97 protein-coding genes, 2 rRNA genes and 4 pseudogenes are annotated in these 115,343 nt (G+C 63.5%); 37 read left to right on the top strand and 66 right to left on the bottom strand.

Going from position 1 to position 115,343, the window contains the following annotated elements; all coding sequences use genetic code 11:
• Positions 1-205 precede the first annotated feature (205 nt).
• Both glgX and F6X37_RS11605 read left to right on the top strand, forming a co-directional pair.
• Positions 206-2,419, top strand: a complete 2,214-nt coding sequence (gene glgX / locus F6X37_RS11610) for a glycogen debranching protein GlgX (protein WP_187611391.1) — start codon at positions 206-208, stop codon at positions 2,417-2,419.
• Between the two features lie 150 nt (positions 2,420-2,569).
• Positions 2,570-2,746 (top strand): DUF2934 domain-containing protein, encoded by a 177-nt coding sequence (locus F6X37_RS11605; RefSeq protein ID WP_184046959.1) that lies wholly within the window; start codon positions 2,570-2,572, stop codon positions 2,744-2,746.
• A gap of 360 nt (positions 2,747-3,106) precedes the next feature.
• On the opposite strand, the gene F6X37_RS11600 is transcribed toward F6X37_RS11605, so the two are convergent.
• Positions 3,107-3,280, bottom strand: a complete 174-nt coding sequence (locus tag F6X37_RS11600; protein ID WP_184035179.1) for a hypothetical protein — start codon at positions 3,278-3,280, stop codon at positions 3,107-3,109.
• 63 nt (positions 3,281-3,343) lie between these two features.
• Positions 3,344-4,954 (bottom strand): FAD-dependent oxidoreductase, encoded by a 1,611-nt coding sequence (locus F6X37_RS11595; RefSeq protein WP_187611390.1) that lies wholly within the window; start codon positions 4,952-4,954, stop codon positions 3,344-3,346.
• A 266-nt stretch (positions 4,955-5,220) separates the two neighbouring features.
• On the opposite strand from F6X37_RS11595, the gene F6X37_RS11590 reads away from it, so the two are divergent.
• From F6X37_RS11590 to F6X37_RS11575, 4 genes are all read left to right on the top strand, one after another.
• The gene (locus F6X37_RS11590; RefSeq protein ID WP_316251956.1) at positions 5,221-7,365 is read left to right on the top strand and encodes a hybrid sensor histidine kinase/response regulator; all 2,145 of its coding nucleotides are present in this window, start codon (positions 5,221-5,223) and stop codon (positions 7,363-7,365) included.
• A 151-nt stretch (positions 7,366-7,516) separates the two neighbouring features.
• Complete coding sequence (locus F6X37_RS11585) at positions 7,517-7,804, top strand: hypothetical protein (RefSeq protein WP_187611388.1); 288 nt, start codon at positions 7,517-7,519, stop codon at positions 7,802-7,804.
• 291 nt (positions 7,805-8,095) lie between these two features.
• The gene (locus tag F6X37_RS11580) at positions 8,096-8,752 is read left to right on the top strand and encodes a hypothetical protein (RefSeq protein WP_262419863.1); all 657 of its coding nucleotides are present in this window, start codon (positions 8,096-8,098) and stop codon (positions 8,750-8,752) included.
• Positions 8,753-8,780: 28 nt separating this feature from the next.
• Entirely contained in the window at positions 8,781-9,266 is a 486-nt protein-coding gene (locus F6X37_RS11575; RefSeq protein ID WP_187611386.1) for a hypothetical protein, read from the top strand.
• A 189-nt stretch (positions 9,267-9,455) separates the two neighbouring features.
• On the opposite strand, the gene F6X37_RS11570 is transcribed toward F6X37_RS11575, so the two are convergent.
• The 3 genes from F6X37_RS11570 to F6X37_RS11560 all read right to left on the bottom strand — a co-directional run bounded on the left by F6X37_RS11570 (position 9,456) and on the right by F6X37_RS11560 (position 11,328).
• Complete coding sequence (locus F6X37_RS11570) at positions 9,456-10,475, bottom strand: class I fructose-bisphosphate aldolase (RefSeq protein ID WP_187611385.1); 1,020 nt, start codon at positions 10,473-10,475, stop codon at positions 9,456-9,458.
• 97 nt (positions 10,476-10,572) lie between these two features.
• Entirely contained in the window at positions 10,573-10,992 is a 420-nt protein-coding gene (locus F6X37_RS11565) for a secondary thiamine-phosphate synthase enzyme YjbQ (RefSeq protein ID WP_184060159.1), read from the bottom strand.
• 15 nt (positions 10,993-11,007) lie between these two features.
• Positions 11,008-11,328 carry a thioredoxin family protein gene (locus tag F6X37_RS11560; protein ID WP_090809954.1) on the bottom strand — a complete coding sequence of 107 codons (321 nt, stop codon included), beginning with the start codon at positions 11,326-11,328 and terminating at the stop codon, positions 11,008-11,010.
• A gap of 172 nt (positions 11,329-11,500) precedes the next feature.
• Between F6X37_RS11560 and F6X37_RS11555 the strand changes: the two genes are divergently transcribed.
• A complete protein-coding gene (locus F6X37_RS11555; protein WP_187611384.1) occupies positions 11,501-11,797 on the top strand; it encodes a DUF2628 domain-containing protein in 297 nt (98 codons plus the stop codon).
• Between the two features lie 74 nt (positions 11,798-11,871).
• Here the strand turns inward: F6X37_RS11555 and F6X37_RS11550 are convergent, their stop codons facing one another.
• Positions 11,872-12,030: a hypothetical protein gene (locus tag F6X37_RS11550; protein ID WP_187611383.1), complete on the bottom strand. Its 159-nt coding sequence runs from the start codon at positions 12,028-12,030 to the stop codon at positions 11,872-11,874.
• 273 nt (positions 12,031-12,303) lie between these two features.
• Between F6X37_RS11550 and F6X37_RS11545 the strand changes: the two genes are divergently transcribed.
• From F6X37_RS11545 to F6X37_RS11520, 6 genes are all read left to right on the top strand, one after another.
• Complete coding sequence (locus F6X37_RS11545; protein WP_187611382.1) at positions 12,304-13,077, top strand: peptidoglycan recognition family protein; 774 nt, start codon at positions 12,304-12,306, stop codon at positions 13,075-13,077.
• Positions 13,074-13,394 carry a hypothetical protein gene (locus F6X37_RS11540; RefSeq protein WP_143037284.1) on the top strand — a complete coding sequence of 107 codons (321 nt, stop codon included), beginning with the start codon at positions 13,074-13,076 and terminating at the stop codon, positions 13,392-13,394. Before F6X37_RS11545 ends, F6X37_RS11540 begins: the two co-directional genes overlap by 4 nt.
• A 92-nt stretch (positions 13,395-13,486) precedes the next feature.
• On the top strand, positions 13,487-14,095 hold the full coding sequence (locus F6X37_RS11535) for a hypothetical protein (protein ID WP_187611381.1): 609 nt from the start codon (positions 13,487-13,489) through the stop codon (positions 14,093-14,095).
• A gap of 334 nt (positions 14,096-14,429) precedes the next feature.
• Positions 14,430-15,773 carry a sugar efflux transporter gene (locus F6X37_RS11530; protein WP_187611380.1) on the top strand — a complete coding sequence of 448 codons (1,344 nt, stop codon included), beginning with the start codon at positions 14,430-14,432 and terminating at the stop codon, positions 15,771-15,773.
• Positions 15,774-15,989: 216 nt separating this feature from the next.
• Positions 15,990-17,024: a phosphogluconate dehydrogenase (NAD(+)-dependent, decarboxylating) gene (gnd, locus tag F6X37_RS11525; RefSeq protein WP_187611379.1), complete on the top strand. Its 1,035-nt coding sequence runs from the start codon at positions 15,990-15,992 to the stop codon at positions 17,022-17,024.
• An 82-nt stretch (positions 17,025-17,106) separates the two neighbouring features.
• Positions 17,107-17,805, top strand: a complete 699-nt coding sequence (locus tag F6X37_RS11520; RefSeq protein WP_187611378.1) for an HAD family hydrolase — start codon at positions 17,107-17,109, stop codon at positions 17,803-17,805.
• Between the two features lie 51 nt (positions 17,806-17,856).
• Here F6X37_RS11520 and F6X37_RS11515 read toward each other — a convergent pair whose 3' ends face one another.
• Both F6X37_RS11515 and F6X37_RS36770 read right to left on the bottom strand, forming a co-directional pair.
• A complete protein-coding gene (locus tag F6X37_RS11515; protein ID WP_187611377.1) occupies positions 17,857-18,387 on the bottom strand; it encodes an ankyrin repeat domain-containing protein in 531 nt (176 codons plus the stop codon).
• 89 nt (positions 18,388-18,476) lie between these two features.
• On the bottom strand, positions 18,477-18,605 hold the full coding sequence (locus tag F6X37_RS36770; protein WP_262419862.1) for a hypothetical protein: 129 nt from the start codon (positions 18,603-18,605) through the stop codon (positions 18,477-18,479).
• A 220-nt stretch (positions 18,606-18,825) separates the two neighbouring features.
• Here F6X37_RS36770 and F6X37_RS11510 point away from each other — a divergent pair, with 220 nt between their 5' ends.
• Positions 18,826-21,219 carry a phosphoketolase gene (locus tag F6X37_RS11510; protein ID WP_184060173.1) on the top strand — a complete coding sequence of 798 codons (2,394 nt, stop codon included), beginning with the start codon at positions 18,826-18,828 and terminating at the stop codon, positions 21,217-21,219.
• Positions 21,220-21,232: 13 nt separating this feature from the next.
• Entirely contained in the window at positions 21,233-21,886 is a 654-nt protein-coding gene (locus F6X37_RS11505; protein ID WP_187611376.1) for a hypothetical protein, read from the top strand.
• Between the two features lie 15 nt (positions 21,887-21,901).
• On the opposite strand, the gene F6X37_RS11500 is transcribed toward F6X37_RS11505, so the two are convergent.
• A complete protein-coding gene (locus F6X37_RS11500) occupies positions 21,902-22,156 on the bottom strand; it encodes a BON domain-containing protein (RefSeq protein WP_187611375.1) in 255 nt (84 codons plus the stop codon).
• Between the two features lie 195 nt (positions 22,157-22,351).
• Here F6X37_RS11500 and F6X37_RS11495 point away from each other — a divergent pair, with 195 nt between their 5' ends.
• Positions 22,352-23,047, top strand: a complete 696-nt coding sequence (locus tag F6X37_RS11495; protein WP_187611374.1) for a YceH family protein — start codon at positions 22,352-22,354, stop codon at positions 23,045-23,047.
• Positions 23,048-23,096: 49 nt separating this feature from the next.
• Here F6X37_RS11495 and F6X37_RS11490 read toward each other — a convergent pair whose 3' ends face one another.
• From F6X37_RS11490 to F6X37_RS11465, 6 genes are all read right to left on the bottom strand, one after another.
• Positions 23,097-23,615: an SLATT domain-containing protein gene (locus tag F6X37_RS11490; protein ID WP_184035137.1), complete on the bottom strand. Its 519-nt coding sequence runs from the start codon at positions 23,613-23,615 to the stop codon at positions 23,097-23,099.
• Positions 23,616-23,637: 22 nt separating this feature from the next.
• The gene (locus tag F6X37_RS11485; protein WP_013091688.1) at positions 23,638-24,681 is read right to left on the bottom strand and encodes a rod shape-determining protein; all 1,044 of its coding nucleotides are present in this window, start codon (positions 24,679-24,681) and stop codon (positions 23,638-23,640) included.
• Positions 24,682-24,827: 146 nt separating this feature from the next.
• Positions 24,828-25,685 (bottom strand): IclR family transcriptional regulator, encoded by an 858-nt coding sequence (locus F6X37_RS11480; protein WP_187611373.1) that lies wholly within the window; start codon positions 25,683-25,685, stop codon positions 24,828-24,830.
• Between the two features lie 90 nt (positions 25,686-25,775).
• Positions 25,776-26,504, bottom strand: coding sequence for an SDR family NAD(P)-dependent oxidoreductase (locus tag F6X37_RS11475; RefSeq protein WP_187611372.1), 729 nt, complete (start codon positions 26,502-26,504; stop codon positions 25,776-25,778).
• Positions 26,505-26,517: 13 nt separating this feature from the next.
• Positions 26,518-27,819, bottom strand: a complete 1,302-nt coding sequence (locus F6X37_RS11470; RefSeq protein WP_187611371.1) for an MFS transporter — start codon at positions 27,817-27,819, stop codon at positions 26,518-26,520.
• Between the two features lie 105 nt (positions 27,820-27,924).
• Entirely contained in the window at positions 27,925-28,446 is a 522-nt protein-coding gene (locus tag F6X37_RS11465) for a 2,4'-dihydroxyacetophenone dioxygenase family protein (RefSeq protein ID WP_090809981.1), read from the bottom strand.
• A gap of 327 nt (positions 28,447-28,773) precedes the next feature.
• Here F6X37_RS11465 and F6X37_RS11460 point away from each other — a divergent pair, with 327 nt between their 5' ends.
• The gene (locus F6X37_RS11460) at positions 28,774-30,192 is read left to right on the top strand and encodes a trypsin-like peptidase domain-containing protein (protein ID WP_187611370.1); all 1,419 of its coding nucleotides are present in this window, start codon (positions 28,774-28,776) and stop codon (positions 30,190-30,192) included.
• Between the two features lie 63 nt (positions 30,193-30,255).
• On the opposite strand, the gene F6X37_RS11455 is transcribed toward F6X37_RS11460, so the two are convergent.
• The 7 genes from F6X37_RS11455 to F6X37_RS11425 form a co-directional block, all read right to left on the bottom strand.
• Positions 30,256-31,737 carry an efflux transporter outer membrane subunit gene (locus F6X37_RS11455; protein ID WP_167368766.1) on the bottom strand — a complete coding sequence of 494 codons (1,482 nt, stop codon included), beginning with the start codon at positions 31,735-31,737 and terminating at the stop codon, positions 30,256-30,258.
• Positions 31,730-34,927 (bottom strand): multidrug efflux RND transporter permease subunit, encoded by a 3,198-nt coding sequence (locus F6X37_RS11450; RefSeq protein ID WP_187611369.1) that lies wholly within the window; start codon positions 34,925-34,927, stop codon positions 31,730-31,732. The genes F6X37_RS11455 and F6X37_RS11450 overlap by 8 nt, the downstream gene beginning before the upstream one ends.
• Before the next feature lie 11 nt (positions 34,928-34,938).
• Positions 34,939-36,147 (bottom strand): efflux RND transporter periplasmic adaptor subunit, encoded by a 1,209-nt coding sequence (locus F6X37_RS11445; RefSeq protein WP_187611368.1) that lies wholly within the window; start codon positions 36,145-36,147, stop codon positions 34,939-34,941.
• Positions 36,148-36,515: 368 nt separating this feature from the next.
• Positions 36,516-37,982: an amino acid permease gene (locus tag F6X37_RS11440; protein WP_187611367.1), complete on the bottom strand. Its 1,467-nt coding sequence runs from the start codon at positions 37,980-37,982 to the stop codon at positions 36,516-36,518.
• A gap of 313 nt (positions 37,983-38,295) precedes the next feature.
• On the bottom strand, positions 38,296-38,955 hold the full coding sequence (locus F6X37_RS11435) for a hypothetical protein (RefSeq protein WP_262419861.1): 660 nt from the start codon (positions 38,953-38,955) through the stop codon (positions 38,296-38,298).
• Positions 38,956-39,318: 363 nt separating this feature from the next.
• Positions 39,319-40,740, bottom strand: a complete 1,422-nt coding sequence (locus tag F6X37_RS11430; protein ID WP_187611432.1) for an ISNCY family transposase — start codon at positions 40,738-40,740, stop codon at positions 39,319-39,321.
• A gap of 629 nt (positions 40,741-41,369) precedes the next feature.
• Positions 41,370-41,792 carry a hypothetical protein gene (locus F6X37_RS11425; RefSeq protein WP_187611365.1) on the bottom strand — a complete coding sequence of 141 codons (423 nt, stop codon included), beginning with the start codon at positions 41,790-41,792 and terminating at the stop codon, positions 41,370-41,372.
• A gap of 692 nt (positions 41,793-42,484) precedes the next feature.
• Here F6X37_RS11425 and F6X37_RS11420 point away from each other — a divergent pair.
• Positions 42,485-42,889 carry a helix-turn-helix domain-containing protein gene (locus F6X37_RS11420; protein ID WP_090809994.1) on the top strand — a complete coding sequence of 135 codons (405 nt, stop codon included), beginning with the start codon at positions 42,485-42,487 and terminating at the stop codon, positions 42,887-42,889.
• 43 nt (positions 42,890-42,932) lie between these two features.
• Here the strand turns inward: F6X37_RS11420 and F6X37_RS11415 are convergent, their stop codons facing one another.
• The gene (locus F6X37_RS11415; protein ID WP_187611364.1) at positions 42,933-43,916 is read right to left on the bottom strand and encodes a pyridoxamine 5'-phosphate oxidase family protein; all 984 of its coding nucleotides are present in this window, start codon (positions 43,914-43,916) and stop codon (positions 42,933-42,935) included.
• Positions 43,917-43,959: 43 nt separating this feature from the next.
• The gene (locus F6X37_RS11410; RefSeq protein WP_187611363.1) at positions 43,960-44,601 is read right to left on the bottom strand and encodes a glutathione S-transferase family protein; all 642 of its coding nucleotides are present in this window, start codon (positions 44,599-44,601) and stop codon (positions 43,960-43,962) included.
• A 109-nt stretch (positions 44,602-44,710) separates the two neighbouring features.
• Between F6X37_RS11410 and F6X37_RS11405 the strand changes: the two genes are divergently transcribed.
• Together F6X37_RS11405 and purU are read left to right on the top strand one after the other, a co-directional pair.
• Positions 44,711-45,625: a LysR family transcriptional regulator gene (locus tag F6X37_RS11405; RefSeq protein WP_187611362.1), complete on the top strand. Its 915-nt coding sequence runs from the start codon at positions 44,711-44,713 to the stop codon at positions 45,623-45,625.
• Between the two features lie 136 nt (positions 45,626-45,761).
• Complete coding sequence (gene purU, locus F6X37_RS11400; RefSeq protein WP_184046876.1) at positions 45,762-46,637, top strand: formyltetrahydrofolate deformylase; 876 nt, start codon at positions 45,762-45,764, stop codon at positions 46,635-46,637.
• A gap of 58 nt (positions 46,638-46,695) precedes the next feature.
• Here the strand turns inward: purU and F6X37_RS11395 are convergent, their stop codons facing one another.
• The 10 genes from F6X37_RS11395 to F6X37_RS11350 form a co-directional block, all read right to left on the bottom strand.
• Positions 46,696-47,553 carry a glycine betaine ABC transporter substrate-binding protein gene (locus F6X37_RS11395; RefSeq protein ID WP_090810004.1) on the bottom strand — a complete coding sequence of 286 codons (858 nt, stop codon included), beginning with the start codon at positions 47,551-47,553 and terminating at the stop codon, positions 46,696-46,698.
• Positions 47,554-47,736: 183 nt separating this feature from the next.
• On the bottom strand, positions 47,737-48,927 hold the full coding sequence (locus tag F6X37_RS11390; protein ID WP_187611361.1) for a hybrid-cluster NAD(P)-dependent oxidoreductase: 1,191 nt from the start codon (positions 48,925-48,927) through the stop codon (positions 47,737-47,739).
• A gap of 34 nt (positions 48,928-48,961) precedes the next feature.
• Positions 48,962-50,248: an aromatic ring-hydroxylating oxygenase subunit alpha gene (locus F6X37_RS11385; RefSeq protein ID WP_187611360.1), complete on the bottom strand. Its 1,287-nt coding sequence runs from the start codon at positions 50,246-50,248 to the stop codon at positions 48,962-48,964.
• A 73-nt stretch (positions 50,249-50,321) separates the two neighbouring features.
• On the bottom strand, positions 50,322-51,086 hold the full coding sequence (locus tag F6X37_RS11380; protein ID WP_187611359.1) for an electron transfer flavoprotein subunit beta/FixA family protein: 765 nt from the start codon (positions 51,084-51,086) through the stop codon (positions 50,322-50,324).
• Positions 51,083-52,267 carry an electron transfer flavoprotein subunit alpha/FixB family protein gene (locus tag F6X37_RS11375; protein ID WP_187611431.1) on the bottom strand — a complete coding sequence of 395 codons (1,185 nt, stop codon included), beginning with the start codon at positions 52,265-52,267 and terminating at the stop codon, positions 51,083-51,085. The genes F6X37_RS11380 and F6X37_RS11375 overlap by 4 nt, the downstream gene beginning before the upstream one ends.
• A gap of 7 nt (positions 52,268-52,274) precedes the next feature.
• The gene (locus F6X37_RS11370; protein WP_187611358.1) at positions 52,275-54,200 is read right to left on the bottom strand and encodes a (Fe-S)-binding protein; all 1,926 of its coding nucleotides are present in this window, start codon (positions 54,198-54,200) and stop codon (positions 52,275-52,277) included.
• Between the two features lie 2 nt (positions 54,201-54,202).
• On the bottom strand, positions 54,203-56,266 hold the full coding sequence (locus F6X37_RS11365) for an NADH:flavin oxidoreductase (protein WP_187611357.1): 2,064 nt from the start codon (positions 56,264-56,266) through the stop codon (positions 54,203-54,205).
• Between the two features lie 25 nt (positions 56,267-56,291).
• The gene (locus F6X37_RS11360; RefSeq protein WP_187611356.1) at positions 56,292-56,831 is read right to left on the bottom strand and encodes a DUF5943 domain-containing protein; all 540 of its coding nucleotides are present in this window, start codon (positions 56,829-56,831) and stop codon (positions 56,292-56,294) included.
• A 45-nt stretch (positions 56,832-56,876) separates the two neighbouring features.
• Complete coding sequence (locus F6X37_RS11355; protein ID WP_187611355.1) at positions 56,877-57,848, bottom strand: dipeptidase; 972 nt, start codon at positions 57,846-57,848, stop codon at positions 56,877-56,879.
• An 18-nt stretch (positions 57,849-57,866) separates the two neighbouring features.
• Complete coding sequence (locus F6X37_RS11350; protein WP_187611354.1) at positions 57,867-59,141, bottom strand: serine hydroxymethyltransferase; 1,275 nt, start codon at positions 59,139-59,141, stop codon at positions 57,867-57,869.
• A 417-nt stretch (positions 59,142-59,558) separates the two neighbouring features.
• On the opposite strand from F6X37_RS11350, the gene F6X37_RS11345 reads away from it, so the two are divergent.
• Both F6X37_RS11345 and ampC read left to right on the top strand, forming a co-directional pair.
• Entirely contained in the window at positions 59,559-60,554 is a 996-nt protein-coding gene (locus tag F6X37_RS11345) for a GlxA family transcriptional regulator (protein WP_187611353.1), read from the top strand.
• A 320-nt stretch (positions 60,555-60,874) separates the two neighbouring features.
• Positions 60,875-62,056 (top strand): class C beta-lactamase, encoded by a 1,182-nt coding sequence (gene ampC, locus F6X37_RS11340; RefSeq protein WP_187611352.1) that lies wholly within the window; start codon positions 60,875-60,877, stop codon positions 62,054-62,056.
• A gap of 12 nt (positions 62,057-62,068) precedes the next feature.
• Here the strand turns inward: ampC and F6X37_RS11335 are convergent, their stop codons facing one another.
• The 6 genes from F6X37_RS11335 to F6X37_RS11310 are packed head-to-tail and all read right to left on the bottom strand — an operon-like array spanning position 62,069 to position 69,040.
• Positions 62,069-62,332: a hypothetical protein gene (locus F6X37_RS11335; RefSeq protein WP_018425089.1), complete on the bottom strand. Its 264-nt coding sequence runs from the start codon at positions 62,330-62,332 to the stop codon at positions 62,069-62,071.
• A gap of 31 nt (positions 62,333-62,363) precedes the next feature.
• The gene (locus tag F6X37_RS11330; protein WP_187611351.1) at positions 62,364-63,020 is read right to left on the bottom strand and encodes a sarcosine oxidase subunit gamma; all 657 of its coding nucleotides are present in this window, start codon (positions 63,018-63,020) and stop codon (positions 62,364-62,366) included.
• The gene (locus F6X37_RS11325; protein WP_187611350.1) at positions 63,010-66,012 is read right to left on the bottom strand and encodes a sarcosine oxidase subunit alpha family protein; all 3,003 of its coding nucleotides are present in this window, start codon (positions 66,010-66,012) and stop codon (positions 63,010-63,012) included. Before F6X37_RS11325 ends, F6X37_RS11330 begins: the two co-directional genes overlap by 11 nt.
• Positions 66,009-66,344 carry a sarcosine oxidase subunit delta gene (locus F6X37_RS11320; protein WP_018425086.1) on the bottom strand — a complete coding sequence of 112 codons (336 nt, stop codon included), beginning with the start codon at positions 66,342-66,344 and terminating at the stop codon, positions 66,009-66,011. The genes F6X37_RS11325 and F6X37_RS11320 overlap by 4 nt, the downstream gene beginning before the upstream one ends.
• 17 nt (positions 66,345-66,361) lie before the next feature.
• Positions 66,362-67,606 (bottom strand): sarcosine oxidase subunit beta family protein, encoded by a 1,245-nt coding sequence (locus F6X37_RS11315; protein WP_090810027.1) that lies wholly within the window; start codon positions 67,604-67,606, stop codon positions 66,362-66,364.
• 39 nt (positions 67,607-67,645) lie between these two features.
• Positions 67,646-69,040 carry an L-serine ammonia-lyase gene (locus F6X37_RS11310; protein ID WP_187611349.1) on the bottom strand — a complete coding sequence of 465 codons (1,395 nt, stop codon included), beginning with the start codon at positions 69,038-69,040 and terminating at the stop codon, positions 67,646-67,648.
• Positions 69,041-69,364: 324 nt separating this feature from the next.
• Between F6X37_RS11310 and F6X37_RS11305 the strand changes: the two genes are divergently transcribed.
• Positions 69,365-70,447, top strand: coding sequence for a GlxA family transcriptional regulator (locus tag F6X37_RS11305; RefSeq protein ID WP_187611348.1), 1,083 nt, complete (start codon positions 69,365-69,367; stop codon positions 70,445-70,447).
• Positions 70,448-70,478: 31 nt separating this feature from the next.
• Here F6X37_RS11305 and F6X37_RS11300 read toward each other — a convergent pair whose 3' ends face one another.
• The 5 genes from F6X37_RS11300 to F6X37_RS11280 all read right to left on the bottom strand — a co-directional run bounded on the left by F6X37_RS11300 (position 70,479) and on the right by F6X37_RS11280 (position 75,338).
• Positions 70,479-71,471 (bottom strand): GlxA family transcriptional regulator, encoded by a 993-nt coding sequence (locus tag F6X37_RS11300; protein ID WP_187611347.1) that lies wholly within the window; start codon positions 71,469-71,471, stop codon positions 70,479-70,481.
• Positions 71,472-71,491: 20 nt separating this feature from the next.
• The gene (gene choW, locus F6X37_RS11295; protein WP_187611346.1) at positions 71,492-72,394 is read right to left on the bottom strand and encodes a choline ABC transporter permease subunit; all 903 of its coding nucleotides are present in this window, start codon (positions 72,392-72,394) and stop codon (positions 71,492-71,494) included.
• On the bottom strand, positions 72,387-73,562 hold the full coding sequence (locus tag F6X37_RS11290; protein ID WP_187611345.1) for a glycine betaine/L-proline ABC transporter ATP-binding protein: 1,176 nt from the start codon (positions 73,560-73,562) through the stop codon (positions 72,387-72,389). Before F6X37_RS11290 ends, choW begins: the two co-directional genes overlap by 8 nt.
• A gap of 269 nt (positions 73,563-73,831) precedes the next feature.
• On the bottom strand, positions 73,832-74,959 hold the full coding sequence (locus F6X37_RS11285) for a VIT1/CCC1 transporter family protein (protein ID WP_187611344.1): 1,128 nt from the start codon (positions 74,957-74,959) through the stop codon (positions 73,832-73,834).
• Positions 74,960-75,026: 67 nt separating this feature from the next.
• Positions 75,027-75,338 carry a hypothetical protein gene (locus tag F6X37_RS11280; protein ID WP_176078901.1) on the bottom strand — a complete coding sequence of 104 codons (312 nt, stop codon included), beginning with the start codon at positions 75,336-75,338 and terminating at the stop codon, positions 75,027-75,029.
• A gap of 282 nt (positions 75,339-75,620) precedes the next feature.
• Between F6X37_RS11280 and F6X37_RS11275 the strand changes: the two genes are divergently transcribed.
• Both F6X37_RS11275 and F6X37_RS11270 read left to right on the top strand, forming a co-directional pair.
• Complete coding sequence (locus F6X37_RS11275; RefSeq protein WP_187611343.1) at positions 75,621-76,043, top strand: hypothetical protein; 423 nt, start codon at positions 75,621-75,623, stop codon at positions 76,041-76,043.
• A 245-nt stretch (positions 76,044-76,288) separates the two neighbouring features.
• On the top strand, positions 76,289-76,666 hold the full coding sequence (locus tag F6X37_RS11270; RefSeq protein ID WP_187611342.1) for a BON domain-containing protein: 378 nt from the start codon (positions 76,289-76,291) through the stop codon (positions 76,664-76,666).
• Positions 76,667-76,684: 18 nt separating this feature from the next.
• Here the strand turns inward: F6X37_RS11270 and F6X37_RS11265 are convergent, their stop codons facing one another.
• Complete coding sequence (locus F6X37_RS11265) at positions 76,685-77,254, bottom strand: helix-turn-helix domain-containing protein (RefSeq protein ID WP_187611341.1); 570 nt, start codon at positions 77,252-77,254, stop codon at positions 76,685-76,687.
• Positions 77,255-77,439: 185 nt separating this feature from the next.
• Here F6X37_RS11265 and F6X37_RS11260 point away from each other — a divergent pair, with 185 nt between their 5' ends.
• The gene (locus F6X37_RS11260; RefSeq protein ID WP_187611340.1) at positions 77,440-78,858 is read left to right on the top strand and encodes an LLM class flavin-dependent oxidoreductase; all 1,419 of its coding nucleotides are present in this window, start codon (positions 77,440-77,442) and stop codon (positions 78,856-78,858) included.
• 47 nt (positions 78,859-78,905) lie between these two features.
• Entirely contained in the window at positions 78,906-79,469 is a 564-nt protein-coding gene (locus F6X37_RS11255) for a flavin reductase (RefSeq protein ID WP_187611339.1), read from the top strand.
• A 221-nt stretch (positions 79,470-79,690) separates the two neighbouring features.
• Here F6X37_RS11255 and F6X37_RS11250 read toward each other — a convergent pair whose 3' ends face one another.
• The 6 genes and pseudogenes from F6X37_RS11250 to F6X37_RS11225 all read right to left on the bottom strand — a co-directional run bounded on the left by F6X37_RS11250 (position 79,691) and on the right by F6X37_RS11225 (position 84,498).
• Positions 79,691-80,839, bottom strand: coding sequence for a DUF1501 domain-containing protein (locus F6X37_RS11250; protein WP_187611338.1), 1,149 nt, complete (start codon positions 80,837-80,839; stop codon positions 79,691-79,693).
• Between the two features lie 5 nt (positions 80,840-80,844).
• Positions 80,845-82,341, bottom strand: coding sequence for a DUF1800 family protein (locus F6X37_RS11245; protein ID WP_187611337.1), 1,497 nt, complete (start codon positions 82,339-82,341; stop codon positions 80,845-80,847).
• Between the two features lie 82 nt (positions 82,342-82,423).
• Entirely contained in the window at positions 82,424-82,936 is a 513-nt protein-coding gene (locus F6X37_RS11240) for a periplasmic heavy metal sensor (RefSeq protein ID WP_090805856.1), read from the bottom strand.
• Positions 82,933-83,349, bottom strand: a complete 417-nt coding sequence (locus F6X37_RS11235; RefSeq protein ID WP_184072944.1) for a hypothetical protein — start codon at positions 83,347-83,349, stop codon at positions 82,933-82,935. The genes F6X37_RS11240 and F6X37_RS11235 overlap by 4 nt, the downstream gene beginning before the upstream one ends.
• Positions 83,346-83,936: pseudogene (locus tag F6X37_RS11230) on the bottom strand (RNA polymerase sigma factor); the annotation flags it as partial. The gene F6X37_RS11235 and the pseudogene F6X37_RS11230, both read right to left, overlap by 4 nt.
• A gap of 244 nt (positions 83,937-84,180) precedes the next feature.
• Positions 84,181-84,498, bottom strand: a complete 318-nt coding sequence (locus F6X37_RS11225; RefSeq protein WP_187611335.1) for a YXWGXW repeat-containing protein — start codon at positions 84,496-84,498, stop codon at positions 84,181-84,183.
• Positions 84,499-84,787: 289 nt separating this feature from the next.
• Here F6X37_RS11225 and F6X37_RS11220 point away from each other — a divergent pair, with 289 nt between their 5' ends.
• The 4 genes from F6X37_RS11220 (at position 84,788) to F6X37_RS11205 (ending at position 89,371) form a co-directional block, all read left to right on the top strand.
• Positions 84,788-86,512 carry a phospholipase C gene (locus F6X37_RS11220; protein ID WP_187611334.1) on the top strand — a complete coding sequence of 575 codons (1,725 nt, stop codon included), beginning with the start codon at positions 84,788-84,790 and terminating at the stop codon, positions 86,510-86,512.
• Positions 86,513-86,675: 163 nt separating this feature from the next.
• Positions 86,676-88,121 (top strand): cytochrome c peroxidase, encoded by a 1,446-nt coding sequence (locus tag F6X37_RS11215; RefSeq protein WP_187611333.1) that lies wholly within the window; start codon positions 86,676-86,678, stop codon positions 88,119-88,121.
• A gap of 100 nt (positions 88,122-88,221) precedes the next feature.
• Positions 88,222-88,908, top strand: a complete 687-nt coding sequence (locus F6X37_RS11210) for an HAD family hydrolase (protein WP_187611332.1) — start codon at positions 88,222-88,224, stop codon at positions 88,906-88,908.
• Positions 88,909-89,116: 208 nt separating this feature from the next.
• Positions 89,117-89,371 (top strand): hypothetical protein, encoded by a 255-nt coding sequence (locus F6X37_RS11205; RefSeq protein WP_090805865.1) that lies wholly within the window; start codon positions 89,117-89,119, stop codon positions 89,369-89,371.
• Between the two features lie 220 nt (positions 89,372-89,591).
• On the opposite strand, the pseudogene F6X37_RS11200 reads toward F6X37_RS11205, so the two are convergent.
• From F6X37_RS11200 to F6X37_RS11185, 4 genes and pseudogenes are all read right to left on the bottom strand, one after another.
• Positions 89,592-91,022, bottom strand: a pseudogene (locus tag F6X37_RS11200) (mannose-1-phosphate guanylyltransferase/mannose-6-phosphate isomerase).
• A 96-nt stretch (positions 91,023-91,118) separates the two neighbouring features.
• Complete coding sequence (locus F6X37_RS11195; protein WP_187611331.1) at positions 91,119-91,829, bottom strand: GNAT family N-acetyltransferase; 711 nt, start codon at positions 91,827-91,829, stop codon at positions 91,119-91,121.
• A 35-nt stretch (positions 91,830-91,864) separates the two neighbouring features.
• Positions 91,865-93,202 (bottom strand): aminotransferase class I/II-fold pyridoxal phosphate-dependent enzyme, encoded by a 1,338-nt coding sequence (locus tag F6X37_RS11190; protein WP_187611330.1) that lies wholly within the window; start codon positions 93,200-93,202, stop codon positions 91,865-91,867.
• Positions 93,203-93,225: 23 nt separating this feature from the next.
• A pseudogene (locus F6X37_RS11185) lies at positions 93,226-93,435 on the bottom strand (UDP-3-O-acyl-N-acetylglucosamine deacetylase); the annotation flags it as partial.
• An 82-nt stretch (positions 93,436-93,517) separates the two neighbouring features.
• Here F6X37_RS11185 and F6X37_RS11180 point away from each other — a divergent pair.
• Positions 93,518-94,735 carry a chondroitin 4-O-sulfotransferase gene (locus F6X37_RS11180; protein ID WP_187611329.1) on the top strand — a complete coding sequence of 406 codons (1,218 nt, stop codon included), beginning with the start codon at positions 93,518-93,520 and terminating at the stop codon, positions 94,733-94,735.
• 289 nt (positions 94,736-95,024) lie between these two features.
• Positions 95,025-95,197, top strand: a pseudogene (locus tag F6X37_RS11175) (IS5/IS1182 family transposase); the annotation flags it as partial.
• A 122-nt stretch (positions 95,198-95,319) separates the two neighbouring features.
• Here F6X37_RS11175 and F6X37_RS11170 read toward each other — a convergent pair.
• Positions 95,320-97,716, bottom strand: coding sequence for a glycosyltransferase family 4 protein (locus tag F6X37_RS11170; RefSeq protein WP_187611328.1), 2,397 nt, complete (start codon positions 97,714-97,716; stop codon positions 95,320-95,322).
• Positions 97,717-97,782: 66 nt separating this feature from the next.
• Between F6X37_RS11170 and F6X37_RS11165 the strand changes: the two genes are divergently transcribed.
• Positions 97,783-98,082: a hypothetical protein gene (locus tag F6X37_RS11165; protein ID WP_187611327.1), complete on the top strand. Its 300-nt coding sequence runs from the start codon at positions 97,783-97,785 to the stop codon at positions 98,080-98,082.
• Here F6X37_RS11165 and F6X37_RS11160 read toward each other — a convergent pair.
• From F6X37_RS11160 to F6X37_RS11130, 7 genes are all read right to left on the bottom strand, one after another.
• A complete protein-coding gene (locus F6X37_RS11160; protein ID WP_187611326.1) occupies positions 98,069-99,730 on the bottom strand; it encodes a glycosyltransferase in 1,662 nt (553 codons plus the stop codon). The genes F6X37_RS11165 and F6X37_RS11160 overlap by 14 nt on opposite strands.
• 4 nt (positions 99,731-99,734) lie before the next feature.
• The gene (locus F6X37_RS37600) at positions 99,735-101,921 is read right to left on the bottom strand and encodes a rhamnan synthesis F family protein (RefSeq protein WP_187611325.1); all 2,187 of its coding nucleotides are present in this window, start codon (positions 101,919-101,921) and stop codon (positions 99,735-99,737) included.
• 349 nt (positions 101,922-102,270) lie between these two features.
• Entirely contained in the window at positions 102,271-102,612 is a 342-nt protein-coding gene (cyoD, locus tag F6X37_RS11150; protein WP_187611324.1) for a cytochrome o ubiquinol oxidase subunit IV, read from the bottom strand.
• Positions 102,613-103,218, bottom strand: coding sequence for a cytochrome o ubiquinol oxidase subunit III (gene cyoC / locus F6X37_RS11145; protein ID WP_018425052.1), 606 nt, complete (start codon positions 103,216-103,218; stop codon positions 102,613-102,615). It lies immediately after the preceding gene.
• A complete protein-coding gene (gene cyoB, locus F6X37_RS11140; RefSeq protein ID WP_090805901.1) occupies positions 103,218-105,239 on the bottom strand; it encodes a cytochrome o ubiquinol oxidase subunit I in 2,022 nt (673 codons plus the stop codon). The genes cyoC and cyoB overlap by 1 nt, the downstream gene beginning before the upstream one ends.
• Before the next feature lie 3 nt (positions 105,240-105,242).
• Entirely contained in the window at positions 105,243-106,136 is an 894-nt protein-coding gene (gene cyoA / locus F6X37_RS11135; protein WP_187611323.1) for a ubiquinol oxidase subunit II, read from the bottom strand.
• 389 nt (positions 106,137-106,525) lie between these two features.
• Entirely contained in the window at positions 106,526-108,082 is a 1,557-nt protein-coding gene (locus F6X37_RS11130; RefSeq protein ID WP_187611322.1) for a NuoM family protein, read from the bottom strand.
• 687 nt (positions 108,083-108,769) lie between these two features.
• On the opposite strand from F6X37_RS11130, the gene F6X37_RS11125 reads away from it, so the two are divergent.
• Genes F6X37_RS11125 through F6X37_RS11115 form a run of 3 tightly spaced genes read left to right on the top strand, consistent with a single transcriptional unit; the run spans position 108,770 to position 113,320 of the window.
• Entirely contained in the window at positions 108,770-109,492 is a 723-nt protein-coding gene (locus F6X37_RS11125; protein WP_187611321.1) for an ABC transporter ATP-binding protein, read from the top strand.
• A complete protein-coding gene (locus tag F6X37_RS11120; protein WP_187611320.1) occupies positions 109,482-112,061 on the top strand; it encodes an FtsX-like permease family protein in 2,580 nt (859 codons plus the stop codon). The genes F6X37_RS11125 and F6X37_RS11120 overlap by 11 nt, the downstream gene beginning before the upstream one ends.
• Entirely contained in the window at positions 112,061-113,320 is a 1,260-nt protein-coding gene (locus F6X37_RS11115; RefSeq protein WP_410451216.1) for a lipocalin-like domain-containing protein, read from the top strand. The genes F6X37_RS11120 and F6X37_RS11115 overlap by 1 nt, the downstream gene beginning before the upstream one ends.
• Positions 113,321-113,393: 73 nt before the next feature.
• Here the strand turns inward: F6X37_RS11115 and rrf are convergent.
• Together rrf and F6X37_RS11105 are read right to left on the bottom strand one after the other, a co-directional pair.
• Positions 113,394-113,507 (bottom strand): 5S ribosomal RNA (gene rrf, locus F6X37_RS11110).
• 226 nt (positions 113,508-113,733) lie between these two features.
• Positions 113,734-115,343 (bottom strand): 23S ribosomal RNA (locus F6X37_RS11105); the annotation flags it as partial.

Genomic DNA, 115,343 nt, shown 5'->3' with positions numbered 1-115,343 from the left:
TGAGCTGAGGGAAAGCGAGGCGGATCAGGCCCATAAGTTGCTACATGCACCGGCCCGCTGCTTGCGCGCGGTGCAATGTCCGGCGCGCGGGCCTCGAATGCCTACACTGGAACAATGAGCAGCAAAGCACACGTGCAAAGGCAGTTGAAAAAAACACATGCATGACCCTGAGATACCAACCTCCTTGCAGCCACTGAGAACACCTATGTCATCCCCAGCCAGCTACTCGACGCGCATTGCCGAAGGCACGCCTTTTCCGCTCGGCGCGACATGGAACGGCAGTGGCGTCAACTTCGCGTTGTTCTCCGCGCACGCAACCAAAGTCGAACTGTGTCTGTTCGATGAAACTGGCCAACACGAACTCGAACGGATCGAGCTGCCCGAATACACCGACGAGGTATGGCATGTGTTCGTACCGAATCTGAAACCGGGTGCCGTCTATGGATATCGCGTGCATGGTCCCTACGAGCCCGAAAACGGGCATCGCTTCAATCCGAACAAGCTGCTGCTCGATCCATATGCGAAGGCGCACATCGGCGAGCTGAAATGGGCGCCGGAAATCTTCGGCTATACGCTCGGCTCGGAAGAGCTCGACCTGTCATTCGATGAACGCGACAGCGCGCCTTTCGTGCCGAAGTGCAAGGTGGTCGACGCGAATTTTTCGTGGAGCCATCCGGAGCGCAACGCGCTGCCGTGGGAGCGCGTGATTCTCTACGAGACGCACGTGCGCGGGTACACGAAACGTCATCCGCGGGTGCCCGAGCGTTTGCGCGGCACGTTCGCGGGTCTGGCGCAGCAGCCGGTGCTCGACCATATCCGCAGCCTTGGCGTGACCTCGGTCGAGCTGATGCCGATCCAGACTTTCGTCAACGACAGCCATCTGCTCGACAAGGGTCTCACGAACTACTGGGGTTACAACACGATCGGCTTTTTCGCGGCCGATCCGCGCTTTTTCGCGTCATCGACCGAGTCGGTCGGCGAATTCAAGGAGATGGTCGACCGTTTTCACCAGGCCGATCTCGAAGTGATACTCGACGTCGTGTACAACCACACGGCCGAAGGCAACGAACGCGGCCCGACGGTCTCGTTCAAGGGTATCGACAACGCGTCGTACTACCGGCTGATGCCCGACGAGCCGCGCTACTACATCAACGACACCGGCACCGGCAATACGCTGAACCTGTCGCATCCGCGCGTGCTGCAGATGGTGACCGACAGCCTGCGCTACTGGGTCACCGAAATGAAAGTGGACGGCTTCCGCTTCGATCTCGCGACGATCCTCGGCCGCGAAGATCACGGCTTCGACGAGGGCGGCGGCTTTCTCGACAGCTGCCGCCAGGACCCGGTCCTCTCCAGCATCCGGCTGATCGCCGAGCCGTGGGATTGCGGCCCCGGCGGCTATCAGGTGGGCGGTTTTCCGCCGGGCTGGGCCGAATGGAACGATCGCTTCCGCGACACCGCGCGCGCGTACTGGAAGGGCGACGAGGGCACCGCCGCCGATCTCGCGACGCGCGTCACCGCGTCGGGCGACAAGTTCAATCATCGCGGCCGGCGGCCGTGGGCGAGCGTGAACTTCATCGCCGCGCACGACGGCTTCACGCTGAACGATCTGGTCTCGTACAACGACAAGCACAACGAGGCAAACGGCGAGGACAACCGCGACGGCCATTCGGACAACAAGTCGTGGAACATGGGCGCCGAAGGACCGACCGACGACGCCGACATCCGCCAGCAACGCGAGCGCCAGAAGCGCAATCTGCTCGCGACGCTGCTGCTGTCGCAGGGCACGCCGATGATCCTCGCCGGCGACGAATTCGGCCGCACGCAGCAGGGCAACAACAACGCGTATTGCCAGGACAACGAGATCAGCTGGGTCGATTGGGATGCGATCGACGACGACGGCCGCGCGCTGACCGAGTTCGTGCGCAATCTGACCACATTGCGCCACCGTTTGCCGGTGCTGAGGCGCGGCCGTTTTCTGACTGGCGAATACAACGAGACGCTCGACGTGACCGACACGCGCTGGCTATCGCCGGACGGCACCGACATCACGGGCGAGCAGTGGGCCGATCCGGCGATGCGCTGCTTCGGCCTCGTGATCGACGGCCGTGCGCAGGCGAGCGGCATTCGCCGTCTCGCGTCCGACGCGACCTTGCTGCTGGTGCTGAACGCGTATCACGACGTCGTCAACTTCACGCTGCCCGACATTCCCGAGGGCGATTTGTGGACCTGCCTCGTCGACACCAACATGCCGGTGCGCGCCGAGCTGCCGCAATTCAGCGCGGGCGATGCCTACCAGGTGACCGGCCGCTCGCTGCTGCTGCTCGCGCTCGAAGCGCCGAGCCGCGCGACGCAGCGCGTGTTCGACCGCCTCGAAGAGCAGTTGACTTCCGACGAAGGCGACTCCGCGCCAGGCTAGTGCAGGCTGGCGAGCGACGCCAGCCCCGTTGAAAAGCGGGCTGCAGCACAGGTACAAGGTTTGCTCGTTCTGTTGTTGACGATACGCACGCGTCTGCGACCTTCGCCAGGGCAGGCGTGCGCACGCAAACGGCCAAGCTGGAGTGAACAAATGGAACAGGAACCGAGCGTCGACGAGCAGATCCGCATTCGCGCCTACTATCTGTGGGAGCAGGCGGCCGAGCCGAAGGGCACGCCCGAGCAATACTGGGAGCAGGCCCGCCGTGAGATCGAGAAGGAGGCACCACCGGTCGAGAGCGGGCCGGTGTCGGGCGATTCGATGAAATAGACATTCCTCAACGGGATTGAGTAATAAGACTCCGAGCCGGCGAACCGCGTGCGGCTCAGGGACCGTTTTCCCATGCCCGATCTTCGCTCCGCAACATGAACGACACACCCGAGCCGCGCGGCATGAGTGCCGCCTCGCGCATTCAGGCGGCCTCCACCGCATTCGGTATCGAGGGGCTCGTCACGTCAGTCCCGGCTGGGCGATGGCGATCTGGTCGCTGGTGCTGTTCGTGGTCGCGGAGCTGGCGGTGGGGCAGGTGGTCGAGCCGCTGCTGTATGGGCGCAGTTCGAGGATGGCCGATAGGTGGTTTTCCTGAGCAATCGTTGCTGATGCGTCCCGGCATCGCGGCTTGTTATCCGCCTATTGACCGGCGGGCTTGTCGTGCCCGCCCTTCGACTTGTCCTGCTCCGGCTCGATCTTCGTGGTGCCGCCCGTCGAAGGCGGGTCGCTAGCCGGGAAGCTGTCTTCGACCTGCTTGTCGATCTGCTGCTCGCTCTTTTCCGAGTGCGGATGCTTTTCCTTGTTTGTCGTCATGGTGGCTCCTTGCTCCAGGTTAAACGTCAAGACATCGGATCGCGCGGGTCCACGTGCGCATCGTCACGACGCCGCCGCTTCCGGCGCGCCGATGATTGCGAGCGCGTCGGGCCGCGACAGCCCGCCGCGCATCGCGTCGGAAAGCCGCGCGGTCAGCGCTTCGCGCTCGCAGGCGAACACCGCGTCGACGTGGCCGTCGCGCACGTACAGCGCGATGAACTGGTGACGATCGAAGTCGCCATCGACGACGATTTCATCCCACTCGCTCGCGTGGCCGAGGTATTCGAAGTTCTTGCCGTAGTGATAGGTCCAGAAGAACGGCACGTCGGCATAGCGATTGCGCAAACCGCACATGTTCTGCGCGGCGATGCGCGCATGCTGCTGCGCGACGCGCCAATGCTCGATACGCACCGGCTCCTGGTTCTCATGCAGCGTGAACACGGCGATATCGCCGGCCGCATACAGACCGCACGCGGCGTTCATGCCGGCATTGACGACCACGCCGCCGTCCTTCTGCAATGGCAGTCCTTCGACAAACCCCGTAGCCGGCGCAACCCCCGTGCCCAGCAGCACGACATCGGCCGCGATGGCCTCGCCGCCGGCAAGCATCACCGTATGCACATTGCCTTCCTCGCCCTCGAGCGAGGCGACCTTGGCGTCGAGATAAAACTTCACGCCATTGCTTTCGTGCAGCGCGCGAAACATCTGGCCCGCGCGCTCGCCGAACTGCTTCGCGAACGGCACCTTGTCGCGCGAAATCACGGTGACGGGCACCCCGTTCTTGCGCAACGCGGACGCGACTTCGAGGCCGATGAAGCTGCTGCCGAGAATCGCGACGCGGGTTTGCGATGCATCGTCGCCGAGCGCGTCGATCAACGCGGCGGCATCGTCGAGGTGTCGAAGCACATGCACGCCGCCGAGTTCGCAGCCGGGCATGTCGGGCACTTTCGGCACGCTGCCTGTCGCGAGCAGCGCGGTGTCGTATTTCAGCGGCTCGATGCTCTGCTCGCTACCACCCGCGCCGGCTTCGAAATGGATCGTGTGCGCAGGCACGTCGAGCCGCGCGACCTTCGCGACGATGCGCTCGATGCCGTGCGTGTGCAGCCAGTCGGGCGGCAGCAGCGGCGGCACGTCGGCGGGCGTCATTTCAAACGAGGGGACGAATTTGCTCAGCGAGGTACGGTCATAGGGCGCGTGCGCTTCGTCGCCGATCAGCGTGATGCGGCCCTCGAAGCCGAACTCGCGTAGCGCGGCACAGGCAGCGGCGCCGGCCGCGCCCGCGCCGATTACCACGTAGTGCTTGTCTTGCGCGGTGGCATCGGGCGGTGATGTGCGCGCCGCCGGTGCCGGCGCTGCGATTTTTTTCGCCGACACGAGCACGTCGTCGCCATCGAGCGTGACCGGGTAGCGATCGAGCGGCAGCAGCGCGGGCGGCTCGAGCACGTTGCCGGTCGCGACGTCGAACGTACCCTTGTGCCATGGGCAGATGATGCGGCCGTGGCACAGCGCGCCCTCTTCGAGCGGGCCCCCGGCATGCGGGCAATCAGGCGAGTAAGCCCGCACGGTGTCGCCATCGCGCACCAGCAGAATCGGCGTGCCGTCCACGATCACGCGCACCGCGCGGTCCGCTGGCAATTCCGAGAGCCGCGCGACGCGGCGGGCAGTCGTGGACATGGTGAGGCCTCGCGCAAGAAAGAGCTCGCGCAGCGCACGCAAACGCGTCGCGAGCGGTGACGGAAGTACGCTTGCCATCAAGCAGCGATAAGCCAGCAATCGTCGTGCCCGGACGCGTCGGCGGAGTGATGCCGTGAAGCTGCTTGGGAAGATAGGCCGAGATGCGGTAAATTTCGAGGCAGGTGAATTAGCGCGCGAACAGCGGCGTGCGAATTCACAGGCAATGCCTTCCCTGACCGTATGCAACTTTGATGGAGCAGGTGACCGTGCAGCGTGCAGAACGTGTCGCAGTCGATGTGCCGATGCCGTCACGCAACTTCGCGGCGACGCAGCGCATGCTGCTGATCTTGCTGGCCGTGTCGATCGTGTTTCCGTTGGCCTGCCTCGTGGGCTACGGCTACTTCGACTACCAGCGCCGCATCTCCGATGCGAACGATGCGCTCGACCGCCTCGCGCGCGTGGCGCAGGAGCAGGCCGTCAAGGTGCTGGATTTGAACCGGCAGATGGCCTCGCGCGTGATCGAGCTGCTCGGCAATTCCGACGACGCGCAGATCCGCGCGCGCGAGCGCGAATTGCACGAGCGTCTGCAGAGCATCGGCGGCGACTTTCCGCAGGTGGCGTCGATCTCGCTGCTTGGTGTGAACGGCCAGTTACTTGCGTCGAGCCTCGCGTATCCGGCGCCGGCAGTGACGAGCGGCTTGCGCGACGACTTTCTCGCCGCGAAGGCGATGCGTCCGCAGCCGTATTTCTCGCTGCCGATGTTCGGCAAGCTGTCGAAGGTCGACGTGTTCACGACCGCGATCGGCCGCTCGGGTACGGACGGTCAGTTTCTCGGCGTGGTCACGGTGGCGCTGCGCAGCGAATATTTTTCGCGCTTCTATCGCGAGCTGACCAACGGCGATCCGTCGCTCGCGCTCGCGCTGTACCGGCAGGACGGCAATCTGCTGGTGCACTATCCGCCATGGCCGGCCGGCGCGCGGCCGTCGATGCACAGCGCGTTCATGTCCGCGTTGCGCGACAAACAGCTGTTCGGGCACCTGCATCTGAATTCGACCGTCGATGGTGTCGAGCGGCTGCTCGCGTTTCGCCGCGTCGGCGACTATCCGTTGTATGTGATGAGCGCGTACGCGATGTCATCGATCGTGGCGGCGTGGCGCACGCACTTTATGTTGATCGCGGCGCTGACGGCGGTGCCCTGCATCGCGATCTGGGGGCTCGTGCTGTATTCGCTGCGTCAGCTCGAGGCGGAGCGGCGCGCGTGGGAGCGGTGGCAGGGCGAGGTCGCGATGCGTCTGTCGGCCGAGGCGTCGAGCCGGCAACTGCAGCGCATGGGCGCGCTCGGCAATCTGGTCGCGAATGTCGCGCACGATTTCAACAACCTGCTGATGGTGGTGTCGGCGAACACCGAGCTCGCGCGCCTCAAGCATTACAACGATCTCGAGAAGGAAGTGCATGCGGTCGAGCGTGCCACCGCTACGGCCGAAGCGCTGACGCGGCGTCTCTTGAGCGTCGCGCGCAAGCAGCCGCTGAAGCAGGAGCCCGTCGAGCTTGCGCGCTGGCTGCCGACCGCCGTGCCGCTGATCAACGCGGCACTCGGCGACACGATCGAACTGGCGTTGCGCATGCCGGAGAACCTGTGGCAGGTGCTCGTCGATTCGACCGATCTCGAGTTCGCGATCGTGAACATCGCGATGAACGCGCGCGATGCGATGCCGCGCGGCGGGCGCTTCGTGATCCGCTGCCAGAACAATCGGCTGGTCAGCAGCGATACGCTGCTGCCGGACGGCGAGTACGTGCTGATCGCCTGTTCCGACGACGGCGAAGGGATGCCCGAATCGGTCGCGCGACGCGCGTTCGAGCCGCTGTTCACGACCAAGCTGCGCGGCTCGGGCACCGGCCTCGGGCTCGCCCAGGTGCTGTCGATGTCCGAGCAGGCCGGTGGCACCGCGAAGATCGACAGCGTGCCGGGCAGCGGCACGACGGTGCGGATGTTTTTGCCGCGCTATCGTGAGGGCGCCGCGCTGGCCGGCGCCGATGCGCGCCAGCCGCTGCCGACCGCGGCCGGGGCCGTGCTGCTCGTCGAGGACAACGAGGACGTCGCTGCCGGCGTGACCGCGGTGCTCGAAACCTTCGGCTGCGAGGTGCATCACGAGCCGACCGCCGACCAGGCGTTCGACGTGCTGAACGCCGGCGAGCGCTTCGAGCTCGTGCTGTCGGACATCCAGATGCCGGGCAAGCTGAACGGTATCGACCTGGCGGAGAAGGTCCGCAGCGCGTGGCCGTCGCAGAAGATCGCGCTGATGACCGGTTACGCCGACGAGCTCGACCGCGCGCGTCGGCTCGGCATTGCGATACTCGCGAAGCCGTTCAATATCGACGAACTGCATGCGCTGGTGGCTTGCGGCACCTGAAGCCGCGGCACCGTTCGTCTATCGCGTCCATGGGCTTTTCCTGGCGTGCTGTGCTGCGGCACAGCCCTTGCTGAAAAGAGCGCGAGGTTTGCGCGTGCGGTCACCGCGCGCCCACTTCCTTTCGACAATCTCGACACCCAGGAGAATCGCCATGAAGATCAGACACGCAGTGCTCGTTTCCACCTTGCTCGCGGCTTCGTCGCTCGCAATGGCCCAAGGCGCCGGCGGTGGCGCAGGCGGCGGCGGGGGGCCGGCCGGCAACGACCCGAACAGCAACGCCGCGACCTCGACACGCGAGGGCGGCGATGCGGGCGCGACCGGGGAGACCACGCCTTCGACTCACCATCACATGAAGAAGCATTCGAAGTCGAAGAAGCCCATGACCGACTCGACGAATACGCCGGGCGCCGACGCGAGCAGCGATACGAAGGGGCAGTAAGCGCAGCGTGTCAAGGCAGGGCGGCTGGAGTCGCGCGTCGGGTGTGACCCAGCGTGTCGGCTCCGGCAGTTTTTCTGTGCGCCGCAGTCCCCGCCAGAACCCGGCACTGTCGGCAACGGGGGTTTTATGAGATGGTGCCGTGTTGCACAATCGGGCCTCGTCAATTGACTGTGAGGCACGATGACTTCACTTTTTCCCGCTCCTCACCTCGACGTCCGTGAAAGACGGCACGGACATTTCTTCTGGCAGAGCGTTCGCAAATCGATCTACCTTCACATTGAGTCGCCCCGCATGTTTGACGCGGACCGCTGGTTTCATTTTGCCCTGCCAGCCGGCGCACCCCGCGCGGGAAACGACGACCTGGCGCAAGGCATGGAGGAAGCGCGCGCAGCGTGGCTGCAACACGCCCCCTCGATGCTGCTGTCCCTCCAGTCGTACGAGCTGCGCGACGTGCTTGGCCGAAGTGACAACCGATTCGATATGCGCCGGATGGACGACCATGAGGTTGCAAAGGCCCTTTACAACGAAGTGCGGAACGGTGGCCTGCTCTTTGTGCCGGAGCGGCAGGATATGCGCAAGTGCGTGCAGGCGATACAGGAGCAGCGAGACAAGGGTTCCAGGCAAGCGCCCGCGCGCGCGCAACAGCCAGCCGACGCGGACATGGCAAAGCTTCTTCGTAGCAACAGCGCGCGCGTGCCGCAGAATCTCGCCAATGTAAAGCCGTTCGAGTACACACCGGACGCGGCAAGTGGCGACGTTGAGGTACTGGCGGGCGCCGAGGGAATGCCGGGTAATAATCAGGCGCAAAACAGGCAGACTCGTGATGTAGCAACTGCCTTGGGCCTCAACAAAAATCAGGCGCAGCAGCTTCATCGGGAAATTGGCGGTCAACGGCTCGGCTATCACGAAATAATGGAACGCGCCAAAGATATGTTCAACTTGTGGTAACGCGGCCAACAAACAGTGGAATTACCGAATGATTAACACACGAGACGAGATTGAGCGCCGCCTGTCAGCTGTTGAAGGACTGCCGATAAGTGCGGTACATCATGCAGCAGGCACGCTGACGATGCAGTTTGGCTCCCTAAGACCGGTAGCCAATTTCAAAGGTGCGATCAGGCACGTTGGGGAGTGGTCGTTACACATCCAATGCAACTGGAAAATAGAACAGGCTGGCAGTGCGATTGCAACGCAAGATGATCTTTTCGGTCCCGATGAAAAGGCACACCGTTCGGCTCAGCGCATTGACGATTTGCTGGTCAAACAGGGCCCTGCCATTGTGAAAGGCGTATCGGGAAGCGAAGAAGGCGGTGCAGACATTTTACTGTCCGGTGGCTTGCGGCTTGTCATCAGCCCGAACAGTGCGCCTGACGAAGAAGACTGGCGCTTTTTTGACCCAACCTCCGATGCGAAGCACTTTATCATCGAGGGCGGCAAGGTTGATCCCTGGTCTTTATCGTGACGAACGTCCCCAGGAAAAGGCAAATCTCGGCGTTGGATTATCTGCAAAGCCCGTAACAGTCGCTGACCGTCAATTCGTACTGTCGGCTGTGATATGTGCGGGATGGATGTTATGTGCGGACGCGATCCAGAAGCCTTTTTCCACAGCTCCCGGATAGCCTGCGCCCGCGCCTGGGTTCAATCCCTGGGTTCAATCCTTTTCCATCGCCGCGTCGTACTTGCCGAGCGCGGCCGCGCCGTTCAGACGCGCGCGCTTGAGCAACGCCTGCTGCGCTTCCTTCACGTTGGCCGGCTGTCCGCGCCACGCATTCAACGGCGGCTCCTGCAACGCGCGCCCGTACGAAAAGCTCAGATTCCACGGCAGCGCGCCGAGCCGGTTCATCGCACTGAGATTGGCGGTAGCCTCCTCGGGCGACTGTCCGCCCGACAGGAACACGAGACCGGGAACCGAAGAGGGCACCGTACGCATCAGCACGCGCACGGTTGCCGCCGCGATATGCGCCGTGCTCGACTGCTGCTGATGCTCGGAGCCGGCCAGCACCATGCTCGGCTTCAGCACGATATGTTCGAGCACCACGCGATGCCGATGCAGCGCATGAAACACCTCGTGCAACACGGCCTCGGTGACTTCCGCGCAACGCTCGATCGTGTGCTCGCCGTCCATCAGCACCTCGGGTTCGACGATCGGCACGATGCCGGCTTCCTGGCTGATCGCCGCGTAGCGCGCGAGCGAATCGGCGTTCGCCTCGATCGCGAGCCGGCTCGGCAGGCTCGCCGTGATGTTGTAGACCGCGCGCCACTTCGCGAAGCGCGCGCCTTGCCGCTTGTAATCGACGAAGCGTTTGGCGAGACCGTCGAGGCCCTCGGTGATCTCGTCGCCGGGAGCGAGCGCGAGCGGCACCTTGCCGAGGTCGACCTTGATGCCGGGCACGATGCCGTTTGCCGCGGCCACCTGCGGGAACGGCGTGCCGTCGTCGGCTTTCTGGCCGAGCGTTTCTTCGTAGAGGATCACGCCGCTCACGAACTCGCCGAGGCCGGGCGTCGTCAGGAGCAGGTTGCGATACGCGCGACGGTTTTCCTCGCTCGATTCGAGACCGATCGTCTTGAAGCGTTTGGCGATGGTCGGGCCGCTTTCGTCGGCGGCGAGAAGACCCTTGCCCGGTTGAACCATCGCCTTGACGGTGGCTTGCAGCTCGCTACGGGTGTCCATGAGGTGTGCTCCCTTGGGTAGGCTCCGTTCGATGCGGTGTGCGGAGAAGTGCCGGTGACAGTTTCCTTTGCGTGACGAGTGGGTGCGAAAGCGGACTTCATTCGCCGAGCAGATGCAACACGATATCGCGCGGCTGCGGGTGACGCCGATGTTCGAACAGATACAGCCCCTGCCATGTGCCGAGCACCATCCTTCCATGCTCGACGGGCACGCACAACTGCACCTGGGTGAGCGCCGTGCGCAGATGCGCGGGCATGTCGTCGGGGCCTTCGGTGTCGTGCTCGTAGCGCGTGTCGTCCTCGGGCGCGAGGGTCTCGAAGTAGCGCTGCAGATCTCGCCGCACGGACGGATCGGCATTCTCCTGAATCAGCAGCGACGCCGACGTGTGCCGGCAAAACAGCGTCAGCAGACCAGTACGGATGTCCGTATCGTCGACGAAGCGGCGCGCGTCGTCGGTAAATTCGACGAGGCCGCGGCCGCGGGCCTGGACACTCAGATGATGGATGACCTGGCGCATGACGGAGCTCGAATCTCAGAGCGACGCGAACGCGTCGTCGATATCCTCGGCGCTGCGTGGCCGCACCACGCGCGCGACCTCGGCGCCGTCGCGCATCAGCACGAGCGTCGGCCACAGCTTGACCTTGAACGAGCGGCCGAGCGGGCGGCCCGGGCCGTCCTCGATCTTCAGATGCCGCAGGCCCGCGTGCGGCGCGAGCGCCTGGCGGATCGATGCCTGCGCGCCCTGGCAATAGCCGCACCAGTCGGTGCCGAATTCGACGACGGTGACGCCGGGCAGCGAGTCCAGCTCGGCGCGGGTCGGTCCTTTCGGGGAATAAGCTGTCGGCGAGGTCATGCGTGCTCCGCTGCTGATCGTGATCTGCCAAGGGTAGCAGCTATGCCGCGGATCGTCAGCGCAGCGGCCGTATGCTGCCGATGCGCGCGGTGTCACCGCGGCATGTTAAAAAGCGGTGCGCGCGTGCTCGACCGATCGACGCGCCGCGTCATCGCACGGAACCTCGCAAAACATGAACACACGAATCTATCTGCAACATCCGCAACACAAGGACGCTATCGCGGTCGCGACCGGCTTCAGCTGGGGCGCGTGCCTGCTCGGCTTCATCTGGGCGCTGTCGAAGAGAATGTGGTTCGCCGCGTTCGTGATGCTAGGCATCAACGTGATCCTGCTCGGCATCGGGCTGTGGGGCGAGACGGCCGATCTGATCGGCTTCGTGCTGTCGATCGTGTTCGCCTTCGCATGCGGCGCGTATGGCAACCGGTGGCACCGCTGGACGCTCGAACAGCGCGGCTACGTCGTGGTGTGATGCGTTCGCGCTGGAGCGGGGATTGCTGCGCAGGGGTGTGATCGAAGCTGAATTCAATCCGTCATGGAGGCGTTTTATGCTAATTGCATCGGCAGTCGCAGGTCTTTCCGCTGATCGGCGTTCGACGCGCCGGCCTTGCCCTCACGCTGCGGCAACTGGCCGAGCATTGCGAATGTGCGGCCCACGAACACATTCAGGCTCGTCGCTCGATTGACCCGTCCCGCCGAACGCATGACGGCTGCGGCTTGAACGATGACGACGAAAGCGACTGCTGGCACTTGCTTATCCTACCGTCGCGAACGACTCGCGCTGCTGTCTGGTTGTCTGCCCTAACAACGGATTACGCCGAGCGGGCAGCAACGCTAGACATCGCTATGCACCCCGGATAATTGACCATTGTTAACAAAAACCAAAATCCGTTTGATTGCGCCAGAATTTCCTTCCGTGCTAGCGTGATCCCCACGCATCCCTCACGCACGCAAACTTAATGCCTCAGAAACCTAATAATGGCTGACTATAACAGCAGCAACTACTGGACCTCCTCAACTACAGAAAAGCATGACAGCAAGCAAAACGCCATTGCAATATCGGTCGATGACCGCGCCGCCACCCGGCAGGCGATTATCAATATGCTTGCGCGAAAAGGCTACAGGCTGATTGAGCGTTCAGCGTGGCACGCAAAGCCCCCGAGTGGCGCGATGCGGGAAAGTCATTGGGACTATCAGGATATTGTGATACACCACGCGGGCCGCAGCTATTCTTGTGGCGCACCTTCTATTGAAGAGATGCAGCGCTTACAGGCGGAGGACATGCGCAGAAGCCCGCCTTTTGGCGATGCAGGATACCACTACGCAGTTTCATGTCAGGGCGAGATATATGAGGCCCGCGATATTCGGTTTGTTGGTGAGCATGTGGCTGCAAGCAATTCGGGAAAAATCGGTATTGTGTTTCTATCCGATTTGGTTGAGGCAGGTGAGGCCTATGAACAGGAATACGGCAATCTATCGATATTTGATAAGCTCAAAAATATTCGCGGGATTCTAACCGATCAGACTATTTCAGGGCATGATAAGCCAACCCCGGCTCAGATTCAAGCTGCCACAGCTTTGTGTGGCGTCTTAAAAGATTTTTTTAATATTTCCAGACTGGGTGGACACAGGGAATATCAAAGATTGGCAACGAATACGGGGCGGGCCTGTCCTGGCAAGCTTGGAATGGATGTTGTGAAATTGCTGCGTTCGAGATTATCGCTATCTGTGCCGGGAAGTGATCTGCCATGAAAAAGAAAGTTTTTGTGGGTGTTTTTGTTATGATTTTTGCATTGGGGATGCTCATCTTCAATGTATTTGTAGGGTATTACAATTCATATGTCGATCATAATGAGAATGAGATCTATTTTTTAAAGAAATTTCCAACTTTAAGACGGGAATTTGTCAACCCATTTGCAAATGAAGGCGATGCCCCTTCCGTGGATGAACTATCAACCAATACTCGCAGAGAGCTTTCCGATTTTTGCAAATATGCATACGGTCTGACTTTCAATGACTCAAAGTCCCTTGAGGCTTGTAGGGCGCAGATTCTTCGAGAAAATCAGTAACCGAATTCAAAGCTTTCCTATAGGTGATCGAGCACAAGCTTTTTTTCGGTTGCACTCGACTCATCTGAGGGCGAAATAGCGCAGGAGATTACATGGGAATTTTTTATGCGGCTATGGACGGAGATCCGCTGACGAGTCACGAGGACAGTCACGTTATTGCGCGCGAAGGCCATCGCGCCGCCACGGTAAAAGGGGATGACGGCAAAACCCGAAGTGTGGTCTACATTGGCGATAGCGCCTGGTGTGGTGCATGCCAAAGCACAGGGGTCATCGTCGGCGGCGCGGGGATCAGTGAGAATCGCCGCATGATTGATCTGGCCGGGGGGGCTCGCCGCCAGGCTGTCGGTGGAGATGCGATTCACTGCAACTGCTCGACCCCGCCGCGCATCATTGCGATTCACGGAACGCGATGGTCGATCACTGACGACACACAGCTTAAAGCAACGAGCACTCAGAAGCACTCCACCCCGCCAGCACCGCTTGTCGAGCCAACGCATACGCGCTGGTTCGCCATCGTCGACAGCGTAACCGATGAGCCTTTATCTGGCCGTGAATTCATCGCGAACGTTGATGGTGTCAGACAGGCCGGCAGGACCGATAGCAACGGTTACGCACGGATTACGACCAATGACGAGAAGCCCGTCGATATTCATGTGGTTTTCCATTCTCCCGCACGCAAACTCAATGCATCGGGAACCTGACAATTAACTGGTGCTTTTGAACAACTATCACACCGAGTTCGATCCGACCTACGACTACAAGGCGCAGGCGCAGCAAATGCGCGCAACTGAGGGCAAGTAGCGGCGAGCGTGCCAGCAGCTTGCCGCTAACGGCACGCATCGGCACGGCGCGGCGCGAGTCGCCGGATGCATCCGCGCACGCCTCACGGATTTGGGACAGCTATTAGCGGGTTTACGCGAGCCGCGCTCCGGGCCGATAATGCCCCGGTCGTTCCGGCCCCCTGCCTGCGACGCCTAACGTGCCTTCGAGCGCTTCGCTGCGTGTCGAGGCCCGCTCCACCTGACCCACCGCCCCGTGTTGAAAACTGCGCGTTTTTTCGACCTGCTTCGCATTCCTGGCTTCAAGCCGCTCGCCGCCGCCACCCTGATGCTCGGTGTGGCGATGTCCTTCACCGCACCGTATCTGTCTCTGTTCGGCATCGAACGCGCCGGCATGACGCCGTTCCGGCTCGGCGTATTCATGACGCTGATCGCCGCGAGCGGCGTGCTCGCGAGCACGGTGGCGGGGCGCTGGAGCGACCGGAGCGGGCGGCATCGACCGTTATTGCTGGCGGCGCTCATCGCAGCCGCGCTCGGCTACCTGTGTCTGTGCGTGGTGCGCGATTACCGGCTGCTGCTCGTGGTCGGCATCGTGTTCATCGGCGCGGGCGGTTCGGCGATTTCGATGGTGTTCTCGTTCAGCCGCGCGGCGCTGCCGGTGCCCGACCCTGCCGAGCGCGTGTTCGCGAGCGCGACGCTGCGTACGATCCTCTCGGCCGCATGGGTGTTCGGGCCGGCGGTCGGCGCGCTGGTGCTCGCCGCGACGAGCTTCACCGGACTCTTCCTGTTCGCGGCCGCCAGCTTCGCGACCTGCGGCTTCATCGTCTGGCGCATGCAGGAGCCGCAGAGCCATCTCGGCGATCACACGGTCGAGGACACCGCGTCGGAGCCGTCCGCGTCGATCACGGTGCCGCCGCTGAGGCAGCCCGGCGAGGACGCGCACGAAACACTGCCGGTCGCGTCGGCGAACGACATCCTGCGCTCGGTGACCGCGCTGACCTTGCTCGGCCTCGCCGCGAACGCGACGATGATCGTACTGCCGCTGTACATCGTGCATGGGCTCAACGGCACGCATCTCGACGTGTCGGTGATGCTCGGTCTCGGCGCGCTGACCGAGATCCCGATGATGCTCGCGCTCGGCGCGAAGTCGTCGTCGCTGCACAAGCCGAACTGGCTTGCCGCGTGCGCGGCCGTGCATGCGGTGTACTTCGTCGCGATGTCGCTGGCCGGCAACGTCAGCGTGCTGATCCCGATGCAGATGCTGAACGCGTTCGTGGTCGCCGTGACCTCGTGCCTCGGCATGACCTACGTGCAGGATCTGATGCCGCATTCGCCCGGGCGCGCGACCGCGCTGTTCTTCAATGCGGCGCGGGTCGGCTCGATCCTGTCGGGCGTGCTGTCGGGGCTGCTCGTGCAGGCGTTCAGCTATCGCGGCACGTTCCTGTTCTGCGGACTGCTGGCGCTGGGCGCGCTGGTGCTGTTCGCGGTGCCCGGCTATCGCTATCCGCTGATGTGGCGCGCGGTCAAGCGCTTCGCGGCCGAGCAATACGCGAAGCTGGCCGCCCGCCGCGGCAGCCGCGTGCCCGAGCGTAGCGAATGACACGTGAGCCCGCCGCGTTCGCTTTCGTGCGGATGCGGCGCGCCTCCAGTTGCGTGGAACTTTGAGCCGCGCTGCGCCTCTGCAAAAAAGTGCGGCTTGCTTCGGTACATTCGGCGTAGCTCGCGACACAGCGCCTATGCTTAAGGGCAGCCGCGCCGCCGCAACACGATGACCGGAAAATCGGGCAGCGCAACGCAGCATCTTTAGGAGCGAGCCATGCAGCTAGGCATGATTGGATTGGGACGAATGGGCGCCGACATGGTGCGGCGCCTGACCAGGGGAGCTCAGCAGTGCATCGTCTACGACGTGCAGCCGGCGGCGGTCGACAGGCTGAAGCAGGAAGGCGTGGCTGGCGCGAGCTCGCTCGAAGACCTCGTCGCGAAGCTCGACAAGCCGCGCGCCGTGTGGCTGATGGTGCCCGCCGCCGTGGTCGACGCGACGCTCGACAAGCTCGTGCCGCTGCTCGAGCCGGGCGACGTCGTGATCGACGGCGGCAACTCCTACTACCACGACGACATCCGCCGCGGCCAGCAACTCGGCGCGCGCCAGCTTCACTACGTGGACGTCGGCACGAGCGGCGGCGTCGCGGGGCGCGAGCGCGGCTACTGCCTGATGATCGGCGGCGAGGCTGAGGTCGTCAAACGGCTCGAACCGATCTTCTCGACGTTGGCGCCCGGCGCGGGCACGCAGAGCGCGACACCGGGCCGCGCGGCGGGCGCGAGCACCGCTGAGCAGGGCTTTCTGCATTGCGGCCCGCAAGGCGCGGGGCATTTCGTCAAGATGGTTCATAACGGCATCGAGTATGGGCTGATGGCCGCCTACGCCGAGGGTCTGAACGTGCTGCGCCACGCCGACGCCGGCCGGCACGCGCGCGAGGCCGATGCGGAGACCTCGCCGCTGCGCCGTCCCGAGCTGTATCAGTACGATCTGAATCTCGCGGATATCGCCGAGGTCTGGCGGCGCGGCAGCGTGGTCGGCTCGTGGCTGCTCGACCTGATCGCCGGCTCGCTCGCCAGCGACACCGAACTGAAAGGCTACGCGGGCCGCGTATCGGATTCGGGCGAGGGGCGCTGGACCGTCACGGCGGCCATCGACGAAGGTGTGCCGACGCCGGTGCTCAGCGCGGCGCTGTTCGCGCGCTTCAGTTCCCGCGGAGAAGCCGATTTCGCGAATCGCGTGCTGTCGGCGATGCGGCACGATTTCGGCGGCCACGCGGAAAAACCCGTTGCGCCGGACGGCGGGCTGAAGTAGCCGAGGCCATCCACGCGTGCGCTATCACGCCGACCCGCCGACCCGCCGAACCGTCCCGCCGAACTTGCCACAAGGAACCGCGATGCCAGTCAGCTCCGCCACGCCGCACGACGTCGTGTTTCTGTTCGATTGCGACAACACGCTGCTCGACAACGATCACGTGCTGCAGGATCTACGCGCGCACATGATGGGCCAGTTCGGCGAAGAGAACAGTGCGCGCTATTGGGAAATCTTCGAAAACCTGCGCACGGAACTCGGTTACGCCGACTACCTCGGCGCGCTGCAGCGCTACCGGACCGAGCATCCACGCGACACGCGCCTGCTGTTGATGTCGTCGTTCCTGATCGAGTATCCGTTTGCGAACCGGCTCTATCCGGGTGCGCTCGACGCGCTGCGGCATCTCGGCAAGCACGGGCCGACGGTGATCCTGTCGGATGGCGACGTCGTGTTCCAGCCGCGCAAGATTTCGCGCTCGGGCCTGTGGGACGAAGTCGACGGGCGCGTGTTGATCTACATCCACAAGGAGTTGATGCTCGACCAGGTGATGGAATGCTATCCGGCGCGCCATTACGTGATGGTCGACGATAAGCTGCGAATTCTGAGCGCGATGAAGAAGGCATGGGGCGCGGAACTGACCACCGTGTTTCCGCGCCAGGGACACTATGCGTTCGATGCGAAGCAGATCGCGAGCAATCCGCCCGCGGACGTGACGGTCGGGCGGATCGGCGAGTTGGCGGAGCTCGACGTGGAAACACTGTTGCGTAGCGCGAAGGGCAACTAGGCGGCGCCGCGCGCGTGGTGCGGGCGCCGTTTCATGGGTGACATCGCGGGCTCACGCGCCCAGCGCTTTCAGGCGCGCCTGGGTATCGGCCGCGCCCATCCGTGCGGCGGCATCGGCCGCGCCGACGCCGTTCGCGTCGCGCGCATGCGGGTCCGCGCCGTGCGCGAGCAGCAGATCGACGATCGCGGTGCGGTTGAACATCGCCGCGATCATCAGCGCGGTACGGCCATCGGGCGATGCGCCTTCGACGTCGGCGCCATGCGCGAGCAAGGTTTCGATCACCTTGTCGAAGCCCTTGAACGCGGCGCCCGCGATCGGTGTCTGGCCCGCGTCGTTGCGCAGGTTCGCATCGGCGCCCCGGTCGAGCAGCGTGCGCACCGCGTCGACGTGGCCGTGGTAGCTCGCGAGCATCAGCAGGCTGTCGCCGCGTTCGTTGCGCAAATTCGGCGGCACGCCTTTCTCGATGACGGCCGCGAGCATCGTCGCATCGCCGCGCCGCGCGAGATCGAAGACTTCGCGCGCGAGCGCCTGCAATTCGGGATCGGGTTGCGATGCGGGCGGGTTGTCGGTGTGGTCGGTCAAGGCACTCTCCTTGCGATGAATGAGCGGCGCGTTGCCAATGCCGCGCCCGGTCTTTCAGCGAGCATACACATTCCGTGGCGCTCGCTGTGCTAGACGTGGCTGAACAGCTTGACCAGCAGCCCGAATATGCCGATCGGTATGGCGACAGCCAGGAATGTGAACACGAGCGTAAGGACCAGGACCACGAGCACTTTGAGCGCACTGGGAGATGTCGACATGGCGGCCATTGACCTGAGACAGAAGATCACGAAAAGAAAGCAGACAGCGCAAGGAGTTGCAGCACGAATGCCACATTCAGCGCGACATACTGGGAGGGGTAGAAAGCATTCGCCCCGGTTTGAGCAGCTTAGTACATTCGACTCGCACCGCCCGGCTTCGTTTCGAGTGCGCCGCATCATCCGCCAACCAGCCTGACAGTTCTTTTCGAGGAGTGACGCCATGGCCGAAGCAACCTCGCATCCCACCCCACCGGAAGTTCTGGACCCCGATACGCTGCGCAACCTCGATCGCTACTGGCGCGCATGCAATTACCTGTCGGTGGGCATGATCTATCTGCGCGACAACCCGTTGCTGCGCAAACCGCTGAAGGCCGAGCACATCAAGAACCGGCTGCTCGGCCACTGGGGCTCCGACGCCGGCCAGAGCTTCGTGCTCGTGCATCTGAACCGGCTGATCCGCAAACACGATCTCGACGTGATCTTTCTGTCCGGCCCCGGTCACGGCGCCCCCGCGAGCCTCGCGCACTGCTACCTGGAAGGCCACTACTCGGAAATTTATCCGGACCGCAGCGAGGACGAAGCCGGTATGCGGCGCTTTTTCCGGCAATTCTCGTTCCCGGGCGGCATCGGTTCGCATTGCACGCCCGAAACGCCGGGCTCGATTCACGAAGGGGGCGAACTCGGCTACAGCCTGTCGCACGGCTACGGCGCCGCGTTCGACAACCCCGAGCTGATCGTCACCGTGATGATCGGCGACGGCGAAGCGGAAACCGGCCCGCTCGCCACGTCGTGGCACTCGAACAAATTCCTGAACCCGATCCGCGACGGCGCGGTGCTGCCGGTGCTGCATCTGAACGGCTACAAGATCGCCAACCCGACGCTGCTCGCGCGCATTCCGCGTGAGGAACTCGAAGCATTGATGGTCGGCTACGGGCACAAGCCGTATTTCGTCGAAGGCGACGATCCCGACACGATGCATCAGCAGATGGCCGCGACGCTCGAACAGTGCATCGGCGAAATTCGCGCGATCCAGCAGCATGCGCGGCAGAACAACGACACCACGCGGCCGCGCTGGCCGATGATCGTGCTGCGCTCGCCGAAGGGCTGGACCGGGCCGAAGGAAGTCGACGGTCACAAGGTGGAAGGCTCGTGGCGCTCGCATCAGGTGCCGGTGGCCGATGCGGTGAGCAATCGCAAGAGTCTGCAGATCGTCGAAGATTGGCTGCGCAGCTACGGCCCCGAAACGCTGTTCGATGCGAACGGCCGGCTCGTCGAAGAACTGCGCGCGCTCGCGCCCGAGGGCGCGCGCCGCATCAGCGCGAATCCGCACGCGAACGGAGGGCTGTTGTGCAAGATGCTCGATATGCCGCCGTTCCGCGACTACGCGGTGGCCGTGAAGAAACCGGCGGCGGCGTATACGTCGCCGACCGCGGTGCTCGGCACGTTCCTGCGCGACGTGATGCGCAACAACATGTCGAACTTCCGGCTGTTCGGTCCCGACGAAACTTCGAGCAACAAGCTGCACGCGGTCTATGAAGCGTCGGGCAAGACCTGGCTCGCCGCGCTCGAACCGGGCGACGCCGACGGCGGCGAACTGTCGCCCGATGGCCGCGTGATGGAAATGCTCAGCGAGCACACGCTCGAAGGCTGGTTGGAAGGCTATGCGCTGACCGGCCGTCACGGACTCTTCGCGACCTACGAAGCGTTCGTGCACGTGATCGACTCGATGTTCAACCAGCACGCGAAGTGGCTCGAAAAAGCCAAGCGCGAGCTCGGCTGGCGGCAGCCGGTGCCGTCGCTCAATCTGCTGATCACGTCGATCGTGTGGCGCCAGGATCACAACGGTTTCACGCACCAGGACCCCGGTTTTCTCGACGTGGTCACCAACAAGAGCCCGGACGTCGTGCGCATCTATCTGCCGCCCGACGCGAACTGTCTGCTGAGCGTCGCCGATCACTGCCTGCGCTCGCGCGACTACGTGAACGTGATCGTGTCCGACAAGCAGCCGCACCTGGACTATCTCGACATGGACGCGGCCGTCACGCATTGCACCAAGGGCATCGGCATCTGGGACTGGGCGTCGACCGATCAGGGCGTCGAGCCGGACGTCGTGATCGCGTGCGCGGGCGACATCGCGACGATGGAAGCGCTCGCCGCCGTGCAGATCCTGAAGGAGCGCTGCCCGACGCTGAAGATCCGCTTCGTCAACGTGGTCGATCTGTTCCGCCTGATGCCCGAGCATGCGCATCCGCATGGACTGTCCGACCGCGATTTCGATTCGCTGTTTACGACCAGCAAGCCGGTGATCTTCAACTTCCACTCGTATGCGGCGCTCGTGCACAAGCTTACGTACAACCGACAGAATCACGGAAACATGCACGTGCATGGCTATAACGAGAAGGGCAACATCAATACCCCGCTCGAACTCGCGATCATCAACGGCGTCGACCGCTTCACGCTGGCGATCGATGCGATCGATCGCGTGCCGTCGCTGCGCGGCGTCGGCGATCATACGAAGGAGTGGCTGCGCGGGCAGATCATCGAGCATCTCGCGTATGCGCACGAGGAAGGGATCGACAAGGAGGAAATCCGCAACTGGACGTGGAAAGGCTGAGCGAGGAGGCGCCATGCACGACCACGATCAGGAACGGACGATCCTCGTGCTGAATAGCGGGTCGTCATCGCTGAAGTTCGGGCTGTTCGCCCACTCGGCCAACGACGAAACACTGCTGCTCGAAGGCGCGGCCGAGGGCATCGGCCGCGACGACGGCCGGCTGCGGATCAGAGCGGCCGATGGCCGCGTGCTGTTGCAGCAGGAGCACTTGCTCCAATCGCAGACCGAGGCGTTGCAGGCGCTCTCGCAGGTGCTCGTGCAACAGCATCATGCGCGGCCCTCGGCGGTGGGGCATCGCGTCGTGCATGGCGGTCCGCATCTGCGCACGCACCAGCTCATCACCGACGACGTGCGCCGTCAGTTGCGCGACGCGCTGCACTTCGCGCCGCTGCATATCCCGCCGGCACTCGCGCTCGATGCCTTCGCGACCGCGGTGCGCAAGACGATCGGCGGGTACGCGGCACTGCTTGGCGGCATCGATCTGCTCGTGTTTACCGGCGGGATCGGCGAGCACAGCGTCGAGGTTCGGCGGCGCGTATGCGATGGGCTTGCGTTTCTTGGGCTCATCGAAAACGATCCGGCGGGCAAGGTGAGGGTGTTGCACGCCGAGGAGGAAAGGCAGATCGCGCGGCATTGCCGGGAACTGCTGCAAGCGGGCGGGAGCTGACTCGCCTGACTGAGGTCAGCCCTTGCGGATGACGGTCCGGTCCGCGACTGAGGTGACGCCGAACAGACGCGTCACGTCTTCGAGCATCGCGGCGCGCTGTGCTTCGCGCTGAAGCTCGCCCGACAGCGTGATGCGCCCCCGCGCGACCTTCACGCGCACGGCGCGCGGCGGCACGGCCGAATCCCACGCGAGACGGCGCGCTGCTTCGGCGGCGATCTGCGCGTCGGTCAGGCGGGCAGATTCGCTCGATCTCGAGCTTGTGGACCGCATGGCTTCTCCGCGAAACAGAATGTCGATCAACTCACACTAGCAGATGTGGCGGGTTTTGCCGGCGTGCGCGCTTCGCCGGCAGCGTAGATTCGCTCGCCGCGCCGGGCTCGCCGCGTTTATCATAGTGCCCACCTGACAGAACGCGCCGTCCAGCCGCGAACGGCGCGCGCATCTTCCACGAGACCTCGCAATCCCATGAATTCGACTCCCGACGCTCCTTCCCGACCCTCGCTGCGCGCGCTGACTGCGCTCGAAGGACGTGTTCTCGGCGTGCTCGTCGAAAAACAGCACACGGTACCCGACAGTTATCCGTTGTCGCTGAACGCGCTGACGCTCGGCTGCAATCAGAAGACCGGCCGCGCGCCGGTGATGAGCGCGACCGAGGCCGAGGTGCTGACCGCCGTCGACGGCCTGAAACGCCTGAGCCTCGTGTTCGAGGGCAGCAGCAGCCGCGTGCCGCGCTTCGAGCACAACATGAACCGCGTGCTCGGGCTGCCGGGACAGTCGATCGCGCTGCTGACAACGCTGCTGCTGCGCGGCGCGCAAACGGCCGCCGAATTGCGCCTGAACAGCGCGCGCCTGCATGGCTTCGCCGATATTTCGTCGGTCGAGGCGTTTCTCGACGAGCTGGCCGCGAACGATCCGCCTCGCGTCGTCCGGCTGCCGCGCATGGCGGGCGAGCGTGAGAATCGCTGGTTGCATCTGTTGTGCGGCGAGGTCAGCATCACCGAAGCCGCGCAGTCCGCGCTCGCCGAGGACGACAGCGTGCCGCTGTCGGCATTCGAGGCGCTGAAGGCCGAGCAGAAGCGTCTCGCCGATGAAGTCAGCCGTCTGCAGGCCGTCGTGCGGCGCATGGCGACCGAGCTGGGCATCAGCGCGGACGATCTGTGATCTGAAACGGAAACGAAAGCGAAGGCGAAAACGCGCCCGGCCGCCTGTTTCACGCATCACGCCGACGCGGCCTGTCCGCCAGCAACGTGCGCTGAGTGCGATAGAAGATCCGCGGCGGCACGTTCGGCGAGTCTTCGGCGAGACGGTCGAGCTCGGTACGGATCCCGGTGAGGTAGTGCGCTTCGCGCGCATCGGGGTCGCCGGCAAACACCGCTTCGAGCCGCCGACGCACCGCGCCATAGCGCGCACCGGCCGCGCGATGCTTCTCGGCACGCTCCGCATAGCGCAGGAACGTCTGCAACGCGGCCGACAGCGCCGCCGCCACGCTGACGAGCCCAACGACTATCCGCATCTCGATCGACACCGGCGGCGCGCTCAACGACGCGAACACCGCCGTGCCGACGAACGCGGTCAGCGCGGTCACGAGCCAGCCCATGCGGCGCTCGCGCGCCGACAGCAGATCCGCCATGTCGTAATGGCTCATCTGCGATTCGCGCGCGCGGCGAATCCATTTCAACAGCAGCTCGGTTTCGTCGACGGGCGGCTCGTAGGCGGGCAGGGTCGTCATCGTTCAGCGTTCGGCACGCGCATCAATCGTAGGAAAACGAGCTGCCGAACTTCTCGATCCGCTCCAGCGCCATGCCCGAGCCGCGTACCACGCAGGTCAGCGGCGCCTCTGCAACGAACACCGGCAGGCCGGTTTCCTCGGCGAGCAGACGGTCGAGGTCGCGCAGCAGCGCGCCGCCACCCGCGAGCGTGATGCCGCGCTCGGCGATGTCCGCGCCGAGTTCCGGCGGCGTCTGTTCCAGTGCGATCTTCACCGACGACACGATCTGATTCAGCGGATCGGTCAGCGCTTCGAGGATCTCGTTGCTCGACACCGTGAAGCTGCGCGGAATGCCCTCGGACATGTTGCGGCCTTTGACTTCCATCTCCATGACCTCGGAGCCCGGAAACGCGGAGCCGATTTCCTTCTTGATCGCCTCGGCGGTCTGCTCGCCGATCAGCATGCCGTAGTTGCGGCGGATGTAGTTGACGATGGCGTCGTCGAACTTGTCGCCGCCGACGCGCACCGAGCCTTTGTACACAATGCCGCCGAGCGAGATCACGCCGACCTCGGTGGTGCCGCCGCCGATATCGACGACCATCGAACCGGTTGCATCCGACACCGGCAGGCCGGCGCCCGTCGCCGCGGCCATCGGTTCCTCGATCAGATAGACCTGCGAGGCGCCCGCGCTATGCGCGGCCTCCTTGATCGCGCGGCGCTCGACCTGGGTCGAACCGCACGGCACGCAGATGATGATGCGCGGCGATGGCGCAAACAGCCGCGACTCGTGCGCCATCTGGATGAAGCGCTTGATCATCTGCTGGGTGATGTTGAAATCGGCGATCACGCCGTCTTTCATCGGGCGGATCGCCTCGATGTTGCCCGGTACCTTGCCGAGCATCTGCTTCGCTTCGCGGCCCACGGCGAGGATGATCTTCTTGCCGTTCGGCCCGCCTTCCTGGCGGATCGACACGACCGACGGCTCGTCGAGAACGATGCCCTTGCCGCGCATGTAGATCAGCGTGTTCGACGTACCGAGGTCGATTGCCAGGTCGTTGGAAAAGTAGCCGCGCAGAAAACCGAACATGCGTATTCCTGTCTTTGCGAAGGCGGGCGCGTGAGCGCCGCCGGGAGCTTGTCGGGGTCTGCCGCTTGCACGCGGCGGGCGGCCAGAGCGGCCGCGCGACAGCAAGAATAGCAGTTTATCGGCGGGCGCGGCCGCACTATCGTCCGCTATCTGCCGCTCGCCGGCCCCAGCCGCGCCGCGATCGTGCGGCATGCCGCAAGCAGCGGCTCGATGTAAGTGGCTTGCACATCGTCGCGGCGGCGGAAGGTCGGCATGCTGACGCTCACGCAGCCGGCCGCGCGGCCGTCCGGGCCGCGAATCGCGGCGCCGTAGCAGCAGATCGATACTTCGTTCTCCTCGCGGTCTTCCGCGTAGCCGTGCTGCGCGGTCGCGTCGAGCTCGCGGCGCACGGCGTCGAGGTCGGTCAGCGTGTGCTCGGTGAAACGCTCGAGCGGCGCGTTCTTCAGCAGCGCCTCGCGCTCGGCCACACTGAGTGTCGCCAGATACGCCTTGCCGACCGAACTCGACGTCAGCGACACGCGCGTGCCGATGCGCGATGCCATGCGCACCGCGTGCGGGCTTTCGAGCTTTTCGATGTAGACCATCTCGCCCTGGCTGGGCACCGCGAGGTGGATCGTCTCCGATGTGAAGTCGCGCAACGCCATCAACGCATCGACGGCCGCGAGCCGCAGATCCGAGCGCTCCCAGCTATGGCTCGCAAGGTTGATCAGGCGAGGTCCGAGGCCGAAGGTGTTGGCGCTGCCGCTCGCGACGATCAGCCCTTCAGCCTGCAAAGCCGCGACGATGCGATGGACGGTCGGGCGTGGATAGCCGCTCGCCGCACTCAGCTTCGCGACGTTGGGCGGCGTTGGCGCATCGGCGATCAGTTGCAGCACCGCGATGAACTTCGAGAACGCGGCCGCGCCGGCGACGGCCTTGGAGTCGGCTTTGTCGTCGGCGTGCCCGACGGCGTCATGGCCGGCGGCGCCGGCGTGGGAACGGGGTTTGGAAGCGGAACTCGACATCACACAGAGGCAGGGCAGAGCAGGGGGACGCAATTATGCCTTTATCGATGGCGTCGAACGACGGCGGCGCCGCTTCACGCGACGACCCGATCACGCGACGAGATATCCGCCGTCGACCGGCACGATTGCGCCCGTCATGAACGACGCCGCCGGCGAGCACAGGAACACCGCGACCTGCGCGACTTCCTCCGGCGTGCCCCAGCGACGCAGCGGCGTACGTTCCAGAATCGCCAGCGAGCGGCCATCGTCGTCCTGCAACGTCTGGGTGAGCGGCGTTGCGATCCAGCCCGGCGCAACCGCATTGACGCGAATGCCGTCGGCGGCATAGGCGATCGCGAGTGACTTCGTTAGCTGCGCCACCGCGCCCTTGCTCGCGCTATAAGCGGGCACGAGACCGCCGCCGAAAAAACTCAGCATCGACGCCGTATTGACGATGCAGCCCGCCGACGCCTTCAACAAGTCGCGCGCGGCGGCGCACACGCGCATCGTGCCGTTCAGATTGATATCCATCACGCGTTCGAACACGTCGAGCCGATGTTCTTCGACGCGGCTGATCACGCCGGCGCAGTTGACCACGATGTCGAGACGCTCGAACGCGTTCACCGCGGCCGTGACGGCGTTGCCCGAGCGGACATCCAGCGTGACGCGCGCAATCTCGCGATTGAGCGTATCGGGCGTGCCTTCGGGCAGCGGCAAACCAGCCGCCACCGTGTGCGCGCCAAGCTGCGCGAGCGTGTTGGCGATCGCCGCGCCGATACCGGACAAGCCGCCGGTCACGAGCGCGGTCTTGCCTTCGAGGAGCTGGTTCTGGAACGTCATGGGAGAAGCCGCCTCAGGTGGGTTGGGTCTCGATCGAGTTCGCGAGCGGCGCGGGCGCCACTTCCTGGACGACGAACAGATAGACGAGCGCCGCCGCGAACGCGACGGCCGCGCTGATCAGCAGCGCGTTGACGAACGAATGCGTCCGATCGACGACGATGCCGGTGATCACCGGCGCGAACGAGCCGCCCAGATAGCCACCGAAGTTCTGCATGCTGCCGAGCGACGCCACCAGATGTCGCGGCGCGGCGACGCTGACGAGCGCCCATGCGCTGCCGCTCGACAGGTTCACGAACAGCATCGCGAGCGACACGTAGACGATCGCGAGCGTCGTGCTCGGTGTGTAGGCGGCCGGCACCGTGAATGCGGCCGCGCCGACGAGACCAACGCACAGCGGCCACTTGCGGCTGCGGATCGGCGCCATGCCGCGCTTCAACAGATAGTCGGCGATCACGCCGCTGCTCGCCATGCCGATCGTGCCGAACACATACGGAATCGCGACGAGCCAGCCGGTGTGCGCGATGCTCAGATGACGCTCACGCTCCAGATAGCCGGGCAGCCACGTCAGATAGAGCCACACCATGTAGATCACGCCCATGAAGCCGAAGATCATGCCCCACGTGTTGCGCAGCTTGAACAGCGCGCCCCATTCGGACCAGCTGAGGCCCTGCGGGTTCTCCTGGCCGGTCGCGCCTTCGTTCAGATGCGCGGTTTCTTCTTCGGTCAGCGCGATTTCGCTGCGATTACGATAGACGAGGTACCACGCGAGCGCGACGACAACGCCGACCACGCCCATGATGACGAACATCGTTCGCCATCCGAAGGAAAGCATCAGCACCGTGAGCAGCGGCGGTGCGATCATCGGCGCGATGGTGGACGACGAGATGAAGGTGCCGATCGGCGTGCCGCGCTCGCGTACCGCGAACCATTCGCTGACGACTTTGGCGCCGGCGGGAAACAGCGGCGCCTCGGCGATGCCGAGCACGACGCGCGCCGTGAGGAAGTGATTGAGCGTCTGGATGAAGCCGCCCGCGACCTGGGCGATCGACCACACGAGCATGCCGAGGCCGAGCATCACGCGCGATCCGAAACGGTCCAGCAGCGCGCCGACCGGCAACTGCGCGAACGCATACGACAACGAGAACGCGGACAGCAGCAGCCCCATCTGCGAAGCGGACAGATGCAATTCCTCGCTGACCAGATGATTCGCGATCGACAGCGTGCTGCGGTCGAGATAATTGACGATGCCCGCCACCGTCAGAAAGACGACGGCGACCACCTGGATACGTTTCAGACGCTGCGACTTCTGAAGCATGTTTGTCTCCTGCGCAATGGGTCCTGCTGTGTGGGAATGGTGTTGCCGTGCCTGTCGGTATTGCGGTGTCCTGGCTGTTGGTTCTGTTGGGGCTTGCGCGGCCTTTTACCGGACGAACTGCTCGACGTAGTCTTCGCCGAGGCCCACCGCCGCGTAGTGCTTGCGGCACATGTCGATCTTCGTGAATACGTCTTCGTAACCGGTGTAGTTCCCGTACGGATCGCAATAGAACATCACGCCGTTGACCTGGAAGTACGTGATCATTTCCTCGACGTCCTCGGGCACATATAACGTATGCGTTTCGCCCGGCGGCTCGTACACGTAGCTGCCTTCGGTCGCGACCCAGTCATGCTCGAGATAACGCCAGCGGCCCTTGAGCACCATGCCGTGCACGGCCTGCGGATGACGATGCCGGCTCAACACGCCCGAGCGGCGTACGCGCAGCAGATTCATCCAGTATCCCTGCGACGCATTCAGGCACAGTGGGCGGAACGACACGTTTTCTGCCTGCGGGACCCACACGCGTTCGTCGGTCGGAATCGCGAAGGGCACGACGATTTCCTTTTGCGCTTCCTTCGGGAACGGTAGCTGGTACGGCGTCAGGTCGGATTGATTGGCCTCTGGCATGGGAAATTCCTCGCGAAGTGTGCAGAAAAAAGCAATGTCCACATTGTGGATAACAAGTCCACGATATGGTTATTATCCGAACCGCTTTGGGCGGGGTCAATCCTGGGGAAATTACTGGTCAGGCACGATAAAGCGACGCCGCACTCGTTCTCGAATCGCGCGAAAGATGCAGGTGTTGCTATCTCATAAAAGCCGCACGACACGCAAAAAGCGCCTAAAACAAGGCCTGCGCGCGCATTCTGATCGAACACCATCTTTAAGTCTGCTTTAAGTGGAGGCCACTACATTACGCATCCACCACGTAACCCTCCGCAAGACTCCCTGACTATGACCACCAAAAACTATTGGCGCGGTAGCGCTGCGATCTGCGCTGTCCTCGCAATCGGCGGCGCGTACGCTCTCAGCCATCGCAATGCCGATGCGTCGGTGAACGACGCGCAGGGCCCGACGTCGTCGCTGCACTCGGCGGCGGATGTCGTCGGCTCGCGCTCGTCGGCACCGGACTTCTCCAGCATCGTGACGCGCTATGGCCCGGCGGTCGTGCATATCGGCGTGAAACAAGCCGCGTCGGTCGACGAGAACGGTCAACGCAAGAGCGGCGGCGAAGCGCTCGGCTCGGGCTTCATCATCAGCCAGGACGGGTACATCCTGACCAACAATCACGTCGTCGACGGCGCGACCAGCGTGACCGTGAAGCTCACCGACGGCCGCGAATTCCACGCGCGCGTGATCGGCAAGGACAAGGCCACCGACGTCGCCGTCGTCAAGATCGACGCGACCAATCTGCCGACCGTGAAGATCGGCAACCCGGACAGCAGCAAGGTCGGCGAATGGGTCGTGGCGATCGGCTCGCCCTACGGCTTCGACAGCACGGTGACCTCGGGCATCATCAGCGCGAAGTCGCGCTCGTTCTCCGACGATAGCCCGATCCCGTTCATCCAGACCGACGTGCCGGTCAACCCGGGCAACTCGGGCGGTCCGCTGTTCAACCTGAACGGCGAAGTGATCGGCATCAACTCGATGATCTACTCGCGCACCGGCGGCTTCCAGGGACTGTCGTTCGCCATCCCGATCGACGCGGCGATGCACGTGAAGGACCAGCTCGTGAGTACCGGTCACGTAAGCCGCGGCCGCATCGGCGTGGGCGTGCAGCCGCTCAGCGCCGATAAGGCCAAGGCGCTCGGCCTCGACTCGACGGGCGGCGCACTGGTCGGCTCGGTCGATCCGAATGGTCCCGCGCACGCAGCCGGTCTGCGCCAGGGCGACGTGATCGTCGGCGTGAACGGCAAGCATATTGGTAACACGACCGAATTGATCGGTCAGGTCGCGCAACTGTCGCCGGGCAGCAAAGCGACGATCAGCGTGTGGCGCAACGGCGGCGAAAGCAAGCTGGCGGTGACGGTGGGCGCGCAGCAAGCGTCGGACATGGCGTCGGCCGCGCCACGCGAAGAGCAGCAGGAACAACCGCAGCAGCAAAACCGTCCGCGTCTCGGCGTCGCCGTGCGTGCACTGACTCAGGACGAACAGCAGCAAGCGCAGCTGCCGGGCGGCGTGGTGGTGCAGCAGTCCACCGGTCCGGCCGCCGAAGCCGGCATTCAGGCGGGCGACATCATCGTTGCCGTCGACGGCAAGGTGATTCACGGCGTCGAGCAACTGCGCCGCATGATCGCTCAGGCGGACGACAGCGTGTCTGTCACCGTGGTGCGCGATGGTGAACAAGCATCGGTCGACGTAACGCTTGGCTGATCAGTAGAACCCGCCGGTGCAATGCCGGCGGCGGACACGACGCGCTGCTGTGGCGCGCGTGCCTCAGTTGGACGGGTGGACCCCCTCAGCGTGAGACGTGCTTTGCGTGACGTTCCGCGGCTCGTCGGGCCCGCCCCCCAATGCGACGTAAAGCGACACCCCGTTCTGCAAGGCCGTCGCCCGAAGCTGGATCAGCTGCTGCTCGGCGGCAAACTGATTGCGTCGCGCATCCACCACCTCGAGATAGATCGAGATCCCGTTTTCGTAGCGCAGCTCCGCCGTTTCGGCGAGTTGCCGCTGCGCCTGCACCGCCTGCTCCTGCGCCGCGATCTGTTCCTTGTAGCGTTGTCGCGCGACCAATGCGTCGGACACTTCACGAAACGCGTTCTGCACCGTGCGCTGATAATCGGCGACCAGTTCGTCGCGTCGCGCGCGCGCCTGCGATAGTTGCGCCTGGCGCTGTCCCGCATCGAAGATCGGCATGCCGACCAGCGCGCCGAACGACCATGCCTGCTTGGCCGGCACGAACAGATCGCCGAGTTCGGGCGACACATATCCGAAGCTACCCGTCAGCGCGATGCGTGGAAAAAAGTCCGCACGAGCGGCGCCGATGTCGGCATTGGCTGCGCGCAGTTGCTGCTCGGCCTGCTGGATGTCCGGCCGGTCGATCAGCAGTGCGGAGGGCAGGCCCGCATCGAGTTCGCGGAACTGCGCGGCGTCGGCGATCGGCGGCGCCGGCGGTAGCGACCCGCTGAGCGGGCCGCCGATCAGCACCTCGAGCAGATGGCGCTGCTGCGCGGTGGTCCGTTGCAGCTCTGCCAGCTGCGTCTGCGCCTGCGTGACCAGAATGGCCGCCTGGTCGTAATCGACCATCGACGTGACGCCCGCGTCGAGCCGCATCTTCGCGACTTCCAGCGCGTAGCGCCGACTGTCGAGCGTGTGTTGTGCAAGCTCGATGCCTTCCTCACCCGAGCGGATCGCGTAGTAGTTCGACGCGACATTGCCGATCAGCGACAAACGGAACGCGTGCTGCGCGTCGACAGTGGCCAGATATCGACGCCGCGCGGCTTCGCTGGTGTTGCGCACGCGCCCCCAGAAGTCGAGTTCGAACGACGTCACTGCGGCCTGCACGTTGTACTGGTTGAACTGGACCGAGATGTCCGTGTTGTCGAACTCGGGATCGAACGAACCGAGTGGCGCCCTGGTGCGGGTCGCACCCGCGTTCGCATTGACCTGCGGCAAACGCGCGGCGTTCTGGATGCGATAAAACGCGCGCGCCTGCTCGATGCGCGCGATCGACGCGGCGAGATCGCGGTTGTGCTCGAGCGCCGCCTCGATCAGCAGCTTCAGTTGCGGATCGGCGAAGAAGGTCTGCCAGTCGACTTCGCTTGCCAGATGCGCGGCGGCCGGATTGGCGGTCTCCGTCGTGTCGAAACGATCGGCGATCGGCAATTGGGGCTGCTGATAGTTCGGCGCAAAGTTGCAGGCGGCGAGCGAGCAGCAGAAGAGGGGCAGCACCAGGCGCACATGAAGGCATTTACGCATCGCGCTGCCCTCCACCCGAATCGCGCGGCATGGCTGTCGGCAGATCGTCATCGTCGAGATCGGTGCTGCGTTTCTTGCGGCTCAGCCAGCGTCGCGCGGCGACATAGAACAGCGGCGTAAAGAAGACGCCGAACATCGTCGCGGTCAGCATGCTGCCCATCACGCCGGTGCCGACCGCGCGGCGGCTCGCCGCGCCCGCGCCGGTCGCGAGCACGAGCGGCAGCATGCCCAACACGAACGTGACGCTCGTCATCAGAATCGGGCGCAGACGCTGCTGTGCGCCGCTTTTGGCGGCGGCTAGCGCGTCCCTTCCTTCGGATTCCTCCTTGATCGCAAATTCGACGATCAGAATGGCGTTCTTCGCGGCAAGGCCGATGATCGTCACGAGGCCGATGTTGAAATACACGTCCGCGGACAGTCCACGCAGCATCGTCAACAGTACCGCGCCGATCACGCCGAACGGGATGATCAGCAACACCGCGACCGGAATCGCCCAGCTCTCGTACAGCGCCGCGAGCAACAGGAACACGACCACGAGCGACAGCCCGAGCAGCATGCCGATCTGGCCGCTCGCCTGTTTTTCCTCGAGCGCGGTGCCGGTCCATTCGTAAGTCAGGTTGCCGGTCAACACGTGCGACGCGATGCGCTCCATCTCGGCGATCGCCGCGCCGCTCGAGCGGCCGGGCGCGGCCTGACCCGACAGCGTCGCGGACGGAAAGCCGTTATAGCGTTCGAGCTGCTGCGGTCCGGAAATCCAGCGCACGCGCGTGAACGCCGAGAACGGCACCATCTCGCCGCGGTTATTGCGCAAGCGCAGCGAAGTCACGTCCTCGGCACGCATGCGTTGCTCGGCGTCCGCCTGCAACAGCACGCGCAGCACGTTGCCCTCGAACACGAAGTCGTTCACGTAGTTCGAGCCGAACGTCAGCGCAAGCGCCTGGTTGACCTGACCGATTTGCAGGCCTAATGCGCGCGCCTTCACGCGGTCGATGTCGACATACAGTTGCGGCGCTTCCGGCATGCCCTCAGCGCGCACGCCCGCGAGAAGGGGGCTTTGCGACGCCTCGATCATCATCCGCCGCGCGGCCTGTTGCAGCGCTTCGCCGCCGATGCCGCTGCGATCCTGGATCTTCATCGTGAAGCCGGTCGCGTTGCCGAGCGACGGAATCGGCGGCGGGTCGAGCGCAAAAATGATCGCCTCGGGAATCTGCCGAAACGCCGCATTCGCGCGACGCACCAGCGCGCTCGCCGAATTGGCCTCGCCCGAGCGCTCGTCCCACGGCTTCAGATCGACGAACGACAGAGCCGCCGATTGCCCCTGGCCAAAGAAGCTGAAGCCCGTCACGGACGCGATGTTGCGCACTTGCGGCTGGGTTCGCAGAAACGCCTCGACCTGGTCGATCGCGCGCTGCGTGCGCTGGTCGGTCGAACCCGGCGGGCCGGTATACGTGATGAAGATATGCCCCTGGTCCTCGGTCGGCAGAAAGCCCGTCGGCAGCCGCGTGAAGAAAAACACGGTGATCGCGCAGGCCGCGACGAACACCAGCAGCCAGCGCAGCGGCGAGCGCAGCATCGCATCGACGCCCACGATATAGCGTGTGGTGCCCGCGTCGAGCCCACGATTGAAGCCGTCGAACACGCGATGCAGCAGACGCGAAGCCGCGTTCTTCGGCCGCTCTTTGGCGGCCGCCTCGCTGCGCAACAGCGCCGCGCACAACGCCGCGCCGAGTGTCAGCGCCAACATCGTCGACAGCAGGATCGACACCGCGAGCGTGACCGAAAACTGCCGGTAGATGCCGCCCGTCGAGCCCGGAAAAAACGCCATCGGAATGAACACCGCGACGAGCACCAGCGTACTCGCGATCGCCGCGCCCGATATCTGCCCGATCGCCTTCACCGTTGCGCGCGGCGCGCCGAGCCCTTCCTCGCGCATGATGCGCGCGACGTTTTCGACGACGACGATCGCGTCGTCGTTGAGGATACCGATCGCGACCACCATGCCGAACAGCGACAGAATGTTGATCGACAGCCCGAACAGGTAGAGCCCCGCGCACGTGCCGATCAACGCGATCGGCACCACGATCGTCGGGATCACGGTCGCGCGCCAGTCCTGCAGGAACAGGAACACCACGACCGTCACGAGCAACAGCGCCTCGACCATCGTGCGGATCACGCCCTGCACCGAGGTCGTGATGAACGGCGTGGTGTCGAACGGCACGGTCCACGCGACGCCGCGCGGGAAGATCGGCTGCAATTCGGCCATGCGCTGGCGCACCGCGTTGGCGACTGCGAGCGCGTTCGCGCCGCTCGCGAGCTGGATCGCGATCCCGGCCGACGCCTTGCCGTTGACGGTCAGGCGGTTGCCGTAGCTGTCGTTGCCGAGCTCGACGCGCGCGACGTCGCCCACCCGCACGGTCGAGCCATCCGGATTCGCGTGCACGATGATTTCGCGGAACTGCTCGGGCGTCGTGAAGCGGCTTTGCGTGACGATCTGCGCGGTGAACTCGGAGCCCGGCGCGATCGGCTGATCGCCGAGGCTGCCGCCCGCGGTCTGGCTGTTCTGCTCCTGGATCGCCTGCAGCACCTCGCTGGCCGACAGCCCAAAGCCCGCGAGCTTGCGCGGATCGAGCCAGATCCTCATCGCGTACGACGAGCCGAACAGTTGCACGTCGCCGACGCCGTCGATACGGCGCAGCTCGTTGACGATGTTGTTCGACGCGAAGTTGCCCATCGCGACGGCGTCGGTGGTGCCGTCGGTCGCCTGCAGTGCAAGCAGCATCAGAAAGCCCGACGACGCCTTCGTCACGCTCAAGCCGATCTGACGGACTTCGAGCGGCAGGCGCGGTTCGACGCGGCTCAGACGGTCCTGCACCTGAGTGCGCGCGATGTCGAGATTGGTGCCGGGCTTTAGCACCACGGTGATCTGCATCGTGCCGTTCGAGCGGCTCACCGACGACATGTACAGGAAATTCTCGATGCCGTTCATCTCGTCTTCGACGATCGACGTGACGGTGCGCTCGAGCGTGCTCGCGTCCGCGCCGCTGTAGACCGCGCTGATGGTGAGCGACGGCGGAGCGACGTCGGGGTACTGCTCGACCGGTAGCAGCGCGAGCGCGATCGAGCCGAACAGCACGATGAAAAGGGCGATGACCCACGCGAAGACCGGCCTGGCGACGAAGAATCGATTCATCGGCGAGCCCGTCAGTGCGCGGTCGAAGCGGGAGCGGGGGACGCGGCCGAATGCGCCGCTGGCGACGCATCGGGGGCGGGCCGCGCGTCGACCCGTTGACCGGGCTGCACCTTCTGCCAGCCATCGACGATCAGGCGCTCGCCGGGCTTCAGACCGTCGCGCACGGTCCAGCGTCCTTCGCCCTGCTCGCCGAGATCGATATTGCGGCGGATCACGGTGCCGTCGTCGGCGACCAACGCAACGCTTGCAATGCCGTTGTCGAGCTGCACCGCGCGCTCGGGAATACGGATGCCCTGCGCATTGCCCGCCGCGATGATGCGCCCGCGCACGAACTGCCCCGGCAACAGCGTGCGGTCCGGATTCGCGAACTGCGCGCGCACCGTCTGCGTACCGGTCGACGGATCGACGACGAGATCGGCGAAGTCCAGAAAACCGCGCTCGTTGTAGACCTGGCCGTTGGCAAGGATCAGTTGCACCCCGACGTGCTTCATGCTGGTCGGCTTGCGCGCGCCCGACTGGATCTGCTGCTCGACGTCGAGCATCGCGGTATTCGACTGCGTGAACACCGCGTTGATCGGCGTCAGTTGATTGACCTGCGTGAGCAGCGTGGCGGCGCCCGCACTGACGAGCGCGCCTTCGGTGACGAGCGCGCGGCCCGCGCGTCCGGCGATCGGCGTGCGCACGATGCAGCGATCGAGCCGCAATTGCGCAAGCGAAACCGCAGCTTGCGCATCGGAGACATTGGCCTGCGCCTGCTGCATGGTCGCGAGCGCGGCGTCGTATTCCTGCGCGCTGACTGCATGACGGCCGACGAGCGGCTTGAACCGGTCCACCACCGACGCCGCGTTGTCGCGCACGGCGGTCGCGCGCGTGAGCGCGGCCTGCGCCTGCTGCAACTGCGCGCGATAGTCGCTCGCGTCGATCTGGAAGAGTGGGGCGTTGGCCGGCAGGTCCGTGCCTTCCCGATAGAGCGTGCGCTGGACGATGCCGTCGACGCGCGCGCGAATCTCGGCGGTGCGCACGGCCTCGATGCGGCCAGGCAACTCGACGATATCGGCGACAGGGGTGGTGGAAACCGTTTCGACCAGCACGGGAACCGGTGGCATCGACGCGGCGGTGGGAGTCTGCGACCGCTCGTTGCAGGCGGCAAGCAGGAGCGGCAAACCGGTGATCAGAAGCGATACGGCACGACTACGCAGGCGGAGTGCGGAGCAAAGCAAGAGAAACTCCTTTGATCAAGGCAGTCTTTTTTGCGCGTAAGATCGGTGACGGTTTTAACGGTTTGCGGTCGAATTAACTATTCAGAACGTGTGTGGGTGCGTTAATGCGGGGAAAAGATTTCTGTTGATCCTACCGTGTCTGGGTGGCTTGTCAATTTATTCTTGGTGGTCGCGAGTGGGATGGACTCGCAAGGACCAGGCGGCGGACGCAGCGGTCACGACCGGGGGATTCCCGCTCGCAGACGAGATCTTGAATGGTAATTGTCAATTACATGTCAATTGCCATCCAGCAATTGCCGCAATTCAAAGGCATGCAATTGTCATCGAAATCGATGCGCCTGAAAATAATATTCCGAGTCGCCACACACTCACGTACGTTTGCGCTCCGGATGCCGCAACACCGAATGGTTGCGGCCGTATGACAGATAAATCGTCATGCCGATCACGAGCCACACGACGAGCCGCAGCCACGTGACGAGCGGCAAGCCGACCATCAGCAGCAGGCAGAACAGGATGCCGAGCACTGGCACGACCGGCACGCCGGGCGCCCGGAATGGACGCGTCGCCTCCGAGTCGCTGCGCCGCAGATAGATCACCGCGCCGCACACGAGGACGAACGCGAACAGGGTGCCGATGCTGACCATCTCGCCGAGCACGCCGATCGGTGTCAGCGCCGCGACGATCGCGACGACGGTGCCGATCAGGATCTGACTCAGATAGGGTGTATGCAGACGCAGATGGACCCTCGAGAAAAAGTGCGGCAACAAACCGTCTTGCGACATCGTGAAGAAGATGCGGCTTTGACCATAGAGCAGCACGAGTATCACGGTGGTCAGCCCCGTCAACGCGCCGATTTTGATCAGGATCGAGAACCACGTGAGCCCGATCACGTCGACGCCCTTGGCGATCGGATCAGGAACGTTCAGCTCGGGGTACGCAACGAGGCCGGTCAGCACGCCGGCGACGAGGATGTACAGCACCGTACAGATGATCAGCGAGCCGAGAATGCCGATCGGCATGTCGCGCTGCGGCTGTCGCGCTTCCTGCGCGGCGGTCGACACCGCATCGAAGCCGATGAACGCGAAGAACACCACGGCCGAGCCGCGCAGAATACCGCTCATGCCGAAACTGCCGAACTGGCCGGTATTGGCAGGAATGAACGGATGCCAGTGTTCCGGCTTGATGAAAAACACGCCGACGGCGATAAACGCGACCACCACGGTCAGCTTGATCGCGACCATCACGTTGTTGAGCCGCGCCGACTCCCTGGTCCCCAACACGAGCAACGTGGTCAGGATCGCGATGATCAACACCGCCGGCAGGTTGATCACGCCGGTGACCGCCGAGCCATCGGCCAGTTTGACGACGGTGCCGGGGGCGGCGGCGAGGGTAGGTGGAATGTCGATGCCGACGTTGCGCAACAGGCTCACGATATAGCCGGACCAACCGACCGCGACGGTCGCGGCGCCCATCGCGTACTCGAGGATCAGGTCCCAGCCGATCATCCACGCGAAGATCTCGCCGAGCGTCGCATACGTGTACGTGTAGCTGCTCCCGCACACGGGCAGCATCGCCGCAAGCTCCGAATAGCACAGGCCGACGAACGCGCACGCGATGCCGCCCAGCACGAACGACAGCGTGATGGCCGGCCCCGCGAACTGCGCGGCGGCGGTCCCTGTCAGCACGAAGATGCCTGCGCCGATGATCGCGCCGATGCCCATCGCGGTGATACTCGTCGCGCCCAGCGTTTTCGACAGGTGACGGCCTTCTTCGGCGTCGGCGCTGGCGACGATATCAGCAACGGTTTTGCGTGCCATGTAACCGGTATCGGCCATGATAAGTCGTCCCTTTTCAGTGTTGATCAGGCACGAACCGGTTAGGCTGCCATCGGCTCGTGGAGCACGACAAAAACATCCGTCGCCGTGCACGGCAATGGCCACGGCAAGTGCGGAGAAAGCATCTAACGGAAAATTCAGTCTATGCCGGATTAAAGGCAAAGTGAAATCCGCTTGCTTTGTCGGGGCGATAGGGCAGTGCGATGGCAGGCGATCGCAAGCAAGGCCTCTGGTTCGATTCAGGAGGACTTACGATGTGCGATTGCGGAATCGGCAAGCCAACGTGGACGATTTCAGGCTTGCGGGGCGGACCTCAGCCGATCCGTCCGCGCCGCAGCACGCCGCTCAGACCGAGCGAGTGGCCTGGGTCGTAGTAGTGAATGAGGAGCGTGCGCCGCTGTCCGTTCTGTACGTCGAGGTTCGCATGCTGAAGTGCGAAGCCGTTGAATTCGTAGACGCTGCCCGGCTTGACCGGAATGCGCTTGCAGTTGCCGACACGCAGATCATGCAAGGTATGCCAGCTGCGCCAGCTGAGCGGCAGGCTTTGCAGGAAGCCATGGCGCATCTTGCAGATCACGTTGGTCAGCGTCGTTACGGACAGGCGCGGCTTGCGGTACATCACGAGGTCGCCGTTGTGAACTCCGTCGGGTGCGAGCTGAAGCGGAATCAGCAGCGTCAGCAGGTGCGAGTCGTAGTGGCGGCAGTGGCTCTCGGCCAACGAAGTCTTGCTCGCACAGCGCAGTACGTGGAACGGCTCAGTCGGTAAGTTTGTCCGACCGAACTTCGCGGCCATCGCGCGCGCATTCGCGCAGATCGTCTGTTCGAGTTCGCGAAAGGCCTGACCGCGACGCAGCATCTCTGCAATCTCTGCGCCGGACTGCGAGCGCGGTGCCGTCGTGCCAAACAGGTGGTCGATGAAGTCGTTGATTTCGACGATCGTCTCCTGCGGAATCACGTCATCAAAAGACTTCAAAGCGACGCTTTTGTCGATTCGAATCCGCTTAGTCTCTGTATGCCCACGCACGTCTGTCAGGGTGTCCATAGCCCAAATTTCCATTCGCTTTTTATTCTACGACCGTATTGCAAAATATCCCCTACGAGGCGCGCACAATGTGCGCCAGCGTACATAAAGCCCTCAGGCGATTGAGCTCGATCATTAAATCTAAAGCGGACTTCTCTGACAGCTTTGGTAAATCTCGTTGGGCAGATTTGGAAAATGCTGCGACTGCGACGCTTCAGCTTTGCCCAGGTACGACATTACAGCTTAGCCTCTACACATCAAATGTCCCCGCCAAGTTCAAATGTCGGGGTTTGCACTAGATTGAAATGTCGGGTTTTACGGTGCTTTTCTTATGTTTTTGGGGTGGGCGGCGCAGCCGCCCACCCCCCGTTCTTCATGTTTTTTGCGGCTCACTTCGTGCACGACCTGAGTGACGTCCGCTAGCGTGATCGCCCGCTGTTTCTTCAGGCCCACCAGCGCTTTCTTCGCCCGGACCTCCTCTCCAATATGGGTGCGTGAAGGCGAGCCGGAAACGCGCCGGTCATCACGCTGCGCCTGCACCAGCCTCGCAACCGCCAATGCCGCGGACAGCCGCTTGTTCTCAACCTCCGCGCCCTGATCGATCTGCGTGATCCGGTCGTATTCGCGACAGGGCAACACGCGGCCCGCCGCCTGAATCTCGATGGCTCCGTTCCGGTATTCAACGACCTCGACGTATTCATGCATCAGACGCCGGTTTGCCTCGGTGTCCTGCAACATGTACATCACCCTGTCGTACTGCACCGTCAGCGCATTGGAGACCTTGCGCGCCACGCGATAGGCCAGGATCTGCTTCAGGTCCTCGTCGTCACGCAGCGGCCGGTGCGCGTTGTGGTCGCTCTTCGGTGGCTTGCCAAAGCGCCGGTTGAAATCGGCGATGAAGGAGGGCGCATACGCATTGGCCGCTTCCCGCGTACTGATGTTACGCAACCTCAGTTCCTTGACGAGCCGGTCCTGCAACGTCAGGTTGGCGCGCTCGACACGCCCCTTGGCCTGACTCGTGTTCGCACAGAACGCCTCGATATTGAGCTGGTAAAGGGCGCGGCCGAACTGTGTGACGCCTTTGCCAGCCGTGCTCGCCCGATCCTTGACGTAGAACACGCTGAACTTGTCGCTATAGAACGCGACCGGTTTGCCGTGTGCTGCCAGGTGTTTGCCCAGCGCTTCAAAATAGCTGAACGTCGATTCCGTCTGCGTGAAATGCAGCGTCATCAGTCGGCCAGTCGCATCGTCGATAAAGACCAGCAGCGTGCACGCTGGCGCGCGTTCCTCGAACCAGCGGTGATCGCTGCCGTCAATCTGGATCAGTTCACCCAGGCACGCGCGGCGGTTGCGCGGCTGGTACACCCTGGGCGGCCGGTCCTTGCGGGGAATCCACAGACCGGCGGCCATCATCAGCGCGCGCACCGTCTCGACTGACAAACTGATGCTGTGGCATTCCCGAAGCTTCTCGCACGCCAGTGTCGGTCCAAAATCGGCATAGCGCTCGCGAATGATCGCCAGCGCGCGTCGCGCCACACCGTCGGACAATTGATGGTTGCCCGCCCGACCGCGTTTGCCGGAGACCAGTCCGGCAACGCCTGCGGCCTGATAGCGCAGCACCAGGCGCTCAAGCTGACGCACGCTCAACGCGAGCCGGTCCGCGGCCTGGCCCGGCTTCAGCCGCCGCTCGCAAACGGCCTGTACCACCTTCAACCGGTCCAGCTCGGTCATCGACATGGTGATCGTCCCAGATGCGTTCATGGCCGGCGCTCCTTAAGGAATGCTGGCCACCAGCCTGAACCCGCAAACACGACATTTCAATTTAGCGGAAACGCGACATCTGAACTTTGGACTAACACCAGTCCTGTTGATAATTTATCTTATGTCAAATCGTGGATTCTTCGGAAAAGGCTTCCAGTACGCATCGCACGGGCCGCCGTCGATGCGCGTGCCGCGAGTCGGCCCTTCGCCACAAGCGATGCACACCGATGCCCGGTGGACGATCGCGAATCGTCCGAACCGAGGCTCTTTCGCCTGCCACAACTGACGCCGGGTGCAGCCCGATTCAGTGACCAACAAAACTGGCGCGGCAATTCAATTCCAATTTTTATGGGCGGCCCCAATCAGAGCCCTCACGAATTAAGACGCGGCCGTGCGTACAGATTAATTTATGCACGCGACATGCCGAAATTAGACAACTGTTAAATACTGCTTTGCGCACCCCGAGAATAAGCTTGGTAGCGAAAGCCAATGCCGCTATCGCAGCTCGCGCGGATTTTTATCGTCGGCTATTGCCTTGTGGCTTAGAGACGTTTCGCATTTCTCTCAACCGGCGAGCGTGTCGTCGTTGAGCGACTGTGAATGGGCTACGTGCATTTCGACGTGGCATACGGGCGCAAGGTGTTCGCCACCCTCCCACTTGCCGCGATCTGAGATGCATGTTCGAACACGCGCAGACGCTCGGCATCCGCAATCAGTCGCTTCTTCGTCATCGAGCGTCCCGCGGATCCGAAGCCCATCACCTTTTCGTACTCACGCGGCCTGCCGTGCCTGAAGCGATTGAAGAAGTCATCGCCCGGCAGGCCGTTGTCGAGGCTCATCAGGCAGCCGTAGTCGAGCGATGCGCAATCGCTCAGTGAACGCGCCGCGTCCTCCAATGCGCGATAGCGGCTTTGCAACGGTTCGTCGCGAGCGAAAAGCGCGTGCAGTTCCTGATAAGTCACGAGTCTTTTGCGTTTCGCGGCACGCAGTAGCATCGCGGCAATATCGCGGGTCCTATCCATGTTCATGTCGTTCTCCTTACCGCCAGCTTGCGAGCGCCCAATGGCAACCGATGAAAGCACTGTCAGCTTTTATCGCGGTTATGCGTATCGAGTCGGAAACTACCCGGCACAAAATATTTCCGGTATTGAACGACGCAGCTAAAATTAAGCGGGTGGTTACTGGATTCACGCTTCACAACGCCACTCTGCGCGAATGTCCCGCTTACATATAATCCGCTGGAAAAACGCCGCGAAGGATTTTCAATCTTCAGCACCTTTTTCGCAGCTTTCCGGCGAGTCACCATCCTGCATCGAAAAATGCATTCCAATTACATTCGCAAAACAGGAATCCGCGCACTCAAACGGTTCAGTCTTCCGACCTGCTGCCCGCACTTAAAAGCGCCCGACGTCAAGCCGTATGCGGCCTAGCGCTATCCGGGCTGCCAGAGCGAGCCGACTGTTTGAAATCACGTCAATCAGGTTAGCAAACGTTAAATTCAATCGCAAGAGAGATATTTAAGATTTTAGAAAGAAAACATCGCGTAACCGCCTTACGGGCGGCTTGCGTGATTTTCTATCAGAGGAAAGACGCGATTGATTTTTTATTCTTTTGGACACAACGGGCGACTTTTCGATTATCTGTAGGTGGCGCGCCCTCCTCACTGTCTACCCCATAACCGATTGCAGTCCGGTCAGCGACCCAACGGCGGAGTTCTCCGATGCATCGACCAAATGACGATTTGCCGACCGTCGCGCGGCGTCTCACGGCGGGCAAGAAACTGCTCGACGGCGTCGCTGCGGCCGAGGTCGCGAGACAGATGGGGATGGCCAAGACCACCGTCGAGCGATATCGCAAGCTGTTGGAGCAAGGCGGGCTCGAGGCGCTGAGAAACATGAGCGTCGGCGGCCGCCATTCCGCACTCGCGGTGGCGGATCTGGACTGGTTGGCCCAGGCGCTGAGGGCCTCGCCGCGGGACTACGGCTTCGACGCCGATGGCTGGAGCAATGCGCGCATGCGGGAGCTGATAAGCCGTCAGTTTGGCATTTCGTACTCGCGAGTCTATGTATGGCAACTGGCCACCAGACTCGGCGTGTCTTATCGGCTCGGCCGGAATGCGCAGTAAAACGGCGCCCGTACCCAGCTAAAGTACGCGCGTGCGCATCGGCTCAAGCGCTTTCTCGTACCTTTGGCAGAAACTGCGGCGCCAGTTCGACCTCCGACCATTGGAACGGCAACGCGCCGCGACTGCGCCGCACTTCGCTCACATGAAACCGCACGAGCCGCTGCGCGCCCGCAAATGCCGCGAGTTCGTCGCCGTCCCAGATGATCTCTGCTCGCACCGCCAGATAAAGCAGATCGCCGGTTGCGAAGTCGATAAACAGCAGACCCGTGCGCGGATCATGCACGAGGTTGCCGATCGTGTTGAAGAAGCGGTTGCCGCTGTAGTCGGGCGTGGTCAGCGTCGTTGCGTCGTCCACGCGCACGAAGCCCGGCGCACCGCCGCGATGGGAAACGTCGATCCCCTTTCCCGGCCCCGCTTCCTCGCTCAGATTCGCGCTGGCGATAAAGAACGTGTCCGCGCTCGCGAGCAACTCGCGGTCGGCACTGCTCAGAAGCGTGGCGATCTCGGGCTGCGCGCGCGTCGCGGCCGGGTCCCGCTCGATGAAAGACGGCGCGCGGCTCTGGATATACTTCGGGCAATTGCCGAAGCTCTGCGTGACTTCGACCTGCAACGTGTCGCCTGCCACGGACCGGACGACGCCATTTGCCCGATTGCGCCGCCGCGTACGCGGCTCGATGCCCAGCGCACCGAGCTGCGCGCCTTCGCGCCAACCCGCGGCGAGCGGATCGCCAGCCAATGTGCCACCTTCGATACGCAGTGTCCCCGCCTCCGGTGACGAGACGAAACCCGGCGCACCCGCACGCAGCGTCGCCCACGGCTGAGCGCTCGCATCGACGCCGCCAATCACGACGAACGGCTGCGCGGCAAAGAACTCGCGATGCTGCTCAGGCATGAATCGGCGAATGCCTCGACGTCCCATCGACTCGGCCACCTCACGCACACCCGCGCGCTGCTGCGCATCCTGCTCGCCGGCATGAAACGGCGACGCGTCGCTTCCCCAGTTATTCAACGGGACGAACTCGGACATGATCGGACTCCTTTGCAAGATCTGACGCAGCCGTCAACGCATATCACGCCGCCAGCAAGCCCGCCTTCGTCGAAGGCATTGCGATGAAACGCGGCAGTGCCTCCACGCGCTGCAGCCACGCACGAATGTTCGGATACGGCCGCAACGACACGCCGCCCTCAGGCGCGTGAGCGATATACGTGTGCGCGGCGATATCGGCGATCGTGACGTGCGCGCCAGCCACGAACGGCTTACCGGCAAGCTCCTCGTCGATCACGTCGAACAGCTTGACGGCGATCTGCTTCGCACGTTCGTGGTCGAGCGGCGCGCCGAACACGGTCACGAGCCGCGCCGCGCACGGCCCGTAGGCGATCTGGCCAGCCGCGAGCGACAGCCAGCGCTGCACCGCCGCGGCGCCGCGCGGATCGTCCGGCAGCCACGATGCGTCGCCATAGCGCTTCGCCAGATAGACCAGAATCGCGTTCGAATCGAACAGCGTGAGCTCGCCGTCCTGAATCGTCGGCACCTGACCGAATGGGTTCAGCGCGAGGTACTCGGGCTTGCGGTTGTCGCCCGTCTTCATGTTCAGCTCGATGACCTCGAACGGCAGATCGAGCAGCGTCAGAAACAGCTTCACGCGATGACCGTGGCCTGAAAGCAGCGTCGTATACAGCTTGATAGGCTCGGCGAGTCTGGCAGCGGGCATGGATGGCTCCGGATACGTTGAATGACACGCCCAGCATAAGGCGTAGGCACTGTCGCGCGGAAGCCCGATAATCCGGGAAACACAGTCAAGCGAGAATGGACAATCGATCATGGCCGATGTGCGTAACGTGAACCTGAACCGCCTCGCGATCTTCGTCGCGGTCATCGACGCGGGCTCGCTGAGCGCCGCCGCGACGCGGCTCGGGCTCGCGAAGACGATGGTCAGCACGCACATGCAGAGGCTCGAGGCGGAAGTCGGCGCGAGCCTGCTGGTGCGCACCACCCGGCGGCTCGGCGTCACCGAGGCGGGCCGCACGTTCTACGAGGCGAGCGTGAAGATTCTGCGCGCCACCGAGGACGCGCTGAACGCGCTCGGCGGGGAAACTTCACCGGTGCGCGGCACGCTGCGCGTCAGTGCGCCGAACGACTACGGCACGCTCGTCGTCGCGCCCGCGCTGGTCGAACTGCGCCGCACGCATGCGCAGCTCGACGTCGAGCTGCTGAGCAGCGACCGCTACGTCGATCTGATCGCCGATGGCATCGATGTAGCGATCCGGCTTGGTCGCCTCGCGGATTCCAACTATCGCGCGGTGAAGCTCGGCAGCTTCGTCAAATGGCTCGTCGCGAGTCCGGAGTTCCTGCGGACGTGGGGCATGCCGGGCACGCCGGCCGCACTGGAGACGCTGCCCTATTGCGCGTTGTCGGTACTGCCGCATCCGTTGACGCTCGATTTGCGGCACGTCGACGGCAAGATCGCGAGCGTGCGCTGCGCGTCCGCGTTGCGCGTCAACACGGCCGATGCCTGCCGCGCGGCGACGCTCGCGGGCGGCGGCATCGGTCTGTTGACGGATTTTTCGATCGCGAACGACGTCGCGGCGGGACGGCTGATCCGGCTGCTGCCAGAATGGGCGAGCGCACCGGCGAGCATTCAGGCCGTATTCCCGCCGACGAGTCACCCGCCGGCGAAGGTGCGCGCGTTGATCGATACGCTGAAGCGAAGGCTCGCGGCGGAGCCTGCGGATTAGCACGGCAGATCCTCCTGGCGCTCCCATTCCAGCGCAACGGCGGTTAGCTTCTATCCGCGTTATCGCCCGATTTGCTCTACTGCGACGATGCGCGCCGCACCCCGCGGCCTCGCCTGATCGTCAATGTGGAGAGCTTATGTCCGCCATTTCCCGTCCTGCTCAAGGGGTTCTCACCGTCGCGTGTCCGAGCGCGGCGGGCCAGGTTGCCGCCGTCGCTGGCTTTCTCGAACGGCATCGTTGCTATGTCGACGAACTCACCGTATTCGACGACGAACTGAGCGAGCGCTTTTTCGTGCGCTGCGTGTTTCACCACGTCGATCGCGACGATGCGCTGCAGATCGCCACGCTGAAGCAGGAATTCGCGCCGATCGCCGAACGCTTCCGGATGACGTGGGCGATCCACGATCTGTCGAGCCGGCCGAAAGTCCTGATCATGGTTTCCAGGCTCGAACACTGTCTCGCCGACCTGCTGTTTCGCTGGCGCATGGGCGAACTGAAGATGGACATCGTCGGCATCGGCTCCAATCATCGCGATCTCGAACCGCTCGCGCGAGCGCACGGCCTGCCGTTCCATCATCTGCCGATTACAGCCGACACGAAGCCACAACAGGAAGCCGGCCTGCTCGAGCTGTTCGATACGTCCGGCGCGGAACTGCTGATTCTCGCGCGCTACATGCAGATCCTGTCCGCCGAAACGAGCCGGGCGCTCGCCGGGCGCGCGATCAATATCCACCATTCGTTCCTACCCGGTTTCAAGGGAGCGAGACCGTATCATCAGGCCCATGCGCGCGGCGTCAAGGTAATCGGCGCCACCGCGCATTTCGTCACCGACGATCTCGACGAAGGTCCGATCATCGAGCAGGGAGTCGAACCGGTCGATCACTCGTACAGCCCCGAACGGCTGCTGACGACCGGACGCGACGTCGAATGCATTACGCTCGCGCGCGCGGTCAAGGCGTTCGTCGAGCGGCGTGTGTTCATCAACGGCGAGCGCACCGTCGTGCTGCGGTAAACAGAAAAACGCCGCTGAAAAGCGGCGTTTTCGTGTGCTGCGCCGACGCCTGGCCGAGTTACTTCACCCAGCTATCCACCCGGTCCGCATGCGCGCTGACCCACGCGTCGGCCGCTGCAGCCGGCTTTTCGCCATTCTGCGTGGCCAGCATCACCGTGTCGATCTCGCCCGGCTTCCATTGGAACTTCTTCAGGAACGCGACCACTGTCGGCGCTTTTTTCTCGAGCTCGGGATTCACCACACTGTCCACGTGCTCGGCTTCACCGAATACCTTCTTCGGATCGTCGAGGAATTTCAGCTTGTACTTGGCGAACATCCAGTGCGGCTTCCATCCGGTCACGATGATCGGCTTGCTGGCCGCCTCCGAGCGCGCCAGTTCGGCGGTCATCGCGCTTCCGGAACTCGGCATCAGTTGATAGTCGAGCCCATAGGCCTTGATCGCCTCGCTGGTTTTCTGCATCACACCCGCGCCGGCGTCGATGCCGACGATGCGCGCGCCGAACTCGGCCTTCTTCGCCTGCAGATCGCCGACGCTCTTCACGTCCGCGTTGTCCGGCACGATCAGACCGATCTTCGCGTCGTTGAAGTTCGGCCCGAGGTCGACCACCTTGTCCTTGAAGTTGTTCCAGTAGGCGCCGTGCGTGACCGGCAGCCACGCGGACAGCGTCGCGTCGAGATCGCCGCGCGCCACGCCCTGCCACATCACGCCGGCCGCCACCGGCACCAGTTGCACCTGATAGCCGAGGCGTTTTTCGATCACCTCGGCAGCCACGTTCGAGGTCGCCACGCTATCGTCCCAGCCCTCCACGTAACCGATCTTGATGGTCGGTTTCGAATCGGCCGACACGCCCGCACTGACCGCCGCCAGCATCACCCCCAACGCGCTTGCCACCACTACCTTTCCGATCAGTCTCATCGACGTTCTCCCGTTGATCCATTTGCCCATTGACGCGTTTGCCATCGAACCGCACATCGCGTATTTAGAATCGCCAACCAGAATTGCCGGGTAGCGTTGTTTTTCGACATGCAGTTGTCCGCATGCGACATCCACGCAAATCCGCCCAGTGTTTGCCGTGTTCTTGCGGTGTTATCAGTCGTATTACTTGTCGACGACGAGATCGGTCAGCGGCTTGCTACAGCACAGCAGCACCATGCCCTGATCGATCTCGCGCTGACGGATACCGCCCGCGTGCTTCATCGCCACTTCGCCGGACACGAGCTTCACCTTGCAGGTGCCGCACATGCCTTGCGTGCACGACGCCGGCAGCCGCACGCCCGCCTGCTTCGCCGCATCGAGCACATGCTGGCCGCCGCCGCACTCGATCTCGCGATGACTGCGCGTAAAGCTCACCTTGAAACGCGTGGCGGTTTCGGCCGGCGCGCACGCATCGCTCAGCGTGTGCGCGACATGCGCTTCGGCCAATTGCGCGGCCACTTCGCTGACGGTCTCGAACGAGAAGCTTTCCTCGTGATAGTGCTGGCGATCGAAGCCGCCTTCATCGAGCAGATTGCGCACCGCCTGCATATACGGCGCGGGGCCGCACGTGAAAATCTCGCGCTCCAGAAAATCCGGCGCAATCAGTTTCAGCAGCGGCAGCGTCAGAAAGCCGGTGATGCCGGGCCAATTGGTGCGCGCGCCCACGCGTTCGCAGACGAACGCGGTGCGGAAATGCGCCTGAATGGCGGCGATCAGATCGAGCTCGCGCGCGAAAATGATGTCGTCCGGCGTACGCGCGCTGTGCACGAAGACGATATCGTTGTCCTCGCCGAGTTCATGATGCGCGCGGCTCATCGACATCAGCGGCGTGATGCCCGAGCCCGCCGACAAAAACAGCAACTTGCGCGCCGGATGCCGCGCGCAGGTGAATTCGCCGGCTGGGCCCAGCACGCGTACCTGCATACCCGCATGCAGATGGTCGTGCAGCCAGTTGGACACCGGGCCGCCCGGCACACGCTTGACGGTGATCGAAATCGTATGCGGCCGGGTGGGCGCAGAGGAGATCGTATAGCAGCGATTGACGCGCTCGCCGTCAATCTCCAACTCCAGCGTGATGAATTGCCCCGGCTCGAACACGAACGCCCGACCGGATGGCGCGCGGAAGAAGAAACTCTTCACGTCGTGCGTTTCGCTGCGGACCTGGCAGCACTCCAGCGTGTCGTCGGCGTCGCTGTTCCAGCGCGCCGGCAGCGCGTCCCAGAAGCGCGGCTGCGTGACGCGGCTCGGCGCGTCAGCTGGATTCTGCGAAGTCTGCTCGATGTCCGGTTGAAACATGGCCTGATCGCGCATCATGGTTGTCCCCCCGCTCCTCATTGCGGTCTTGCGCTCAGCGCACGAACGACACGACTTTCTCGTCGTGCACCGCCCGCGAGTTCCCGTCGTAATCCGCGAGACGGCCGATATACCACTCGCAGAACTTTTCGACGAGTCCTTCGGTGAACGGCGAATAAGGACCCGGCTCATACGCGCTGCTCGTCGCGCCGCGCTGCGAATATTCGACGAGCGCGCGATCCTGGTCGTTGGTCGCGCGCCACACGGCGGTCAGATTGTCGAGGTCGTAATCGATGCCTTCGCGCGCGTCCTTGTGCACGAGCCATTTGGTGCGCACCAGCGTCTTGCCGGCCGACAGCGGAATCGCCGAGAAACTGACGATGTGGTCGCTCATGAAGTGATGCCACGAATTCGGCTGGGTCCAGAACGACAGGCCGCCGAGATCCGCATGCTTCAAACCGCCGAGCAGCTTCTTCGAGGCGACCTTCGCGTCGAGCGTCTGCGATTCGCCGTCGCGATCGAGCGGCAGACGTTGCGTACGAAACCCGGTGACCAGGTCGGCGAGCCGCTCTATTTCCGCCGATGGCAACTGCATCGCCTCCCACTGCGCGGTGCGGCGCGCGACCGTCGTCTCGAACGCGGCCATGCCCTCCTCGTTCGCCGGCGTGCGCTGATAACCGAAACCGTATTCGTACAGCGAGATGGTCAGCTCCGGATGGTTCGCCACGCAGTGATAGCACTCGCGATTGTTTTCCATCGTCAGCTTCCAGTTTCCCTCCTCGATGATGTCGATCGACGCGGCGATCTTGCAGCCGGCCAGATCGTGCGGCAACAGATACGGTTCCATCGCGGCGCGCATCACGGCGAAATCGGCGGGCGGCTGCTCGGCGAGGCAGATGAAAATCAGTCCGGCCAGATTCTCGACATGCACCGCTTTCAGACTATGTTTGCAGCGCTCGAACTGCTCCCCCATGTGCTCGGCGAACATCAGGTCGCCATTGAGGCTATACGTCCAGCTGTGATACGGACAGACGATATTGCCGAGCGAGCCCTTGCCGGTATTGCACAGACGCGCGCCGCGGTGGCGGCATACGTTATGAAACGCACGCACCCGCATGTCGTCGTCGCGCACGATCAGGATCGAATCGTCGCCGATCTCGACCGTCACATAGTCGCCCGGTTCGGGCACGTCGGGCTCGACCGCGACCTGAATCCAGTGCCGACGGAAAATCGCATCGATGTCGAGCGCGAAGATGGGCTCGCTGGTATAGAACGGCGCTTCCAGTGTGTAATTCTGCTTGCGGCGTTCGATCATTGCGCGAACGTCTGCGGAAACTTTCATTATGTGCTCCGTTGCGTGTCACGTCTGGCGCCGCGCCAGGCCCTCCTGGTCGCATGCTGGCCCGAGCCGGAATTCAGTAATCCACCAGTTGATGCTCGCGCAAATACGCGAGTATCACTTGTGCTTTTTCGACGGAACTCCCTTCAATTACGACGCTGCCGCCGCGGCTCTCGGTCGTCGTCGCCGACAGCATGCGCGCGTGGCCCGAGCGCTTTTCGGCGGCGGCGAGGCGCACCGGTTTCGCTGTGGCGGGGCCGATCGTCCATGCGGACTGTTCGGGAGTGGTGCCGTGCCGCGCGTCGGCGCGCTCGATCGTGCCTTCGCGCATTCGTGCATACGCGTACGACGTCGCGACGTTCGCGAGCGGATGCACGACAACCAATGCCGGCAGCCGCACTTCGACGCGCCGTCGCAGGCCCTTCGGCATGAACTGCCGGACCTGCGCTCGACCGTCGCGCAGCGCCAGATCGACGGCGGCGCCGACGAGCGGCACCGCCAGCGCATGCGCGACGCGATACGGCAGCATGCCGCTATCGAAACCGCCTTCGGCGCGCGTGCCGGTCAGCACCAGCTCGTAGCCACGCAAACGCCCGGCGAGTTGCGGCGCAGGATCGGCGTCGGGCGGCATCTCGAGCACTTCGACCGAACGCGCGCCGAGCGCCAGATACTCGTTCAACGCGGCGTTCGACGGATCGCCCGCGTGCAGCACGTCGAGCGTCGCGCCATGCGTTCTGACGAGCGACAGCGCCAACGTCAACGCCGCCGCATCGTTGCGGCTGTAGCGCGCGACGCCGCTGACCGGGTGACGTCCGACTGAAACCAGCACGGCGATCTTCATGCGAGCACTCCTTCGGCAAGCTTGCCCGGCCGCAGCAGCGCGGCCGAGGTGGCGCGGGCACCGCGCGCCGCGGCCGCCGCCTCGTCGAGCGCCGCGATGGTTTCCTGCGCGTCGGCGATCACGGTCAGATTGGCGCGCTTCGCGATCGGCGCGCTCGCGTCGAGATTCACCGCGATCACATGGCGGCAATCCTTGATGCCTTGTAGATGCTGCACCGCCCCCGAGATGCCGAACGCGATATACACGCTCGCCTCGACGGTCTTGCCGGTCGCGCCGATCTGCTTGTCGCGCGTGAACTTGCCGTCGTCGACGGCAACCCGGCTGGCACCGATCGCCGCGCCGAGGGTCGTCGCGAGTCGCTCGAACGCGGGCACGTCGCTGACGCCGTTGCCCGCCGACACGATGAAATCCGCCTCTTCCAGCGCGACCTGCGCCGCGTCGATTTCGTCGATGCCGAGATCGTGTATCGCTCCTTGCGCGACTGTGCTGTTCGCTTCGCGGTCGAAGCGCCAGGCGGCCCGCTCGCCCGCGCCGACGAACGGCAGCTTCGGATCGACCGCATTCGGCTCGAGCAGCACGACCTCGGGCAGCGCGCGGCTGGCGAGCGCCGTATTCGCGCGAACATAGCTGCACACGTGCCCGGCAGCGATCTCGACGACGTGCGTCGCGACGCTTGCCTCGGCCACCGCCGCATAGCGGCGGCCGAGGTCGCCGTCGCCGGTCGCGTTGTCGGGCAGCAAGACATGGGCTGGCGCATAGGCCGCGACGCAGGCCGCCAGCGCATTCAGTTCATCGTTCGGCGCGTACGTGCGGCGATCGAACATCGGCAATTCGATCAGCTTGTCGGCGCCGAGCGCGGCGGCATCGCCGGTGAATTCGCCGAACACCAGCAGCACGACTTCGCTGTGCGTGTCCGCGATCAGCGCGGCGGCGGCGAGCGTCTGGCGCGCGTGTTCATCGAGCGCGCCGCGGTCCGCGTGCGCCGCGACCAGCAGCACATGGCGCGGGGCGGCCGTCGTGCGGCGCGGCTTCGGCTGTTCGCGATGCCCGGCATGACGCGCATCGGACCGTGTGGCACTGTCGGCTTCCGCGATGCCAACGACGCCGAGCGTGATGCGCCTGAGTCCCTGTGCCGTCACCGTGAACGGCCGGCGCGGATCGATTCGTTTGAGCGTATTCATCATCGCGTTACTCCAGCGCCGCGGCGACCAGTTCGGCCACGTCCAGCACTTCCGGTCGCGGCCCCACCACCCCTTCGAGCATCGCGGTGCAATTCGGACAGCCGACCGCGACGATCTCCGCGCCGCTCGCGCGCGCGTCGTCGATACGGATGTCGGGAATCCGCCGTTTGCCGGGAATATCGGTCAGCGGTGCGCCGCCGCCACCGCCGCAGCAGCGTCCACGCAGGCCGTGACGCTCCATCTCGACCACCTTGATGCCGATGCTCTCCAGCACCCGGCGCGGCGCTTGCGTCTCGCCGTTGTAGCGGCCCAGATAGCACGGGTCGTGATACGTGACGTTGCGCGCCGCGACGGCGGCGGCCGCGCGCGGCGACAGCTTGCCGCTCGCGATCAGTTCGTCGATCAGCGCCGTGTGATGCTGGACCTGATAGAACCCGCCGAGCGCGCGATACTCGTTGCGCAGGCTATGCAGCACATGCGGATCGGCGGTAACGATGCGCGCGAACGAGTACTGCGCGAGCGTCCCGATCAGCGTACGGGCCAGTTGCTGGAACGTCGCTTCGTCGCCGAGCCGCCGCGCGGTGTCGCCGGTATCGGTCTCGACACCGCCGAGCACCGCGTAATCGACGCCCGCGCGGTTCAGCACCTTGACGAGCGCGCGCAGCGTGCGCTGATAGCGCATGTCGAACGCGCCTTCGCCGGCGATCAGCAGCACGTCCACGTGACGGCCCGGCTGCGCGAGCTGCACCTGCAGATCGACGGCCCAGTCGTAGCGCGCGCCGATGTCGTAGCCGTTGAGGCTGCCGGTTTCGCGCAGATTCGCGAGCGTCGCCGGCCCCTTGCCCGGCACGCTGCCTTCGACGAGCGTCTGATTGCGGCGCATGTCCACGATCGCGTCCACGTGCTCGATCAGCATCGGGCACTCCTGCACGCAGGCGCGGCAGGTCGTGCAGGACCACAGCGTGTCCGCTTCGATCAGCGTCGAGATCAGCGGCTTGGCGGGCGCGCCCGCGTGCTTGCCGACCGGAATGCCGGGCGTCGGGCTGCCTGCGTACTGCGCGTCGGTGCCGCCGACCATGCCGGTTACCAGATCCTGAATCAGCTTCTTCGGATTGAGCGGCTGACCGGCCGCGAACGCGGGGCACGCCGCTTCGCATTTGCCGCATTGCACGCAGGCGTCGAAGCTGAGCAACTGGTTCCAGCGGAATTCGACCGGCTTGCCGACGCCGTATTCCTTCGCGTCGAGCAGCGGGGTTTTAAGCGCGGTGGGCGGCACGGCATCGCCAGCGTGACGCGCTGCGGTGGAATCGGCAAAGCGCTCCTGGCGCGGATGAAACGCGAGATGCAGCAATCCGGCCAACGCATGTTTCATCGGGCCGCCACGCGCCGCGCCGAACGTCATCGTGAACGCGCCCGTCGCGATCAACAGCGCGACGATCACCGCGAGCGCGCCGGACATCATCGTCGCCGGAAGCGCGATGAACAGCGCGAGACCGAGCGCGAATGCGCCCAGTAGCAACGGCAACTGATCCCACGGGCCGCGCGAGAGTCGCGCCGGCACCGTCTTCGCGCCATGCCGGCGGCGCCACACGAACACCGTGCCGATCAGCATCGCCAGCGCGGCGAGAAAGATCAGTTTGTCCAGCCACGGCGAGTAGATCGCGAGACCGTAGTTGACGAACACGAGCGCCATCGCGAGGATCGCTCCGCCCGCCGTGGCAACGTGCGTGCGGGCGATATACGGATCGCGCGCGACCACATGATGCAGGTCGACGAAGTAACGCTTCGGGATCGCGAGCAGATTGGCCCAGCCATAGGCGCCCGCGACGGTCGCACGGCCCTCGCGCCAGTAGGCGGCGCGGCGCGCCAGCGCGAACGCGAGACCGGCCACCGACACCCACAGCAGGACGGTGATGACAAACACGGGGCTCATCGTCAGAAATCCTTGCAAAGGCGCAGCGCGTCGTAGATCGCGCCGTGAATGTTGTGCATCGAGATGCAGTCGCCGACCCGGAACAGCAGGAAGCGGCCGTCGCCGAGCTGCTCGTCGAGACACGGTTGCGGTTCGGACGCGAACAGTTTGTGCACGTCGACCTGGCCGCGATTGACCGATTCAGGCTTCAGTTTCCAGTAAAGCTGATCGTTCGGCGTACTGCCGTTTTCGATCACCACCTGATCGACCGCGCGCTCCTCCTGCTCCTCGGTGTACTCGTTGCGGATCACGGCGATCTTCTTGCCGTCCTCCTCGTACACCCTGTCGAGCCAGTAATTGGGCGTATGGATCACGCCTTGCGCGTACAGACGGCGATAGAAGATCGGGAACGTGGTGCCGCCGACGTCGTCGGCGACCTTCACGTCGGGCGTGACGATCTCCACGTTGGCGCCGCGGCTCGCGATGAAATCGGCGACGCCCGCGCCGGCATGCGTGCTGACGCCGTCGTACACGAGCACGTTCCTGCCCGGCTCGACCTTGCCGGCCAGCACGTCCCACGAACTGACCGCGAGCCCCGAGTCGACGCCCCACGCCGCGACCTGCGACGTGAACGCCGAACCGCCGGTGGCGAGCACGACGATGTCGGGCTTCTCGGCCATGATGGTCCGCTCGTCGGCGGCGACACCGAGGCGGCGGTCCACGCCGAGGCGCTTCGTCTCCATGTCGAACCAGCGCACGATGCCCGCCATCTGCTCGCGCTGCGGCGCTTTCGCCGCCAGCATGATCTGGCCGCCCACGTGATCGTTCTGTTCGAACAGCACCACGTCGTGACCACGCGACTTCGCGACGCGCGCCGCTTCGAGCCCCGCCGGCCCCGCGCCGACCACCACGACCTTGCGCTTCGGCCCGCGCGTCTTCGCGATCACGTGCGGCATCGTCGCTTCGCGCGAGGTCGCCGCGTTCTGCACGCACAGCACGTCGAGCCCGTTGTACTGACGGTCGATGCAGTAGTTCGCGCCGACGCACTGCCTGATTTCGTCCTCGCGGCCATCGCGGATCTTGATGACCATATGCGGATCGGCGATCTGCGCGCGCGTCATGCCGACCAGATCAACCACGCCGCTCGCGAGCAAGCGCTCGGCCTGGCCCGCGTCGCGAATGCTTTGCGCGTGCATCACCGGCACCTTGACGATCTGCTTGATGCCGGCCGCGAGATGCACGAACGGCTCGGGCGGCAGCGCCATCGGCGGCATGCAGTTGGCGAGCGTATTGTGCGTGTCCGCGCCGGAACCGATCACGCCGAGATAGTCGATCAGGCCGGTCTCGCTCATCGCCTGGGCAATCTCTTTCAGCTGCTCGTGATCGAGCCCATCTTCGTGGAATTCGTCGCCGCACATGCGCAGGCCGACGCAGAAGTCGGCACCCACCGCCGCGCGCACCGCCTGCAACACTTCGACGCCGAAACGCAGGCGGTTTTCGAGCGAGCCGCCCCACTCGTCGGTACGGAAGTTGGTGCGCGGGCTCCAGAACTGATCGATCAGATGCTGATGCGCCGCCGAGATCTCGATGCCGTCCATGCCCGCATCCTTCACGCGCTTCGCGGCCGCCGCGAAGTCGCCGATGATGCGGCGGATCTCTTCGACCTCGATGATCTTCGCGTTGCCGCGATGCACCGGCTCGCGCACTCCCGACGGCGACATCAGATGCGGCCAGTGCTCGCCGTGAAACGCCGAGCGGCGTCCCATGTGGGTGGCCTGAATCATGATTTTCGCGCCATGCGCGTGCATCGCTTCGGCGAGCCGCGCGAGCGGATCGACGATCCGGTCGGTGGCGAGATTCACCGACTTCCACCAGCCTTGCGGGCTGTCGATCGACACCGGGCTCGAACCGCCGCACACGGCGAGTCCGACTCCGCCCTTCGCCTTTTCCTCGTAGTAGCGGATATAACGGTCGCCGGGCAGACCACCCGGCTCCGCATAGACCTCCGCGTGCGCGGTACTGACGATGCGATTGCGCAGCGTCAGCTGGTTCAACGTGAGCGGCTTGAAAAGGTTCGGGTAACGCATCGCGATCGACCTCGGAATGCCCGGATTAGATTGACGCGAGCGGCGAGACTTCGAACACGCAGTGCTCGTGTCCCTCCGCCGCGCAGCGCGCTTCTTTCGACTGCGACGGCGGGCCCTTGCGCGCGCCGTCGGGCGCGGTATCGTTGACCCAGTCCATCGCGCCCGCGAACCAGCCGGCGAACATGTAGCAAAGCTTGCCGGTCTTGCCAGGTTGCGCGAGCACGAACGACGAGTGCCGCAATTCGATCCGCGCATGCGAGCTGGCCGGATCGGCTTCGATGATCCTGAAGATGCCCCAGCCGCGCTGCGACAGACGGTTCAGGTAATGCTCGAATACCGCCATGCCGGCAAGACCATGTTGCTTCGATTCCTTCTCGCACCAGAAATAGGCGGACTTGTGACCGGCCTTGTAGAGAATCCCGGCGTACGTATCTCGGCCGAGCGCTTCCTCGACGGCGACGTGGTTGTTGGTGAAGAAGTGGCGCGGCACGTACAGCATCGGCAGCGCGTCGGTGGTCCAGACGCCGGTGTCCGGATCGACGTCGATAGGCAGTTGGGGTTGCATGTGGAGACTCCGTTTCGTATTTGCTATGAAAACAAGGGCTAAAGCTCACACCTTCCAGACTTCGCCGAACACCCGTACCCAGTTTTCGCCCATGATCTTGCGGATGCGCGTCTCGCTCCAGCCGGCGCGTTCCATCGCGGCGGTCAGGTTCGGAAACTCGCCGATCGTGCGAATGCCTTCGGGATTCACGACCTTGCCGAAGTTCGTCAACTGGCGATAACGGCCCTTGTCGTGCGTGATCCAGTCGAAAAACTCGGTGCTGTAACCCTGCGTGAAATCCGTGCCGATCCCCACCTGGTCCTCGCCGATCAGGTTCACCACGTACTCGATCGCCTCGATATAGTCCTCGACGGTCGCATCCGGTCCGCGCTTCAGGAACGGCGCGAACATCGTCACGCCGACGAAGCCGCCCGCGTCCGCGATCTCCTTCAGCTGCTCGTCGGTCTTGTTGCGCGGATGCTCCTTGAGCCCGGACGGGCAGCAATGCGAATAGCAGACCGGCTTCTTCGACGCCGCGATCGCCTCCGACGACGTCTTGCCGCCCACATGCGACAGATCGACCATGATGCCGACGCGGTTCATCTCCTGAATCACTTCGCGCCCGTAGCCGGACAGACCGCCGTCGCGTTCGTAGCAGCCGGTGCCGACCAGGTTCTGCGTGTTGTAGCAAAGCTGCACCACGTTGACGCCGAGATCCTTGAACGCTTCGATATAGCCGAGGTTGTCCTCGAACGCATGCGCGTTCTGGAAGCCGAAGATGATGCCGGTCCTGTTCTCTTTCCTGGCGCGGAAGATGTCGTCGGTGGTGCGCACCAGCGTGAGGATCTCGCTGTATTGGCGGATTTGCTGCTTCATTTCGGCGATGTTGTCGACGGTCTTCTGAAAACTCTCCCAGACCGACACCGTGCAGTTCACCGCGGTCACGCCGCCCTTGCGCATGTCCTCGAACACCGAGCGCTCGAACTTCGAAATGTTCAGCCCGTCGATGATGATGCTGTTCTCGTGCAGTTGACTCATCGTTTGCTCCACGCGTACTCAGTAAATGGGAAAGCGCTCGCACAGCGCGAAAATCTCGCGGCGCACGCGTTGTTCGGTTGCGGCATTGCCTTCGGGCGACACGCGCAGCGCATCGAGCACCTCGACGATCAGACGCCCGACCTCGCGAAACTCGCTGACGCCGAAGCCGCGTGTCGTGGCCGCCGGTGTGCCGAGGCGGATGCCGGAGGTGATGGTCGGCTTCTCCGTATCGAACGGAATGCCGTTCTTGTTGCAGGTGATGCCCGCGCGCTCCAGCGCCTGTTCGACCTGATTGCCCTTGAGCCCCTTCGGCCGCAGATCGACCAGCAGCAGATGGTTGTCGGTGCCGCCCGTCACCAGATCGACGCCGCCCGATGTGAGCACCTCGCCCAATGCCCGCGCGTTCGCGAGCACGCTGTCGATATAGGTTTTGAAGTCCGGCTGCAGCGCCTCGCCGAATGCGACCGCCTTGCCGGCGATCACGTGCATCAGCGGGCCGCCCTGCAAGCCGGGGAACACGGCAGAGTTGATCTTCTTTGCGATCTCCTCGTCGTTGGTCAGCACGAATCCGCCGCGCGGACCGCGCAAGGTCTTGTGGGTGGTCGACGTGACCACGTGCGCATGCGGGACCGGATTGTCATGGCGGCCGGCCGCGATCACGCCGGCGATATGCGCCATGTCCACCATCAGCTTCGCACCGGCGCCATCGGCGATCGCGCGCAGCCGCGCGAAGTCGAGCGCGCGCGGATAGGCGGAGAAGCCGGCGATCAGCAGCGTCGGCTTGTGCTGTTGCGCCAGTTCCTCGATCTGCTCGTAGTCGATCAGCATCGTGTCGCGCCGCACGCCGTACTGCACCGCGTTGAACCACTTGCCCGACATCGCGGGTTTCGCGCCGTGCGTCAGATGTCCGCCCGCGTCGAGCGACATGCCGAGCACCGTGTCGCCCGGCCTGGTGAGCGCGAGCATCACCGCGCCGTTCGCCTGCGCGCCGGAATGGGGCTGCACGTTGGCGAACTTCGCGTCGAACAGCTGCTTGATACGATCGAGCGCCAGCGTCTCGATCGCGTCGACGTATTCGCAACCGCCGTAGTAACGCTTGCCCGGATACCCTTCCGCGTACTTGTTGGTCAGCACCGAGCCCTGCGCGTCGAGCACCGCGCGCGACACGATGTTTTCCGAAGCGATCAGCTCGACTTGCGACTGCTGACGCTCGAGCTCTTTCAGAATGGCGCCGCGCACGGCCGGGTCGCGCACCGCTAGCGAGTCGTCGAAGAAGGGATTCGGGTTCGACATGGAAGGTCCGTGAGATCGTTGACGGGAAGGCCGCTGCGGGTTGCCGGCGGGATCGCGCTACCGCTTTGCCTGGGTCTATTCTTGACGGTCGCCCGGCGCGTCTATTTACGAATTCAGACGCGTTCTTTGCCTTTTCCGCCATGCGCAACCTGTTTCGACAAGTCGGCGCGATCCGCGCGCTCAGCGCTGCACTACAACGCAGTATTCCTGCGCCGATCGGGTGCGCTGCAAGGGCGTCGCCGCGCTGTTCCGGTGCCGCGCGGATGCTTTCATCAGTCGATTGCTTGGCTATTCCAGGCTTTGTGCGCAGTATCCAAGGGTTTAGCCTGATGGCACGGTAGTTGCCCTGATACTCAGAATTCAGATAGTCGCCCTCCCCACGGCGACGCGACATTTACATCAGGAATCACCGTTCCCATGTCCACCGATCGCACGGCATCGTTGTCGCATTTCGCATTCATGCCGGTCCCCAACTTCACGATGATCGCCTTCTCGAACGCGATCGAAGTGCTACGCATGGCGAACTATCTGACCGGCCAGACGCTTTACCGCTGGTCGATCGTGAGTCCCGCCGGCGGGCCGGTCATGGCGAGCAACGGGTTATCCGTCGATACGGGGTCGGTCGAATGCGTCGGGCAACCCGACATCGTGTTCGTGGTTGGCGGCATCGACGTGCAGCGCTCCACCACCGCCGAGCATCTGTCCGCGCTGCGCCGTTTCGCGCGCATGGGCTGCGTGCTGGGCAGTCTTTGCACGGGCACCTATGCGCTCGCGCGCGGCGGCCTACTGGCCGGTTATGCGTGTGCGATTCATTGGGAAAACATGTCGGCGCTGAAGGAAGAGTTTCCCGATACGCGCTTTCTGAAAGAGCTGTTCGTGATCGATCGCGATCGCGTGACCTGTACCGGCGGCGTCGCGCCGCTCGACATGATGCTGAACCTGATCGCGCCGCGTGTTGGCACCGCTCGGGTCACGCAGATCGCCGAGCAGTTCATCGTCGAACACGTGCGCGACACCAGCGCGCAGCAGAAGATGCCGCTCGTCGCGCGGCTCGGCTCGGCCAACAAATCGCTGTTCGAAGTGATCTCGCTGATGGAGAACAACATCGAGGAGCCGCTGTCGCGCGAAGAACTGGCGCGGCTCGCCGGCATGTCGCAACGGCAGTTGCAACGGCTGTTCCGCGAACATCTGGGGATGACGCCGACGCACTACTATCTGACACTGCGCCTGCGGCGCGCGCGCGAGCTGCTGTTGCAGACCGACATGTCGATCATGCACATCACGATGGCCTGCGGCTTCCAGTCGGCCTGCCACTTCTCGAAGAGCTATCGCGATGCGTTCGGCACCGCGCCGACGCGCGAGCGTCGCAAGCAGGTGCCTTCGCTATCCGGTGCGCCAGTGATGGCGGCTTGATCAATGAACAGAAGCGCCGCGTGCCCGGCAGGCCACGCAGCGCTTTAGCGGCCAACCAAACTCAAGCCGCCTTCAACAACCCGCGCGGGTCGATCACAAACTTCTTCGGCGCGCCGCCGTCGACGTCTCCATGTTCGTGAGCGGCACGCCGCACATGCTGCGCGGCGCACCGTTTCGCCAGCGTAGCGGCCTACAACTTTTTCTTTACCCCCGCGCAACATATCCTCGTTTGCCAGCGGTTCGCAAAAGCCCGATAGTGCTGCCTCAGCCGAATCGCCGATCCACCGATTCGCACTCCCCCGACCGAGGACCCGTTTGCCATGAAGACCCGAGCGCTCAAACTGATAACAACCGGCACGTTCGCGCTGTTCACGCTCTGCGCGATCTCACCCGTCGGCCACGCGGCCGAGCCCACCGCCGCGCAACTCCAACCGACCATCGATGCCGCGATCAAGCCGCTGATGGCGAAGTACCATATCGCCGGCATGGCGATCGGCGTGATCGACGACGGCAAGCCCTACGTCTACAACTATGGCGTCGCATCGACGCAAACCGGCAAGCCGGTCACACGCGATACGCTGTTCGAACTCGGCTCGGTCAGCAAGACCTTCACGGCGACGCTCGCGTCGTATGCGCAGCTCGACGGCAAGCTGTCGTTGTCGGACGGCACGGAACGCTATCTGCCGACGCTGCGCGGCCGCCCGTTCGGCAAAGTCAGCCTGCTGAACCTCGGCACGCACACGCCTGGCGGTCTGCCGCTACAGGTGCCGGACGACATCCATAACGACGCGCAATTGCTGCGGTACTTCCACGACTGGGAGCCCGCTCATGCGCCCGGCACGTTCCGCACCTACTCGAATCCCGGCATCGGCACGCTCGGCCTGATCACCGCGAAGACCATGGGACAGGATTTCACCGTGCTGATGCAGCAACGCGTGTTTCCGGCGCTCGGTATGAAGAGCACCTATATCGACGTGCCCGCGGCGAAAATGCCGGACTACGCGCAGGGCTATGCGAAAGACGGTGCGCCGATCCGCCTGACGGGCGGCGTGATTTCCGCCGAAGCGTACGGGGTGAAGTCGACCGCCGCGGATATGCTGCGTTACGTGCAGGCCAACATGAACCTGATTCCGCTCGACAGTCAGTGGCAGCGCGCGATCACGGACACGCATACCGGCTACTTCCAGTCCGGCGTGCTGACCCAGGATCTGATCTGGGAGCAGTACCCGTATCCGGTCGCGTTGCCGACCTTGCTGGCCGGCAATTCGCCGGAGATGGTCCTCAACGGCACGCCGTCGACCGCAATCAAACCGCCGCTGCAGCCGCAGCAGAACGTCTGGATCAACAAGACCGGATCGACCAACGGCTTCGGCGCGTATGTCGCGTTCGTGCCGCAAAAGCGCATCGGTATCGTGATGCTCGCCAACCGCAATTTCCCGAACGAAGCGCGCGTGAGCGCCGCGCATCAGATCCTCACGGCGCTGGATGGCGGCAAGCCCTGATACGGCGCGGACTTACGGGCGCAGCCGCGCACGCGCTGCGCCGGCGATCCGTGCGAGCGCATCCGCGCTCAGACGGGCCGCGATTTTCTCGACGTACGCATGATGCCGCGCTTCGAGCGGCGCACCGAGCTCCCGCGCGAGCAGATAGCGGATCAGCGCAATGCGCCGATGACGCAGCGCGATACTTTGATCGAGCAGCGCGAGCGCGGCGCCGGCATCGCGCTCATCGCACGCGCGTGCCGTGAGAAGCGAGGTGGCCGCGCGTGCCGACGTCATGGCGAAATCAGCAAAGCGAAGCGCGCGTCGCTCAGCACATCAACGGCTCGGCGGCGTCGAGCATGATCCTGACGAAGTAATCCGCGAAACTGCGACGCACGACGATGTCGAAACTGTCGGTGCCCGTGGGCAGCAACGTGATCGACGCCTTGAAATAGTGGCTCTGCGCGCACTGCCCCAGGCCGAAAAGTCTGGGATGCAGATCGAGCGGACAGCCGCGCGCGAGCACGTCGCGCGTGCGCGTGCCGGTGATTTCGAGCACCGTATAGCCGCTGCCCACATCGACCGCCGATGCGAACACGCCCGCGAACGCCGCGCCGAGCTTCGCCTGCAACGGCGCCGTGCGCGTCGCATCGTGCGCGGTTTCCGAACGCACGAGCCATTCGTCCGGGCCGAGCCAGACCATGTCGTAGCCGTTGCCGCGCGCGACGGTGTTCGGCTTCTCCGGCGGCTTGCAGCCGATCACCTGTTCCACCGCGCGAATGAACGCCGAGTCGCGCGTATCGCCGCGCACGTTCACGAGTTCGAGAAATGGCCGCTCGCCGAGCCGGAACGCGGCAGTCGCGTTGGCCTGATGCTGTTTCAGCAGCCCATCCACACCGACCAGCGGCGACTCCTGCCACGCGCCGTTTTGCCGCCCGAGCGTGCGGTCCACGATGGACACCGTCCCGCCTGTTTCATTCCACATGTTGACGTGCTCCTTCGCTGTCGTAGAACACCGGACTCGCGATCTTCGCCGCGATCTGTTTGCCGCTCGCGAGCGGAATCGTGACGGTCGTGCCGATCTTGTCGAGACCGCCCTTGACGACCGCCATCGCGATCGAGCGTTGCAGAATCGGGCTGTAATAGCTCGACGTGACGTGCCCGAGCATCGGCGCGGTGTCGCCCTGGAACGGACCGGCGACGATCTGCGAGCCCTCGGGTATCACGAACGACGCATCCTCCGCGAGCAGCCCGACCAGTTGCTTACGTCCCGCCTTCGCGGTGTCCGAGCGGGCGAGCGAGCGCTTGCCGAGAAAGTCCTTGGACTTCGCGACGAGCCCGCCCATGCCGAGGTCGTGCGGCGTCATCGAGCCGTCCGTATCCTGGCCGACGATGATGTAGCCCTTCTCCGCGCGCAGCACGTGCATCGTCTCGGTGCCGTACGGCGTGATGTCGAACTCCGCGCCCGCGGCCATCAACGCTTCCCACACCGCGCGTCCGACGTTGGCCGGCACGTTCACCTCGTACGCGAGTTCGCCCGAGAAGCTGATGCGCATCACGCGCGCCGCCGCGCCCGCGACGGTGCCTTCACGATACGTCATGAACGGAAACGCCGCGTTCGCGAAGTCGATGTCGTCGCAGACCTTTTGCAGCACCTTGCGGCTCATCGGGCCGACTACCGCAAAAGTAGCCCAGTGATCGGTGACCGACGCGAGCCGCACGCGCAGGTCGGGCCATTCGGTTTGCAGCCAGCGTTCGAGCCACGTGAGCACACGCGCCGCGCCGCCGGTGGTGGTCGTCATCATGTAGTGCTGCTCGGCGAGGCGCACGGTCACGCCGTCGTCGAAGATCATGCCGTTTTCGTCGAGCATCAGGCCGTAGCGGCACTTGCCGACTTCGAGCTTGGTCCACGGATTCGTGTACACCCAGTTCAACAGTTTCGCGGAATCGGGGCCCTGAATGTCGATCTTGCCTAGCGTCGACGCATCGAGGATGCCGACGCTTGTGCGCACCGCGAGCGCTTCGCGCGCAACCGCCGCGTGCAGATCCTCGCCCGCTTTCGGGTAATACCACGGACGCTTCCAGTTGCCGACGTCCTCGAACGCCGCGCCGTGTTCCACGTGCCATTCGTGTACCGCCGTCTTGCGCACCGGATCGAGCAATTCGCCCAATTCCCGGCCGGCGAAAGTGCCGAACGTGACCGGCGTGTAGTTCGGCCGGAACGTCGTCGTGCCGGTCTCGGGAATGGTCTTACCGAGCGCCTGGGCGAGAATCGCCATGCCGTTGATGTTGCCGAGCTTGCCCTGGTCGGTGCCGAAGCCCATCGCGGTGTAGCGCTTCACGTGTTCGACGGATTCGAAGCCTTCGCGCGCCGCGAGGAAGATATCGGCCGCCGCGACGTCGTTCTGGAAATCGACGAACTGCTTGGGCCCGCGCGTGGCCAACTCGCGTCCGCCGACGAGCCACAGCGGTTCCAGCTTCGTTTCGCTCAGTTCGGCGACCTGCACCGGCTTTGGCCGCGCGACGATGTGCCCGGCCGCGCGCGCCGCTTCGACGCCGGCGTCGAGCGCGAAGCGGATGCCCTGGCCGAGCGTGAAGTCGCCCGCGCAGGCGCCGACGCTGGTCTCAGGCTGGACCGCCTTGCCCGGCACGAAGCAGGCCTTGTCGTCATGCCAATGGGCCTTGCCGCCCGACTGCGCGAACAGATGCAGCACTGGGCTCCAGCCACCCGACATCGCGAGCAGATCGCACGGCAGTTGGCCCTGCTGAGCGGTGATTTGCCCTTTCGCATACGAAGCGAGCGACACCGACGCGACGCGCAGCTTGCCATGCGCCGCCGTGACGACCGTGCCGTTCAGCACCTTGATGCCATGGCGGCGCGCAAGCGCGGGCAGCGTGCCCTTCGATTCGCCCGCGCGCGGATCGATGACGCTCACCTGCGCGCCGGCCGCCTTCAGGTCGAGCGCGCATTGATAGCCGTCGTCGTTGTTCGTGAACACGATCGCATTGCGACCCGGCAGTACCGCATACCGATGCAAATAGCTCGACACCGCCGACGCGAGCATCACGCCAGGCAGATCGTTGTTGCCGAACACGATCGGCCGTTCATGCGCGCCGGTCGCGAGAATCACGCGTTTCGCGCGGATCTTCCACAGCAGTTCGCGCGTGCCCTTGCGCTGCGACACGGGCAGATGATCGGTCAGACGCTGCGTGACCGTGACGAGATTGTGGTCCTGATAGCCGAACGCGGTGCTGCGGCTCAGGATCTTCACATCGGGCAACTGCCGCAATTCGTCCTCGATTTTCCGCACCCACTGCAGCGCGGGCTTGCCGTCGATCTCCGCGCCGCAGGACAGCAGCGAGCCGCCCAGCTCGGGCTGATCGTCGACGAGCGTCACGCGCGCGCCGGACAAGGCCGCCGCGTGCGCGGCCGCGAGCCCGGTCGGGCCGCCGCCGACGACCAGCACGTCGCAATGCGCGAAGCACTTGTCGTAGCGGTCCGCGTCGCGCTGTCGCGGCGCGGTGCCGAGGCCGGCCGCGTCGCGAATCGCTTCCTCGTACTTCGGCCAGAGTTTGCGCGGCCACATGAAGGTCTTGTAGTAGAAGCCCGCCGGAATGAAGCGCGCGATCTTCTGGTTGATCGCCATGCGGTCCTTCTCGATGCTCGGTTTCGCGTTCACGCTGCTCGCGACGAGCCCCTGATACAACTCGACCTCGGTGGCGCGCGCGTTCGGCACCGTGTAGGCGCCGGTCTCGAGCTGCACGACCGCGTTCGGCTCCTCGACGCCCGCGGTCACGATGCCGCGCGGCCGATGATATTTCCAGCTGCGCGCGACGAAATGCATGCCGTTCGCGAGCAATGCGGACGCGAGCGTATCGCCTTGATAACCCTGATACTCGACGCCGTTGAACGTGAAGCTCAGCGCGATCGCGCGATTGATGCGCCCGCCGGTCGGGAGTCGGTCTTTCTGGCTCATGATGCTTTGCCCTCTTGTGCCTTTACCTGTGCGTTTGCTGCCTGTGTATCGGTACTGTCCAGCGCCAGCAACGGACGCTCGAACGTCTGATAGCCCTGGAACGCATAGCTGACGGTGTCGCGCTGCGCCTTGAACCAGCGGCGGCAGCCCTGCGTGTGGAACCATTGCTCGCGATGCACGCCGCGCGGGTTCTTGCGCATGAAAAGGTAGTCGCCCCATTCCTTGTCGGTGAGCTTGTCCGTGTCGAGCGGGCGGGCGATGTCCGCCTCGCCGCCGCACGAGAATTCGGTTTCGGCGCGGGGACCGCACCACGGGCATTCGATCAGCAGCATCTGTGTCTCCTTGTCGACTAGTGGGCCACGGCGGCAGCGCCATGCTCATCGATCAGATGACCGGTATAGAACCGGTCCAGCGAAAACGGCGCGTTCAACGGATGGGGTTCGTCCTTCGCGATCGTGTGCGCATAGACCCATCCCGAGCCGGGCGTCGCCTTGAAGCCGCCCGTCCCCCAGCCGCAGTTGAAATACAGTCCCTTCACATCGGTCTTGCTGATGATCGGGCACGCGTCCGGCGACACGTCGACGATGCCGCCCCACTGCCGGTTCATCCGCACGCGGGAAAACACCGGGAACATTTCGACGATCGCCTCGAGCGTGCCCTCGATGACCTGGAAGCTGCCGCGCTGCCCAAACCCGGTGTACTGATCGACGCCCGCGCCGATCACGAGATCGCCCTTGTCGGACTGGCTGATATACGCGTGGACCGCATTCGACATCACGACCGTGTTAACGACCGGCTTGATCGGCTCCGATACCAGCGCCTGCAACGGATGGCTTTCGAGCGGCAGCCGCACGCCGGCCATGTCGGCGAGCGTCGAGGTGTTGCCGGCCGCGACCACCGCGACCTTCTTCGCCTTGATGAAACCCTTCGTCGTGTCGACGCCCGTCACCTGGCTGCCGTCGCGGCGAATGCCGACGACCTGGCAGTTCTGCACGATATCGACGCCGGCCTGATCGGCGCCGCGCGCGAAGCCCCACGCCACCGCATCATGCCGGGCCACGCCGCCGCGCCGCTGGATCGATGCGCCGAGCACGGGGTAGCGGCTGTTCAGATTGATGGTCGGCTCGAGTTCCTTGATCTGCGCGGGCGTGAGAAATTCGGCGTCGACGCCGTTCAGGCGGTTCGCGTTGACGCGGCGTTCGGTGTCGCGCACGTCCTGCAGCGTATGCGCGAGATTCATCACGCCGCGCTGGCTGAACATCACGTTGTAGTTCAGATCCTGCGCGAGCCCTTCCCACAGCTTCATCGCCTTCTCGTAGAGCGCGGCGGATTCGTCCCACAGGTAGTTCGACCGCACGATCGTCGTATTGCGCGCGGTGTTGCCGCCGCCGATCCAGCCCTTCTCGAGCACCGCGACATTGCGCACGCCATGCTCCTTCGCGAGGTAGTACGCGGTCGCGAGACCGTGCCCGCCGCCGCCGACGATCACGACGTCGTATTCACGTTTAGGCTCGGGGCTGCGCCATTGCCGCTCCCAGTTCTCGTGATACGACATCCCGTTGCGTAGCAGGCTGAATATCGAATAGCGGCTCATCGTCGTTCCTTGGCGGTTTTGCAGATGCGGTGTAGCGGTTCAACACTCGATGACGTTCACGGCCAGTCCGCCGCGCGACGTCTCCTTGTATTTCGTCTTCATGTCGGCGCCGGTTTCGCGCATGGTGCGGATCACACTGTCGAGCGACACCACGTGCTTGCCGTCGCCCTTCATCGCGAGGCGGGCCGCGTTGATCGCCTTGATCGCGCCCATCGCGTTGCGCTCGATGCACGGAATCTGCACCAACCCGCCGACCGGATCGCAGGTCATGCCGAGGTTGTGTTCCATGCCGATTTCGGCGGCGTTCTCGACCTGGGTCGGCGTGCCGCCCATCACGGCCGCGAGCGCGGCGGCGGCCATCGAGCAGGCCACGCCCACTTCGCCCTGGCAGCCCACCTCGGCGCCGGAGATCGACGCCGTTTCCTTGTAGATGATGCCGATCGCCGCGGCGGTCAGCAGGAAGTCGACGATGCCGGCGTCGTTCGCCGCATGCATGAATTTCACGTAGTAGTGCAGCACTGCCGGGATCACGCCGGCCGCGCCATTGGTCGGCGCGGTGACGACCCGGCCGCCCGCGGCGTTCTCCTCGTTGACGGCCATCGCGTACAGGTTGACCCAGTCGAGCATCGACAGCGGGTCGCGCAGCGATTCCTCCGAGTGTGCGCGCAAGCGCTCGCACAGCTCGGCCGCGCGACGCTTCACGTGCATCGGGCCGGGCAACTCGCCGCGCGCCTTGCAACCGCGCTCGACGCATGCGGCCATCGTGCGCCAGATCGCCAGCAGGCCCTCGCGCACGTCGTGCTCGGGCCGGGTCGCGCATTCGTTGCGCAACGTCACTTCGGCGATGGACAGGCCGCTTTCGCGGCACACGCGCATCAGATCGTCGCCGGTGCGAAACGGATACGGCACCTCCGCGTTGGCGCGCCGGCCGTTCACGCGATCGCCGTCGCGATTGACGACGAAGCCGCCGCCGATCGAGAAGTACTCTTTTTCGACGAGCAGTTGACCGTTCTCGTCGAAGGCCTGGAAGCGCATGCCGTTCGGATGCACGACGCCCGAGCCCGGCGCGCCCGGCATCAGCTTGCGCAAGAAGCCGACATGTTCGCGCTCGTCGAACGCGACCGGATGCTTGCCGAGCAGCACGAGCTGTCGGGTCTCGCGGATCGCGCGCAGCCGCGGCTCGATCAGCTCAGGATCGAGCCGGTCGGGCAGATTGCCTTCGAGGCCGAGCAGCACCGCCTTGTCGGTGCCGTGGCCCTTGCCGGTCGCGCCGAGCGAGCCGAACAGCTCGGCTCTGACGCGCCGCACGAAGCCGAGCAGATTCGCGTCCTCGATGTGCGATGCGAAGCGGCATGCGGCGATCATCGGCCCGACCGTGTGCGAGCTGGATGGACCGATGCCGATCTTGAACAGATCGAAGACGCTGACGTTCATGGCGTGCCTTGTGCGTTGTGTCTTGCGTGTTGCGATGGCCGGAAGCGCTTCGACTCGACTCATGCGCCCGGACGGAATGTGCGTCTATTGCACCGCACGCCGGGCCGGATCGATAGAATAAAAACGGCATCGCAATGGGATGGCGTCGTCAGGTGAACCGCCAGGCGGGTCTTCCGGCGCATTTGCGATGACTTGGGACGCATTTGCGACAGGCGGCCCGATTGCGGCCGGCAATGCTGAAGGTCCGTGGTGCTATCCTCGCTTCACCGTTTCGGTCAACGTTCGTTCCTCTTTCGCCGTTCTTTTCACCGACCCGCCGCGCGCATGAATTCCGCTGAAACGCTTGCCCCTCCCTCACTCGACACAGCCACGAAGCAGCGCATCCGCTTCGGCATCATCCTGCTGCCGAACTTCACGCTGACCGCATTCGCGGGTTTCGTCGACCTGCTGCGCCTGTCCGCCGACGAAGGCGACTTTAGCAAGCCGGTGCGCTGTTCGTGGAGCGTGATCGGGGAAACCCTGGCCCCGGTGCGGGCGAGTTGCGGCATCCAGATCACGCCGTGGGAAACCTTCGAGACCGCCGGGAAGTTCGACTACGTGGTGGTGGTCGGCGGACTGCTGCACTCGGGGCCGGCCGCGAGCGAGGCGACGCTCGCGTTCATCCGCCGCGCCGCCGCCCGCGACGCGACGCTGGTCGGCATGTGCACCGGCGTGTTCTCGCTGATGCGCGCGGGCGTGCTCGACGGCCATCGGATCTGCGTGAGCTGGTTTCACTACTGGGATTTCATCGAGCGCTTTCCGTCGGTCGACGAACAGATGCTGGTCGCCGACCGGCTGTTCGTGATCGACCGGCGGCGCATCACCTGTTCCGGCGGCCGCGCGTCGATCGACGTCGCCGCCGCGATCCTGCTGCGTCATTTCGAAACCGCCACGGTGCAGAAGGCGCTGCGCATCCTGCTCGTCGACGACCTGCAGAAAGGCAACGCGCCGCAGCCGCATCCGCCCGGTCTCGCGCCGGCCTCGCATCCGAAGGTCAAGCGCGCGATCCTGCTGATGGAGCAGCACGTGGGCCGCGCGCTGCCGCTTGACCAACTGGCGGGCAAGCTCGATCTGTCGCCGCGTCAGCTCGAACGGCTGTTCAAGGCGCAGACCGGCAAGGCGCCGCAAGCCTACGCGAAGCAGGTGCGCCTGCGCACCGCCGCGTGGTTGTTGACGAGCTCAGACAAAACCGTCGCCGATATCGCGTCGAGCTGCGGCTTTTCGGACGCCTCGCACCTGGGACGGGAATTTCGCAAACAGTTCGGCGTGCCGCCGATGATGTATCGCGAGCAGCGCGGCACGGCGGAGCAAGCCGACGACGGCTCGTGCTACGACGAAACGTTTCCGGGCCGCGCGCAGGCGATCTGAATCCGCGCGGCACGCGAGGCCGCGGCACCCGCTACTCCGGCATGCGCCGCTCGACGCTCGGCGCATGCCCGAACTGCGCGCGATAGGCCTTGCTGAAATGGCACGGAGAATGAAAACCGCACACCGTGGTCACGCGCGCGATCGACGCATCGGTATTGCGCAGCAGATCGCGCGCGCGGCGCAGCCGCAAGCTCAGGTAGTAATGCGTCGGCGACACGTTCAGGAATAGCTTGAACATCCGTTGCAAATGACGCTGCGACAGGTTGACGAGCCGGGCGAGTTCGTCGAGCGATAGCGGCTCCTCGATGTTCGCTTCCATCAGCCGCACCACTTCGATCAGTTCGGTGCGCGACAGGCCGACCCGCGCGTCGACCGGAATGTGCTGGTAATCGGTCGAGCCGCGAATCCGCTCGACGATGAATTGCTCGGACACCTGCGCGGCCACCGAGGCCCCCAGCCGCATGCCCACCAGATGCAGCATCAGATCGAGCGGCGCGGTTCCGCCGGTGCAGGTCAGCCGGTCGCGGTCGATCACGAACAGTTCGTCGTCGAAATGCACATGCGGATAGCGCTGGTGCAACGGCGACATGTCCTCCCAATGCACGGTCGCGCGATAGCCGTCGAGCAGCCCGGCCGCGAGCAGCGCATACGGACCCGTGCAGATCCCGCCGAGCGGCACGCGGTGCGCGGCCGCCTCGCGCAGCAGCGCGATCACCGCGTCGTTCACATACTCGCGCACGTGCCAGCCCGCGCACACGAACAGCAGGTCCGGCATGCCGGCCTCGGCGAGCGTGGTGGTCGGTTTCACCGTGATGCCGTTGCTCGCGCGCGCCGGCTCGCCGTCCGGCGTGATCACCGACCACCGGTAGTGCTGCGCGCGGCCCACGTAGTTCGCCATGCGCAGCACCTCGACCGCGCTCGTGAACGCGATCATCGAGAAGTTCGGCAGCGTCAGGAAGCCGACGTGCGCGACGGCGCACAGCCGCGCATCGGCTTCGGCGGAGGCGATTGCGTCGCGCTTCATGGACGTATCGAATCAGGCCATCAACCGTGTTGCGCCGCCGGCTCGCGGCGCACTTTCATCGCATTGCGCAAACCGGCGAACAGGGGCGCGCGTACCTTGCCCGGCGCCCGGCCGAAGCTCTCGGTGATGCGGTCCAGAATGATCGCCAGCATCACGACCGACATCCCGCTTTCGAAGCCGAGTCCGATATCGAGCCGCTGGATGCTCGCGAGCACGTCGTTACCGAGGCCGCCCGCACCGACCATCGACGCGATGATCACCATCGACAGCGCCATCATGATGGTCTGGTTCACGCCGGTCATGATCGACGGCAGCGCGTTCGGAAACTGCACCTTGTACAGCAGTTGCGACGGCGTGCAGCCGAACGCCTGTCCCGCTTCGACGATTTCGCGATTCACGTGCTTGATGCCGAGCGCGGTCAGACGCACCGCGGGCGGCATCGCGAAGATCACCGTCGACAGGATGCCCGGCACGCGGCCGAGACCGAACAGCATCGCGGCCGGAATCAGGTAGACGAACGCGGGCATCGTCTGCATCAGATCGAGCACCGGGCGCACGATCATTTCGATGGCGCGGCTCTTCGCCGTCCAGATGCCGAGCGGCACGCCGAGCACGAGACTGATCACCGTCGATGACAGCGTGAGGCCGAGCGTGATCACCATCTGATCCCAGAAGCCGGTGCCGTAGATCAGCAGCAGCGCCGCCAGCGTGAACAGCGCGAAGCGCCAGCCGACGCGCCACAAGCCGATGCCGACGAAAAACGCCATCAGCGCCCACATCGGCACGGCCTGCAAACCGTGCTCGACCGCCGCGGCGAAACTCTCGATGACCTTGCCGATCGTGTCGAAGGTCTGCGCGTCGTGATCGAGCAGGTAGTGAACGCCGTGATCGACCCACGCGCCAACTGGAATGACTTCAGACATGAGAACCTCGATGGCGCGTGAGAACGTTCAGCACGTTCGTCTTGTTGACCGAACCGCAGTAGGAGCCGTCCGCTTCGACGACCGGCAGCGGCGCGCGGCTCGCCACCACGCGCGCGACCACGTCGTCGAGCGGCGTGCTGCGGCGGATGCATTCGATCTGGTTGAGCTGCGGCGACGCGCTGCCCGTCGCATCGCGGCACACGAAGCCGCGAATCCGGCGCTCGCTATCGAGCACGAACGCGTAGTCGGCGCTGCCGTTGAGCGTCGCGGCGACGCTCGACGCGTCGATCTGCGGCGCGTGCATCAGCGGCACGTCGTCGGTCTGCATCAGATCGCCGGCCGTCAGATAGCGGCTCGTGTCGATGCCTTCGAAGAACGCTCGCACGTAGTCGTCGGCCGGGTTCTTGATGATTTCCCGCGGCGTGCCGATCTGCACCACGCGCCCGCCCTCCATGATCGCGATGCGCGTGCCGATGCGCATCGCCTCCTCCAGATCGTGCGACACGAACAGGATCGTGCGCTGCTGCTCGCGTTGCAGATCGAGCAGCACGTTCTGCATCTCCTTGCGCTTGAGCGGATCGAGCGCGGAGAACGCCTCGTCCATGATCATCAGCGACGGGTTGACCGCGAGCGCGCGCGCGAGCCCGACGCGCTGCTGCATGCCGCCCGACAACTCGGCCGGCAGTTTCTGCGCGAACGGTGCAAGGCCGACCTGTTCGAGCACCGTCAGCGCCCGCGCCTCGCGCTCCTTGCGGCCGACGCCCGCGACTTCGAGGCCGAACGCCGTGTTGGCCAGCACGTTGCGCTGCGGCATCAGCGCGAAGGACTGGAACACCATGCTCATGTCCTTGCGGCGCAGCGCGGTCAGCTCGGCGCGCGGCACGCCCGCGACATCGCGGCCGTCGATCAGCACCTTGCCGGCGCTGGGCTCGACGAGCCGATTGATCAGGCGAATCAGCGTCGACTTGCCCGAGCCGGACAGGCCCATCAGCACGAAGATCTCGCCCTCGCGAACCTCGAACGATGCGTTGTGGACGCCGACGATCTGACCGGTGCGGGCAAACACCTCTTCTTTCGTGGCGCCGCCGGCCAGCATCGCGAGCGCCTGTTTCGGGTTGCTGCCGAACACCTTGCACAGCCCTTCGACCACGACCTTGGGGGAATTCATCGAGTGCTCTCCTCGCTTGCGGACGTCCGTCCGCGCTGTGCCTACATAGTTGCCAGAAAAAAGTGCGGCTAACCGACTAATTCCGACAACCACATGAGGAAATGCGACACCCGGTCATGCCGTGGACGTTCGGCGCGGCGAGCAAACCCTTGGGAGAACGATGTGGGAGAAAGGATTGACGCGGGTTGGCCCGCGCACGGAGCGTGTCGCAACAGAGCAAGCGGCGCTCCCGGACGGCGGCGCGCGCGAGAGGCCTGGAGGCGCGGGGTTCAGGAAATCGACACGCCCAGCAAGCGCCCGACGCCGAACGTGAACCCTGCCGCGATGAGCCCGATGACGATCTGGCGCAGCGCCGAAAACCCCGCGCTGCGTCCGTTGAACAACGACGTGAACACGCCGATCAACGCGAGCGCCAGCATGCTCAGCACGACACACTGCACGATTGCGCTGACGCCGCGCGTCCACAGGAAAGGCATCACCGGGAAAATCGCGCCGAGCGAGAACAAGCAGAACGACACACCCGCCGCCGACCACGGATTGCCGCCCAGTTCCGCCGGATCGAGACCGAGCTCCTCGCGCGTGAGGGTGTCGAGCGCCTTGTCCTTGTCGCGCATCATCTGCGAGGCCACGCGTTTCGCCTCGCTCGCGTCGAGCCCTTTCGCGCGGTAGATCAGCGCGAGCTCGTGCTCCTCCGCTTCGGGCTGTTCTTCGATCTCCTCGGCTTCCTTGGCGATCTGCGTGCTCGCGAGTTCGCGCGCATTGGTGACCGACAGCCATTCGCCGAGCGCCATCGAACAGGCACCGGCGATCAGCCCGGCGAGGCCGGTCAACAGGATCGCCTTGTTGCCGGTGCCCGCGCCGGCGACGCCCATGATCAGGCAGAAGTTGGACACGAGGCCATCGTTCGCGCCGAGAACCGCCGCGCGCAGATCGTTGCCCGACGCGGCGCCCTTGTGCCACGACTCGGCCGCGGCAATGCGCGCGCCGGACGACAGGTTGGCATTGCCGGTGCTCGCGAGCGTCTGCACGATGGCCGCGTGATGATGTTCGTCGGCCGACATGTGGCCCGCGTCGCGTTGGCCTTGATATTTGTTGCGGTCCGCGTATTCGGCTGCGGCGAGCGTCGGCAGCACGAAGTCCGCCCCGCACACGCGCACGAGCCCCTTCATCAGACGCGTCTTGACCGCATGGCCACGGCCCTTCGGTTCGATGCCATTGGCTCTGAGCTTGTCGGCCCACACTTGCGCGTGGCTGTGTTCGGATTGCGCGAGATCCTGATAGACCTGCTTGCGGGTCTCGTCTTTCTCGACCTGTGCGAGCGTCTCATAGAGGGCGGCGCTGTGCAGTTCGTCGGAGAGATTCGCCTTGTAGCGTTTCACTTCATGTTTCGTTGCCATGATCGCGCCTCGCAACTGCCCGGCGCCTCATCAACGATGAATGCCACGCCGGGCGTCCGCCTGTCCGTTACTGGCTGGCAGGCGCACCAACGCCGGCCTTCTTCTGGGCTGCCTGCAGCTTGTCCGGATAGTTCGGATCGTTCTGCGCCGGCTGGTAGCCCGCGTCTTCGAGTTTCTTCAACTCGGCGTTCTTTTTCGCGCGGGCCTGTTTGCGCTCTGCCTTGCGCTCGGCCTTGGTCGGCTTTGGGGTGGTCGTCGTCGCGCCTTCCTGGGCTGCGGCATCCGTCGAGCCCTGCGCGAGCGCGAGCGGAATCGTACCGGCCATCAGTGCGACGGCCGAAACCCCCAGCATGATTCGTTTAATGGCGAAGCTCTTCATCACTGATATCCCCTGAAAAAATTGGCAATAACGTACGAGTTGCGTCTGCGAATCGTGAACCACACGCCGGGTCGCGCAGCCTCCACACGAACCCGTCAACGGGAGCTTACTGCCAAATAGCGGGATGCGGGTCGGGAGCGTGGACGGCCCTTGGCGGCCTCGTTTTCAGAATTCTCCGGGTTTTGCCGAGATTGACTCATGAACAATAGTGGCGCGGATCGATTTCATCCTCTACTCGGACCGTCGCTTCGTTCACATCTTTCCGCCGATCGTGCTCTATCTATGAAACGCATCTCTACGCGTGTCGCATTGTTAGCGGGTCTCATTGCCGTGCTTTATCTCGGTCTGTTCGACCATACTCCGCAAGGAAGCGAGTGTCGCAAATCGGCACCTGTCCACGGCCTGTACACGGCAGAGCTTTGCCTGTTGCGATGGATTCCGGGCCGCAGTGGAAGCCCTGAATATGTCGGCCGGCTATTCGATGCAAAAACCGGGAAGCTGCTTGCACAGCGCACGTTCAGCACGCCAGTCCCCGATCTCTTCTGGTCAACGGGTCTGCGATACTCGCTGAATCCGTATTCGCCGCCCCGTTATCTCGGTCCGTCCGTCGAATTTTCCCGCGGAGATGGCGGTGAAGGAGATTCGAGTATTTCGTTACCTCCGTCGTTCTGGGACGAACTAGCCGCCGCGCGCCCGCACTTATAGTCGGCTGCGTCGTATGCCAGTGCCTGTGTCTCACCGTGCTGGAATCAAGCCGCACGCACTTCCTTCCGCGATTCAGTTTTTTGGCATGTCCGCGCCGTCAGGAGTATCTTTTAACCGCGCCGGAAGCGCCAACACCACCACTCCTCTACAAGACAGACGCTTCCCAGAGTCCAGACCTGCTCGACAAAGCGCGGCGTTTCTAACATGCAACGAAGCGACATCAACTTATCGAGGATGGTGAAACAGTGAAAACAGTCAATCTTTTGAAGGTGTTCGGTATTGCATTGTGCGTGGCAACCGCATCCAGCGCCTATGCCCAGGCGAGCGACGCGCAGGCGCCCGCCGCCACGGCAGCCGCGCCGGCCACGACCGCCCCGTCGACGCGTGCGGCGGATCGCAAGCTCGGCCGCGACGTGCGGCGCGCGCTCGGTAAAGCGCCGGGCTTCAATGTATCGAACGTGTTCGTGCGGGCGCGCGGCGGCGCGGTGACGTTGACCGGCTCGGTGCCTCAGGGCGACATGATCCAGCAGGCCGGCGATGTTGCGAAAGGCGTGCCGGGCGTGACCTCGGTGACCAACAGACTCACCCTGAGCCTGCCATCCCGCGGGAGTGGCGGGAGCTGAGCACAAGCTGGACGCAACTCAGCGCCGCACCAAGCCCACCACATATCTGCACACCTCGGTGCCCGCATTGAAGAACTCGCATTCGACCGGCGCACCGAGTTGCAAACAATCCCCCGCTTCGAGCCGGTGCGTGAGCGCGCCCTCGCGAAACGTCAGCACCCCTTGCGTGACCCAGATCTGCTGATGCTGAAACACGAACGCATCCGACGGATAAGGCACCCTGACCCCAGCCGGCAATTCGATTTCGAGCAGTTCCAGCACGCCGCCGGTCGGCGGTGAAATACGCCGCCGCGTATAGCCGGTTTCGGGGTCCTCCCACAGCGACTGGTCCGCATGACGCACGAGCCGCTCGCCGGTCTGCTCGGCGAGTGCGAGCAACGTGGACAGCGTCAGCCCGAACGCGCCCGACAGCCGCCCGAGCACCGTCGCGGTCGGACTCGCCTCGCCACGCTCGATCTTGCTGATCATCGCCTTCGATACACCCGAGCGCTCGGCCAGCTCGGCGAGCGACCAGTTGCGCGCCTCGCGCTCGGTCTTCACGCGCGCGGAGATCGCCTGGGTCAGATCGATGGCGGAAGTTTCGGACATGGCGAGTTGTCGGTGCAGAGGTGAGTACCGCGAAATTATATCGATGCGATGCGGCGGCGGGCGTGCAAACGGCGTTCAAAGCGCCCTCATCCACGTCAGCGAATCATGTCTTGCATAGTGATTTTTCGTCCACTATATTAAACGCAACGCCATCGCCCGAACCCGCTCGTCAGCAGGAACACACCATGCCGAAGGAAATCGTTCTCAACGCGTTCGACATGAACTGCGTAGGCCACATCCAGCAAGGGCTGTGGACCCATCCGCGCGATCAGTCCACACGCTACACGGATCTGCAGTACTGGACCGACTACGCGCGCAAGCTCGAAGCGGGCCTGTTCGACGGCATCTTTTTCGCGGACGTGGTCGGCGTCTACGACGTCTACGGCGCCAGCCCGGACGCGGCAATCGGCGGCGCCGTGCAGGTGCCGGTCAACGATCCGACGCTGCTGATTCCGGCGATGGCCGCGCTCACGCGGCATCTGTCGTTCGGCGTCACGTCGAATCTGTCGGTCGAGCAGCCGTTTCTGTTCGCGCGCCGCATGTCGACGCTCGATCATCTGACGCGCGGCCGGGTCGGCTGGAACATCGTGACCGGCTATCTGGACAGCGCATCGCGCGCGATCGGCCTGAGCGGCCAGATGGCGCACGACGACCGCTACGATCTCGCCGACGAGTACATGGAGCTCGTGTACAAGCTGTGGGAATGCAGCTGGGAAGACGGCGCGGTGCTGCGCGACAAGGCCGGCGCGGTGCTGCGCGACAAGGCGCGCGGCGTCTATGCGGACGCGTCGAAAGTCCACGTGATCCATCACCACGGCAAGCAGTACCGCGTCGATGCGATGCACCTCGCGGAGCCGTCGCCGCAGCGCACGCCGGTGCTGTATCAGGCCGGTTCGTCCGCGCGCGGCAAACAGTTCGCGGCGGCACACGCGGAGTGCGTGTTCGTCAACGGCCAGGCGAAGCCGGCGGTCAAGACGATCGTCGACGACATCCGCGCGCACGCGGTCGCCGGCGGCCGCCGCGCCGACGACATCAAGGTACTGCTCGGCCAGACCGTGATCACGGGCCGCACCGATCAGGAGGCGCGGGAGAAATTCGAGGAGTACCGCCGCTATGTGAGCTCGGAGGCGGCGCTGGTGCATGCGGCCGCGTCGCTTGGCATCGACTTCGCGCGCTACGACCTCGACGAGCCGATCGAAACGGGCAAGAGCCAGGCGATCGTGTCGAACGTCGAAGCGATGACGCGCGCGGCCGGTCCGCAATGGACGAAGCGCAAGCTGCTCGAACAGATGGTGCTCGGCAGCCGCCAGCAGCCGCTCGTCGGTTCGGCCGACAAAATCGCCGACGATCTGATCGCGTGGACCGAGCAAACCGGCGTCGATGGCTTCAATCTGTCGCGCACCGTCGTGCCCGAGTGCTTCGACGATTTCATCGAACTGGTCGTGCCGCTGCTGCAGGAGCGTGGCGCGTACAAGCGCGCGTATCGTGACGGCACGCTGCGCGAAAAGCTGTTCGGCCATGCGCGGCTGCCTGAGAGCCACACGGCGGCGCGCTTCCGTTCGCCGGCTTGCGCGGCGGCGCTGGACGACGAGCCTCGCGGCTAACTCGACCACCGTTGTTTTGGCGAACCCGACTTCCAGCAGAGGCCCCCATGCTTGACAAGAGCACGTTCCGCGACGCGATGGCCGGGCTTGGCGCGGCCGTCAACATCATCAGCAGCGACGGCAAAGCCGGCCTTGCGGGCTGCACCGCGTCGGCGGTCTGCGGCGTCACCGACGAGCCGCCCACCCTGCTCGTTTGCATCAACCGCAGCAGCCGCAACAACGCGGCGTTTCGCAGCAACGGCAAGCTCTGCGTGAACGTGCTGAGCGCCGAGCAGCAGGCGCTTGCCGCGCACTTCGCCACGAGCGCGCTCGCGATCGAAGAGCGCTTCGCCGCCGCGCAATGGGACGACCTCGCAACCGGCGCACCGGTGTTGCAGGACGCGCTCGCGTCGCTTGACTGCGAGATCGAGTCGGTGACCGAAGTCGGTACGCACACGGTGTTCTTCTGCGCGGTGAAAGCCGCGCGCACGCAGGACGCGGGCGATGCGCTGATCTACTACGGCCGCCGCTATCATCGCGTCGGCGAGCGCTCGGTTCACGCGACGCCCGCCGCTTCACCTGCCCCGCCCCACCCTCGCCAACGGCCCGGCCGCGATCGTCCGGCCGAATAGCGCGGCCGCGGTGCGCTCCGGATCGAGCGCAATACTTTCGCTCGCTGCACCGACGATCAACGCGTCGAGCAAAGCAGTCAGCGTCGGCTCACGCGACTCGCCACGCCGACGCGACGCGAACGCCCGTCCGCCGCGATCGCAGGTCGCTCGCCCACGGAATCCTCGATCGCCCATCACACCTCCGTCCCATCGTCATTGCACGCCGTTGTGCGATCAACGCGTCACGCCCGCACGACGCCCGTCATCGGTCTGCCCGCCATGGTCCGGCCAAACAGCGCTGCCGCCGTCCGTTCGGGATCGAGCCCGAGACTTTCACTCGCGGTGCCGGCGATCAACGCATCGAGCGAGGCGGTCGGCTTCAGGTCGCGCGACTGATACAGCTGATGCGGCGCGAGGCCCGGCCAATCGGCAATCACGCGTCCGCCCTGCACCGACCCGCCGAGCACCATCGCGACCGAGCCGGTGCCATGATCGGTGCCGCCCGTGCCGTTCGCGGCGGCGGTCCTGCCGAACTCCGTCGCGACCAGCACCGTGGTCTTGCTCCACGATGACCCCATGCCGTCGCGCAACGCCGCGAGCATCGTGTCGAGTGCCTTCAGTTGATTCGCGAGCCGCGCGTTCTGCGCGCTGTGCGTGTCCCACCCGCCGGTCTCGATCATCGCGATGCGCGGACCGTCGTCGCGCACCAGAAAACTGGCCGCGAGCTTGCCGAGGCTCGCCGGGTCCTGGCGCGCGCCAGCGTCGCCCGCAAGGCCGCGCGCCGCCATCGCCGATTCCCACAGCGCACGCAGCTGCGCGTCCTGCTCGTACAGTTGCGACACGCGCGCGAGCAGATCATCGGGCGCCTGCGGCAAGGCCGACGGTGCATACGACGTCACCGCCGCGGGCCCGCGCAGCGCCATCGGCACGGTCGGCGCGAACGCGATCGCGTTTTCGCGGGTGGCGGGCAGTTGCGCGGCGAGCCGGTTGAGCCAGCCGTCCTTCGTCTGATACGGCGACGTGCCGCCGGTTTCCAGCACGTTCTGTCCGTCGAAATGCGAGCGGTCGCGATACGGTGAGGCGACCGCGTGCACGAACAACGCCTCGCGCTGCGCGTACAGCTTCGCCATCTGCGCGAGCGCCGGATGCAGCGCGAACGTGCCGTCCAGATGCGGCGCGTTCGACGTATCGATCGCGAGCGGCCCGCGCAGCGTCGCATACGCGGGGTCCGCGTACGGCACGACGATGTTCAGCCCGTCGGCCGCGCCACGCTGGATCACGAACACGAAGCGGCGGTCGGTCGCGACATGCGCGAACGCAATCCGCGGCGACACGAGCAGTGCGCCGGCACCGGCGGCGGCGACGCTCAGAAACTGACGGCGTGACAGCATGGCGTTCATCTCCGTTGAAAATCGGGCGATACGAGCAGCAGCGCGATCGCCGTCGATGCGCTTTCCGCGCGCGCCACCGCCGTGGCCGTCGGCTCGCTGAGCGAGCCAGCCAGCAAGGTCTGGCCGAGCGAGCGCGCATCGAGCCGGTCACCCACGCGCGCGGCGAAACGTTGCGCGACTTCGACGCGGCGCACGAGCGCATCGGGCGCGGCCCAGCTCGCGGCGATATCGTCGTAGCCGGCGGGTGAACCGGGCCGCCACACCGGCTGGCCAAGCTGCGTGAGGATCGGCGCGCTCTGCAGATTGCCGGGCTCGTGCCAGCCGAGTCCGCGCATCGACGAGATGGTCCACTCCCACGGCGTCTTGAACTTCACCGCGGCCGGCGACCACGCTTGCGGCGTATCGATCAACGCGCGATAGACGGCCGGCAGATCGCCGTCGCTGCGCGCGAACGCATCGGCCAGACGTTCGCTGACGCCAGGTGGCGGATCGTCGGCGACGAAATGGCGCGCGAGCTTCGTGCCGATATGCTGCGCGGTGGCCGGCGCGTGCGCGAGGTCGTGCAGGATCGCGAGCGCCTGCTGTTCGCCGGCTTCGTCGTAGCGGCGTCCCATGATCGTGCGCGAGCCGGGCTCGTGCAGCGCGGGACGAAACACGAAGCTGCCGGGTTCGCCGTTCTGTTCCAGCGCGCGCCGGTTTGCATTGGCGCCGCCGCTCCCCGGATTGCCGACGAGACTCCAGCCGGTCAGCGCACGCGCAAACTCGGTCACGTCGTCCTGGCTATAGCCGCTGCGCACGCCGAGCGTATGCAGCTCCATGATCTCGCGCGCAAGGTTCTCGTTGAGTCCGCGTTTGTTGTCCGGATTGCGCTGCGCGGCGCGCAGCGCGGCCATGCTGTCGGGACCGACCGAGCGGGTCTGGTCGAGGAACAGCTGCATGGCCGGATGACGCTCGACGGCCACCAGCATGTCCTCGAAACGGCCGAGCACGTGCGGGCGAATCGCCTCCGCTTCGAACGACCCGGCGAGCGCCGCGACGCCGGGCTTTTCGGTCGACACCGCGAAGTGATTCGCCCAGAAATGCACGAGGCGTTCGATGAACGGCGTCTGCGTGGTCAGCGCGCTTGCGACGCGCGCATTGACCGACGAGCGGTACATGTCGAGTATCTCGACGCGCAGAGCTTTTCTTTCGGCTTGCCTGGCGGCTTGCGCGTCGGTCTGGCTGGGTGCTGCGGTGTGGTTCGCATTCTGGCTCGGGTTGGTCTCCTCGCCCGCCTTCTGTTTCGACTGCTGCTCCATCTGCATGCGCTGCTGCACGAGCTGCGTCGACAATGCGATCGAATCGGGTTGGTTTGCCCACGCGTCGGGCCGCGGCTGATATTGCTCGAACTGCGCGAGCAGCCAGCCCTTCGGATCGGCGGGCGGCGTGTCGTCGGCGCGCGCGCCGAGGCCGAAGCGGTTCAGTGCGATCGCCGCGGCATTCAGGTTCGGTGAGTTGGCCATACGATCCTCGTCGGCAGGTAGGACCCCTGCATGTCCGTTAAACGGTCGACACGCTGAAATCCGTCGCCATCGCGCGCATTTTTTATTCGCTCGATGCGGCATTCGCCGCCGGTTTTTTCGCGTTCGGCGCCGGCTGCGCTTCGCGCCATTGCCCGCGCAACTTCAAACTCTCGGCGAATTCGACGCGCTCCTCGGGCGTCAGCGTCGCCGCGAAATCGGCGACGCTCGCTTCGACCATCGCGCGCAGGCTGACGTCGGCCGCGCGCGTGCGCGCGAGCGCGGCATCGAGTGCGGCGCGATCGAACTTCGGCGCGGCCAGCAGACGCAGCACTTCACGACGCCCTTCGCGAGCGTCGCGCGCATACTGGCGGCCGTCGCGCCGCGCGCTCTTCAGGCCGTCGATAAACGCCTGCCGCTGCTGCGCCGACAGCGGCTCGGCGGCGAACCGCAGCGCGCGCCGGTCCTGCGCCGCCGCCGGCGGATTCGCACCGTGCGCGGCGAACCATTGATACGCGCCGCCGGCGATCGCGCCGAGCAGGAACACGTTGAGCACCACCGAGCCCAGCAGCGCAAATTTCCACGAGCGCCCGTTCATTCGCCGCTCCAATCGGCGGAGCTGCCGCCGAAGCTCGAAGTCAGATACGAGGATTCATGCACGACCGGCGCGTTCTCGGTCAGCACGAAGAACGACACCGCGAACGCCCCCGCCACGCCGCCGAGCAGCCCGACACCTGCCACCGCCGCGCCCGACCACCACAAGCGCCAGCGCGCGGCTGGGCGTCGGGACGGCGCGCGGTCGATGATGCGACGCTGCAGTTCGAGGCTCGGCGGCTCGAGTTCGTCGGCGGCGAGCCACGCGTCGAGGCTGGCCGCGTCGCTCAATGCCGCATCGGCTTCGTCGCGATGCGCGCGCGCCCACGCCTGCGCGGCTTCGCGTTCGCGCTCCGGCCAGCGGCGCGCGTCGGCGCCGTACGCTGCAACGATCTGATGGAATCTTTCGGGCGTCATGACTTGTCCTTGCTAAGGCCGCTGCCGGCCAGTTGAGCGCGCAAATTGCGCCGCGCGCGGCCCAGCAGACTCTCCAGCGCATCGACGCTGACGCCCATCAAGGCGGCAGCGTCGAGGTTCGACATCTCCTGGTAGTAGGTCAGCACGAGTGCCTCGCGCTGTCGCGCCGGCAGCGCGGCGAGCGCCGCGCGCACGCGCGCGTGGTCGGCTCGTGCTTCGAGCCGCGCGTCGGGCGGCGCGGCGGGATCGGCCGAATCGGGCAGTTCGTCGCTCGGGTCTTCGCGCCGGCCGCGCAGACGGTCATAGCAGAGATTGAGCGCGACCCGATGCATCCACGTGTCGAACTTCGCTTCGCCTTCGCGCCAGCGGGCCGCCTGTTTCCAGATTCGCACGAAGACCTCCTGCGCGACGTCCTCCGCTTCCATGCGATCGCCGAGCATGCGCGTGGCGAGCGCAAGTAGCCGCGGCAGCTTGCGCGCGACCAGCGAGCGGACCGCGCCGGGCTCCGCGCGGCCCACCCGCGCGATCAGCTCGGCGTCCGGATCGGGTGGTGCGTCGCTCAAGGCGTGCGGCTCGGTCGCGACATCACGCGCGCGCTTTCGCGTGAGGACCGCATCACGGGATCAACGTCGTTCACTTGCCGCCGCTCCTTCAGCTGTCGTGTCGTTATGTTGTCGTGCCGCTACGCCGCTATCGGGCCAGGTATCACGTACGCGGTCAATATACGACGACCGCCGGCCGGTAATAGGCCGGGCGTGCCGGATAGACCACACAGCCGGCGAGCGAGGCCGCCAGCAGAATCATCACGAGTGTTTTCATCGCAAGCCTCGTTCAAGCCCAATGTCCTTCGATCCAGCGCCAGTGCGGCCCACGTTGCGCCCAATGCCCGGGCACCCAGTGATAGCCGACGCGCACCGGCTGCCAGTGGCCCGGCACCCACGCATAGCGGCCGTGCTCCCAGCGCCAGCGGCCCTGATCCCACACATAGCCGTCCCGTGGCGCGGGCACGACTTCGACGCGCGGCGGCGGCGGTGCCATCGGCGCGATCATCACTTGTGCGGAGGCGGGCGCGGCGGTCAGCGTGGCCGCGCAGCACAGCGCGGCGCTCAGCGTGGAACCGAGCAGACGAGTGATGCGGTTGGTGTCCATGTCGATTTCTCCCTTCAAGGCTGGAACAAGTCGGCGCCCAGGACGGCCCCGTTTCTACTTGAACGCGGCAGCGGAAGAAATCCGTCGCGCTATTGGCAAAAAAGCACGAATACAGTCGGGCTCACGAAAGGCAATAGTCGGCGTATTGCCCGAAAACTTTCATTTTTTGATGGTCCAATGCCCGGGCTGCAATCAATGGCGTCGGCCGTTACGCTTCTAACAACAATTTCCAGCACCGTTCATACCTATCGATGGAAGGGCTGGACCGCGAATGTGGAGCCACCAAAAAATGTTTCGTAAAGCCCTTTTGCCCATTCCGTTTGCCGCCGCACTGTTCGTGCTGAGCGCATGCGGAAACAGCAACGTCAGCTCTCCTTCGACTGCATCCGCGCCGGCCTCCGCACCGGCTGCTACCGTATCCGCCCAGGACGCGTTGGCCACGGCAACGCCGATCAAGCACCTCGTCGTGATCTTCGGTGAGAATCGTTCTTTCGATCACTACTTCGGCACCTATCCGAACGCGCAGAACCCGGCCGGTGAACCGGCGTTCACGGCGGCGAACACGCCGGCCCAGATCAACAATCTGAATCAGAATTCGCTTCTGACGAGCAACCCGAACTTCCTGAACACGGCGAACAACGCGGCCTCCGCAGGCAGCGGTATCAATCCGTTCCGCCTCGACCGCAGCCAGGCCAACACCAACGGCCAGTCGCACGACTACATGAAGGAACAGCTCGCCTACGACAATGGCGCGGCGGACCTGTTTCCCAAGTACACGGGTAACAACAGCGCCGGCAGCGGTTCGACGTTCGGCACGCCGGGTCTCGTGATGGGCTATTTCGACGGCAACACGGTCACCGCGCTGTGGAATTACGCGCAGAACTTCGCGATGAGCGACAACATGTACACCGACACGTACGGTCCGTCGACACCGGGCGCGCTCGAGGTGGTTTCCGGCCAGACCAACGGCGCTATTCCTGCGAACGGTGCCGCTCAAGGCGACAACGTGATCGCCGACGGCGCGGGCAGCTTCACGATGAACGGCGATTCCGACCCGACCGGGGACGTGTGCAACACCTCGACGTCGAGCGGCCAGGCCACGCTGAGCTCGAATAACAAAAACATTGGTGACCTCCTCAACGCGAAAGGCATTACGTGGGGCGGCTTCATGGGCGGCTTCGACCTGAGCGCCACCAACTCGAACGGCACCACGGCGTGCAAGCGCAGTACCTACTCGTCGGTCCTCGGCGCAACGAAGACGGACTACGTACCTCACCACAACTGGTTCCAGTACTACGCTACGACGGCCAACCTGGCGCACACGCGCCCGACGTCGACCCCGCTGATTGGACAGACCGACCCGCTCGATTCGACGGCGACGCCGGTGCACCATCAATACGACGTCAACGACTTCTTCACGGCCGTCTCGGCGGGCAACTTCCCGTCGGTCAGCTACCTGAAGGCACCGGCCGTCGGCGATGCGCACCCGGGCAACTCGGATCCGATCGACGAGCAGGCGTTCGTCACGAAGGTCGTCAACTTCCTGCAACAACAGCCGGACTGGAAGAACACCGCCGTCATCATCACGTACGACGATTCGGATGGCTGGTACGACCACGCTTATGCGACGCCGACGACTTCGTCGTTTGACGCCACCGCCGACCAGCTGAACGGCGCCGGCACCTGCAACGCAACGGGCGCGAAGCAAGGCGTCGGCGTGACAGGCGCGGCTGTCAACGGCCGTTGCGGCCCGGGAACGCGTATTCCGCTTCTGGTGATCTCGCCGTACGCACGTAGCAACTACGTCGACCACACGGCGATCACTCAGGCTTCGGTTGTCAGGTTCATCGAAGACAACTGGCTCGGCGGCACCCGCATCGGCAACGGATCGCACGATGCGGCGACGGGGAGCATCGCGTCGCTGTTCGACTTCACCAACGGTGGCAAAACGCCGGCGTTGTACCTCGACACGAACCTTGGCACCAAGCTGTCGGCTCCTCCTGCAACGAACTAAGGAGCCACCCGTTTATCCGTCCGTTCTGCCGCACAGGGAAGTACGCGGTGTGACGTTCAGGGAACGGAGCTGTTGATGCCCGTCAATCAGTGATGACGTCGAGCCAGCCGGTACGGTGGCTCGACGTGCTTGTTTGCAGTTCAGCCTGACTACCGCTATCGCCATGAATCGTCGTTCGAACGCCACCTTGTCTTCGCAACTACCCACCGCAAGCGCCCCGTCCCCTCGCGCTGCGAGCAGCATGTGGCGTCTCCTGATCCTCCGGATAATTCTGGGCATCGTGCTGCTGGGCGCCGCTCTGGTTGGCTACGCGCTGATCTATCCCGAGCGTATGCCCGCGGCGATCGGCGATACGGTCGAGAATCTGACGGGCCTCAACGCCCATCCGGTCAAGCTCCAGCGTCCCCCCGTCGCGCCCCTTAGCGCGGTCGCGGTACTCGGCAGGGACCTGTTCAATGATCCGTCGCTTTCGGCGTCGGGCAAACAGTCGTGCGCGTCGTGCCACAGCGCCGCGCACGCTTTCTCGCCTCCCAACGACCTGACGGTACAACCGGGCGGCCTTCACATGACGGAAGCGGGCTATCGGCCGGTGCCGTCGCTCGCGTACCTGTATCGCCAGGCGCCGTTCAGCATCGGTCCCGATCAGGGCGATACCGACGCCGCACCGGTCAGCCTCGATACGCAGGCCTCGGCCGCGCTAGGCGTGCAGCGCGCCCAGAAAACCGCGGGCGTTGCGCCTGCCGCGCCGGCTATGGTGCCGCAAGGGGGACTCTTCTGGGACGGCCGGGCAAGCACGCTGCAGGACCAGGCGCTTGGGCCGCTGACCAACCCGGTCGAGATGGCGAACCCCGATCTGGCTTCGGTTGCCGACAAGCTAAGGCACTCGAAGCACATCGATACGCTCAGACAACTCTTCGGTCCGCACGTCGTCAACGATCCCGATCTGCTCGTGTCGGAAGCCATGTTCGCGATCGCTCGGTATGAATTCGAAGACCCGGCGTTCCATCCATTCTCGAGCAAATACGACGCCTGGCTCGAAGGACGTGCACGCCTCACGCAAGCCGAACTACGTGGCTTGCGTCTGTTCAACGACAAGGACAAGGCCAATTGCGCGGGTTGCCACCTGAGCCAGCCGACGTCGGACGGCCTTCCACCTCTTTTTACCGACACGCAGTATGAAGCGCTCGGCGTGCCGCGCAATCGCGAACTTGCGCCGAACAGGAATCCGAAGTTCTACGACATGGGCATTTGTGGGCCCTTCCGGACCGACATGGCCAAGGAGACGCAGTATTGCGGCATGTTCCTGACGCCGACACTACGCAATGCCGCCGAACGCAAGACGTTCTTCCACAATGGCGTGTATCACGACCTCAAGCAGGTGCTGGACTTCTACAACCTGCGCAATACGTCGCCGGACAGAATCTATCCGCGCGATGCGTCGGGCAAGGTGCAGAAGTACGACGATCTGCCGCCGCAATACCATGCGAACGTGGATGTGGCCGATGCGCCGTTCGACCGCAAGTTCGGCGACCAGCCCGCGATGACCGATCAAGACATCCAGGACATCATCGCGTTCATGAAGACGCTGAGCGACGGGTACAAGGACTGAGCACCCGCGCTGGACGCCGCCGCGCTGCAGCTTCCAGGCTGCGGCACGCGGCCCGGTGCGGTATCCTTGCCGGTCCGCGACCTTATCCCTACCCTCCCCGATGGCCGATTTTCCTTTCGACGCCGTGCTCTTCGACTGCGACGGCGTGCTCGTCGATTCCGAACCGATCACGAACCGCGTGCTCACCGAGATGCTCGGCGAGCTCGGCTGGCATTTGAGTGTCGAAGAGACGATGTGCATCTTCGTCGGCAAGATGGTCAGGGACGAAGCCGCGTTGATCGAGGCGCGCACCGGCTTCGCGATCACGGCCGGGTGGCTGGCGCAGTTCCGTGCGCGTCGCAACGTGGCGCTCGACAATGAGTTGCGCGCGATCGACGGCGCGCCTTTCGCGGTCCGCGCGCTGCAGCAGAGGTTGAATGGACGCATCGCGGTGGCGTCGGGCGCGGATCGCATCAAGATCGAATTGCAGCTCGTGAAGGCCGGCATCCTCGACTGCTTCGACGGACGCATCTTCAGCGGCCACGAAACGCCGCGCAGCAAGCCGTTTCCCGACGTCTACCTCGCCGCGGCCGCGGCACTCGGCGTCGAGCCGACACGCTGTGCGGTCATCGAGGATACGGTGACGGGCGCGACCGCGGGCGTCGCGGCCGGCGCGACGGTATTCGGCTATTGCCCGACGCACCTCGGCCATAGCAGCGCGACCGCGTTGCATGGCGCGGGCGCGGTGCACGTCTTCAGGGAGATGGCCGAGCTACCGGCGTTGCTCGCGGGATGGGGCACGCGCTGATCGACCGACGTGTTGGCGGTTGAACGACACCGGCTTGCCGCAAGTTGGCCAACGCCGATCAGTTTTCGACTGCGCAGATCCGGTCGATCAGCGCTCGACCCAGCACAGACGTTGAATCCCGCCGCATGGCATGGTGCGTGCAACTGGAACGACCGGGCGCAAAGCATTTGCGCGCTCGATACCCATCCAACGTTGCCGGAGATTCATCATGTCGAACTTGACCCTTGCCGACCTGTCGCGCTGCGACGACCTCGACCACGCAGCTGCACAGTCCGTGCGCGGCGGCCACTCGTGTTTCCCGCACGAATACCCGCCTTCGTGTTACGGCGAAAAACCGCCGGTTCGCGGCCCGTCGTACTACAACCCGCCCTCCTACAACCCCTGCCAGCCCGTGCATTACGGCTGCGGGCCGGTCTACACCCCGGTCTGCCATCCGGAGCCGGTCAAGATCGTGCCGCTGTAAGCACGAGGCCCAGCGCCGCTGCGTACGACGGCGCAATCATGCATGGGTTGCGGCCCGGGTTGGTACGATCGGGCCGCATCGCGCGCTTCGTGCTCTTATTTGAAGTCCCCTTCGCGTGCGGTAAGTCGGGTTCCGGATGCGCTCACGCAAATGAAAAAAGCCACCGGTCCTTCGACCAGTGGCCTTTGAAACACGTCGCCGAGGCTAAACGTCGACGGCGTTAAACCTTCGCCACACGCCCGTACGTATCCTCGAACCGCACGATGTCATCCTCGCCGAGATACGCGCCCGACTGCACCTCGATCAACTCGAGCGGAATCTTGCCGGGGTTCAGCAGCCGGTGCGTGACGCCGAGCGGAATGTAGGTCGACTGATTTTCGGTCAGCATGATTTCCTTGTCGCCGTTCGTCACGAGCGCGGTGCCCTTCACGACGATCCAGTGCTCCGCGCGATGATGATGCATCTGCAGACTCAGCTGCGCGCCCGGATTGACGACGATGCGTTTGACCTGGAAGCGCTCGCCGCTATCGATGCCTTCATACGACCCCCACGGCCGCACCACGCGACGATGCGTGACCGACTCGTGACGCCCCATCGCATTGAGCTGCGCGACGATCTTCTTCACGTCCTGCGCCTGATCCCGATGCGCGACCAGCACTGCGTCCGCGGTCTCGACGATCACGACGTTCTCGAGCCCGATTGCCGCCACCAGCCGATGCTCGGCGCGAATGTACGAGTTGCTGACCGCCTCGGTCAGCACGTCGCCGATCAGCGCGTTGTTCTGCGCATCTCGCTCGGCGATGTCCGCGAGCGCGGTCCACGAACCGATGTCGTTCCAGCCGAGATCGGCGACCGCGACGACGGCCGCGCATTGGGTCTTCTCCATCACCGCGTGGTCGACGGAAAGGTTCGGGCAGGCGGCGAACGCCTCGGCATCGAGACGCACGAAATCGTAGTCCTGCTGCGCGTTCTGCAGCGACAGCTCGGCCTAACGCGCGATCTCCGGCTCGTAGCGGCGCAGCTCGTCCATATAGGTCGACGCCTTCAGCATGAACATGCCGCTATTCCAGTAGTAGCGGCCTTCATCGATGAAGCGCTGAGCGGTCGCGGCATCGGGCTTCTCGACGAACGAGTCGACCGTGAAACTCTGCGTGCCGTCGATCAGCGGCGCGCCCGCGCGGATGTAACCGTAGCCGGTATGCGGCTCGGTCGGTGCAATGCCGAACGTGACCAGACGCCCGTCTTTCGCGATCTGTGCTGCCGCTTCGACCGCCTTCACGAACGCGGCCTCGCCGGCGATCACGTGATCGGACGGCAGCACCAGCAGCAACGCGTCGGGCGCGTCGCGCAACGCGAGCAATGCCGCCACGGCGATAGCCGGCGCCGTGTTACGGCTCGCCGTTTCCAGCACGATGCGCGACGAACCCACGTCGACCTGGCGCAGTTGCTCGGCGACAAGAAAACGCTGCTCGTTGTTCGTGACGACGATCGGCGCGGTCACATCATCGATGCCGCGCAGGCGCAACGCGGTTATCTGGACCAGCGTGTGTTCGCCGGTCAGTGCCAGATACTGCTTCGGGTAGCCGCCACGCGACATCGGCCACAGTCGTGTGCCGCTGCCGCCGCAAAGAATCACGGGATGGATGTGCATTTTTCAGGTCCTCGTTTGTGTCTTATCAATCGACTGCATCGTGCATCTGCGTCTTGCTTGCGTCGTCCGTTGCTGGCCGTCTTTTTTCCGCGCCACTTATTGCTTGCCAAGCCACTCCATTCGCACCGACTTGAGCTCGCGCGGCAAGCGCGCCGAAAGCGGCGCGCGGCGCGGCAATTCGACGAAGCCGAGACGCCGGTACAGCGCGTATGCGCGCTTGTTGCTCACCAACACGTCGAGCACGAGCTGTTGCCGATCGTGTTCGCCATGCGCCGCGCGAGGCTGCACAGTCATCAACTCACCCGTGCGCATGGCATCCGCAAACAGCGTGCTGAAAACACCCGTGCCGCGCAGGCGTTCATGCGTCGCGCAGTGCACGATCAGCGTCTGCGACGACTTCGGTGCCGGCAACTCGCTTTCGAGCACAAGGCCGCGCAACAGCATGCGAACCGTGCGGCGCAGGCCGAAGAACAGCAGCAGCATCAGCGCGACATGCGGATCGTCGAACCATGTGTTGCGTCCGTCATGGAGCGCTAGCACCGCGACCGGCTGGTCGCCTTCAGTCACGGCCACACGGTGGCGTCGATACGAAAAGCGCCCGAGCTTCGATGCAAACGCAAACGCGAGAAACTCGGTGCACGCATCGGCTGGCTCGCCGAGAAAGAAACCGAATTCGTGCACGCCCGATGCGAAGATCAGCGGCGCGCACGCTTCGGCATCGCCGGCGCGCGCGGCACGACAGCGCAGCGCGGGCGGTTCGTGTTCGTGATCTGGCGAGTCCGCGCGCGCGGGATCTACGGCATACATGACAGGCTGCCCCGTGTTTGATTGTTGCGGTGTGGTTAGCGAGCGATGCGCCTGAGCGCGACGATCGTGCGGCTGATCTGTTCGGGTTCATGCGTCGAGCAGATGAAAAAGCGCAGGCGCGCCGCCTTTTCCTCGACGGCCGGATAGAAGATCGGCTGCACGTTGATGCCTTCGGCGAACATCGCGTTCGCCCATTGCGCGGCCTTCAGCGTGCTGCCGGAAATGATCGGCACGACTGCATACCCCGCGCTCTTGCCGGTATCGAGACCGGCGGCACGCGCCTCGTCGATGAACTGCCGCCCGCGTGCGCGCAAGCGCGCGACCCGCTCGGGTTCGGCGATCAGACGCTCGAGCGCCGCGAGCGACGCCGCCGCCAACGCAGGCGCGAGTCCCACGCTATACAGGAAGCCCGGCGCGAGGTGCCGCAGGATATCGATCAACGCCTGCGTGCCGGCGATAAACCCGCCGCAACCGGCCAGCGTTTTGCTCAGCGTACCCATCCAGATATCGACGTCGCCGCTCGCCACGCCGCAATGCTCGCGCACGCCCTTGCCGCGCTCGCCGAGCACGCCGAGCGAATGCGCTTCGTCGACCATCAGGAACGCCGCATGACGGCGCTTGATGTCGACGAATTGCGCGAGATCGGGAATGTCGCCGTCCATGCTGTATAGGCCTTCGATCGCGATCAGCACGCGCCGGTAGTCGTGCCGCACGCGCGCGAGCAGTGCGTCGAGCGCCTGCCAGTCGTTGTGCGCAAAGCTCAGCCGTTTGGCGCCGCTCAATTGCGCGCCCTGCACGATGCTGTTATGCGCGAGCGAGTCGTGCACGATCAGGTCGCCAGGACCGAACAGCGAGCCGATCACGGTCACATTGGTCGCGTGGCCGCTGACGAACACGACGCAATCGTCGACCTCGTAGAACGACGCGAGCGCCGTTTCGAGTTCGCGCTGCACGGGCCGCTCGCCCGCCACCATGCGGCTCGCGGACGCCGACGTGCCATAGCGGTCGATCGCCTCTTTCGACCGCGCACAGACGTGCGGATCGCCGGCGAGGCCGAGATAGTTGTAGTTCGCGTAGTTCAGATACTCGGCGCCGCCGATGCGCGTCGTCGCGCCGGCCACCCCCTCATGCACGCGAAAGAACGGCGAGCGCACCTGCAGCTTGTCGCCCATCTGCCGCAGTATCTCGACCTGCTGATAACCCGGCATGCTTTCGAAGCTGCACAGCTCTGCGCGCGCGGCGTCCTGCGCCGCGCGAGTGCCGCTCGCCGCGAGCGGCGCGCCCGGCTCGCGCGCCTCGTCGGACACGCGCTCCAGCTGCCTCATCAACGCCTTCGCGGCGAGTTGCTGGCGAAGGTGATCACCCAGTCCCATAGTGTTTCGCTAATCCTGTACGTTCAGCTCGCGAATTCGGCCCATTCCCACGCGTCGCGATCCGCGAGCAGCGCGGCGACGAGCCGGTAGTTCATTTCGTGACTCGGCCGCAACGCGCTCACGCGGCCCAGCAATGGCGCACCGGCCATCGCCATGTCGCCGACCAGATCGAGCACGCGGTGCCGCACGAACTCGTCGGGCACGCGCATGCCGCCGAGCACCCGATTGCCGACCTCATGTCACAATTGGTTGTTACACCTAGAGTCCGCCATTGGATTTAAGATTGAGGCTCCCCAACACATACCGATGTCCTACGTGAACAAACCTCTGTTCTTCATACATCCGCCGAAATGTGGCGGTTCCACTGTTATTTCCTTTTTTGACCTTAATCTCGATCGCGATAAATTCATCAATTTCGTGTGGGGTGGGGTATCTCGGGAAAAAACGCGAGAGCGATTTTTGGCAAGCGGAATCGGCGGCGGTCATGATCCTATCGGCATTCATCGAGACCTCAAGATGCCGTTGGAATATTGCAGTATTTTGCGCAACCCGCTCAGTCGGCAGACCTCGCATTACTGGTTCGCGCGTAACGGAAAAAACGGGGGCGTCGCGCGCGGAGTTTCGGTTTCCGAGGCTGAAGCGCTGGCGCAAGGCGGTGAATTGTCGCTGGACGACTGGGTGAGCGAATCGTGCAGCGGCAAGAATCTGTTCGTGCAAATGCTGAGCGGCCATGGCCGCGTGAACCGTGAAAGCCTCGAAATCGCGATTGAGAACGTCCGGCAACATATCCCGACAGTCGGTCTCTGTGAAGACATGAGCGATTTTCTGCTTCGTCTTTGCGGTAGAACCGGAATGCGTTTGCCGTTCTTCATCCGGACGAATGTGACGGAAGGCGTGCCCAAGGAGCGCTCGCCGCTATCCGAACGAGCCCGTAAAAAATTTGTCGAAGACAACCAACTGGACTACGAGTTGTACCAATACGTGTGCGATGACATCACACGGGAAAGGGAGTCGTACGGCGCTATTTATACCCGGGCCATAGACGCTGTTCGCCTGATTCAGCGGCAGATCGATGCTCTCGACAATCCCTATATTTATACCGGTAAGTCGAACATGTTCGGATTCGACGAAAATCATTTGCGCATGGTGCGCGAAGTCGCTACCTCGGCTGATCTCTCTCCGATCGATGCATATATCGAGCTGGCGCATTCGCGTCGCCGCGAATGCGGCGACCTGTTCGATGGTTTCGTGGACGCAGTGAATGACGACATGGTGCACGGCTGGGCGGTGAATCTGAGCGTACCGGACAAATGCGTACCGATTGAAATATGGGTACGGGAAAAGCTGGTTGCGACGACGCTGACTGGCAACCCGCGGCCGGATGTGGCTGCTGCGGGCTATGGGTCCGATCGTTGTGGCTTTGCTGTTCGGTTACCGGAGGAGGCGCAGGAGGGATTCAGGGTCAAGATTGCAGGATCTGTGCAAACGATACAATGTGCGGGGACTTGGCAGCGGGGTTGGCATATGGCGTGAGACGCCGTCCTGGTCCGGTCGTGCCCACTCGCGTTTGAGCACTTCAACGAACATCATCCTCATAGCGCGCTGAAGTACCGCTCGCCACGCGAGGTATGAGGCTTGTCAGCCTCTCCAAGGACAATCGGACACCGAAGACCGTTTCTGGCCAACTGTTGCCCCACGCGGTCGGCCGTAGCCGGACCCAGAGTGTGCGAAAACGCATTGATCGCCTAAACTGAATCAACGCACTGAGACCGGGTGAATCATGAAGCGATTTGTTGAAGGCGATGACCGCTAGCAGGTCGCACTGCTTCCCGAATGCGTCGATGACTACATCCGACAGGACAATCCGGTCAGGGTCATAGATGCTTTTGTCGACGAGCTAAACTTTGACGACCTCGGTTTTAACGGTACCACTCCAGAGTCACCGGACGCCCGTCCTACCATCTTGGCGTGCTGCTTAGGATCTACATCCAGGGCATCGAAGCCAATTGCATACAGCTCGGCCTGGAAACCAGGACGCTCAGCCATTCAAACGAAGCCGATGCGGTGGTTACCCACCGCATCGCCCGAGAAAATGTCCGGAGCACATACCCGCAGCGTCATATCGTCTTCGCCTCCGCAATGTCGGCCAACCGTCGCGCATACGCGCGTGCGACTGCCTCAACTGAGTAATCGCGCTCGATGCGCGCCTTCCCCGCCAGTGCGATGCGCTCACGGAGTGGCGCATCGTCGATCATGCGTTTGAGCTGTTCCGCCGCGATCGATACCTCCGGATCGCACCAGTACTGACCTTCGGCGAACAGGTAGTCGCCGGGGCGCAGCGGCACGAGTTCGCCATCCACGAGGAACGCGGTGTCGGGTTCGCAAAAGTCGACGTTGCCCGAGAAGTTCGTGACCACGACTGGCTGCCCCAACGCCATCGCCTCCGCGATCACGCGGCCGAAGCCTTCGCTACGGTGCAGCGAAATGTAGGCGTCGCAGCAGGCCATGAGGTCGGTCGAGTCCTGGCGGCTCAGGCGCTCGGACACGATGTGGATGCGGCTGTCGCCCGCAGCCAGATCGAGCACGGCGCGCCACACCGGGTCGTCGTCGCGCACGTTCATCGCCTTGATGACGAGCCCGACGCCTGCCGAATGATCGCCGAACGCCAGCTTGAACGCCCGCACGCCGGCGAGCGGGTTCTTGCGGCTGAGCCAGGAGTTGCCGTCAAACATCAGGTAGAACAAAAATCCGTTGGTCGGCAGGCCAAAGCGCTCGCGCTTCGGCTCGACAGGCGCCGGCACCTCGACCGCCATCGGCATGTGATAGACGGGCGTGTCGCCGAGCGGGCTGTAGACGCTCTGGACGAACCGGCTCTGCGCCCAGATCTCGTCGACCATCTGATGCACCTTGCCGAACGCGCTCGGCCAGTGAGGCAGTTCCCACGGCCACGCGCCGATCTTGTACGTCGGTGCGTCGATCAATTTACGGCCGCCCTCCAGCGCAAGGCGCACCATTTCCGGCGCCGGCAGGCAGATCAGGCTGATGCGATATCTGAGCTCGTCGCTGATCAGGTGATCGACCGAGTGTTCGAGGCGCGCGGGTCCCGCCATTGGCGCGTTGATCAGCGTGACCGGCGTGGACGACAGTTGCAGTACGCGGGCGGCCATGCGGGCATCTTCGCCCAGGCCGAGCACGCCTTGCGGGAAGCCGATCACGTTCACGCCGTGGTCATAGCCGACCCCTTCGAGACGCGCGCGATAGCGGGCCGGCTCGCGCTCGTGGTCATCGCTGTCGTCTTTGGCGCTCTCGACCCGCCGTATCTTGAGCGATCCAAGCAACGGATATTCGACTTCGGCCCACTCGTTCCACCAGCTCACGAGCTGAGCGCGACCCGCTTCCGTGTTCATGTCGTAGACGCTGCGCAGATCGGCACGGTCATTCGCGATCAGAATCAGAAAGCGCGGCAGCAACGAGGTATCAGCCTGCTGCTCGTTGTCGATGCTGGACAGCACGTCGGCTAGACGGACAGCCGACCATTTAATGGCGCGATACTCGTGTTGTCCGTCTCTGTCCCACCACGACAAGCACTTGATGCGTCCGACGAAGCTGTCCAGCGAGCAGAACTCTCGCAGATCCGTTCGCTCCTCGACGATCATTCGCAGGAAGCGCGGCACCGGCAGCCCGTCGGGATGCTCGCCCCATTCCATCTCGAACAGCGGCGCGGGCACCATGGGCGGTACCCACTTGATCACGCGATACTGGGACTGACCATGTTCGAGCCACCACGACAGGCAATTGAGCCGACCGACAAAAGTGTGCAGCGAACCGAACGCGGCGTGGAGGTCCGACCGTTCCCCGACGATCTGCGACAGAAAGCGCGGCACGTGCGGGCCGTCGTCGACGGCGGGCTGCGTGGGTTCGAGTAGCCCGCCGCCGATAGGCGGCTGGGTCCACTTGATCCGCTTGTACTCGAGATGGCCGTGCTCCGCCCACCAGCTCAGGCAAGCGAGCCGGCCGGTCAGCGTAGTCAGGTCGAAGGCGCTGCGCAGATCGGGGCGCCCGGTCGTAATGAGCGCGAGAAAGCGCGGCAACGGTATGTTGCTGGACTGGGGCGCGTCGATCGGCTCCAGCAGTTCGGGCCAGGAAATCGGTTCGAGCAAGGTTTCGGCGAGGTGCTTTGTGTCGAGCACGCTCGGTGCGGTCGCGCCCAGCCAGTATGTAACTGCGTCCGGATGCTGATCGATCAGCGTATCGTTATCGAGTTGATGCAGATATTCAAGATCTTCCTGACGAAGCGCCCAGTGGAAATCCGGGTATGTCTCACGCGCCGTCATTTCCCACCAGAAGTACAGCGTGACCCGATCGTCCAGCGTATTCGAATCGAAGGGCGCGAGGTCGGCTCTGAATTTCACCAGAAAGTAGATCGCGCTCGGCAGGCAGAACTGCTCTGCCGGCGACGGGTGCCAGTACTCTGCCAGCCACTCTGTCTTGTTTTTCGGTTCCAGATTAACCAAGTTTTGCAATCCCTGAAGGCCATGCGAAGGAACGTCGTCGGCGGTCAGCGTCAGTTTGGGCGAGCAATGATGGACGCTCAATACCAGATCGCCCCGGCGCTGCCGGACCAACTCGGGTTCCTGATTGAAGCGGCTGATTTTTTTCGACGTATGGGTTCGCAAATCGCCGACGCCGAGCACCACGCTGCTGTGCTGAACCGGGTACGCCCGATTCGCGCCCACGTTCGCCTGCAGCGACAACGAAATCATTTTTTCGAGCCAGTCGGCGTTGATGACTTCGATGTCGTTGTTCATCAGGCGGACGAAGTGGGCCGTGCTCGCCAGCGTGATGCGATTATTCAGCGCCGAGTAGTTATTTGCGAATGAAATAAACGTCCTGGTTGTCGTCCCAGCCGCCAACGATACGTTCCACGATCGTAAGTTTGTTTTCTTCGCAGAAAGTCCGAAGCCAGCGTTCCGGAATCATCGAAACACCGTAACTTTCCCCGAAATCTTTGGCGACTTTGGCTCGCGACGAATTTTTAGGTTGAGATTCAACAAAGGCGTATTCTCCAGCATCGTAAGAAGAAAGCAGGCGTTTTCGCGCTTCTTCTCCTACCGAATAGCAATCGGTTTCACTTAGACGCTCTCTCGACCGCGCGCCGTGTGTGGTTACGACAGCAATGCCGCCAGACCGAAGCTTGCCGAACAAATGCTTCATTGCAGCTCGGCCGTCTGCCAGCGACAGATGGGTGACGAAGGACTCCAGTGCAGCGACGTCGAACTTTCCGTTTTCGATTGAGGCAAATTCAAAGAACGGGGCAATGATGTCATGCCCGTGTACGCCGAAGGTCGAACGGCAAAAGTCTACAGCCGGCGCCACGATATCTGCAACGTGGACATCAGATGACGTGAACTTCTTAACGAGATGCCGGGTGGTGCGTCCGTAACCACAGGGAAGCTGAAGGATTGTTGGGTTTTTGCTACCGACCAACCTGGCAGCTCGCTCCACAAATTCCGCCATCTGCGAACCGGCCGATTCATAGTGGGCTATAGAACCCTCGAACACGTCGTCGTTGGGGTGGATCGGTGCCGCAACTGCGATTTCGACTTTCGGTCTATCGGCGGCGCCGGCGGCGACAGACTCGGCGAATACCTCATCGACACCTAATTCTTTCAGAGCATTTCGGATTGTCAGATTTTCGGCACGGTCTCGCAGACCCAGCTGATTTTTAACAGTCTCACTGAGTCGGGTAATTCTGCGTCGAGCCTCGATCAACGCGGCGACCTGCTCGTATTCGCGTAAGCGCTCGCCACTCAGCTTGCCTTCGGCCCCTGCGACGCCTGTCGAATTACTCAGATCAGATTTGATGTAATAGTCACCGACGATGGTGCCAACCAATTTGAAATCTGAGGGATATGCGGCCGTAATGCGTAGCAGAAGATCGTAATCTTCCTCCCAAGTCAGCAGAGGATCGAAATAGAGTTCGGCAGAAGTAATCGATCTATCGATCATATAGGAATGAATCGGGCAAAAGTTAGCCACGAACAGATCCTCGATACCTTCGCCAGGAAAAACCGCAGAATCTGCGCGCGTAGCCACGATAAATTGCGGGGATACATCGGCGTGCACCACTCTGACAGATGAGAAGACAATTGCGGCGTTGCTTGTCTTCAATCGGTCGACCAGAAGACTGTAAGCCTCCGGATACAACACATCATCGTAGTCAAGAAAAGCGACATACTGACCGCTAGCCTTGGATAGGCCCAGATTCAACAGTTCTGTTCGCGCATCTTTTGGTTCTTCCGAAGTGAAATTCACTAACTCCAGCGAAGGAGCGTCGTGCATCTTGAGCAAGCGAGCAAGCGATGCCTCGACCTGTGCGATATCAGAAGGCGAGAACCTTTGTAACACAACAATAATATTGAGTGGACGATAGGTTTGACCGACAAGCGAGAAAACGCAACGTTCCAACTCATTAAGGCGCTTGACGTCGTGAAGCCTAACGATACAGTCTACTTGATCTTCAATCATGGTTTTACCAACGCGGTTTCGCGAAGCTTGTGTGTGCGGTGAAATCGGCGATCTTGCTCCACTCAACGGGAACAGGCTCTGGATAATGCTGAGGTAATTGCGTCCCCAAGCCATCCATTTCGCTCCGCAACCACTGCTCGAACTCCGCGCCACGCCACTTCCTCGCCAACAAGCAAGCAGCTGTGTAGATCATTTCTACCGTCGACGCGCTCATCTTGCGATTGGTCACACGATGAAGGAAAAGTGCCTGCGGACAAGTTTTCAGACTGAATCCAAGCGCTCTGGCACGCCAGGAAAGGTCGACATCCTCGCAATACATAAAGAAGCTCTCATCGAACCCACCCACTTCCTTGAAGCACGTCTTGGAAATTGCCAGGCACGCACCCGAAACCCAAGGAGTTTCGAGCGTCAATGAATCGTAGGGTTTTGGGTGTTCTGAAGGAAATTGAAGTGCTTCGACCAATGATCTTCCGTCTGCCGTGAATACGGCTTTAACCAGGCTGCCAATCGCGTCCGGATGCAAAACTCCGTCCGGATTGAGGCAAATATAGATGTCAGCACCATCGTCGAAAGCCGCACGCATCAACCTGTTGTGACCAGCGCCAAAGCCAACATTGCCCTCGGATTGAAAACGTGTCAGGAAGCTGCGGTCTAAATCGTAATGTTCGGTGGGGTCACCGTTATCGAGCAGGAAGAGATTGTTCGCTACTGGCAGGTCGGCCTCGGAGAGAGAGATACGAGCCGCTTCGACCGCACGCTGAAGTTCCGCCCGGTCATTGTTGTAGGTGACGATCCCGATAACGACCTTTGCGTTGTGTGGCGTTTTGACCTGCAGACCGAGAGCGCGTTGCTGAATGATGTCGGCCAATCGTCGAGGCGGTTCTGCGATCGGTGTCGGCCGAACGGCGCGGATCTTGACACCCTTTGGGTCAAGAAGATGAAAAACATAATGCTTTGCAAAAGCTTTCAACTCCCGCGCGGAGGCAATGGCGATCATCGCCGGAGTTTTCTCATACAGCTCGGGCCGCGCAATTTTCATCCAATGAAAACCTGCACGCTCGCAAGCGTAGAAGAAAAGCCGCTCGATTGAATGCGCGAGCGTGGCGTCCGTCTGATTTGTTTCAGCCGGAAAATCTTCGAGACTCAGATTCAACTCGACGAGATTTTTCAGGGCCGCCGTCCGCGCCCAGAACATCGATCCCGATGGAAAATCGAGCGGTGTCGATTTGTCTATAGCGAAACCGAGACGGTTTGCAAGCCCCTGCGCGCCGTCGAAGTTGCCCCCCCAATTGGTCCAGTGCCGCATTGTTTCAAAATGCTGGGCGGCGACCATCCCCAGGTTGGGATCATGCTCGAATGCGTAAAGGACACTGCTGACGACTTCAGCCGAACCGGAAAGACTTTCGAGAAGAAAGTGACGCCATTGAGCCAATGCACTTGCATGATGTGAACGCTTGCCATGCAGACATAGAACGAAGTCATAGCGCTCGAAAACGCTCTTGAACGCGAGCAATTTTGGCGCGATATCGCGACCGCGGTTCTGGACAACACAAACTTCGACCGTGCCTTTCGTCCAGCCCTTGAAAGCATTCTGGATTAATCCGGCCGAGAATAAATCACAGGTCGATATATATACATCGACACCGACCGGAATGTTGTTCAGATACACACGGAACTCTGGCGCGAGTTCAGGATAAAACAAATGAATGATCGCAGCGACGCGCTCCGTTTTTATCTGATTCAACGTCGGAAACTGAAACGGAACCTTGACGCTATAGTCGACTTCGATAGCACGACCTGCCTCCGGAGGCGTCACCGGCGGCAGTGGAGCGCCTTCTAACTGAACGGACGGCATGACCCGCTTCAAGTGCTTGGTCAGAGGATGCAGGAATCGCGTCCATGAACGACGTGGCCCTGTGATGGACTGCGCAGATGTCTCGCGCATTGTCGCCACTTCGGCCGCTGCCGCATCCGCGATCGCGCGATATCGGCCTTCGATCGCTTTGATTCTGCGCCGCTCGTCCAGAATCATGTCGCGCAGCATTAGACGGTTCTCGTCTTTGCGCCAGAAGTGCTGGGCTGTATCTAAGGATCCCGCGTTTGCCACGGTATTTGGCGCGTCCGGGCGCTCTTCAGTCGCTACTGCAAGCGAGGAGAACACAGGATCTTGTTCCGTTGTAATCGAATTCATGCGATAGCAAAAGTTGTGGAATATGCGAGACCGAAACTGTATGACTTGATGCAAGACCGGCCGCCCAAGAGTCAACGACCCCCAACTCAATTAGGCCGGCTGAATTGTACCTGAGGACCTCCAATAGTCCCCGCCTTCCAACCTTATGGCCGCCAGTCACCAGTGATGAACAAAAAGATCTAAAATACCATTCTTAAATTTTCTCAATGATATCAACAGGCTCGAATTGACCAAGAGATCATTTGAATTTAATTAGTAAAAAAACAAACCGTCCAGACAAAACAAACGCCCCGCAATATCGAAATCTTGCGGGGCTTTTTTCCGAGGCTGACGCTAAAGCGTTATCCGCTTACCGCGACATCATATTCATGCTGACGTTATGCAACACCCACAACGTCCCGCCAACCACGATAACAGCGGTCAGCACGGTGAACGCAAACGCCGTCACGTTCCAGCGCTGCGACGACGACGTGTTCATGTGCAGGAAGAACACCAGATGCACGAGGATCTGCACGAACGCGAGACCCGCGATTGCGAGTAACGCACTCTGGCCCGTCAACGTGCCGGTCATCAAGATCGCGAAGGCCGCGACGGTCAGAATGACGGAGAGCACGAAGCCCGCCGTATAGCTGCCGAAGCTGCCGTGACCGCCTTCCGAGTGTGCGCCATGGGCGCTATGACTATGGTCCATTTAGATCACGCTCGCAAGATAGACAAAGGTGAAAACGCCGATCCACACGACGTCGAGGAAGTGCCAGAAAAGGCTCAGGCACGTCAGACGGATCATGTCGCGTTCGGTCAGGTCGCGATGACGCATCACCTGCAGCGCCAGCACGACCATCCAGATCAGGCCGAACGTCACGTGCAGGCCGTGCGTGCCGACCAGCGTGAAGAACGACGACAGGAACGCGCTGCGGCTCGGACCCGCGCCTTCGGCGATCAGGTGCGAAAACTCGCGCATTTCCAGCACGAGGAACGCGAGGCCCAGCAGGAACGTCACGCCGAGCCAGCCGAGCAGCACGCCCTTGCGGTTCTTGTGCGCGCCGAGCATCGCGAAGCCGTACGTGATACTCGAGAGCAGCAGCATCGTCGTTTCAAGTGCGACGCCCGGAATCTCGAACAGGTCCTTGCCGCTCGGACCGCCCGCGAACTGGTGGCTCATCACCGCGAACACCGCGAACAGCGCCGCGAAGATGATGCAGTCGGTCATCAGGTACAGCCAGAAACCGAACACCGAGTGCGACGGCACATGGTCCGGCGCGAGTTGCGGCTCAACCGCAATTGTCTTCTGTAACATCAGTCCACCTCCAGCGCGACCTGCTTGCCGGCGCTTGCGCCGACACCGGCCACGGCACCAGCACCGCCGTTGCGATTCTCTTCAATCAGCGCAACAGTGTCGGCAGGAATGTAATAGCCGTCGTTGTCCATGAAGCTGTAGATGATCACGGTGGCGATCGCGCCGACCGCGCCAACGATCGCAAGCCACCAGATGTGCCACACACCGGCAAAACCGAGCACCAGCGAGAACAGACCCACCAACAGACCCGCGGACGTATTCGACGGCATGTGAATGTCGCGATACGCCGGCACTTTCACACCGCCCTTGCGCGACTTCATTTCGGTGAACGCGTCGAGCGAGCGGACGTCCGGGATGTGCGCGAAGTTATAAGCCGGCGGCGGCGAACTCGTGGCCCATTCCAGCGTATGACCGTCCCACGGATCGCCCGTGAGGTCGCGGTTTTCCTTCAGGTTGCGATCGCGGATGCTGACGACCAGTTGCAGCAGTTGGCAAGCGATACCGATCGCGATCAGCACCGCGCCGAACGCGGCGGCGATCAGCCACGGATGCCAGGTCGGGTTGTCGTAGTGGTTCAGACGACGCGTCATGCCCATGAAGCCGAGCACGTACAGCGGCGTGAACGCAACCCAGAAGCCGATCTGCCAGAACCAGAACGCGGCCTTGCCGAGCTTCTCGTTCAGCTTGAAGCCGAACGCCTTCGGGAACCAGTAGTTGAAGCCGGCCAGATAGCCGAACAGCACGCCACCGATAATTACGTTATGGAAGTGAGCGATCAGGAACAGGCTGTTGTGCAGCATGAAGTCCGCGCCCGGAATCGCCAGCATCACACCGGTCATACCGCCGATCGTGAAAGTGATGATGAAGCCGATCGTCCACAGAACCGGCGTCGTGAATTTCAGACGGCCCTTGTAGATCGTAAACAGCCAGTTGAACACTTTGACGCCGGTCGGAATCGAAATCACCATCGTCGCGATGCCGAAGAACGCGTTCACGTCCGCGCCCGAACCCATCGTGAAGAAGTGGTGCAGCCACACGAGGAACGACAGCACCATGATCGCGCAGGTCGCCCATACCATCGTCTTGTAGCCGAACAGCGGCTTTTTAGCGAAGGTCGCGACGACTTCCGAGAAGATACCGAATGCCGGCAGGATCAGGATGTACACCTCGGGGTGACCCCATGCCCAGATCAGGTTCAGGTACAGCATCGCGTTGCCGCCGGCATCGTTCGTGAAGAAGTGCATGCCGAGGTAGCGGTCGAGACCAAGCAGAGCGAGCGTGACGGTCAGGATCGGGAACGACGCCATGATCAGCACGTTCGCGCACAACGAGGTCCACGTGAACACCGGCACCTTCATCCACGACATGCCCGGAGCGCGCATCTTCACGATCGTCACGAAGAAGTTCACACCGGTCAGCAACGTGCCGATACCGGAGATCTGCAGGCTCCACAGGTAATAGTCGACGCCTACGCCAGGGCTGAACTGCAATTCCGACAACGGCGGATAAGCGAGCCAGCCCGTCTGTGCGAATTCACCGATCACCAGCGAGATGTTGATCAGGATCGCGCTGACTGCCGTCATCCAGAAGCTCAGCGAGTTGATGAACGGGAACGCGACGTCGCGCGCGCCGATCTGCAGCGGCACGACGATGTTCATCAAACCGATCATGAACGCCATCGCCATGAAGAAAATCATGATGACGCCATGCGCGGTGAAGACCTGGTCGTAGTGATGCGGTGGCAAAAAGCCCGGGCTCAAATACGACAGCGCCAGCTGCATACGCATCATGATCGCGTCGGCGAAGCCGCGCAGCAGCATGATGAATGCAACGACGATGTACATGACACCGATCTTCTTATGGTCGACGGACGTCAGCCATTCGCTCCACAGGTAGCGCCATTTGCCGAAATACGTGATTCCGCCTAGCACCGCCAGCGCCGCGAGCACCATACCGGCGCCCGCCGTAACGATGATGGGCTCGTGATACGGAATCGCATCGAGAGTTAGTTTTCCGAACATGAGTTACCCCTTAGGCGCGCAGTTGGCGTCTTTCATGTTGTCGATGACGTTGCCGTTGTTGTAGCGGGCAATGATGTTGTTGAAGAGCTTCGGATCGACCGTCGAGAAGTACCGCACCGGGTCCTTTTCGCTCGGCTCGGACACCGCGTGATAGCGGTCCATGTCGAGGCGGTCCGACGAAGCGCGGACCTTCGCAACCCAGGCATTGAAGTCTTCAGGCGACGTCGCGAGCGTGCGGAACTTCATGTCCGAGAAGCCCTTGCCGCTGAAGTTTGCCGAGGTGCCCGCGTAGTCGCCGGCGTGATCGGCGATCAGGTGCAGGCGCGTCTGCATGCCCGCCATCGCGTAGATCTGGCCGCCCAGCTGCGGGATGAAGAACGAGTTCATCACCGTGTCCGACGTGATCCGGAAGTTCACCGGCGTGCCGACCGGGATCGCGAGCTGGTTCACCGACGCGATGCCGAGGTCCGGATAAATGAACAGCCACTTCCAGTCGAGCGCGACGACTTCGACGTTGATCGGTTTGACCTGCGACTCGAGCGGACGATACGGATCGAGCTCATGCGTGCTCTTCCACGTCAACACGGCGAGAAACAAAACGATCAGCGCCGGAATGGTCCAGACGGCGACTTCGATCGCGGTGGAATGCGTCCAACCCGGACGGTATTCGGCGTTGCTGTTCGATGCGCGGTAACGCCACGCGAAAAACAGTGTCATCAGAATCACCGGCACCACGACGATCAGCATGGCCCACACCGAAGTCGCGATCAGATCACGCTCCGCGAGTCCCACACTCCCCTTCGGATTCAGAATATCGAGGTTGCTGCAACCCGAAAGCAGCAACATGAGGCTGGCGGAAATGAAACTTGCCGGCCTTCTCAGCGTCCGTCCTTTCATATCCACTGCCTCGTTTTTTTGACTTCAACGAACGTCATTCGACGGCTCTCCATTAATAAGCGCTCGCATAATAGGGGGGCATCGGATGCTAATAAACACTCGATTTAGCAACGAACTATTGCGTCGCGACGCAGTGCGACACGTTGCCGCATTTCCCCGCGCACCCTATTCACCAGCGTCGTTTGCGACGCTTCGAAACGAAGCATCGAAAAGCTGACGCATCGCAAAAGTCCCCTGAAACAAGCGCTAAAAATCGCTGGACGCGCAGCGGTTTTCGACGTACTGCAACACGCATGCTTCACAAGGGATTGATAACGACGCGCAAAAGCGCAAGAGCGTCGCCGCATCCTGACGCGCGGATGCGACAACGACTCTTGCGCTCTGTTCATTTAACCCGGAGTCTGCGTAGCGACGGGAACCGGTCCGGGCGCCGCTGCCTGCAGATGCTCGCCGCCCTCCGTCGGCACGGAGTCCGAAGGCAGCGCCGAGCGTTCCGATTGCGCGAGCAGCGTGGCGACCGACGGATCGATCGCATCGGTGAACGGCTTCGGGTCGAGACCGATCGCGAGCACCAGCAGCGCCAACGCACCGAGCAGCGCGAACTCGCGCTTGCCGAGGTCCTTCAGCTTCGCCACGCGCGCGTTGGCAATCGCACCGAAGATCACGCGCTTGTACATCCACAGCGTGTAGGCCGCGCTCAGAATCAGGGTGGTCGCGGCGATCGCACCGATCCAGAAGTTGAAGCGGATCGCGCCCATCAGCACCATGAATTCGCCAACGAAACCCGACGTGCCCGGCAGACCGATGTTGGCCATCGAGAACAGCATCACGAAAGCCGCAAAGCGCGGCATCGTGTTGGCGACGCCGCCGTATTCGGCGATCGACGCGGATTTCGTGCGGTCGTAGAGCATGCCGGTGCACAACAGCATCGCGCCGGACACCACGCCGTACGAGATCATCTGCACGATTGCGCCGGACTGGCCGAAGCGGTTGAAGACGAACAGACCGAGCGTGACGAGGCCCATATGCGCGACCGTCGAATACGCGAGCAGGCGGCGCATGTCGGTCTGCACGAGTGCGAGCAGGCTCGAATAGATCACCGCGACGAGCGACAGCGTGATCATCATCGGCGCGAAGAAATGGCTCGCTTGCGGCGCGATCGGCAGCGCGAAACGCAGCAGACCGTAACCGCCGATCTTCAGCATGCCGATCATCACCGCGGCGCCCGTCGGGCCGTCGAGGTGCACGTCGGGCAGCCACGTGTGCAGCGGCCACATCGGCACCTTCACGCCGAACGCGGCAAGGAAGCCGAGGAAGATCAGCGCCTGCGGCACCATGTCGAGGTGCGCTTCGCGCCACACGGCGAGGTCGAAGCTGTGCGTCAGGCTATACAGATAGAGCAGCGACATCAGCATCATCAGCGAGCCGAGGAACGACACGAAGAAGAACTTCACCGCCGCATACGTGCGGTTCTTGTGACCGTAGGTGCCGATCAGCAGATACAGCGGGATCAGCGTCGCCTCGAACGCAATGAAGAACATCATGCCGTCGAGGGACGTGAACACACCCTGCATGAAGCCCGACAGCATCAGGAACGCGCCGAAGTACTGCGCGGTGCGCTGCGTGATCGACTCCCACGATGCGATCACGATGATGATCGTCGTCAGCGCGGTCAGCGCGACGAGCCACAGCGAAATCCCGTCGATTCCCACATGCCATGCGATATCGAACGTCGGCGACCAGCGGACGTTCTCGACGAACTGCATCGAGGTCACGTCGTTACGGAAACTCGTCACGAGCGGGATCACCGGCAAGAAACCCGCCACCGCGCCGATCAGCGCGAGCCAGCGCGTGCGATCACGCGCCGCGTCCGACCCGGCGCGCAGAACGACGAACCCGGCGACGATGGGGATCCAGATGAGAAGACTTAGAAGAGGCAATGGCATGTGCTCTGTCAAAACTTGAAGTACAAAACGCCGCGTCAACGCCCCCTGAAACAAGCAGGCATTGAAATGGAAATGTAAGTTGTAGTTCGCTGAAATTGACGCGTGGCGGGGATTCCCGCTACACGTTTACCCGCAGCCGACTGACCAAGGGTGGGAGATTACCAAGATAAGAATAATTTTGCATCGCAACAGCCGCGAAATCCGCGCCACAATACATTGTTGCGACGTGGGCGCTTGCAAAATGGATCGAAATGTGCGCTTGCACATTGTTACAAAGGCGTCGTTAGGCCCTGGCAGTTTGGCAGCAAAAGCTGGCAATTAGCCGGAGGTTGGCCGCTGTTAGGCATTCGCTGTTTATGGGGCTGGTTCGACTGGAACGGATCGTGCTGTCGAGTGCTTTTTGACGGTCGGGGACGAGCGGCAACCAAACAAAAATTTGCCTCGTCGGCGATAAAAAAAATTTTTGTGCGAGCGGTCTAAACCGACCGGCGAGGAGGTCGCTAGCGGTGCCGCGCGCCTCCATCAAGGTGTGCTGAAACTGTTCCACTCCAGGCACACGAATCTTCCGTTTTCCTTACACAGACCAGCGCCGCGCCATGGTAACTGCTGCAGAAACTCGCGCGGCGAGGCACACTCAATTCGCGCAACGGGCTCCCCTCGCCCGACTCCTTTTCCGGACCTCCTCGCATGGCGCTTCGTGACGACGTCGTACCCGCACTCGAATGCCGCGGCCTGAGCAAGCGGTACGGCACCGGCCGCATCGTGCTCGCGCAGCTCGACTTCACACTCGCTGCGGGCGAGTTCGTCGCGATCATGGGCGATTCGGGCGTCGGCAAGTCGACATTGCTCAACCTGATCGCCGGGCTCGACCGCGCCGATAGCGGCAGCGTGCTAATCGACGGACGCCCGGTCGAACAACTCGACGACAACGCCGCGACGCGACTGCGGCGCCAGAAGCTCGGCTTCGTGTTCCAGGCGTTTCACGTGCTGCCGCATCTGACGCTCGCGCAGAACGTCGCGCTGCCACTGCTGCTCAATGATCTACCGACGGCCGCCGCGCTCGACATGCTCGCGGCGGTCGGCCTCGGCGGACGCGGCGACGACTTTCCGCGCGATCTCTCCGGCGGCGAATTGCAGCGTGTAGCCATTGCACGCGCACTCGTGCATCGTCCGACGCTGCTTCTCGCCGACGAACCGACCGGCAACCTCGACCCTGCCACCGCGCGCGACGTGCTCGGCCTGTTCCGCGCGCAATGCAAGGCGACCGGCGCGGCGACGATCATGGTCACGCATTCGGAGGCCGCGGCCGCCGTGGCGGACCGCGTGTTGATCCTGAGCGAGGGCGACTTGCATGGCGCGCGCGATAAGGCCGCGAACGTCGCGCACGCCGCGGCCCGCCATGGCCGTTGACCTTCGTCCACTGCCGCGCGCGCCGGGATATCGTGTTCTCGCGCGCTGGCTGATGGTCGCGGAATGGCGCAGTCATCGCGGACGCGCACTCGTCGCCATCGCGACGATCGCGCTAGGCGTCGCGCTCGGCTACGCGGTGCAATTGATCAACAGCGCCGCCTTCAACGAATTCTCGGCGGCCGCGCGCAGTCTGTCAGGCGAAGCGGATCTGCAGGTGCGCGGCGCGCAGCCTTTCGTCGACGAGTCCCTCTATCCGCGACTCGCCAACGAACCGGGCGTGGTGCTGGCGAGTCCCGTGCTCGCGCTCGACGTCGGGGTGCCGGGCCGCACCGGTGCACTGCCCGTTCTCGGCATCGACGTCTTCAAGGCGAGGTCGATCACGCCCGATCTGATCGGCGTGCCCTCGCCTGATCGCCCGTTCGACACGCTCGCCTCCGATGCGATATTTCTGTCGACGGCCGCGCAGCAATGGCTGAACGTCAAGACCGGCGACGACGTCACGCTACGCCGCGGTACGTCGGATCTGCATCTGCGCGTCGCGGGCGGGCTCGTGCGCACGCGGCCGGGTCAACGGCTCGCGGTGATGGACATCGCCGCCGCGCAATGGCGATTCGGCAAGGTGGGCAAGCTGACGCGCGTTGACGTGCAACTCGCACGCGGCGTCGATCGGCAACGCTTCAAACGCGATCTGCAACAGGAGCTCGGCAGCACATGGATAGTCGCCGAGACGCGCGACACCGAGAGCCGCACCGATCGCCTGTCGCGTGCTTACCGGATCAACATGAACGTGCTCGCGCTGGTCGCGCTGTTCACGGGCGCGTTCCTCGTGTTTTCGACTCAGGCACTCGGTGTCGTGCGACGCCGATCGCAATTCGCGATGCTGCGCGTGCTCGGGCTCACGCGAGCTCAGCTATTGCGGCAGATCCTGCTTGAAGGCGCGCTGCTCGGGTTGCTCGGCTCGTTGTGTGGACTTGCGCTCGGCTACGCGATGGCCAGCGGTGCGCTGCGCTTCTTCGGCAGCGATCTCGGCGGCGGTTATTTTCCGGGCGTGCAACCGCGAGTCGGTTTCGAGCCGCTCGCGAGCGCGGTGTTTCTCGCGCTCGGGGTCGCGGTGTCGGTGTTGGGCAGCGTAGCGCCCGCCATCGACGCGGCGCGCGCACGGCCTGCCCCGGCACTCAAGGCCGGTGCCGAGGAAAGCGCATTGGCGCGGCTCGCCACGCCGTGGCCGGCGTTCGGCTGTTTGCTGGCGGCCGCCGCGCTGACGCGCGTGCCGCCGTGGTTCGATGCGCCGATCGCCGGTTATCTGGCGGTCGCGTTGCTGCTCGTCGGCGGCATTGCGCTGATGCCGCGCGTGACCGCGCTGATATTCGGCGCGGCAGGCCGCGCGCGCGGCACGCGACGGCGCGCGGGCGCGACGGGCACGCTCGCGATTGCGCGTCTCGCGAATGCGCCGGGGCAGGCGTCGATCGCGATGGGCGGCGTGCTGTCGAGCTTCGCGCTGATCGTCGCGATGGCGATCATGGTGGCCAGCTTCCGCGTGTCTGTCGACGACTGGATCACGCATCTGCTGTCCGCCGATCTGTACGTGCGCGTAGCGTCGGGTGGCAATAGCGGCGACAGTGGCGGCTTGCGGCCCGACGAACAGACGCGCATCGCGACGGTGCCCGGCATCGGCAACGCCGCGTTCGCGCGCATCACACATCTGACGCTCGATCCCGCGCGCCCGGACGTCGCGCTGCTCGCCCGCGAAATCGACGCGACCGATCCGGGCGCGACTCTGCAGATGACCGGCGCGGTGCTGCCGCCGTCCGCGCTTCGCGCCGGCGACATACCTATTTGGGTCTCCGAAGCAATGATCGACCTGTATGGGTATGAGTTAGGTCAACGTGTGCGGTTGTCGCTCGGCGAGCATGGCCAGACGTTCGTCGTAGCCGGCGTCTGGCGCGACTACGCGCGGCAGAGCGGCGCGATCCAGATACGGCTTGCCGATTATCGGCGGCTGACCGGCGACTCCACCGCAACCGATGTCGCCGTGACCGTCGAGCCGGGCGTGAGTGTCGAACGCGTCGTCGCAAGTTTGAAGGCGCTGCCGTTCGGCGCTTCGCTCGAGGTGTCGCAACCGGGCGAGATCCGTGCGCGCACGCTGGTGATCTTCGATCGCAGTTTCGCGGTCACGTATCTGCTCGAGGCGGTGGCGATCGTGATCGGATTGTTCGGCGTCGCAGCGACATTTTCCGCGCAGACGCTCGCGCGCGCCCGTGAGTTCGGGATGTTGCGCCACGTCGGCGTGACGCGCGCGCAGATTCTCGCGATCCTCGCTTCGGAGGGCGGTCTGCTCACCGCATGCGGCATTGCGCTCGGTTTCGCGCTTGGTTTCGCGATCAGCCTGATTCTCGTGTTCGTCGTCAATCCACAGTCGTTTCACTGGAGCATGTCGCTGCATGTACCGTGGTTCGTGCTGGGCACAGTCGCGTTGGTAATGCTGGTGCTGTCGTGTACGACGGCGGTGGTCGCGGGACGCGGCGCGGTGTCGGTGGATGCAGTGCGCGCGGTGAAGGAGGACTGGTGATGCCAGTTGCGCGGCGTGCGTGGAAAATGCGGTTGATCCGGGATAGCGCGGCCGTTCGCGAGGTTTGCTCTGCGCTTGATGGCTGCGCGACGTGCATCGCGCGCCGACACGGCGGGTCACCTCAGCGGCGCCTTCAGCTTTTTTTCCGAGGGCTACTTTGGATTGGCATAGCCGCTGTGTCGCCCTCTTTCGCCGCTAGTAGCGACTCCACTGGATCCACCCCGGTCGCCTTCGCGGCAGTCACGCCGGACCATCCGATCTCGTTTCCGCGGGACAGCGGTGCTCATCCGGCTTTCCGCACCGAATGGTGGTACGCGACAGGCTGGCTCACGACGCCCGACAACCGACCGCTCGGATTCCAGATCACGTTCTTCCGTACGGCGACTGGTCACGATGCCGCCGATCCCAGCGATTTCGCCCCGTCGCAACTGATCATCGCGCACGCTGCGCTGAGCGATCCGGCCATCGGACACCTCGTTCACGATCAACGCATCGCTCGGCAGGGTCTCGGGCTCGCCTACGCGAAGACCGCCAACACCGACGTCAAACTCGACGCCTGGAAAATGATTCGCGCCGCGGACGGCCACTACGACGTCACCGCCGATGCAAGTGGATTCTCGCTACACCTCCAACTCACGCCAACGCAGCCTCCGCTGATTCAGGGCGAGCGCGGTTACTCGCGCAAAGGACCGCGGCCCGAACAGGCGAGCTATTACTACAGCGAACCGCAACTCCGCGTGACGGGCACTGTGGTGCGCCCAGCCGGAGGTGGAAACGACACGACGCGCGATGCAGCAGTGACGGGGACCGCATGGCTCGATCACGAGTGGTCGAGCACGTTGCTCGACGCCAATGCGGTCGGATGGGATTGGCTCGGCGCCAATTTGACGGACGGCTCTGCGCTAATGGCATTCAAGATCCGTAGCCGCGACGGACATGCAATATGGGCCCACGCGACGCTTCGCAGACCCGATGGTCAGGTAACGAATTTCGACCCCGGTGAAGTCGACTTCACGCCGCGTCGCATGTGGCGCTCGCCGCACACGAATACTTCGTATCCGGTCTCGATGACAGTTAGAGCGGGAACGCTGACATGGCAACTCGATCCGCTAATGGACGATCAGGAACTCGACTCACGACAGTCGACCGGTGCCGTGTATTGGGAAGGCGCGGTACGGGTGAGTCAACAGAATGCGGATGTAGGGCGAGCCTATCTGGAACTGACGGGCTACTCGGATGCGTTGCGGATCGGAAAGTAGTGAAGCGCGCAAAGTCGGCCGCGTAAACGCAAAAACCCCACCGCGGCGGGTGGGGTTTCTGACTGGGGGGGGAGCCTGACGATTACCTACTTTCACACGGGCAATCCGCACTATCATCGGCGTGGAGTCGTTTCACGGTCCTGTTCGGGATGGGAAGGGGTGGGGCCGACTCGCTATGGTCATCAGGCATGACGGGTTGCTGCGTCGCAGGGTTGGAGTCAACCGGTTGCGCCACAGCCAATCGGGAAGAAGCGTAAAGGATTCGGGTGTGGGGGTTGTGTTGTTTCTGGCACAACACTGAATCCCAACCGTGCGTTTCTGTGAGCTCCCGCGGGAGGTCACACAAATCCCCTTCGGGGATCGGACCCGCGTCAGTGCTGAAGCACTCACGCGGGTCGAGACACACCTGTTATAGGATCAAGCCTTACGGGCAATTAGTATCAGTTAGCTCAGTACATTACTGTACGTGCACACCTGACCTATCAACGTCCTGGTCTTGAACGACCCTTCAAGGGGCTCGAAGCCCCGGGGATATCTCATCTTAAGGCGAGTTTCCCGCTTAGATGCTTTCAGCGGTTATCTCTTCCGAACATAGCTACCCGGCGATGCCACTGGCGTGACAACCGGTACACCAGAGGTTCGTCCACTCCGGTCCTCTCGTACTAGGAGCAGCCCCCTTCAAATATCCAGCGCCCACGGCAGATAGGGACCAAACTGTCTCACGACGTTTTAAACCCAGCTCACGTACCTCTTTAAATGGCGAACAGCCATACCCTTGGGACCGGCTACAGCCCCAGGATGAGATGAGCCGACATCGAGGTGCCAAACACCGCCGTCGATATGAACTCTTGGGCGGTATCAGCCTGTTATCCCCAGAGTACCTTTTATCCGTTGAGCGATGGCCCTTCCATACAGAACCACCGGATCACTATGACCTGCTTTCGCACCTGTTCGACTTGTCAGTCTCACAGTCAAGCACGCTTATGCCATTGCACTATCAGCACGATTTCCGACCGTACCTAGCGTACCTTCGTACTCCTCCGTTACACTTTGGGAGGAGACCGCCCCAGTCAAACTGCCTACCATGCACTGTCCCCGACCCGGATCACGGGCCAAGGTTAGAACCTCAAACAGATCAGGGTGGTATTTCAAGGACGGCTCCATTGAGACTGGCGTCCCAACTTCATAGCCTCCCACCTATCCTACACAGACCGGTTCAAAGTCCAATGCAAAGCTGCAGTAAAGGTTCATGGGGTCTTTCCGTCTAGCCGCGGGGAGATTGCATCATCACAAACACTTCAACTTCGCTGAGTCTCGGGAGGAGACAGTGTGGCCATCGTTACGCCATTCGTGCAGGTCGGAACTTACCCGACAAGGAATTTCGCTACCTTAGGACCGTTATAGTTACGGCCGCCGTTTACCGGGACTTCAATCAGGAGCTTGCACCCCATCATTTAATCTTCCGGCACCGGGCAGGCGTCACACCCTATACGTCCACTTTCGTGTTTGCAGAGTGCTGTGTTTTTATTAAACAGTCGCAGCCACCAGTTTATTGCAACCCTTTCACCCTTCTGGCGCAGGCCAGTCAGGCTATGAGGGCGTACCTTATCCCGAAGTTACGGTACCAATTTGCCGAGTTCCTTCTCCCGAGTTCTCTCAAGCGCCTTAGAATACTCATCTCGCCCACCTGTGTCGGTTTGCGGTACGGTCACTGTGAAACTGAAGCTTAGAGGCTTTTCCTGGAACCCCTTCCAGTTGCTTCGCCACCGAAGTGGCTCGCCTCGCACCCTTGAATTCTGCGCCCGGATTTGCCAAAGCGCCTTCTCCAATGCAAGGACCGGGACTTCCAACACCCGGACAACCTTCCGCGATCCGTCCCCCCATCGCATTTCACAATGGTGCAGAAATATTAATCTGCTTCCCATCAGCTACGCATTTCTGCCTCGCCTTAGGGGCCGACTCACCCTACGCCGATGAACGTTGCGTAGGAAACCTTGGGCTTACGGCGAGGGGGCCTTTCACC

It is taken from the genome of Paraburkholderia sp. 31.1 (assembly GCF_014397645.1).
GTDB classification, from domain to species: domain Bacteria; phylum Pseudomonadota; class Gammaproteobacteria; order Burkholderiales; family Burkholderiaceae; genus Paraburkholderia; species Paraburkholderia tuberum.
The sequence above is the reverse complement of the archived record's forward strand: the minus strand, read 5'-3'. Positions and strand labels throughout refer to the sequence as shown.

What these genes read in the sequence shown, in the direction of transcription:
- glgX (WP_187611391.1), top strand. Translation starts at nt 206, where the DNA reads ATGTCATCCCCAGCCAGCTACTCGACGCGCATTGCCGAAGGCACGCCT.
- F6X37_RS11605 (WP_184046959.1), top strand. Translation starts at nt 2,570, where the DNA reads ATGGAACAGGAACCGAGCGTCGACGAGCAGATCCGCATTCGCGCCTAC.
- F6X37_RS11600 (WP_184035179.1), bottom strand. Translation starts at nt 3,280, where the DNA reads ATGACGACAAACAAGGAAAAGCATCCGCACTCGGAAAAGAGCGAGCAG.
- F6X37_RS11595 (WP_187611390.1), bottom strand. Translation starts at nt 4,954, where the DNA reads ATGTCCACGACTGCCCGCCGCGTCGCGCGGCTCTCGGAATTGCCAGCG.
- F6X37_RS11585 (WP_187611388.1), top strand. Translation starts at nt 7,517, where the DNA reads ATGAAGATCAGACACGCAGTGCTCGTTTCCACCTTGCTCGCGGCTTCG.
- F6X37_RS11580 (WP_262419863.1), top strand. Translation starts at nt 8,096, where the DNA reads ATGTTTGACGCGGACCGCTGGTTTCATTTTGCCCTGCCAGCCGGCGCA.
- F6X37_RS11575 (WP_187611386.1), top strand. Translation starts at nt 8,781, where the DNA reads ATGATTAACACACGAGACGAGATTGAGCGCCGCCTGTCAGCTGTTGAA.
- F6X37_RS11570 (WP_187611385.1), bottom strand. Translation starts at nt 10,475, where the DNA reads ATGGACACCCGTAGCGAGCTGCAAGCCACCGTCAAGGCGATGGTTCAA.
- F6X37_RS11565 (WP_184060159.1), bottom strand. Translation starts at nt 10,992, where the DNA reads ATGCGCCAGGTCATCCATCATCTGAGTGTCCAGGCCCGCGGCCGCGGC.
- F6X37_RS11560 (WP_090809954.1), bottom strand. Translation starts at nt 11,328, where the DNA reads ATGACCTCGCCGACAGCTTATTCCCCGAAAGGACCGACCCGCGCCGAG.
- F6X37_RS11555 (WP_187611384.1), top strand. Translation starts at nt 11,501, where the DNA reads ATGAACACACGAATCTATCTGCAACATCCGCAACACAAGGACGCTATC.
- F6X37_RS11550 (WP_187611383.1), bottom strand. Translation starts at nt 12,030, where the DNA reads ATGCGTTCGGCGGGACGGGTCAATCGAGCGACGAGCCTGAATGTGTTC.
- F6X37_RS11545 (WP_187611382.1), top strand. Translation starts at nt 12,304, where the DNA reads ATGGCTGACTATAACAGCAGCAACTACTGGACCTCCTCAACTACAGAA.
- F6X37_RS11540 (WP_143037284.1), top strand. Translation starts at nt 13,074, where the DNA reads ATGAAAAAGAAAGTTTTTGTGGGTGTTTTTGTTATGATTTTTGCATTG.
- F6X37_RS11535 (WP_187611381.1), top strand. Translation starts at nt 13,487, where the DNA reads ATGGGAATTTTTTATGCGGCTATGGACGGAGATCCGCTGACGAGTCAC.
- gnd (WP_187611379.1), top strand. Translation starts at nt 15,990, where the DNA reads ATGCAGCTAGGCATGATTGGATTGGGACGAATGGGCGCCGACATGGTG.
- F6X37_RS11520 (WP_187611378.1), top strand. Translation starts at nt 17,107, where the DNA reads ATGCCAGTCAGCTCCGCCACGCCGCACGACGTCGTGTTTCTGTTCGAT.
- F6X37_RS36770 (WP_262419862.1), bottom strand. Translation starts at nt 18,605, where the DNA reads ATGTCGACATCTCCCAGTGCGCTCAAAGTGCTCGTGGTCCTGGTCCTT.
- F6X37_RS11510 (WP_184060173.1), top strand. Translation starts at nt 18,826, where the DNA reads ATGGCCGAAGCAACCTCGCATCCCACCCCACCGGAAGTTCTGGACCCC.
- F6X37_RS11505 (WP_187611376.1), top strand. Translation starts at nt 21,233, where the DNA reads ATGCACGACCACGATCAGGAACGGACGATCCTCGTGCTGAATAGCGGG.
- F6X37_RS11500 (WP_187611375.1), bottom strand. Translation starts at nt 22,156, where the DNA reads ATGCGGTCCACAAGCTCGAGATCGAGCGAATCTGCCCGCCTGACCGAC.
- F6X37_RS11495 (WP_187611374.1), top strand. Translation starts at nt 22,352, where the DNA reads ATGAATTCGACTCCCGACGCTCCTTCCCGACCCTCGCTGCGCGCGCTG.
- F6X37_RS11490 (WP_184035137.1), bottom strand. Translation starts at nt 23,615, where the DNA reads ATGACGACCCTGCCCGCCTACGAGCCGCCCGTCGACGAAACCGAGCTG.
- F6X37_RS11485 (WP_013091688.1), bottom strand. Translation starts at nt 24,681, where the DNA reads ATGTTCGGTTTTCTGCGCGGCTACTTTTCCAACGACCTGGCAATCGAC.
- F6X37_RS11480 (WP_187611373.1), bottom strand. Translation starts at nt 25,685, where the DNA reads ATGTCGAGTTCCGCTTCCAAACCCCGTTCCCACGCCGGCGCCGCCGGC.
- F6X37_RS11475 (WP_187611372.1), bottom strand. Translation starts at nt 26,504, where the DNA reads ATGACGTTCCAGAACCAGCTCCTCGAAGGCAAGACCGCGCTCGTGACC.
- F6X37_RS11470 (WP_187611371.1), bottom strand. Translation starts at nt 27,819, where the DNA reads ATGCTTCAGAAGTCGCAGCGTCTGAAACGTATCCAGGTGGTCGCCGTC.
- F6X37_RS11465 (WP_090809981.1), bottom strand. Translation starts at nt 28,446, where the DNA reads ATGCCAGAGGCCAATCAATCCGACCTGACGCCGTACCAGCTACCGTTC.
- F6X37_RS11460 (WP_187611370.1), top strand. Translation starts at nt 28,774, where the DNA reads ATGACCACCAAAAACTATTGGCGCGGTAGCGCTGCGATCTGCGCTGTC.
- F6X37_RS11455 (WP_167368766.1), bottom strand. Translation starts at nt 31,737, where the DNA reads ATGCGTAAATGCCTTCATGTGCGCCTGGTGCTGCCCCTCTTCTGCTGC.
- F6X37_RS11450 (WP_187611369.1), bottom strand. Translation starts at nt 34,927, where the DNA reads ATGAATCGATTCTTCGTCGCCAGGCCGGTCTTCGCGTGGGTCATCGCC.
- F6X37_RS11440 (WP_187611367.1), bottom strand. Translation starts at nt 37,982, where the DNA reads ATGGCCGATACCGGTTACATGGCACGCAAAACCGTTGCTGATATCGTC.
- F6X37_RS11430 (WP_187611432.1), bottom strand. Translation starts at nt 40,740, where the DNA reads ATGTCGATGACCGAGCTGGACCGGTTGAAGGTGGTACAGGCCGTTTGC.
- F6X37_RS11425 (WP_187611365.1), bottom strand. Translation starts at nt 41,792, where the DNA reads ATGAACATGGATAGGACCCGCGATATTGCCGCGATGCTACTGCGTGCC.
- F6X37_RS11420 (WP_090809994.1), top strand. Translation starts at nt 42,485, where the DNA reads ATGCATCGACCAAATGACGATTTGCCGACCGTCGCGCGGCGTCTCACG.
- F6X37_RS11415 (WP_187611364.1), bottom strand. Translation starts at nt 43,916, where the DNA reads ATGTCCGAGTTCGTCCCGTTGAATAACTGGGGAAGCGACGCGTCGCCG.
- F6X37_RS11410 (WP_187611363.1), bottom strand. Translation starts at nt 44,601, where the DNA reads ATGCCCGCTGCCAGACTCGCCGAGCCTATCAAGCTGTATACGACGCTG.
- F6X37_RS11405 (WP_187611362.1), top strand. Translation starts at nt 44,711, where the DNA reads ATGGCCGATGTGCGTAACGTGAACCTGAACCGCCTCGCGATCTTCGTC.
- purU (WP_184046876.1), top strand. Translation starts at nt 45,762, where the DNA reads ATGTCCGCCATTTCCCGTCCTGCTCAAGGGGTTCTCACCGTCGCGTGT.
- F6X37_RS11395 (WP_090810004.1), bottom strand. Translation starts at nt 47,553, where the DNA reads ATGAGACTGATCGGAAAGGTAGTGGTGGCAAGCGCGTTGGGGGTGATG.
- F6X37_RS11390 (WP_187611361.1), bottom strand. Translation starts at nt 48,927, where the DNA reads ATGATGCGCGATCAGGCCATGTTTCAACCGGACATCGAGCAGACTTCG.
- F6X37_RS11385 (WP_187611360.1), bottom strand. Translation starts at nt 50,248, where the DNA reads ATGAAAGTTTCCGCAGACGTTCGCGCAATGATCGAACGCCGCAAGCAG.
- F6X37_RS11380 (WP_187611359.1), bottom strand. Translation starts at nt 51,086, where the DNA reads ATGAAGATCGCCGTGCTGGTTTCAGTCGGACGTCACCCGGTCAGCGGC.
- F6X37_RS11375 (WP_187611431.1), bottom strand. Translation starts at nt 52,267, where the DNA reads ATGAATACGCTCAAACGAATCGATCCGCGCCGGCCGTTCACGGTGACG.
- F6X37_RS11370 (WP_187611358.1), bottom strand. Translation starts at nt 54,200, where the DNA reads ATGAGCCCCGTGTTTGTCATCACCGTCCTGCTGTGGGTGTCGGTGGCC.
- F6X37_RS11365 (WP_187611357.1), bottom strand. Translation starts at nt 56,266, where the DNA reads ATGCGTTACCCGAACCTTTTCAAGCCGCTCACGTTGAACCAGCTGACG.
- F6X37_RS11360 (WP_187611356.1), bottom strand. Translation starts at nt 56,831, where the DNA reads ATGCAACCCCAACTGCCTATCGACGTCGATCCGGACACCGGCGTCTGG.
- F6X37_RS11355 (WP_187611355.1), bottom strand. Translation starts at nt 57,848, where the DNA reads ATGAGTCAACTGCACGAGAACAGCATCATCATCGACGGGCTGAACATT.
- F6X37_RS11350 (WP_187611354.1), bottom strand. Translation starts at nt 59,141, where the DNA reads ATGTCGAACCCGAATCCCTTCTTCGACGACTCGCTAGCGGTGCGCGAC.
- F6X37_RS11345 (WP_187611353.1), top strand. Translation starts at nt 59,559, where the DNA reads ATGTCCACCGATCGCACGGCATCGTTGTCGCATTTCGCATTCATGCCG.
- ampC (WP_187611352.1), top strand. Translation starts at nt 60,875, where the DNA reads ATGAAGACCCGAGCGCTCAAACTGATAACAACCGGCACGTTCGCGCTG.
- F6X37_RS11335 (WP_018425089.1), bottom strand. Translation starts at nt 62,332, where the DNA reads ATGACGTCGGCACGCGCGGCCACCTCGCTTCTCACGGCACGCGCGTGC.
- F6X37_RS11330 (WP_187611351.1), bottom strand. Translation starts at nt 63,020, where the DNA reads ATGTGGAATGAAACAGGCGGGACGGTGTCCATCGTGGACCGCACGCTC.
- F6X37_RS11325 (WP_187611350.1), bottom strand. Translation starts at nt 66,012, where the DNA reads ATGAGCCAGAAAGACCGACTCCCGACCGGCGGGCGCATCAATCGCGCG.
- F6X37_RS11320 (WP_018425086.1), bottom strand. Translation starts at nt 66,344, where the DNA reads ATGCTGCTGATCGAATGCCCGTGGTGCGGTCCCCGCGCCGAAACCGAA.
- F6X37_RS11315 (WP_090810027.1), bottom strand. Translation starts at nt 67,606, where the DNA reads ATGAGCCGCTATTCGATATTCAGCCTGCTACGCAACGGGATGTCGTAT.
- F6X37_RS11310 (WP_187611349.1), bottom strand. Translation starts at nt 69,040, where the DNA reads ATGAACGTCAGCGTCTTCGATCTGTTCAAGATCGGCATCGGTCCATCC.
- F6X37_RS11305 (WP_187611348.1), top strand. Translation starts at nt 69,365, where the DNA reads ATGAATTCCGCTGAAACGCTTGCCCCTCCCTCACTCGACACAGCCACG.
- F6X37_RS11300 (WP_187611347.1), bottom strand. Translation starts at nt 71,471, where the DNA reads ATGAAGCGCGACGCAATCGCCTCCGCCGAAGCCGATGCGCGGCTGTGC.
- choW (WP_187611346.1), bottom strand. Translation starts at nt 72,394, where the DNA reads ATGTCTGAAGTCATTCCAGTTGGCGCGTGGGTCGATCACGGCGTTCAC.
- F6X37_RS11290 (WP_187611345.1), bottom strand. Translation starts at nt 73,562, where the DNA reads ATGAATTCCCCCAAGGTCGTGGTCGAAGGGCTGTGCAAGGTGTTCGGC.
- F6X37_RS11285 (WP_187611344.1), bottom strand. Translation starts at nt 74,959, where the DNA reads ATGGCAACGAAACATGAAGTGAAACGCTACAAGGCGAATCTCTCCGAC.
- F6X37_RS11280 (WP_176078901.1), bottom strand. Translation starts at nt 75,338, where the DNA reads ATGAAGAGCTTCGCCATTAAACGAATCATGCTGGGGGTTTCGGCCGTC.
- F6X37_RS11275 (WP_187611343.1), top strand. Translation starts at nt 75,621, where the DNA reads ATGAAACGCATCTCTACGCGTGTCGCATTGTTAGCGGGTCTCATTGCC.
- F6X37_RS11265 (WP_187611341.1), bottom strand. Translation starts at nt 77,254, where the DNA reads ATGTCCGAAACTTCCGCCATCGATCTGACCCAGGCGATCTCCGCGCGC.
- F6X37_RS11260 (WP_187611340.1), top strand. Translation starts at nt 77,440, where the DNA reads ATGCCGAAGGAAATCGTTCTCAACGCGTTCGACATGAACTGCGTAGGC.
- F6X37_RS11255 (WP_187611339.1), top strand. Translation starts at nt 78,906, where the DNA reads ATGCTTGACAAGAGCACGTTCCGCGACGCGATGGCCGGGCTTGGCGCG.
- F6X37_RS11250 (WP_187611338.1), bottom strand. Translation starts at nt 80,839, where the DNA reads ATGCTGTCACGCCGTCAGTTTCTGAGCGTCGCCGCCGCCGGTGCCGGC.
- F6X37_RS11245 (WP_187611337.1), bottom strand. Translation starts at nt 82,341, where the DNA reads ATGGCCAACTCACCGAACCTGAATGCCGCGGCGATCGCACTGAACCGC.
- F6X37_RS11240 (WP_090805856.1), bottom strand. Translation starts at nt 82,936, where the DNA reads ATGAACGGGCGCTCGTGGAAATTTGCGCTGCTGGGCTCGGTGGTGCTC.
- F6X37_RS11235 (WP_184072944.1), bottom strand. Translation starts at nt 83,349, where the DNA reads ATGACGCCCGAAAGATTCCATCAGATCGTTGCAGCGTACGGCGCCGAC.
- F6X37_RS11225 (WP_187611335.1), bottom strand. Translation starts at nt 84,498, where the DNA reads ATGGACACCAACCGCATCACTCGTCTGCTCGGTTCCACGCTGAGCGCC.
- F6X37_RS11220 (WP_187611334.1), top strand. Translation starts at nt 84,788, where the DNA reads ATGTTTCGTAAAGCCCTTTTGCCCATTCCGTTTGCCGCCGCACTGTTC.
- F6X37_RS11215 (WP_187611333.1), top strand. Translation starts at nt 86,676, where the DNA reads ATGAATCGTCGTTCGAACGCCACCTTGTCTTCGCAACTACCCACCGCA.
- F6X37_RS11210 (WP_187611332.1), top strand. Translation starts at nt 88,222, where the DNA reads ATGGCCGATTTTCCTTTCGACGCCGTGCTCTTCGACTGCGACGGCGTG.
- F6X37_RS11205 (WP_090805865.1), top strand. Translation starts at nt 89,117, where the DNA reads ATGTCGAACTTGACCCTTGCCGACCTGTCGCGCTGCGACGACCTCGAC.
- F6X37_RS11195 (WP_187611331.1), bottom strand. Translation starts at nt 91,829, where the DNA reads ATGTATGCCGTAGATCCCGCGCGCGCGGACTCGCCAGATCACGAACAC.
- F6X37_RS11190 (WP_187611330.1), bottom strand. Translation starts at nt 93,202, where the DNA reads ATGGGACTGGGTGATCACCTTCGCCAGCAACTCGCCGCGAAGGCGTTG.
- F6X37_RS11165 (WP_187611327.1), top strand. Translation starts at nt 97,783, where the DNA reads ATGATGGACGCTCAATACCAGATCGCCCCGGCGCTGCCGGACCAACTC.
- F6X37_RS11160 (WP_187611326.1), bottom strand. Translation starts at nt 99,730, where the DNA reads ATGATTGAAGATCAAGTAGACTGTATCGTTAGGCTTCACGACGTCAAG.
- F6X37_RS37600 (WP_187611325.1), bottom strand. Translation starts at nt 101,921, where the DNA reads ATGAATTCGATTACAACGGAACAAGATCCTGTGTTCTCCTCGCTTGCA.
- cyoD (WP_187611324.1), bottom strand. Translation starts at nt 102,612, where the DNA reads ATGGACCATAGTCATAGCGCCCATGGCGCACACTCGGAAGGCGGTCAC.
- cyoC (WP_018425052.1), bottom strand. Translation starts at nt 103,218, where the DNA reads ATGTTACAGAAGACAATTGCGGTTGAGCCGCAACTCGCGCCGGACCAT.
- cyoB (WP_090805901.1), bottom strand. Translation starts at nt 105,239, where the DNA reads ATGTTCGGAAAACTAACTCTCGATGCGATTCCGTATCACGAGCCCATC.
- cyoA (WP_187611323.1), bottom strand. Translation starts at nt 106,136, where the DNA reads ATGAAAGGACGGACGCTGAGAAGGCCGGCAAGTTTCATTTCCGCCAGC.
- F6X37_RS11130 (WP_187611322.1), bottom strand. Translation starts at nt 108,082, where the DNA reads ATGCCATTGCCTCTTCTAAGTCTTCTCATCTGGATCCCCATCGTCGCC.
- F6X37_RS11125 (WP_187611321.1), top strand. Translation starts at nt 108,770, where the DNA reads ATGGCGCTTCGTGACGACGTCGTACCCGCACTCGAATGCCGCGGCCTG.
- F6X37_RS11120 (WP_187611320.1), top strand. Translation starts at nt 109,482, where the DNA reads ATGGCCGTTGACCTTCGTCCACTGCCGCGCGCGCCGGGATATCGTGTT.
- F6X37_RS11115 (WP_410451216.1), top strand. Translation starts at nt 112,061, where the DNA reads ATGCCAGTTGCGCGGCGTGCGTGGAAAATGCGGTTGATCCGGGATAGC.